The following is a 112128-nucleotide window of genomic DNA, read 5'->3' as shown; positions in this document are numbered from 1 at the left end:
TCGGAATCCCAGCCCAGCGCGCCCGTCGTCGCCCACGCGCCGGCCAGCGGCGCGGTCGTCGCGCTCGTGAAGCCCGCGGCGAACAGCCCGATGCTGAAGAAGATCTTCGCGTACGAGCCCGCCAGCGGTTCGAGTTGCTGGGCCATCTGCCCGACGTCGTCGAGTTCGGTCCCGAGCGGGAACGCGGCCGCCGCGGTGATCATGATCGTGATCGTGATGAACCCGCCGACCGCGATAGAGAGAATCGTGTCGGTGCGTGACGCCGGGAGGTCACCCGGCCCGGACCACCGCTCCTGGACGTTGCTCGCGTGCAGGAAGAGGTTGTAGCCGACGATCGTCGTCCCGATCAGGCCCGTGATGAGGTACAGCGATCCCTCGGGGATGCCCGGGACGAACCCGCCCGCGATCGCCCCGAGGTCGGGACCGATCAGGATCGCCGACGCGACGAAGGAAAACGCCATGATGGCGACGAGCGCGACCAGCGCCCGCTCGATCAGTTTGTACTTGCCGGTGAACAGCAGGGCCCCGGCGACGAGCCCCATCACGACGCCCCAGATCGTCGAACTCACGCCGGTGATCGTCGCCAGCCCGGCGGCGCCGCCGAGGATGTTCCCGGCCTCGTAGGCCGCGGTCCCGACGCCGATCGCACCGACGACGAGGAAGATGGCCAGGTACTCGATCGCCGGATTGTCGAACCGGTTCCGGAGCGCCTCGCCGAGCCCCTCGCCCGAGACCAGCCCGAGCCGGGCCGACATCTCCTGGAGGACGATGGTCGCGACGATCGAGAACGCGATCGTCCACAGCAGGGCGTACCCGAGCCGAGCACCGGTGACACTCGCTGTCGTTACCGTCCCCGGGCCGATGAACGCCGCCGCCACCATCGCCCCAGGTCCGATCGTTTTGAATCGCTGAACAATGTCCATGGTTTCGTATTGAGACCTGTTGCCACGATATCTATCACCAATCAAAAGGATTGTTGAGATCTGTGTGCATCATGGACATCGGCTGTATGATCGCGAACGATGACGACATCACTCTTCACACTCTTTCAGTAATACTTTCGAGACGCTCTCCTCGATCTCGACCTCGAAGGGCAGGTCGCCGATGCTCCCCTGGATGAACCGCGTCATGAACCAGCGGACCGATTCGGAGGGGAAGACGACCTGATAGCTGTCCCCGTGGGTCTCCCGGACCGTCAGGAACCCGCAGAAAGAGAGCCACTCGAGGATCTCCCCCAGCGAATCGAACCGCTGGGCGTACTCCTGTGTGTGGTAGTCCGCGACCCGGTCGACGGTCGCCAGAAACTCCGGGTCCGGCCCGTCCTCGCCCTCCACGTTGTCCAGAAAGGCGTGGAGCAGGTCGACGTCGAGCAACACGTGTTCGCCCGTGGTCAGCAGCTGATAGTACGTCTGGAGGTCGTCGCTGTTGCTCGCCCGCGCCGACTCGAAGTTCGCTGCGTAGAAGGAGATCGCGCCTCGGATGACCTCGCTGCGGTTCTCCTCTGTCCGTTCGGTGAGCTCTTCCAGCGCCGACTGTGCCTCCTCCGTGAGTGATACCGTAACACGATCGCCAGTCATGCTGGTACTCAGTCCCGAGAGCGGCATAAACGTTGCAGACCGCCAGCGAGCGTGGTGTCGACGAATCGGCTGGATTGGTGCCGAACACGAGCGATTCGAGCCTCGCTGCTCACGGCTCACATCGCTCTCACGGGCTCCGCCCGTTCGAGTCGAGGTCGAAGACCTCGCGTTCCCCGCTCGCTTGCAACGAGACTCTCACTTCGTCGCCGGCGCTTCGCGCCGGCTGCTCGAGGGATCTCCGATCCCTCGCTGCTCGAGTCTCGCTACTCACGGCTCACTCCGTTCGCCGTTCGTAATTGCCGAGGGCTCGCTTCGCTCGCCCTCGCTACCCCTCGAACCGGAAGACACCATCCTCCTGCACGACCTCGCCGTCGACCTCGATCCGCGAGTCCTCCGACATATCCACGATCATGTCGACGTGCTGGGCGCTCTGGTTCTGCTCGTTGTCCTCGCCGACCGTCTCCTCGTAGGCCCGGCCGACGGCCATGTGGACGGTGTCGCCCATCTTCTCGTCGAACAGCATGTTGTACGTGAACCGGTCGATGTCGCGGTTCATCCCGATACCGAGTTCCCCCAGTCGCTTCGCGCCGGGATCGGTCTCCAGGATGGATTCGAGGACTTCCTCGTTCTTCTCGGCGTCGTACTCGACGACCTCGCCGTCCTCGAAGACGAGGCGGGCACCGAGGACCTCCCGCCCGTTCTGGTACACGGGTTTGTCGAAGAGGACCTCGCCCTCCACGGAGTCGGGGACCGGCGCGGTGAACACCTCACCGCCCGGCAAATTGTGCGTGTTCGTGTCGTTGAGCGCGTGGTTGCCGGCGACGGACATGGTCACGTCCGTCGTGTCGCCGGAGACGATCCGGACTTCCTCGCCGTCTTCGAGAATCTCGACCATGTGGTCCTGGAACTCCTCCTGGGCGTCCCAGTCTTTGAGGATCGAGTCGTAGACGAAGTTCTCGTAGGCCTCCGTGCTCATTTCGGCGAGCTGGGCGTTGGCGGGCGTCGGGTGCTGGGTGAGCGTCCAGCGGTCGGTGAGCCGCTCGTTCAGGATCGGGCTGTGGGCCTGCTGGTACTCCGCGGAGGTGTCGCTGTCGACGTCGTCCATCTCGGTGACGTTCTCGTTGGCCCGGATGACGACGTGACAGTCGGCCTCCTCGACCAGCGCCTGCTCGTGCCCGGGCGTCTCGAACTCGACGCCGGCCTGATCGGCCGACCGAAGGTAGCCACGGATGGCCCGGCCGCTCCGGTTGGTCCGGAGCGTGACTGGGTTGGCGCCGCGGTCGCCGGCGAGTTCGTACAGCGCGACGATCAGGTCGTCGGCGGTCGGTTCCGCCTTGATGACCAGGTCGTCGCCCTCGCCGAGGTCGACGGCGTCTGCGAGCATCTGGGCGTGTTCGCGGATGCGTGGGTCCATGTCACGGCCCAGGGTCGGTCGTCGGTAATCGGTTTCGCTTTCTCCGGACCGTTCGGGCGGTTCGGGTCGGGCTACTGCTTTCCTTTCCCCTCGTTCAGCCCCTCCTTCATCGCCGTCGCGGTCCGGCGGAAGAACAGGTAGACGAGGAAGACGAACCCGAGCATGACGGCGACCATCCCCCAGAGTACGAAATCGGCCATGTCCCGGGATACCCGCTGCGGCGGCAAAACGGTTTCCCACTGCCGGGTATCGCGTGACCGAACGTGACAAAGTTCATGCCGGTCGGTGCCATAGCCGGCGAACGATGTCGTTGCTGCCCTCCGAACCCGACACCGCCGCGGCCGATGAGGCCGAGCCGCGCGTCATCGGCGTCGACTCCGAGGACGCCGACGACGTGCTCTCGGCGCTGACCTCCGAGACGGCCCGGACCGTGCTGTCGGAACTCCACGACGACCCCGCCCCGCCCGCCGCCCTCGCCGACCGCGTCGACACCTCCCTCCAGAACGTCCAGTACCACCTGGAGAAACTGGAAGACGCCGGTGCGATCGAGGTGATCGACCAGATCTACTCCGAGAAGGGCCGCGAGATGAACGTCTACGCCCCCGCCGACCGCCCGCTGGTCATCATGGCCGGCGGCGACGAGGAACAACAATCCAGCCTCCGGACCGCGCTCTCGCGCTTTCTGGGGAGTCTGGGAATCGTCGCGCTCGCCAGCCTCGCCGTCCAGGCGGCCTTCGGCACCGGCGGCCCCCTCGGTCCGCCCGGCGGCGAGGGAAGCGGGGACCCCGACACCGGCGCGGCCCCGGCCGCCGGCAACGAGAGCGGTACGGAATCGACGCCGACAGCCGAGTCACGGGACGCGACGCCGACCGACGACGGCGGAGGGATGGAGATCGCCGAGGCCGACCCGTCCCAGACCCCCACCGAGGCTGCCGACGAGACCACCGTGGAGGCCGTGACCGAGGCCGCCCGGACGACGGCCGACGCGGCGACGGACGCGGCGGCCGATGGCGCCGCCGACGCCGTCCTGTCGCTCCCGCCGGGCCTGCTCTTCTTCCTCGGTGGCATGACCGCGCTGCTGGTCGTCGGCGGCGTCTGGTACCTCACGGACTGAGCGTCGGCGGCGGGGTCAAGCGGTCGCAGTCTCCGGGTTCGGTCGTTCACTAAAATGCCCGTTTGACCTTACGCCGGCTACTTTTGGGTCGGGGGTGAAGCGAGAGGTGCGCCCGCACGCTTCGGCCCTCCACCGCACTCGACTCGTCTCCCGACCCGCCGACACCGTCCGGGCGCGCCCTTCTCAGACCGTGAACTCCTCGAAGACGGTCCCGTCCGGGTCGACCAGCCGACCCCGAACGGTCGCGTCCGGTCCCGACTCCGCCCGCTCCAGTTCGGCGTGTGCCGGGCGGAACCGTCTCGGATCGGCGTGACTCCCGGGATTCAGCAGCGTCACGCCGTCGGCATCGTGGACGCCCGGTCGGTGCGAGTGTCCGAAGACGACGAGGTCTGCGGCCTCCTGGCGACCGAGCAGCGACAGCGCCGTCTCGGTGTGCTCGTGGCCGTGGACGACGACGAGTCTGATGTCCTCGTGCTCGACGACACGTCTGGCGGGCAACCGATCGCACACGCCCGGTTCGTCGTTGTTGCCGAACACACCGTACAGCGTCGCGGCTTCGCTCTGGAAGGCGTCGAGCACGGAGTCGGTCATGAAGTCGCCCGCGTGGACGACCGCGTCGGCCCGCCTGACGGCTTCCAGGGTCCGCCCCTCCAGCCGATGCCCGTCCCGGCCGTGGGTGTCGGAGACGACGGTGAGCATGCTCGCCGGTAGGGACAGGGCGAGTAAACTTCCAGCGACTCGAACTGGCTCGGCGCGACGGCTAACTGGTCGGTTCCAGAACAACTTTGGGCGTCCCGGGGGACCGCCTCGGTAATGGCAGGCAACAGCAAAGGAGTCGTGATGGCGGCGCTGATCGCCAACGGCTCCATCGCGATCATGAAGTTCGTGGGGTATCTGCTGACGCTCAGCCCGGCGATGCTCTCGGAGACGTACCACTCCATCTCCGACACGGGCAACCAGGTGTTCCTGCTGATCGGCATCCGCTACGGTGCCCAGGAGGCCGATCGGCGCCACCCCTTCGGCTACGGGAAGGCGCAGTTCTTCTACAGTTTTCTGGTGTCGGTCCTCCTGTTCGGCATCGCGGGCTGGGAGTCGGCCAAACACGGGTACGAGGCGCTGCGACACGGGACCAAAGAGGCCGCCCGCCAGCCGACGATTCCACTCACCGACATCACGCTCTCCTTCCCGCCCGTCTACGTCAACTACGCCGTCCTGCTCGGTGCCATCGTCTTCGAGACGTGGGCGTTCTACAAGGCCCGCCAGGAACTCGACCGCCAGATCGAGGTCCACGGCTGGAGCGGGTACCGCGAGGCGTTCCGGAAGACCTCCGACGTGACGACGCTCACCGCCTTCACAGAGGACTTCATCGCCCTCTCCGGCGCGGGCATCGCGCTCTTCGGGATCTACCTCACTCGGACCACGGGTAACTACATCTTCGACGCCGGCGCGGCGCTGCTCATCGGGATCATGCTGATGGGCTTCGCGCTCGCGCTGGCCTGGGAGAACAAACGCCTGTTGCTCGGCGAGAGCATGCCCGCCGACGCCGAGGGCGAGCTCCGCGACCTCGTCGCCGGCTGGGACGGCGTTCGCGAGATCGTCGACTTTCGGACCGTGTACTTCGGTCCCGGTGAGGTGCTGGTCGCGACCGACCTCGACTTCGCCGAAGACCTCGACACCGACGCCCGTGAGGCGACCATCGACGACATCGAGGCCGCGATCCGGGAGGCCGAACCGCACGCCAGCCGGATCTACATCGAACCGGTGAGCTGAGGCCCGTCGAACCGGCCGCCCGACCGTCCGAGGTCCGCGACCGTGACGGTCCGTCGCACGCCGAGGGTTTTTGTCCGAGAGCGAACAAGGGATCGGTGTGTCAACGGACGAGGCCGGCTACCTGCGATTTTTCCCCTACCAGGAGCCCTACGAGCACCAGCACGACGCGATGGCCCGCATCGCCGAGGCGCTGGAAGACGGCGACGACGTGCTGTTCGAGGGGGCGACGGGGACCGGCAAGACGCTGGCTGCGCTCGCGCCGGCGCTTGAGTACGCCCGCGAGACGGACAAGACGGTCGTCATCACGACCAACGTCCACCAGCAGATGCGCCAGTTCGTCCGCGAGGCTCGCGCCATCACCGAACAGGAACCCATCCGCGCGGTCGTCTTCCAGGGGAAGGGGTCGATGTGCCACCTGGACGTGGGCTACCAGGAGTGTCAAACCCTGCGGGACACGACCCGGGACGTCGTGGACAAAGAGCAGGACCTGGCCGAACTCGACCAGCGCCAGGAAGCGCTGCTCGAGGACAGCCAGGCCGGCAGCGAGGACGCCGCCGAGGCCCGCGGGGCCGTCATGGAGGAACTCGACGCCGTCGAGGACGAACTCGCGGACCTGCGGGAGACGGGCACCACCTGCGAGTACTTCTACGAGAACCTCACGGAGAACACCGACGCCTTCTACGAGTGGCTGTTCGCGGACGTGCGCGAACCGGAGGACGTCTTCGAGTACGCCGAGATGGAGGGGTTCTGTGGCTACGAACTCCTCAAGGAGGGGATGGAGGGCGTCGATCTGGTGGTCTGTAACTATCACCACCTGCTGGATCCGGGGATCCGCGAGCACTTCTTCCGCTGGCTCGGCCGCGACCCCGAGGACGTCATCACCGTCTTCGACGAGGCCCACAACGTCGAGGACGCGGCGCGCGACCACGCGACCCGGACGGTGACGGAGAACACGCTCGACAGCGCGCTGGACGAACTCGCAGAGCGCGACGATCCGCGCGCCGAGGCCGCCGCCAACGTCCTGCGGGCGTTCCGGACCGCGCTGGTCGACACCTACGACGACGCCCTTGGCTTTGGCCAGCGGGAACAGATCGAGGAGCACTGGGAGGACCTCGCCATCGCCAACGAGTCGGGCCGTGACGACCTGACCATCAACTTCCTCCAGGCCTACACCGGGCCGGGCTACGACGTGGACCTGCAGGAGGCGATCACCTACGGCCGGGCGCTCGACGAGAAGTACGAGGAGGCCTACCGGAACGGGGAGACCAGTACCAGAAAGGAGTGTCAGACCCTCCAGGCCGCCCAGTTCGTCGAGACGTGGATGGCCGAGGGGGCCGACCAGGGGCAGTTCCCGGTCGTCTCCGTCCGCCGGGACGAGGGCAGCGGCGACGTCTACGGCCGGGCGGAACTCTACCGGTGCATCCCCCAGGAGGTGACCCGCTCGTTGTTCGACGAACTCCACGCGAGCGTCCTGATGAGCGCGACGCTGCGCCCCTTCGAGGTGACCGAGGACGTCCTCGGCCTCGAGGACCCGGAGACGATGGCCTACGGCGAACAGTTCCCCGAGGAGCGCCGGCGCACCTACGCCGTCGAGGCCCCGGCCCTGTTCGCCAGCGACCGTGACGATCCGTCCGTGCAGGACGAGGTCGCGGGGATCCTCGAGGACGCCATCGAGTTCACGCCGGGGAACACGCTGGCCTTTTTCCCGAGTTACAGCGAGGCCGAACGCTACCACGACCGCGTGCAGACCGACGCCGAGCGGTTCCTCGATCGGCCGGCGACGAGTGCGAAAGACCTCCGCGACGACTTCACCGCCGGCGAGAACGGCGTCCTGTTCACGTCGCTGTGGGGGACCCTCGCGGAGGGGGTCAGCTTCGACGACGACGACGCGCGGACGGTTGTCGTCGTCGGCGTGCCCTATCCCCATCTCGACGACCGGATGGAGGCGGTCCAGGCGGCCTACGACGAGGCCTTCGGCGACGGGGGCAACGAATGGCGCGGGACCGAGGACGCCGGCTGGGCCTACGCGGTCGAGATCCCGACCGTGCGGAAGACCCGGCAGGCGCTCGGGCGGGTCGTGCGCTCGCCAGAGGACTTCGGCGCGCGCGTGCTCGTCGACAAGCGCTACACGCTGCTTGGCGAACAGGAGATGGGCAACTACACGGTCCGGGAGACGTTCCCGCCGGAGGAACGCAAGGAGATGATCGACATCGCCCCCGCCAAGTTGAAGTTCGCGATGCTGAACTTCTACGGCGACGTGGACGCCTGGGGCGGCGATCCACCGACGCCGTGACTCAGACCGGCAGCGAGACGGTGCTGACGGGTTCGATCCGCTCCGAGTCCCAGAAGACGAGTTCGTCGACGGTCCACTCGAGGGGATCGATCTCGCGGGCGGCGACGCGCTCGGCCGTCTCCGCGTGGCCCCCGCGGGCGATGGTGACGTGTGGGGTGTACCCCTCGCCCTCGATGTCGTCGACGGGCTCGAACACCGCACAGAGGTCCAGGTGGAGGTCGCGGAGGCCGGGGCTCTCGACGGCCAGGTAGACGACGGGCGAGGTCCCGACGGGCGCCGCCTCGAAGATCTCGATACCCGTGACGCGGGCCTCGAACGTGGGGGTGCCGGTCAGCGCCTCACGGGTGCGCGCTTCGAGGCGGGCGTAATCGCTGGGGCCGTCGCCGCCGAGGCGCTTGACGCCCAGGGTGTGCCGACCGCGGTCGCGCGTGTGCGCGGTCGGCAGGTCCGTGGCGAGTTCGCCGGCCAGCGCGGCGACCGCCGACGGAACCGGAACGTTCAGGCTGTACACGCGTCGCTGGACGGGCCTGGCGCATAAGGGAATTGCCCATCGCGTCGCCTCAGAAGTTCGCGATGAACAGCAGGCCGCCCGCGACGAACCCGAGCAGGATGAACAACAGCGGGAAGATCGGGATCGTGACGTCGAAATACGCCGCCAGCCCCTCGAAGATCACGAGCAACTGGAGCAGCCCGAGCCCCAGGAAGATGAAGAGGTTTCGCACCTTCGTCGCCGTGACCTGCCCCGCCCCCGCATCGCTCACGTGCCCCTCTGCCATACCGATAGTTCCCACTCGTTTCGGCTTAAATCCAGTGGTCCGACAGCCGACCTGTTCAGATGCGATCGAGGAAGTAGAGCACGATCACGGCGACGAGCACGAGGGCGAGCACCGGCCCGAGCAGGTTGAAAAAGAGACCGACGATCTCTTCGAGCAACTCGACGGCCAGCAGGACGACGACGAGTACCAGGACGATCTTCAGGAGGTCGTCCGTGTCGAGTCCGGCGCGGAGATTCATGTCCGTGTCTGGGAGCGACGGTGTCAAAGGGGTTGTGGCCGAGTCGCCGCGAAACGGGGGGCAGCCGACCCGAGCGCCCGGGACGTGCCACCGCGGCCCACGGCCTCCGAATCTCGGAAGGTTTTAATACGAATCGACGAAAGTGCCGGGTACATGACGCGGATCCACGGAACCGGCTCGCTGGCGGGCGAGACCGGTGGGTCCGTCCACCTTCTCCCACGACGGAACCAGCCGACGGCTGGTTGCACGTCGGACCGCCGGCCGATCCGTCGGCGGTTCCGACGACGGGGCCGTTAGGCCCACCTTTTCCCCACCCCATTCCACGGTCGTTTCGTCCCGAACCGCCCACCGACGGCTGCCGGGCGGGTCGCAATACACCCCGACACCACACCACACACATGCCAGAACCCGACGACACCGAAGGAACGGTCGCGCTCGCCTTTTCGGGCGGGCTCGACACCACAGTCTGCGTACCGCTTTTGAAAGAGGAGTACGGCTACGACGACGTCATCGGCGTCACCGTCGACGTCGGCCAGCCCGAAGCCGAGTTCGACGAGGCCGAGGAGACGGCCGACGCGCTCGGCCTCGACCACTACGTGGTCGACGCCCAGGCCGAGTTCGCCGACCTCTGTCTCGACGCCGTCAAGGCCAACGCCACCTACCAGGGCTACCCCCTCGGCACCGCGCTGGCGCGTCCGGTCATCGCCACCGCCATCCTCGAGGTCGCAGAGGAGCAGGGCTGTACCGCCCTGGCTCACGGCTGCACCGGCAAGGGCAACGACCAGTTGCGCTTCGAGACGGTCTGGCGCGACTCGGACCTGAACGTCCACGCGCCCGTCCGCGAACTCGGCCTCACACGCGAGTGGGAACAGGAGTACGCCGAAGAGAAGAACCTGCCCGTCGAGGGCGGCGACGGCGGCCGCTGGAGCATCGACACGAACCTCTGGAGCCGCTCGGTCGAGGGCTCGGAACTCGAAGACCCCAGCCACGTCCCCGGCGACGAGATCTACGCCTGGACGGACAGTCCCAGCGGCAAGAACGCCGAACTGGTCGACGTCGAGTTCGAACAGGGCGAGGTCGTCGCCGTCGACGGCGACGAGATGGACCCCGTCTCGCTCATCGAGCACCTCAACGAGAAAGCCGGCGCCCACGGCGTCGGCCGGACCGACACGATGGAGGACCGCATGCTCGGCCTCAAGGTCAGGGAGAACTACGAGCATCCCGCGGCGACGGTCCTGCTGGCCGCCCACGAGGCCCTCGAGGGGCTCGTCCTCACGAAGCAGGAGCGCAGTTTCAAACAGCAGATCGACCAGGAGTGGGCCGAACTGGGCTACCAGGGCCTCGTGAAGGCGCCGCTCTTCCGCGCGCTCGAGGGGTTCATCGACGAGACCCAGACGCGCGTCACCGGGACCGTGACGATCAAACTCGAGGGCGGACAGGCCCGCCCGGTCGCGCGCGAGAGCGAGTACGCCTGCTACGCCGAGGGGCAGGCTTCGTTCAACACCGAGGCGGTCACCGACGACATCACGCAGGCCGACGCCACGGGCGTCGCGAAGTACCACGGCTTCCAGGAGCGCCTGGCGAACAAGGTCAGCGAGGCCGTGGACGCCGAGGCGGCCAACACGGCCGTCGGAGACGACGACTAGAGCAATGACCGGCGAGGAACCCACGGAAGACGGAGCGAACGGGGCGGACAGCAGCGATGTGGTCCGCCGGGACCGCTTCAGCGGTGGCCCCGCCCGCGGGTTCCTCTCATCGCTCGCCGCCGACGAGCGCATCTTCGCGGCGGACCTCGCCGTCGACCGCGCCCACGTCGTGATGCTGGCCGAACAGGGGATTCTCGACGACGAGGACGCCGGTGCGATTCTCGACGCACTCGACGAGATCGAGGCGGCCGGCCACGGCGCGCTCCCCGACGGCGAGGACGTCCACGCGGCCATCGAGACGGCGGTGATCGAGCGCGTCGGGCCGGACGGCGGTCGGATGCACACCGCCCGCTCGCGCAACGACGAGGTGGCGACCTGCATCCGCTACCGCTTACGCGGGGACCTGCTCGAAGCGGTCGAAGCCGTGGTCGGTGCCCGCGAGCAGTTGCTCGACGTCGCCGACGAGCACGCGGAGACGCTGATGCCCGGGTTCACCCACCTGCAGTACGCCCAGCCGACGACGGTCGGTCACTACTGCCTGAGCTACGAGCGGGCGCTGGCCCGCGATACGGAACGGTTGCTGGGGGCCTACGAGCGGACGAACCGCTCGCCGCTGGGCGGGGCCGCGTTCGCCGGCACGCCGTTCGATATCGACCGCGAGCGCACGGCCGAACTGCTGGGCTTCGATTCGGTACTGGAGAACTCCATGGACGGCGCGTCGGCGCGCGATTTCCTGCTGGAGGCGACGACCGCGCTGGCGAACCTGGCGACGACGCTGTCGGGGCTCAGCGAGGACCTCGTCGTCTTCGCGAACGACGGCTACGTCGACCTCTCGGACGATTACTCGTCGACGTCGTCGATCATGCCCCAGAAGAAGAACCCGGACACGCTGGAACTGGTGCGGGCCCGCGCGGGCGACGCCCACGGCGCGGTGTCGGGCCTGCTGACGACGCTGAAGGGGCTCCCGCGCGCGTACAACCGCGATCTCCAGCGGGCGACGGGCCACGGCTGGGAAGCGGTCGACGCCGTGACCGAGGCGACAGAAGTTGCCGCCGGCGCAGTCGCGACAGCCGCGTGGAACGAAGACCTGCTCGAAGCGGAGGCGGGCGCGGGCTTCTCGACCGCCACCGGCGTCGCGGACCTGCTGGCGATGGCTGGCGTCCCCTTCCGGACGGCCCACGAGGTAGTCGCCATGGCGGCCGAGGAGTCGACCGACCCCGATTACGAGGCCGTCGAGGCCGCCGCTGGGGAGGTGCTGGACGACCCGCTCTCCTCGTACGTGGACCGCGAGGCGGTCGAGGACGCACTCGACCCCGCGGCGAGCGTTGCGAGTCGCGACTCGGCGGGCGGGCCCGCGCCGGACGCGGTGGCCGACCAGCTGGCGACGGCGCGCGAGGACGTGGCCGCCGACCGCGAGACGCTCGCGGACGAACGGGACGAACTGGCCGACGCCGACGAGCAACTTCGCGCGGAGGTGGCCGGCTATGTCTGAGCGCCGACCCGTCCGCCGGGGCGTCGAACACCGGCGTGGCCGGGCCCGAGCGGCCGTCCCGGTCCGACCGCCGTCCCCGCGAGGGGATGAACTACCAGAAATATGATACAGTATTCGTGAAGCGCCGTATTGGTCGCGTTTGCTACGGTTAGACGGTAGTTTGCGTCGTTCATTCTGGCCGACAAGTCCGAAGGGTTTAAGTGATCACGAGCGCGACTTCGAGGTACCAATGACGGACTGCATCGAGTGTGGGGCCGAGGTTTCCCTGCACGACGACCTGGAAGTGGGAGAGATCGTCGACTGTTCGACCTGCGGCGCTGAGCTCGAGGTCGTGGACACCGAGCCCGCGGTCCTCGAGACGGCGCCCGAGCTCGAAGAGGACTGGGGCGAGTGAGCCAGCGTTCGGCCGCGCGGCACGGTCGCCGCCGGCCGGTGATACAATGAATTTCGGCATACTCTACTCGCGCATCCGCAAAGACGAGAAGCTCCTCCTCTCGGAGCTTCGCGACCGTGGCCACGAGGTCACCAAGATCGACGTCCGCAAACAGCGGTTCGGTCTCGACGAGGCGCCCGCCGACTTCGAGGGCGTCGACCTCGCGATCGACCGGTGTCTCGCGACCAGCCGCAGCGTCTACGCCACGCGGTTCGTCGACGCCTACGACATCCCGATCGTCAACCACCCCGACACGGCCGAGGTGTGCGCCGACAAGGCCAAGAACAGCCTCGCGCTGGTCGAGGGCGAGGTCCCGACCCCCGACACGCAGGTCGCGTTCACCAAGGAGGCGGCCCTGGAAGCCATCGAGGACTTCGGCTACCCCTGCGTCCTCAAGCCCGTCGTGGGCTCGTGGGGGCGGCTGATGGCCAAGATCGACAGCCGGACGGCCGCGGAGGCCGTCCTCGAGCACAAGGAGACGCTCGGCCACTACGAGCACAAGGTCTTCTACGTCCAGGAGTACGTCGAGAAGGGCGGGGAGGACATCCGCGTCCTCGCGACCGACGGCGACCCCGTCGCCGCGATGATCCGCTCGTCGGACCACTGGATCACGAACGCCGCCAAGGGCGCCGAGACCGACGCCTTCGGCCTCGACGACGAGGTCCTCGACATGGTCGAGCGCGCCTCGGCGGCGGTCGGCGGCGGCCTGCTGGGGATCGACCTCATGGGCACCGAAGACGGCTACACCGTCCACGAGGTCAACCACAACGTCGAGTTCAAGGCCCTGAACGAGGCGACCGACGTCGACGTCCCCGCACGGGTCGTCGACTGGCTGGAGACGAAGGCCGAACAGGAGAACGCGGAGGTGAGCGCCTGATGTCCGCGGACGGCGAACCCTCGCTGACGGCTTCCGTCGTCGGCGGCACCGGCTTCACGGGCGGTGAACTGCTCCGCCTCCTTGCCGGGCACCCCGAGTTCGAGATCGTCCAGGCCACCAGTCGCTCGAAGGCCAACAAGACCGTCGGCCACCAGCACCCCAACCTGCGGGATCTGGACCTGCGCTTTTCCGATCCCGACGACCTCGAATCGGTGGACGTGCTGTTCGCCGCGACGCCCCACGGCGTCTCGATGGAACAGATCGACGAGTTCCGCGACGCCGCCGGCACCGTCGTCGACCTGTCGGCGGACTTCCGGCTGGACACCGAGGCACAGTACGACGAGTGGTACGACGGCCACAGTCGGCCCGAACTCCTCGACGAGGCCGAGTACGCGCTGCCCGAACTCAATCGGGCGAACCTCGAGGGCGCGGAGCTGATCGCGTCGGGCGGCTGTAACGCCACCGCGACGATCATGGGCCTGTTGCCCCTGTTCGAGGCCGGAGTGTTGGAGGGCGACGAACAGATCGTCGTCGACGTGAAGGTCGGCTCTTCGGAGGGCGGCGCCGGCGGCGGGGAGGCCTCCAGCCACCCCGAGCGTTCGGGCGTCGTGCGCCCCTACGCGCCCACCGGCCACCGCCACGAGGCCGAGATCGAGCAGTTCCTCGGCGTCGACGTGTCCTTCACCGTCCACGCGGTGGACATGATCCGCGGCGCGAGTGCGACCTGCCACGTCTTTCCCAACGGGCCCGTCTCGAAGGGTGACCTCTGGTCGGCCTATCGGGGCCAGTACGAGGACGAACCGTTCGTCGAACTCGTCGCGGGCGGCGGTGGCGTCTACCGCTATCCCGAGCCCAAGGCCGTCGCCGGCACGAACAAGGCGGAGGTCGGCTTCGAACTCGACCCCGGAAACAAGCGCCTGGTCGTGTTCTCGGCCATCGACAACATGATGAAGGGCTCGGCCGGGCAGGCGGTCCACGCCGCCAACGTCGCCCTCGGGCTGGAGGAGACGGCGGGCCTGGAGTTCCAGGGACTCCACCCTGTGGGTTCCCCGTAGCAACTGGAGAGATTTTCATGACAACAGTTATCAAAGTCGGTGGCGCTCGCGCGGTCGACCCCGCGGGTGCCCTTTCGGATATCGCAACGCTCTACGACGACGGCGAGGACGTAGCAGTCGTCCACGGCGGTTCGACCGCCGTCGACGACACGCTCGAGCGACTCGGCATCGAGCCGGAGTACGTCGAGACGCCCGCCGGCGTCGTCGGCCGCTTCACCGACGCGGAGACGATGGAGGTGTTCGAGATGGTCTTCGGCCACCTCAACACCCAGCTGGTGGCGGGCCTGCAGAGCCTCGGGGTCGACGCGGTCGGCCTCAACGGCGTCGACGGCAAGCTCCTCCACGGCCCCCGGAAATCCGCCGTCCGGGTCGTCGAGGACGGGAAGAAGAAGATCAAGCGGGGCGACCACTCCGGGACGATCAAGGAGGTCAACGGCGACCTGCTGGACTCCCTCCTCGGGGGGAACTACGTCCCCGTCGCGAGCCCGCCGATGGCTGGCGCGGATGAGGGGCGCGAGGCGCGCAGCGCCTCGGACAGCGCGAGCGGCGACGAGCCGCGAGCGGAGATCGTGCCCGTCAACACCGACGCCGACCGCTCGGCGGCGGCCATCGCCGGTGCGGTGGACGCGACGCTCGTCCTGCTGACGGACGTCGAGGGCGTCTACGCCGACCCGGACGACCCCGATACGCTGATCGAGTCCGTCGAGACGGCAGCGGAGTGGGCCGAACTGGAGGACGCCGCCGAGGGGTTCATGGGCCGGAAGATCATGGCGGCCGAGGAGGCCCTCGACGGCGGCGCCGAGGAGGTCGTGATCGCCGACGCGAACGCCGACGAGCCGATCCTCTCGGCCCTGTCGGGCGCGGGAACGCACCTGTACGCGAGCGCACTGGAGGCCACAGAATGACAGGATTCGTCTTCAACGAGAAACCCATACAGATCGAACGCGGCGAGGGGGCGACCCTCTACGACGACAGCGGCACCGAGTACCTCGACATGGGCGCGAGCTACGCCTGCGTCCCGCTCGGCCACGGACACCCCGCGGTCGACGAGGCGGTCCGCGACCAGCTCGACGAGCTGACCTACGTGCAGGCGTCCTATCCCGTGGAGACGCGGACGCGGCTGTACGAGCTACTGGCCGACACGGCCCCCGGCGACATCGATTACACGTGGCTCTGCAACTCGGGCACCGAGGCCAACGAGGCGGCGCTGAAGTTCGCCCGCTCGGCGACGGGGAACTCGAAGATCGTCGCGACGATGCAGGGCTTCCACGGCCGGACGATGGGCGCGCTCGCGACCACGTGGAAGAACAAGTACAAGAAGCCCTACGAGCCGCTGATCGGCGACGTGGAGTTCGTCCCCTACGACGACGGAGAGGCGATGGAACAGACTGTGGACGACGAGACCGCCGCCGTCATCGTCGAACCCGTCCAGGGCGAGGGCGGGATCAACCCCGCGAGCGAGGCGTTCCTCCAGCGGACTCGGGAGGTCACCGAGGACGCAGGCGCGGCGCTGATCTTCGACGAGGTCCAGACCGGGCTGGGAAGAACTGGTAGCATGTGGGCCGCCGAGCAGTCTGGCGTGGTCCCCGACATGATCACGAGCGCGAAGGGTCTGGGCAACGGCCTGCCGATCGGTGCGACGCTCTGCCGGGAGTGGATCGCCGAGAACTACGGCTCGCACGCCTCGACCTTTTCGGGGGGGCCCGTCATCTCGGCGGCCGCGGAGGCGACCGTCGAGACCATCCGCGACGAGGGTATCGCCGCGCACGCCGCCGACGTGGGGGGGTACCTCACCGAACGGCTCGAAGCCGAACTCGGCGACGACGTCCGGGAGGTCCGCGGCGAGGGGCTGCTGATCGGCGTGGAGGTCGGCCGCGGCGCCAACCGCGTCCTGAGGGAACTGGCGCTGAACCACGGCGTGCTTGCGCTGCCGGCCGGCCGGACGGTCGTGCGCCTGCTCCCGCCGCTGACGATCACCGAGGCGGACGCCGACGCGGTCGTGGATGCCCTGGCGACCGCTGTCACGGAGGACGAGGGATGAGCGGCACGCGTTTCTCCAGCCAGAGCAGCATCGACGTCGACGGCGAGGCCCGCCAGTTGCTCGTCGACCTCGTGTCGACGCCCTCGGTCTCAGGCGAGGAACGGCGCTGCGCCGAAGTCCTGGTCTCGTACTTCGAGGAGCACGACCGCGAGGTCTGGATCGACGAGGTCGGCAACGTCCGCGCGCCCGCCGACGACGGCGTCCTGCTGACCTCGCACGTCGACACCGTCCCCGGGGACATCCCCGTCCAGATCGACGAGGCCCAGGACAGCGACGAGGAGGCCCTCTGGGGCCGGGGCAGCGTCGACGCGAAGGGACCGCTGGCGGCGATGGCCGTCGCGGCCGTCGAGACGGGCGCCTCCTTCGCCGGCGTCGTCGGCGAAGAGGTCGACTCCCGCGGCGGGCGCTTCCTCGTCGAGGACCGCGACTCGGCGCCCGACGCCGTCGTCAACGGCGAACCCTCCGGCTGGCAGGGGATCACGCTCGGCTACCGCGGCCTGGTGGCCGGCACCTACGTCGCGACGAGCGAGTCGGGCCACACCTCGCGCCCGGAGAACAACGCGATCCAGGACGCCATCGCCTGGTGGTCGAACGTCGAGGACGAGTTCGCCACCGACGAGTGGGAGGCCGTCTTCGAGCGGGTGACGCCCAAGCCCACCAAGATCGAGGGCGGGCTGACCGACGACGGGCTCTCCGTCGAGGCGACGATGGAGATCCAGTTGCGCGTGCCCCCCAGCATGAACACCGAGGAGGTCATCGAGATCACGGAGGGCCACCTGGACGTCGCGGATCGGGTCCACTGGAAGGACCGGGTCGAACCCGTCATGATGTCGCCCCGGACCGACGTGGCCCGGGCGTTCCGCGCTGCCATCCGGCAGACGGGCGGGGACCCCCGACTTCTCCGGAAGACGGGCACAAGTGATATGAACGTGTACGCACAGGAGTGGGACTGTCCCATGGTCACCTACGGTCCCGGCGACTCGGACCTCGATCACGCGCCCAACGAACACCTCGTCCTCTCGGAGTACGACCGCTCGGTCGACGTGCTCGAGACGGTCGCTCGCCGGCTCCTGGGTGAGTGAGATGGCGCGCTCACTGCTGGACGTCGACGACCTCACGAGTGGGGAACTGGACACCGTCCTCGACCGCGCCGCGGACCTGAAGGCGGCCGACGACGGCGAACGGCCCCTGGCCGACCGGACGCTGGGGATGATCTTCGAGAAGCCCTCGACCCGGACCAGGGTCTCCTTCGAGACGGGCATGACCCAGCTGGGCGGCCACGCCATCTTCCTCGGCCCGGACGACATCCACCTCGGCCACGGCGAGCCGATCAAGGACACCGCCCGCGCGGTCTCGCGGTACGTCGACGTCGTCATGGCGCGCGTGTTCGACCACGCCGACGTCGTGGAACTGGCCGAGTACGCCACCGTCCCGGTCATCAACGGGCTGACCGACGACGCCCACCCCTGCCAGACGCTTGCGGACCTGCTCACCATCCGCGAGCAGTTCGGAAGCTTCGACGTGGACGTGGCCTGGGTCGGCGACGGCAACAACGTCGCCCAGTCGTTCGTCCTCGGTGCCGCGATGGCGGGCATCGACCTGACCGTCGCCACGCCCGAGGGCTACGGCATCGACGCCGACGTGCTGAAGCGGGCCGCGGGACTCGGCGGCGAACCCGAGACCACCCACGACCCGGATGCGGCCGTCGCCGACGCCGATCTCGTCTATACCGACGTCTGGGTCAGCATGGGCCAGGAGGACGAGCGCGAGCGGAAACTGCGCGAGTTCGAGGGGTTCCAGGTGACGACGGACCTGCTCGGCGACCGACCGCTGATGCACTGTCTGCCGGCCCACCGCGGCGAGGAGGTCACCGACGAGGCGCTCGAATCGGAGAACGCCATCGTCTGGGACCAGGCGGAGAACCGTATGCACGCCCAGAACGGCCTGCTGGTGTGGCTGGCGGAGCAAGCATAGCACCGGCCACGAACGCAGTGAGTGGCCGTTTTTCGCCCACGTTTTTCGAGGCGTGGTGATGAGCGGAGCGAGTCACCCAACGAGAAAAAGGTGGCGTGGGATGGGCTCCTCGTTTGGTTGGCGGAGCAAGACTGAGTTCCGAGCGCGAACGATTATTCGGAATGATACTCGGGCCGGGTGCTTTTTCGAGGGTGACGGGCTCTCCCGCTACATGGTCGACTTCGAAGGGCGTTCCGAAGGCGGGAAACTCGCCGGAGATCGCTGGATGCGGAAGCTACGGGAGTTCATCAAGTACGTTCCCGAGGGTGAGACGATCCCCGACGACACGTGGCGGGGTCGCCACCGAAACATCCTCGTGCTCCTGCTGGCGCACGTCCCGTTTCTATTTCTGATCGGGACGCTCGAGGGCACCGAGTCGCTCGTGACGGGCGCGACCTTCCCCGCGATCCCGCTGTGGCTCGTGCTGGCCGAACTCGGGGTCCTCGTGGTCGCTGCGGGCCTGGCGTACTGGTCGCGGTTCGGGCGGCGGGCCCGAACCGGAATCGCGTCGGTCGGGATGGTGACGGCGTCGGCGCTTTTGGTGCAGTTCTCGGGCGGCTACATCGAGGCGCACTTTCACTTCTTCGTCGTGATGGCGGTCATCGCGGTCTACGAGGACTGGCTGCCCTTCGTCCTCGGGATCGGGTACGTCTCCGTCCAGCACGGCGTCTTCGGGATGATCGATCCGAGCCGGGTGTACAACCACGCCGCCGCGATCAACAACCCCTGGGTGTGGGCGTTCATCCACGCCGCGTTCGTGCTGGGCCTGGCCATGGCGCTGATGACGCAGTGGTACTCGACGGAGCGGTCACGCGAACACGCCCGGGAACAGCTCGCGGAAGCGCGGGCCAAGACCGACGAGGTCGAGAGCCTCGAACAGAAGAAGGCGGAGATCGAGGAGGCAAAGGCCGAGGCCGAGGCGGCCACGGCCGAAGCCGAGGCCCGCCAGCGAGAGGTCGAGCGGCTCAACGAACACCTCGAGGCCAAGGCCGACGCCTACAGCGCCGCGATGGCGGAGGCGGCCGACGGCGACCTCACCGTGCGCCTCGACGCCGAGGGCGAGAGCGAGGCGATGGGGCGCATCGCCGAGGCGTTCAACGAGATGATGACCGAGACGGAGGCGACCATGGCGGAGATTCAGCGCTTCGCCCGGGAGGTCTCGGCGGCCAGCGACGACGCCGACGCCAGCGCCGACGCAGTCACGCAGGCCAGCGAGGCGGTCGGCGAGTCGATCGGGGAGATCGCGAGCGGCGCGAACGAACAGCGGGAGATGCTCGAGACGGTCTCGGGGGAGATGACCGACCTCTCGGCGACGGTCGAGGAGGTGGCCGCCTCCGCCGAGGCGGTGGCGGAGGCCTCTCACGAGACGGCGGAGATCGCCGAGGACGGGCAAGAGACGGCCGAGCAGGCCATCGCGGACACCCGGACGGTCGAGTCGGCGATCGACTCCACCGTCGACAACGTCGAGGTGCTCGACGAACAGATGGCCGAGATCGGCGACATCATCGAACTCATCAGCGACGTGGCCGAGCAGACGAACATTCTGGCGCTGAACGCCAACATCGAGGCCGCCCGCGCCGGCGAGGGGACGGCCGGCGCCGACGGCGACGGGTTCGCCGTCGTCGCGAACGAGGTCAAGCAACTGGCCGAGGAGACCCGCGAGTCCGCGACGGAGATCGAACAGCGCATCGAGGAGACCCAGGCCCAGACGGCGACGACCGTCGAGGAGGCCCGGCGGGCCGAACGGCACGTCCAGGAGGCGACCGAGGCCGTCCAGGACGCGGTGGACGCGTTCACGAAGGTGGCCGAGAACGCGGAGGAGACCGACGGCGGCATCCAGGAGATCCGTACCACGACCGACGACCAGGCCGCGAGCACCGAGGAGGCGGTCTCGATGGTCGAGGAGGTGGCCGACATCAGCCAGTCGACCGCCGCCGAGACCGACCGCGCCGCCGAGGCCGCCGCCGAACAGAGCGAGTCCCTGTCCGAAGTCGACGCCAGCGTGGCCTCGCTCACCGAGCAGGCCGATCGGCTCCGGACGCGACTGGCGAAGTTCGACGTCGAGGCGGCTGCGGCCCGCGCCGACGGCTCGGGGGCGCCGTCCGACTCGAACTCGCTGTAGCAGCAGGACGTGGTCGGGGTCGGTTCCGGCCGTCCGTATTCTCAGCGCGGGCTCACACTCGCTCGATGATCGTCGCGATGCCCTGTCCGAACCCGATGCACATGGCCGAGAGCGCGTAGTCCTGGCCGGTGCGCTGGAGTTCGTGGGCGAGTTTGGTGATGAGTGCGCCGCCGGTCGCACCCAGCGGGTGACCGTGGGCGATGGCGCCGCCGTTGACGTTGGTGTCCTCCCAGGAGGCGCCGGTCTCTTCGAGCCAGGCCGCGACGACGGCGGCGAAGGCCTCGTTGACCTCGAAGAGGTCGATGTCGCCGATCTCCATGTCGGCCTTCTCGAGCACCCCCTCGGTCGCGGGAATCGGCCCCTTCAGCATCGTGATGGGGTCGACGCCGACGACTTCCGTGGCGACGATCCGGGCCATCGGGTCCCAGCCGCGTTCCTCGACGGCGTCCTCGCTGGCGACCAGCAGGCCCGCGGAGCCGTCGACGATGCCCGAGGAGTTACCGGCGTGGTGGACGCCGTTACCCTCCTGGCGGAAGGAGAGCGGCAGCCCGGAGAGGGTCTCCACGTCGGTCTCGGGGCGCGGGTGTTCGTCCTGCTCGACGGCCACACTCTCTCCTTCCAGTTCCGTCTCGACGGGGGTGATCTGGTCGTCGTAGCGGCCGTCCTCCCAGGCCTCGCCCCAGCGCTGCTGGGAGTCGGCGGCGATCTCGTCGAGTTCCTGTCGTGAGAAGTCGTACTCCTCGGCGATGCGCTCGGCCCCCTCGCCCTGGGTGGTCACCTCGTCGAAGTGCTCGAAGTAGGTCGCGGTGACGCTGTTGCCGTCCGAGCCCATCGGCACGCGCGTCATGTGTTCGACCCCGCCGGCGACGAGGACGTCGTGCTGGCCGGCCATGACGTTCGTGGCGGCGAAGTTGACCGCCTGCTGGCCGGAGCCGCACATCCGGTTCAACTGGACGCCGGGCACGTCGTCGCCCCAGCCCGCGACCATCGGCGCGAGGCGGGCGATGTTCAGCCCCTGCTCGTCGACCGGCGTGACGCAGCCGTAGATGACGTCTTCGACGGTCTCTGCCCCGTCGAACTCGTTGCGCTCGGCCAGCGCCGTCAGCGGCTCCGCCGCCAGGTCCTGTGGGTGTGTGTCCCTGAACGAGCCGTTCCGCTTCCCGAATGGCGTCCGGACCGCGTCGACGATGAGTGCGTCTCGCATGTGTCACGTGGTACCGGATCGAACCCGATAGGTGTTTCTCCCCGCTTACGAGGTCCCTCGACGGTACCCGCCTCGCTGGCAGGGGCGTGGGTTCCGGTTCTCGGTCCCATCGGCTGGTCGATCGACGCTTATTTCCGCGCGCGAGCCGAAGGAACGAACACGACGCTCGACGGTCGCGGGTCGCTGGTGGGCGGCCCGGCCGTCGGGGTGGGATCGACGGACATGGCAAGCGAAACTCGCGACCGGGGTGGGGTCCCCGACGACCGACAGGTGTCCCGCGGCCGATTCGAACGAACGCTCGCCGTCGCCGGCCGCCACGAGCACTGGCTGTGGGCACTGGTCGCCTGTTCCCTGCTCGCGGACGTGGGCCTGACGAACTACGGGCTCCGGCAGGGGCTGACCGAGGGGAACCCGGTGGTCCGCGCGGCCGTCGCCGACGCCGGCATCGGCTCGCTGGGCCTCCTGAAAGCCGGCGCCGTGGCGCTGGGCCTGTCGCTCTGGCTGCGGCTGCCCCGCCGCGAGCGCGCGGTCGTCCCGCTCGGGCTCTGTCTCCCGTGGGTCGGCGCGGCGCTCGTCAACGCCTCGCTGCTGTTCGGGTAGTCCCGACCCTGGCCGCGGGGCCGCCCGTCGCGTACGCTTTTGGGGCGGGCCGTCGAACACCCGGTCGATGTCAGACGACTGTATATTCTGTCAGATCGTCGCGGGGGAGATCCCGAGCCACACCGTCTACGAGGACGACGACGTGTTCGCCTTCCTCGACGTGAACCCCCTCGCGCCGGGTCACACCCTGGTCATCCCGAAGGGCCACCACGAGCGGCTGAACGACCTGCCCGACGACACCGCGGAGAATCTGTACGCCGCCATCCACGACCTGATCCCGGCGGTCGAGGCCGCCGTCGACGCGCCGGCCAGCAACGTCGGGTTCAACAACGGTGCGGAGAGTGGCCAGGAGGTGCCTCACGTCCACGGCCACGTGATCCCGCGGTTCGCCGACGACGGCGGCAGCCCGATCCACGCCGTCGGCGGCACCGCTCCCGATCTCGAGGACGAGGAACTGGCCGCGATCGCAGACGACGTCGCCGCCGCTCGCTCGTGAGTGACGCGTAACTTTAAATTACAGGAGGGGACCAGCCCCGCGTGTGACCAGCGGAACCACGCTCGCGCTCGCCGGCGTCACCGGCGGCGCTGGTACGACGCGGACGACCGTGGAGTTCGGCGCGACCCTCGCGCGGGCCGGCCGGGACGTGGCGCTCCTCGACGCCGCCTTCGCGACCCAGGGGCTGGCGGCGCACGTCCCCGGCCGGATCGACCCCGACGCGACGGCGCTGCTGACGGGGTCGGGTGGGATCGGTGACGGTCTCGTCGACCTCGACGTGGAGACGCCGGGCCGACTGGCGGCCTGTCCCGCCCGCGCCCCCTTCGAGCGACTGGCGCGGGCGAAGACCCCGGCGGCGGCCGAGCGATTCGAGGCCCTCGTCGACGAGGCCAGTGCACGCTTCGACCACGTCCTCGTGGACACGCCGCCGGTCGCGGCCAACCAGGCCGTCGCGGCGGTCACGGCGGCCGATCGGGTCGCGCTCGTCGTCCCCGCCCGCGAGCGGGGGCTGGACCGGCTTCCCACCATGCGCGATCGGATGCACGACATCGACGCGCCGGCGGACACGGTCGTCGCGACCCTCGCCGATCCCGGCGAGTCGGTCGGTGCCGCCGACGCCACGATCCCCAGGAGCGACGTGACGACGGTCGCGGATCTCCCCGTCTGCACCGACCCGGACACGGAGTTCGCCCCGGCGGTGGCCGACGCCGTCGAGACGGCCCTCGGGGTGCGCCTGGACCTCGAATTTCAGGAGGAAGGGTTGCTGTAGGGCCAGGGGAGTCCGCGTTCCCACGGCGTCGGAACGCCTTAGCCGCGGGCGCCCCCAGTCACGGGTATGGCACACGAGCCCTGTGACGGCTGCGGCCAGCGGGTCGAGGTCGCGGGCGGGATCGCCGACGTCTGGCGGTTCGGCGGCGACCGCGCCGACGGGCTGGCGCTGGAACTGTCCGACGGCTCGGAGTTTCTGCTCTGTTACGACTGCATCGAGAAGTTGCCCGACGACCGGGACGCGACCGCCGCGGACGTCGAGGCGCTCTAGGCGTCCGGGCCCTGGAACCGGGAGAGGGTCGCCGAACTGTCGCCGTCTTCGGACTCCCAGACCACCGAGATATCGACGGTGGCGGTGACGGCGATCGCGACCTGGTCGCCGGCCGACACGGCCGCGTCACTGTCGAGCTCGCTGGACGTGTTCGCGGCCGGCCACCGGGCCCCGGTCTCGGTCACGTCGACGTCGCCGGCCGTCGCGTCGGGCAGGGCGTCGGCGCTCAGGATGCCCGCGCCGCGGAGGCGGAGTTCGCTCGCCCTGACCGTATCGCCGCCCTCGTGACGGACGCTGAGGAGGCCGACGTCGTCGCCGCGGGCCTCGTAGTCGAAGGAAAACGCGATCTGGGGCGCACGGTCGGCGCTCCCGCCGCCACCGCCGCCCGAGCCGTCGTAGGTCGGTCCGAGCGCATCGAGGGAACTGGCGTCGGTCGTCCCCTCCACGACCGCGACCCGACCGTCGCTCGTGACCGTCGGCGACTCGAACGCCCGGAAGAACTCCTCGTCGGCGAGCAGGCGCTCTACGGCCGACACGTCCACCGCGCTCTCGCTCTCGAAGACGAACGGGCCGGCGTACGTCGCCGGGTTACCGTCGAACGACCAGTGGACCCCGTCGGCGGCGAGACCGTCGAGGAGGGACCCGGCCTCGCGAGTCCGGCCGCCGACGATCGAACCGCCCTCCATGGCGGCGACGAGCGTCCGGCAGTCCTCGCTTACGTCGGTGTAGCGGTCGATCGCGCCTCGCTTGGCCTCGACGATGGTCTCGACCCGTCCGGCTGGATTCCCCGCGAAGCCGCCGGCTCTGATCACCGCGTCGCCGGAGACGGCGGTCGCACCGCCGGCGCTCTCGTAGAGATCGAACTCGCCGAGCGTGTCGGTTGCCGTCACGCCCTCGTCTTCGAGGGTGGACCCGTACCCACCGACGTCGCCGACTGCGACCACCGCACTGTCGATCAGGTACAGTTTCGACAGGTCCGCCAGCTCGACGCCCTCGAACCCGTCGACAAGCGACGCGATGCCGGTGAATGCCGAACTCTCCATCGACACCTCTGCGTCGAGGACGGCCGCGGTATCGACCGCCACGAACCTGTAGTGGTCGGTGTTCAGCGCCGCGGGCGCGGGGAGCCAGTCGGCGTAGTCGCCGACAGCGGCGTCGCTGTCGTCGGTATCGTCACCGTCGTCGGTGGTAGTCGACTCTCCGTCGTCGCCGTCCTGCAAACAGCCGCCGAGACCGACCGTCAGGCCGCCGGCGAGCAGGGCACCGCCGCTCCGGAGGACGCGTCTGCGCGGGGATTCGTGCATGTCAACCGATGTGACGGATACTCGGACCTTAATCCCTCCGGATAGTTCGAGCCGAACGACTTTAGCCCCGGAGGCGTGGACTGGGTGACGTGAACCCCGCCCGGATCGAGACGGAGTTTCCCGCGCCCTCCTATCGCGGGAATCAGGAGCAGGCCCTCGCGGACATCCGCGCCGCGTTCGAGGCGGGCAACGACGTGGTGCTGGTGCGCGCGCCCACCGGCAGCGGGAAGTCCCTGCTCGCCCGGTCCATCGCCGGCGCCGCCCGCACCGCGAGCGAGGCCGAGGCCAACGAGCCGATCGGCGCCTACTACACCACGCCGCAGGTCTCGCAACTCGACGACGTGGCCTCGGACGACCTGCTCGAGGACCTCGAGATCATCCGCGGGAAGAACAACTACTCCTGCATCCTCCCCGGGGAGACCGATACGCCCGTCGACCAGGCCCCCTGCGTCCGCGAGCGGATGTTCGACTGCCAGGTCAAACACCGCTGTCCGTACTTCTCCGACCGCTCCATCGCCGCCAACCGACCCATCGCCGCGATGACGCTCGCCTACTTCATGCAGACCGCCGGCTCCGACGTGTTCGGCCAGCGCGACGTCGTGGTGGTGGACGAGGCCCACGGCCTCGCGGAGTGGGCGGAGATGTACGCGACCATCGACCTCTCGCCGCGCCGCGTGCCCGTGTGGGAGGACGTCCAGCCCCCGGACATCGACGGCCCGGACCAGGCCGAGGGGTACGTCGAACGAGTCATGCGGATCTGTTCGCGCCGCCAGGAGGAGCTCCGCGGGAACGCCGAACTCGACCCCGACGAGGTGGCCGAGCGTGACCGACTGACCGAACTCATCTCCGAACTCCAGTGGTTCCTCGAGGACTATCGCGACCCCGACAGCGGGACCACCTGGGTCGTCGACCAGCCCGACGGCGCGGGGTCGGCGGTCACGATCAAGCCGATGAACCCCGAGCGGTACCTGAAACACACCGTCTGGGACCGCGGCCAGAAGTTCGCCCTGCTGTCGGCGACCATCCTCAGCAAAGACGCCTTCTGTGCCGGCGCTGGCCTCGATCCCTCGCGGGTCGCGATGGTCGAGGTCGACCACACCTTCCCCGTCGAGAACCGGCCGCTGTACGACGTGACGCGGGGGAAGATGACCTACGAACACCGCGACGAGACGCTGCCGAAGATGGCGGAGGTGCTCGTGCGGATCATGCAGGCCCACCCCGACGAGAAGGGACTGGTGCACTGCCACTCTTACGACATCCAGGAGCGACTGGTCGAGATGCTCGCCGAGTACGGCGTCAGCGAGCGGGTGCGCACCCACGACCGGGAGAACCGCGACGCCGTGCTCTCGACGTGGAAGCGCAGCGACGACAACGAGGTGTTCCTCTCGGTCAAGATGGAGGAGGCCCTCGACCTCGAGGGCGACCTGGCGCGCTGGCAACTGCTCTGCAAGGCGCCCTATCCCAACACCAGAGACTCCAGAGTCGAACAGCGGCTCGAAGACGGCCAGTGGGGCTGGTACTATCGGGCCGCACTCCGGACGGTGATCCAGGCCTGCGGCCGCGTCGTCCGCGCGCCCGACGACTACGGGGCGACGTACCTCGGCGACTCGTCGCTGCTCGACCTGTTCGACCGCGCCCGGACGGACATGCCCGACTGGTTCGCCGAACAGGTCGACCGGATGACGGTGCCCGACCTGCCGCCGCTCGACAGCACCGCTGCGGTCGGTGAGTCGGGCGGTCGGGGGACGGCCCGGACTCGCTCGCGGTCACGGTCGCGCCGCTCGAACGGCCGGGACGCCGACGACTCCCACCCCCTCTCGGACGTCTGGGACAGCTAGAAGAAGCTGACCGTGGCGTACGCGATCGGTGACCCGATCATCAGGATGGTGAAGATGATCGCGATGAGCTGCTTGCGGTCCATACGCCACGTTCGTCCCCGCGGGAATTAGAGCTTTCGGGGAGACGACGGGTGCGCCGGCTCACGCGACCCGCGCGTCGACGACGACGTGGGCGACGCCCTCGCTGTAGCCCTTGACGCGGCGGCGGTCCAGAATCTCGACCGCCCGGCCGCGCTCGGCGGCGGCGTCGCGGAGGCGGTCGATCGGCCGGTCGAACACCAGTGCGTTCGGCGTCGCCTCGTGCATGTGAACGATTCCGCCGGGAACGAGCGCGTCGAGGGCGCTGTCCAGGTACTCCCAGGCCTCGTAGTAGCCCATCACGACACGGTCGGCGTCGACGCCGTCGGCCACGTCCCGGCAGTCGGCCCGGTAGAGGTCGACCCGGTCGTGGACCTCGTTGAGCTTCGCGTTCTCGAGCAGGTAGCGAAAGGAGGCGGGGTTGATCTCGGCCGCGGTCACCCGCGCCCCGGCGCGGGCCATCGGGAGCGTGAAGTAGCCCACGCCGGCGAACATGTCGAAGACGCGCTCGTCTTCGGAGACTTCCTCGCCCATCCGGGCGCGTTCGGCCTTGTTCCCCGGCGAGAACATCACTTCCGCCAGGTCCAGCGCGTACCGCGTCCCGTGTTCGGTGTGGATCGTCTCGGTGTCGCCCGCGCCCGCGATGACCTCCGCGTCCGGCTCGCGGCGCTCCCCGTCGATGCCGTGCCGCGCCAGCACCGTGTCCGCGTTGGCGTGCAGCGCCAGCAGCGCCTCGCCCACCTCGTCGGGTCGCGGCGAATCGCCGACGTCGACGAGGACGACGGTCCCGACGACCGCCCACGAACTCGGCGCTCGCTCGCGTTCGGCCTCGGTCCAGCCCCGTTCCCGGAGGTGATCGTCGAGCGTGCGCAGACGGGGCCGCGGTTCCTGCCGGACGACCTCCCGGATCGAGGTCTCGGTCGGCGGCTCGATCACCGGGAGTGCGACGGCGTCGTCGCCGAACGGGCGGACCCCCCGGTCCTCGTCGTAGACCCCCTCCTCGCGGAGGGCGTCGGCGGCGGTCTCGGCGCGCTCCCGGGCGACGACGGCCGCGAGCGGGGCTGCATCGTCGGTCGGATGGGGCTCCTCGGTCATGCGTCGTCGTCCTCGCGCTTCCTGCCAGCCTCGTCGGGCAGAACGTGCAGGCCCGCGCGGCTCTTCAGGACGGGGACGGCGTCGGCGTCCGGGTCGAGGTAGTCGGGGCGGGCGATGGTCTTCGACTCGTAGGTCTCGGGGTCGAGCACCTGGACGGCGTTCTCGTCCTCGACGGTGACGAGCGTGGTCTCGTCGGCGTCCTCGCGGGTCCCCAGCCGGCGGGCCTCGGGGGCGTTCTCGTCCTCGAAGCTCGCCTCGTAGGGCTCGCCCGTCGCGAGGCGGGTCCCCTTCAGGTTCCCGCGGACGCTCCGGACCAGCACGGGCCCGTCGTCGTCCTCGGGGTCGATGACCTCGCCGGGGCGGTACCGGGGGAGCCGGACGGCGTAGGTGACGCGGTAGACCTCGTTGCCGTCGCTGTCTTCGGTGACGAGCGTCTCGTAGCTCTCGTAACTCCCGCCCAGTTGGCGGACGATCCGGTCGGAGACTGCCTTCCCGAGTTTCGTCGTCGAGAGCCGCACGTTCAGGCCGTCCTCCGTCTCTTTGGCCTCGGTGATGAACGCCTCGCGGTCGCCGTCTGCCTCGCGGGCGTCGACGTACTCGCGGGCGATCCGCTCGGCCTCGGCCAGTTCGTCGTCGCTGGGATCGCGCTCGTCGGCCCGGATCTGGACGATCGCGGCGTAGGAACCGCCGGCGATGCGCCCGCAACGCTGGCAGGTCTCGCGGGAGATCTTCACGGGGACGAGGACGTCCTCGACCACGGAGGTACCCCGGACGAGCCCGGAGAACCGGCAGTGCATCTTGATCGTCGTGGCGTCGACCTGCTCGGGGGCGACCTCCCAGTCCACCGCGTCGGCGTCGACGTGGACCGACAGCGCCTCGCTGACCACGTCCACCGCGACGTCGACGTAGTCGTCGGCGCCGACGTCGACCCAGCGGTTCCCGCGGTGGACCGCGCCGCACTGGGCGCAGACCCGGATCTCGATCCGGTCGGGGGCGTCGACGAGGTCGAACTCCTCGAAGTAGCAGTCGTCACAGAGCACGCGGTCGGGGTCCCTGGGCTCTCCGGGCCGCGGTTCCGGCCGTTCGGAGAGTCCCGCCCCGCAGCGCGGGCAGAACTCGCGTGACTCGCTCATTGGACCCACGTAGTCGGCTGGGCGGGTTAAGCCCCGCGCTCCGGACGCGTCGGGACCGGGGCGGCCGTCGAGCGTGGTGGCCCGACCCGCGGGACGCGCTTAATTGCACGGAGGCCCTAGAGCGGGTATGGAGTGGCAGACCGACTGGGGACTCCGGGGCCGGATGGTGCTGACCATGCTGTTGCTCGGCGTCCTCTACCTCGTCTTCATCGGGATCCTCTCGCTGTACTTCACGAGCGCGCTCCCCATCCTGCTGGTGATGGGCGCGTTCATGGGCGCGCAGTTCCTCTTCAGCGACAAACTGGCGCTCAAGAGCATGGGCGCCCGCGAGGTCGAGGAGTCGGAGTACCCCGACCTCTATCGGTCGATCCGGCGGCTCTCCCAGCAGGCCGACCTGCCGATGCCGACGGTGGCCGTCGCCGACACGTCGGTGCCGAACGCCTTCGCGGCCGGTCGGTCGCGCAAGACCGCCACGGTCTGCGTGACGACGGGCCTGCTCTCGGCGCTCGACGAGGACGAACTCGACGGCGTGTTAGCCCACGAACTCGCCCACGTGAAGAACCGGGACGTGGCGGTGATGACGATCGCGTCCTTCCTCTCGACCATCGCCTTCCTCATCGTCCGCTGGGGGTGGCTGTTCGGCGGTCGGAACCGTCGCGGGGGCGGCGTCGTCGTGGCTATCGTCGTCTCACTGGTCGTGTGGGTCGTCTCCTTCCTGCTGATCCGCGCGCTCTCGCGCTACCGGGAGTTCGCCGCCGACCGCGGCGGGGCGCTCATCACGGGCGACCCGGCGGCGCTGGCGTCGGCGCTCGCGACCATCGACGGCCGGATGGACCGGGTGCCCGACGAGGACCTCCGGAGTCAGGCGGAGATGAACGCCTTCTTCGTGATCCCGATCACGCGGGGCTTCGTCGGGAAGTTCGCGCGGACCCACCCGTCGACCGAGCGGCGGATCGAACGGTTGCAGACCCTCCAGCGCGAACTGTCGGGGCGCTGACGCCGCGTCCGGCGGGCGGTGTTCCCGTCCCCTCTTGCCCCGGGTGGCAGGTGCCGGCACAAGAGGCAGTGGGTGGGCGGCCCACGTGGTCGGCATGGACGAGGACAGCGATCCGACCGAGGTCGGCGAACGGGTGAGCGGGGACGACGAGGTCACCGCGTCGCTCCTGGAGAACTACTACCGGGGCGAACTCGACCGGATGACGACCGAACAGACCCGGGTCGACCTGACGACCAACTGGGCGATCACGCTGCTCGCCGCCCTGCTTGCCTACGTCTTCTCGAGCGGCGACCGACCGCACTACGTGCTCTTGATCGGCGTGCTCGTGCTCGGACTCTTCCACGTCGTGGAGACGCGTCGCTACCGGGCCTTCGACACCTGGCGCTCGCGCGTTCGCCTGATCGAAGAGAACCTGCTGGCCCCCGCGCTTGATCCGCAACCAGGGGTCGCCCACGACGACTGGCGGCAGCAACTCGGCGAGGACCTGCGGCGACCGGCACTCAGGACCCCGTTCACGGAGGCGTACGCGCGCCGACTGCGCCGGGTCTACCTCCCGCTCTATCTCGTCCTCCTCGCCGCCTGGTCGGTTCAGGTGCTCGTGGTCGCCCCCGGCGGTCCCCTGGAGGCGGCCGCAGTGTTCGGCGTTCCCGGCTGGATCGTCGTCGGAACCCTGATCACGTTCACCGTCGTGCTCCTGGCGATCGCGTTCTGGCCGCGAGAGCGACGGGCCAAGGGGGAGTTCCACGACCGGGAACAGGTCGCGGACTGGAAAGACGAGTAACCCTCGTGCCCGCCTCAGGGTGACCGGTCCGACGACCCGTCAGCCTCACCCGCGGGTCGCGACTGGACGATCCGCGGGGACAGGTCGACGGCCTCTCCCGTCACCGCGGCCCCGTCTCCGCTCCGGTCGTCGGCAGCGTCGGCGGGCGTCGGGACCCGGACGCGGGCGATCGTCCCGCGGGGCTCGTTGTCCTCGAAGTCGAGCGACCCGCCCATCCGGGTGACGCCCCACTTGACGCCCCAGAGACCGAGCCCGCTCCCGTGTTCGAGCGGCGCCTCGTCGCCGGCGGTCAGCGGTGAGCGCTCGGCCTCGGGGATCCCGGGGCCGTCGTCCGCGACGACGATCTCGACGGGGAGGGTCGCGTTCTGGTCGACGGAGACCGTCACCGCGACCGACGGCACGTCGGCGTCGCTGTGGACGACCGCGTTCTCGACGAGGTCCTCGACGACCGGGCGGAGCACGCGGCGGTCGGCCCTGGCGACGACGTCCTCGGGGACCGAACAGTCGATGTCGCAGTCGGCGTCTGCGCCGACGCTCTCGACGACGTCCCTGACGACGCGGGTCACGTTGGTCCGGGGATCGGGCCGCACCGGGACGGCCATCATCCGCTCTATTCGCCGGGCCTTGTCCCCCACCTCGGCGATCGACATGGCGGTGTCGACGACCTGCTCGGCCATGTCGGCGACCGCCTCGCTCGCTTCCTCCTCGATCACCTCCGCGCGGGTGACGATGGTCGCGGTCTCGTTGCGGAGGTTGTGGCGCAGCACGCGGTTCAGGACCGAGAGGCGCTGTCTTCGGGTGTACCGTTCGGTCACGTCCCGGAGGACGAGCGTGTGGCCGACCGACTGGCCCTGCTCGTTCGTCAGCTCCGACATCGAGGGGTCGAACTGCCGGGGCCCCGTCACCGTGTCGAGGCGGACGCCGTCCCGGTCGCTCAGGCCCTCGACACCGGTGCCGAGCACGGCCTCCAGCGGATCGCCGATGCCGACGTCGGCGTCGGCGACGAAGGTCCCGCGGGCCATCTCGTTGAGCCGGACGACCCGGCCCCGGCTGTCGAGGACGATCACCAGGTCGTCCATCTCCTGGAGGACCGTCTCCGGACCGATGGTGCCGGCCGCGGGCAGCCCCTCGAACAGTCGGTAGCGGAGGACCGCGGTGACGGCGGCGACCGCGCCGATCGCGATCGCACCGGCCCGGGCGACCTCGTCGGCCGCGCTCGGGACGGTCGTGTTGGTCACTCTCAGTGCGCCGTGGATCAGGTTTCCGACCCACGGGGAGAGGACGAGCAGTGCCAGCGCCGCGCCGAGTCGCAGGCCCAGACTCTCCCGCCTGACGCTGGTCCGGACGAGCAGTCCGACGCCGACGACCAGCACCGTGGCCGAGTAAAAGTGCATGGCGACGTAGCCGCTGTACACCCCGACGACGAGCGCGTTCGAGACGCCCGTGAGGAATCCGGCTTCGACGAGGCCGACCCAGGTCCCGCCGATGGCGGCGAGGACCGCCGGCGTCATCAGCGCGAGCGTCCGTCGCGTGGAGGTGAACTCGAAGAGGCCGTAGTACTCGAAGGTGAACCGCGCCCACACGGTCGGCATCACGATGACGATCAGTGGGTAGAGGCCCGTCCACAACTCGACCGACCCGATGAAATAGTACGCCAGCCCGGTCCCGGCCGCACCGATGGCCAGCACCCACATCGTCGTCGCGAACCACCGCGCGCCCGCCCCCGGCTTCCGCCTGGCGCTCCAGACCGCGACCGCCGCGAACGCGACGGCGCTACAGAACAGGAGCGCGGCCACTGCCGCCATGACCGGAGACGTCATTCGTGTCCACATGCCGGGCCTGGCGCGGCATAAATCCGGGTCGCGAAACGACAGCCGAAACTCGTCGGTGGCCAAGAGTAAGAGCGTCCGCCCCCATCTCCCTGGTATGGGACTGCTCGACGGACTCCGGCAGGCGCTCGGACTGGGGGCCGAAACCGCCGCCACACGCCCGGCCGACCCGGAGGACCTGTTCGGGATGAGCACCGCCTACGTGACGATGGCCGCCGACCTCGGGTTCGAGTCCGTCGGCTGCGCCGCCCTCTGCTTTTCGAGCGTCGACAGCACGGACTTCGCCGACGCCGTCGACGAGGTCGCCGCCATCCTCGAGGCCGGCGAGGCCGAGACCGGCACCGTGGCGGAGTTCCAGGGGGACACGCATGGGTACGACTGGATCGTCCTCGAAGACGACGACGTCGAGGACCTGCTGACGAGCCTCCACTTCGCCGCCGACACGCTCGTCGAGCGCGGGTTCGGTTCCCGCCTGCTCGCCGCGCTCTTCCCCTTCAGGAAAGCCGCCGGCGACGCCCTCTCCGGGGACGCCCCCGATCGGCCGATCTACTGGGTGTACTCGTTCCGCCGGGGGGCGTACTACCCCTTCGCGCCCACGGGCGGGCACGAACGGGACGACGCGGTGGAGTTCAAACTGGCGAGCGTTCTGGACGGTGAACTCGACGTCGAGGACGACGAGGGGTACTGGTATCCCCTCTGGCCCGAGGGCCGCGGCCACCCCTGGGACTAGAGGTAGAACATCGCGGCCATGATGCAGAGTCCGGAGATCAGGAACCCGAAGGGGCCGTAGTCGATCTGCGTGCCGCCGATCACGTAGATGGCGGTCCCGACCGTCGGCAGGATCGTCGCGACGAGGAACGCGGTGCTCGTGTTGAGTAGTCCCTCGTCGAGGCGCTCGAGGACCGCCTCCCCGAACATGGCGATGGCAGCCAGCGCGATCGCCAGCGAGTAGTAGGCGTAGATCGGGAACCACGGCCCGAACTGGTAGGTCAGCGGGAGCACCGCGTCCGCGCCCGTGTTCGCCAGGTGTCCCTGTATCCAGATGTCGTGACTCGTGAGTATCAGCAGCGTCGTGACGACCGGCACGACGGCCAGCGCCGCGACGTTCCGGCGATTGATCAGGCCGTCGCGCCCGGTAAAGCGCAACGCCATGATCAGGATCGCCGTCGGAACGATGGCGCTCCCGATAAAGTGTATCTTGTACCAGAAGATCGCCGCCTGCCCGGGCGACGAACTCATCTCCATGGCGTATCCGCCGGCCCAGAGTACGGCCCCGACGAACAGGGCGAACAGCGAATACGCGCCCTTCTGGTCGTGATTGTACCCCGTCAGAGCCGCGAGCGCGGTCCCGACGACGGCGACGATCCACAGCGGTATCGTGTATATCGTGAATTCCACTCCGAATCCCCCGTTGCACAGTATCAACAGACACTCATATATAAAGATTGTAATTGCCATGAGAACCGTTAGCGCGACCGGTATCGCTCCTAAACCTACGGCCAGCTACCGCCACCGCCCCGCCGCCTTCGGCCAGTTTCACTTTCACTACGGTGTTAACGAGGGTTTATGTGCCAGGGGGCAGAAGACCGGCGTATGGCAACGAGCGCAGACCTCGAAGAACTGCCGGGCGTCGGTCCGGCGACCGCGGAGAAGCTCATCGAGAACGGGTTCGACGGCTACCAGGGGATCGCGGTGGCGAGCCCCGGCGAACTGTCCAACACGGCCGACATCGGCGAGTCCAGCGCCGCCGACATCATCCAGGCCGCCCGCGAGGCCGCCGACATCGGCGGCTTCGAGTCCGGGGCCGCGGTGCTCGAGCGGCGCGAACAGATCGGCAAACTCACCTGGGGCGTCGACGAGGTCGACGAACTGCTCGGCGGCGGCGTCGAGACCCAGTCGATCACCGAGGTGTACGGCGAGTTCGGGGCCGGCAAGTCCCAGGTCACCCACCAGCTCGCGGTCAACGTCCAGCTCCCCAAGGAACACGGGGGCCTCGAGGGCAGCGCCATCTTCGTGGACAGCGAGGACACCTTCCGCCCCGAGCGGATCGATCAGATGGTCCGCGGGCACGACGACGAGGTCCTCCAGGACACGATGGAACTGTTCGGGATGGAGGAGGCAAGCGTCGACGACGAGTCGGACATGGAGCGACTCGTCGAGATCTTCCTCGACCACATCCACGTCGCGAAGGCGTTCAACTCGAACCACCAGATCCTGCTGGCGGAGAAGGCCAAAGAGATCGCGAGCGAGAGCCAGGACGGGGAGTTCCCCGTTCGCCTGCTGGCGGTCGACTCGCTGACCGCCCACTTCCGCGCCGAGTACGTCGGCCGTGGCGAACTCGCAGAGCGCCAGCAGAAACTCAACAAACACCTCCACGACCTGATGCGCGTCGGCGACCTCAACAACACCGCCGTCGTCGTCACAAACCAGGTCGCCTCCAACCCCGACTCCTTCTTCGGGGACCCCACCCAGCCCATCGGTGGGAACATCCTGGGTCACACCTCCACGTTCCGCATCTATCTCCGCAAGTCCAAGGGGAACAAGCGGATCGTCAAGCTCGTCGACGCGCCGAACCTCCCCGACGGCGAGGGCGTCATGCGCGTCGAGGAAGGCGGCCTGATGAACGAGTAGGCGGGGCGCTCACTCCCCGGTCGCGTTCAGCAGGTCGGTCTCGACGGTCGCGGACTGGGCCAGCGAGTCGAGTTCGACCCGTTCGGTCCGGCCCAGCACGCTGACGGTCACTTCGACGTTCACGTCGAAACTGGAGCGCTCGCCGTCGCGGACGTGTCGCACCCACCAGCGGTCCATCCGACTGTTGTCGAGGACCAGGCGGGTCGTCACGGTGTCGCGTTCGCCGGGGCCGATCACCTGCCCGACGGTGTCGCTCCGGTCGGCCAGCGTGACGCCGTTGGTCGTCACCGTGTAGTGGACCGTCTGCACCTCGACCGGTGACGCGAGTTCGTTGCGGACCGCGGCTTCGGTCGCGATGGGTGCCCGTTCGGGGGTGGCCTGGCCCCACTCCGAACTGACGCCGGTGACGACCAGTGCGGTCCGGCCCTGGACCCTGACTCTCTCGTTCCGGTCGCCGTTCATCCCGGCGAGCAGGTCGGTCGTGAAGACGCTCTCGCGGGTCCCGAGGTCGGCGTCGAACTTCGTCACGCCCACGTCGGCGGTCGCGGTCGGCGTCGTCACGACCCGCGAGCGCTCGCCGTCGTTCAGGTGGCGGGCCCACCACGCCGGGACGCGGCTGTTGTCCTTCTCGCTGGTCAGCAAGAGGGTGTCGGTGCCCGCCCGGACGGTCTCGACGCTGGTCTCCCCGCTGGCGACCGGGACGCCGTTGATCGTCGCCTCCTGGCGCACGTCGAGCGTCAGGAGGTCGGCCAGGCCCGGGTCGTCGGGGGTGTCGAGCGTCGCGTCGGTGTGGATCTCGGTGGTCTCGTCGGTGACGGAGCCCCACTCCTGGGTGGTGTCGGCGACCCTCGGTGGCTCGAAATCGTCCGTTCGTCCGGGGGCGTCGACCGGGGTGACGCTGGTCCCGCCGTCGCCGAGCAGATCCGTCTCCAGGCGGAGCCGGCGGTCGAACACCCGCATCGGGACGCGCTGGCGCTCGCCGTCGCGGTCGACGGTGCCGTACATCGCGACGGTCATGTTGCTCTGCTCGTCGTCGGTGACGTGTTCGCGCCACCAGTCGGCCATCTTCGGCGTGTCCAGGGCGACCGTCACGTCGATGGCCCCCGACTCGCCGGGCGCGACGTCGAGTCCCGCTTCGCGCTGGCCGCGCCCGAGTTCGACGCCGTTCATCTCGACGACGTACTCGACGCCGTCCAGCGTGACCGCGTAGTCGTGGACGTTCTCGACGTCCGCCGAGAAGGAGAGTGGCGTCGTCTCGCCGGTCGCGTCACCCCAGCTGGCGCGCTGGTTCCGCAGGGTGAGCAGGGGGTCGCCCCGGAAGTCGACGGTCCGGGCCTCCTCGGTGGTGAAGCCGCCGAGGATGTCGGTCTCGATCGTCGAGGATTTGGCCGGGAGCTCCCGGGAGAACCCGGGCGCGTCGACCCTCGCGTCGACGGTCAGCTCCGAGCGCTCGTCGCCGTCGACGTGGGTCACCCACCAGTCGGCGATGCGGTCGTTCTCCATCGCCGCGGTGAGGGTGAACTCGCTTTTGCCCGGGCCGAACCCGACGCCGGATCGGTCGCCGCGGGCGAGCGTCACGTCGTTCAACTGCGCCGTGTACGCGACGTCGACCACGCCCGGGACTCCAACGGGGTTGGGGTTGTCCACCGCGACCGTCGTCTCGATCTCCGTCGTCTCGTCGGCGACGGCGCCCCACTCGTAGGTCGTCGACACGACCGTCGGTGCGGCGAACGCGCCCGTCGCGGCGAGGACGCCCACGAGCGCGACGCCCAAGACCACCACGACTGCGGCGACGCCGCCGACCTTCAGCATGACTTCGCGTGACGGCATTTCGAGCAGTTACGGACAACTTGTAGATAGTGTCGACGGCCGAATCGAGGGGCGAGTCCGGGCTGATCGGACCCGATCCGGCGTCCGGGCCCGGCTCACCCGAGCGAGACGTCGAGGTACAGCATGACGATGACGCCGAGCATCGTGCCCAGCGTCGCGATCCGCTCGTTGCCCCGGACGTGCGTCTCGGGGACGATCTCGTCGGAGATGACGAACAGCATCGCGCCGGCGGCGAAGCCCATGGCGTAGGGCAGGAGGGGTTCGACGAGGGTGACGGCCACCGCGCCCAGAAGTGCCAGCGGGATCTCGACGACGCCGGCGCGGACGCCGGCGACGACGGCGTAGAACCGCCGATCGAGTCCGGCGTTGATCGCCGCGACCGACACCGCCAGCCCCTCCGGGACGTTCTGGATGCCGATGGCCAGCATGAGCGAGATGGCCTGGCCCATCGCCGCCTCGACCGCGGCCGGGTCGCTCGCGTTCGCGACCGCGCCGAAGGCGACCCCGACGGCCAGCCCCTCTGGCATGTTGTGCAGCGTGATCGCGAGGATAAAGAGTACGACCGGGGCCAGTCGCTCGCTGTCGATACCGACCGAGTCGCCCGGGTTGGCGGCGTCGGCGCGCCGCTCGCCGGTCAACAGGTAGTGGGCGTGGGGAACCAGCCCGTCGGCCTGGTCGAGGAAGAGCACGCCCAGCGCGACGCCCGCGAGGACGGGGACCGGGTCCCCGCCCGCGTAATCGTCGATGCCGGGGATGATGAGGCTCGTGAACGCGGCCGCGAGCATCACCCCCGCCGCGAACCCAAGCGCCCCGTCGAGGGCTCGTTCGCTCGGGTTCCGCCAGACCAGCACCAGCGACGCCCCGAACAGGTTGAGCCCGGCGATGACGAGGCCGCCGGCCAACCCCATCGCGACCGGATTCGTCCCGACGACGGACTGGAACAGGTCCACCACTCCCGCCATATGGACTCCCCTCACGGGCCTGGTATATATGGCTGGCCCCGCCCCCGCGGGCCAGATGGGACCGATCATGGCGCGTCGAAGATATCCACGAAATCTTACCTTACGCTAATCATGTAGGAAATATGCTATAATCAGGGGCTCTTTCCAGATTCGACGTCGATACGCCCGATTTAAATGGAATCCGGGGTTGAAAACGGTGTTTCCGAAGATCATTGCGTGCAACCGAGTATTCGTCACGGCCTCCCGAGATGGACGTGAAAATACCGGCTAAAAGCGATGAAGGACGGTAATTCGGGTAATAACGGAACAGGCAACGAACTTCTCCCGAGACCTCATTTATCGAAATATAATATAGCATGTATATTTGTCAGATACCCGTCTCGTGGTGGGATGGGCGAGCGAGCGGTTCGCTCGTCTCCCTCGGACCGGCATCGCCGACCGGGGCGCTCCCCGGATCTGGCACACCACGACATATATTCCCGGCGGGGGCCTATCCGGACGCGATGACCGAGTACGGGTGCAAGGTGTGTCGGATCCTGGACGAACGCGACATGGAGCGCTACGAGCGGCGGCTGGTCGACCAGTGGCAGGCCGACGCGGCCCAGCGCAAGGGGTACCGGCAGCTTGCCGAGTGGCTGAACACGATGATGCTCCGGCGGGAGATGGACCGGGCGGGGCTCTCTACGCTCGGGAACGAACCGGAGTCGAAGTACGAGCGGCTCACCGGCGACGACGAGACGGTCGCGGCCGAAGTGCGGCGCGACCTCCGGGGCGAAGGGATCGACGTAGACGAACTCGACGCCGACTTCGTCTCCTACGGCGTCGTCCGGACCCACCTCACCGACTGTCTGGGCCTCGAACGCGACGTCGAGGCGACCGACTGGGAGGCAGACGCCATCGAGTACACGCGCGAGCACGCGACCGGGAAGCTCGAAGACGCCGTCCGCTCGCTGGTCTCGAAGGGGAACCTGGCCGCCTGCGGCGACGTCGAGGTCCACGTCTCCTTCGAGGTCGAGTGCGAGGAGTGTCACACCCAGGTACCGGTCGAGCGGGCGCTCAGGCGGGGCTACATCACGCGGGACGCCCTCGAGGAGTAGCCCGGCGCCGGTCGAAGGTAGAGGGGAGATGGGCACGGCTGATCCACAGAGACGGTACCCGGTTCGTGGTTAACGACGGTAGCGGGTGCGGCCGTGCCACGGAACACCACGATCCGCGGCGTAATAGCCCGCCACGCTGGCTGTCACCCTTGCCGCTTTCATCGATACCGTCCGGTTTCGCGTCCGCTCGTGTACAGGATCGAACGTCTCTGGCCCGTGACTGGTTCCTGTCTCTCCCACACGCAACTCTTGAAGCGACCGGTCGTCGTGCTCGGTTCTCCTATCGAATAACGTTCTCAGTCCGTTATCTACTGGGTCACGAGCGGCGCAGACAGATCTCGATTGGATCTCTGCTACCGATTCTCGGGTCACGTGGAAAATCGGAACCCGTCGCCGCCGTCGAACGCGGTCGGTCAGTACGACCGGGGGAGGTCGAGGACGTGCTGGCCGATGTAGTTTCGCACCATCTCGTTGGAGATGGGGGCGATGACGTTGATCATCGTCTCGCGCCAGTAGCGCTCGACGTCGTACTCCTGGGCGTAGCCCATGCCGCCGTGGACGCGCATCGCTCGCTCGCAGGCGTCGAGGGCGTCCTCGCTGGCCCGGAGTTTGGCGGCGTTGGCCGCCGCGCTGGCGTCCCGGTCGGTGTCGTAGAGCCAGGCGGCCTTCCGGACCGCCAGTTCGTCCAGTTCCAGTTTGCTCCAGGCCTCGGCCAGCGGGTGCTGGATCGCCTGATAGGAGCCGATCGGACTGCCGAACACCTCACGCTCGCGGGCGTAGTCGGCGGCCTTGTCGACGGCGGCCTGGCCGATGCCGACCGCGTTCGCCGCGATGCTGATCCGCTCGGTGTTGGCGAAGGAGAGGAGGTAGCCGAAGCCCTCGCCCTCCTCGCCGATGCGGTCCTCGGCGGGGACGCGGACGCCGTCGAACCAGACCTCGTTCGAGTCGGCCGCGCCGCGGCCGGCCTTGGGGATCTCGCTGACGTCGACGCCGTCCATGTCCTGGTCGAACTCGGTGAAAAACAGCGAGAGGCCGCCGAAGCGATCGCTCTCCTCGCGGGGACTCGTCCGGACGAGCAACATGATGACGTCTGCCTCCTGGGCCTTCGAGGTCCAGATCTTCTGGCCGTCGATCACGTACTCGTCGCCGTCGCGGGTGGCGGTGGTCTCGATGCTCGAGGTGTCCGTCCCCGCGTTCGGTTCGGTCACGCCGGTACAGACCATCACCGACCCCTCGGCGATGTCGGGCAGGTAGCGCTCCTTGTGGTCCTCGTCGCCGAACTCCACGAGGGGCGCGGTGCTGAAGACGTGGTGGGAGGTGATCGAGGTGCCGGCCATCGCCGCGCCCGAGCGGGCGATCTCCTGCTGGACCAGCGCCGCCTCCTGAACGCCGTAGCCCTGCCCGCCGTACTCCTGCGGGATGGTGATCCCGCACCAGCCGTCCTCGGCGAACGCCTCGAAGAATTCCCAGGCGAACTCGTGGTCCCGGTGTTTCTGCCGCCAGTACTCGTCGCCGAAGTCGCCGCAGACCGTCCGGATCTGATCGCGGATCAGCCGCTGTTCCTCGCTCAATCGGAAGTCCATTACCACAGTCCACTCGGCGAGACGGCATAAATCTGGGCGACGGCGCAAGGCCGACCCGGCCGAGCGCCAATCCTGGTGAGGGCCGACAGTGCCGAGCGCCCTCGGCCGCGACCCGGACGGGTTCGGGGTTCAGGCCCCCGGCGTGACCACTGCGTTCCCGAACAGATCCCGCGCGGACATGTCGCGGAAGGCCGCCGCCGTCTCCGCGAGCGGGTACGTGTCGTGGACGACCGCCTCGATCTCGCCCGCGGCGAGGAAGTCGAGCACCCGTTCGAGGTCGGGCTGGGTCCCCAGCGTACTCCCCAGCAGGTCCTTGTGGTTGAAGTAGGTGTCCCAGAGATCCAGTTCGACGGTGGGCCCGGCGGTGCGGCCGCAGACGACCTGGGTCCCGCCCCGACGGAGGACTTCCATGCCGGCGCGACCGAACGGCCCGCCGAGGTGGTTGATCGTCGCGTCGACGGGACCGAGCTCGCCGACGCGTTCGACCATCTCGTCCGGGTCGCCCGTCTCGATCGTGTGGTCACAGCCAAGGTCGGCGAGGCGCTCGAGCTTCCTCGCCGACGTGGAGGTGCCGACGGTCTCTGCGCCCCGCAGGCCAGCTAGCTGGATCGTCGCGACGCCGACCCCGCCGGTGGCGCCGGGGACGAACACGCGGTCCCCTGCGGTCACGTCGGCCCGTTCGAGCATCCGCCAGGCGGTCATCGAGGCGATCGGGAGCGTCGCCGCCGCGACGACGTCGACCCCATCGGGGAGTTCGATCAGGCGGTGGGCGTCGACGGCGCAGCGCTCGGCGAACCCGCCGTCGAAGCTGTCGTACTCGGCGCAGTAGTTCTCGGGGCCCTCCCGGCAGTACCGGCAGGTGCCGCAGGTCTGAAGCGGGCAGAGCAAGACCCGGTCGCCGACCGCGACCGGCGGCTCTCCCTCGCCCGGCTCGATTCGCTCGACGACGCCGGCCACGTCGGCCCCGCCGACGAACTGGTCGCCGGTCTCGCGAGTCCCGTCGAGCTTCCAGAGGTCGCGGTGATTGACCGAACAGGCCTCCACGCGGACGACGGCCTCCCCCGGTTCCGGCTCGGGGTCGGGGACGGTTTCGACGTCGATGTCCGCCGGATCGCCGCTGTCGGGGTAGACGGCTGCGCGCATACCTCGGGCTGGACGGCGCGAGGGATATAGCTGTGGGGAGCGGCTGAGTCGGGGGAGTGACTTGGGACGCGGATCATCCGCCGGCCGGCCGCTCGTCGGCGTACTCGACGGCCGGGGAGCGTTTCGCGACCAGGAGGCAGAGCGCCCCGCCGAGGCCGCAGAGGACGGCCGCGCCGGTGACGGTCCCGCGGACGGCGACGTCGAACCCGAACAGGGGCTCGCCGTATGAGACGGCCAGCCCCATTACGATGGGTGCGATCGTGGCGCCGACCCGACCCAGCGCCGACCCGGCGCTGACGACGCTCCCGCGGAGCGACTCGACCGTGAAGCCGGTGATGACGCTCCGGTACAGGGAAAGGGAGGTGCCGAACCCGAGGCCGATCCCGGCGCTGCCCAGCACGGCGACCGGGAGCGACCCCGCGAGCCCGACGGCCGCGAAGCCACCGCCCATCGCCAGGTTCGCCCCCAGAAGCGGGTAGAGCCGGCTGTCGAAGACGGCGGTGATGCGGCCGGCCTGCGTGGCCGAGATCGTGTGGACGACGCTCGCGGCCGTGATCAGCAGTCCCGCCTCGCCCGGGCTCCCGCCGATCAGCCGGACGACGACGAAGGAGTTGTAGGTGAGAAAGGCCGTGTAGAGGAAGTTCGGGATGGCCCGACCGACCAGCACCGCGGCGACCTTGGGCTGGCGGACGAACTGCACGACGTCCGACGCGCTCGTGTCCGCGTTCCCGCGACGCGATGCCTCGCTCGTCGGCTCCTCGAAGAACAGGAGGATGAGGACCGCGGTCGGGAAGGTCAACGCGTAGAGGAAGAAGGGGTACTGCCAGGCCAGCGCGACGAGTGCGCCGCCGAGCAGGGGGAAGGTCATGAGCGTGAACCCTGAGGTGGCAAAGCGGATGCCCTGGGCCGTGGCCTCGGCACCGCCCCGGTAGAGGTCGCCGATGCTCGTGACGATGATCGGCGTCAGCCCCGCGAAGCCGACGCCCTGGAGGAGGCGCAGGCCGAGCGCGACGCGAAAGTCCGTCGTGAACGCGATGGCGACGCCGCCGACGCCGAAGCAAACGAGGCCGCCGAGGATGACGGACTTGCGGCCGATCCGGTCGGCCAGCATGCCGACCAGCGGGATGAGGACGATGCTCGGCGCGGTGAAGGCGGTCATCAGCAGCCCGATCTGGGCTTCGCTGACGCCGAAGGGGCCCACCAGCGTGTCCAGAAGCGGCGAGATCAGCGCGCTCCCGAGGGGCGGGCTCAGGTTCGCCAGCAACAGGAGCTGGAAGCTCCGGTCCCCGAGGATCTCGGCGTCGTCACCGAACAGCGTGGCGAGCGAGGGCACGCCTCGCCCGTTCTCCCGGACCCCCCTTAGATCAATCGACCCCGGCCCGTCGCCACGAAGGGAAGATTCAAGCCGCAGGGTGGGGGATACGGGTACTGTGTTCCCAGGCCTGTCCCGGGTCGAGCAGCACGTCCGCAAGTCGCCGCTGGTCGACGACCGCCTCGGCGTCCTCGTGGCCGTCGGGTTCGGCTGGTTCCTCCTGCTCGGCGTCAGGCTGGTCGTCCCGACGCTGTTCCCGAGCATCCGCGCCGAGTTCGCCTTCTCGAACACCGTCGCCGGGTCGGTCTACACGATCCTCCTGAGCGTCGCGGCGCTGTTGCAGTTACCCGGCGGGATCGTCGCCGACCGCGTCGGCGGCCGTTCCGTCCTCACCTTCGGGGCCGCCGCCGGACTGGTCGGCGTGACGCTGCTCGCGATCGCCCCTGCGGTCCCCGTCTTCGTCCTCGGGATCGTCCTGTTCGGGATCGGAACGGGGATGTACGGGACGCCTCGCGTGACCGTCCTCTCGGCCGTCTACCCGGACCGGGACGGGACGGCCATCGGGATCTGCTCGGCGGCGGGCAACGTCGGGACGACGATCCTGCCGGTGATCGCCGGTGCGCTCGCCGCCACGGTCGCCTGGCAGTTCGGCTTCGCCTTCGCGATCCCCCTCTTCGCGATCGGCACGCTGCTCCTGTGGCTGTTCGTCCCCACCGAAGCCGGCCGGAGCGAGGCCGGCGCCTCCGTCCGGGAGGACGCGCGGGCCGTCCTCGCCGGCCTCGTGACCCGGGAGGTCGGGCTCGCGACCGTGATCATGCTGGTGATGTTCTTCACCTACCAGGGCGTGACGGCCTTCCTCCCGACCTACCTCGTGGCGATGAAGGGCCTGTCCGAACAGGCCGCCGCGACGCTGTTCGGGGCCTTCTTCGCCGGCGGGGTCGTCGCGCAGGTCGTCGGCGGCAACCTCGGCGACCGGTTCGGCCAGCGTCGGACCATGGCCCTCCTGCTCGCGGCCAGCGCGGCGACGTTGTTCGCCCTCCCGTTCGTTCCCAGCACGTTCCTCCTGGTCCCGGCCGTCGTCGCCGTGAGCGTCCAGCTCGGGTTCTGGCCCATCGTCTTCTCCTACACCATCGCCGCGCTGCCCGACGAGGGGCAGGCAAGCGGACTGGGCCTGCTCCGGACGGGCTACCTGCTGCTCGGCTCGCTCGGCTCTACCTTCGTCGGCGCCCTCGCCGACGCCGACCTGTTCGACGAGGCCTTCTTCCTCCTGGCCGGCCTCGCGCTGGTCGCGACGCTGTGCTGTCTCGTCCTGCCCGTGCCGGCCGGGAAAGATTAGTAGGACCGGCCACCGATACCCTCGTATGTCAGTCGCTGTCGTGACCGGTTCCTCCCGGGGGATCGGCCGTGCCATCGCCCGCCAGTACGCCGCGGACGGCTGTGACGTCGTCCTGAACTACAACACCAGCCGGGAGGCCGCCGCGGCCGCGGCCGACGAGATCCGCGAGACGACGGACGCTTCGGTCGTCACGCACCAGGCAAACGTCGGCGACCCGGTGGCGGCGGCCGACCTGGTCGATCGGGCCGTCGCGGAGTTCGGCCGTCTCGACCACGTCGTCAACAACGCCGCGATCAACGAGCACGTCTTCACGCCCCAGCTCTCCCCCGACGCCTTCTCCCGGGTCCTCGACGTCAACGTCACCGGCGCGTTCACCGTCAGCAAGACCGCCCTTCCCCACCTCCGGGAGGCCGCGGACGACACCGAAGCCGCCGAGGCCGGTCCCTCCATCGTCAACATCTCCTCGCGACTGGCCTTCGACGGGGCCGCCTACGAGTGTCACTACGCCGCCTCCAAGGCGGCCGTCGTCGGACTCACGCGGAGCCACGCCCAGGAGTTCGCGCCCGATATCCGCGTCAACGCCGTCGCGCCCGGCTACGTCGAGACGGACATGACCGACGCGACGAACGACGAGGCGGACAAGCGCGAGCGCCGTGAGCAGATCCCGGTCGGACGGCTCGGCCAGCCCGAAGACGTGGCCGAGGCGGCGGCGTACCTCCGTGACGCCGGCTACGTGACGGGCGAGACGGTCCAGGTCAACGGCGGCCAGCTGATGCGGTGAACTAGCGGTACTCCTCTGGCAGTTCGTCACGGTAGGCCGCGCGGTCGACCTTCCCCACGTCCGTCCGCGGGAACGACTCCCGCCGCACCACGTCGACCGGCCGCTTGTACTCCGCCAGGGTCTCCCCCGCGAAATCGAGCAGCGCGGCTTCGAGCGCGTCGTCGTCCGGCGCGTCCCCGCACGGGACGACGTGTGCTTCGAGGACCGTGCCACGGGACTCGTGGGGGCGGCCGACGACCACCACGTCGTCGACGGCCGCGTGGTCCGCGAGCGTCACCTCGACCTCCCGCGGGGAGACGGTGTGGCCGGATACCTTCAGGGTGTCCTTCCGGCGACCGAGGAAGTACAGCGCCCCGCTCTCGGTCAGTCGCCCCACGTCGCCGGTGTGGAGGAAGCCGTCGGGCTCCAGCACGTCCGCGGTCGCCTCGGGCCTATCGAGGTACCCCTCCATCGTCGAAGGGGAGCGGAGGACGATCTCGCCCTGCTCGCCGGCGGGGAGGGTCGCGCCGCTCTCGAAGTCCCTGATCTCGACCTCGACGCAGTAGCAGGGCTGGCCGACGAACCCCGGCTCGATCCGGTCGTCGCCGTAGGTGTGCGTGTCGGTCGTGTGGGTCTCGGTCAGGCCGTAGCCCGACTCCTGGAGCCGCGCGCCGGTGACCTCGCGCCAGGCGTCGCTGATCTCGCGGGTGAGGTTCGTCCCGAAGCTCGAACAGTTGGTAAAGGCCCGGCGGGCCGACAGCGACCGGAGGTCGTACCGGTCGAGGTCGGGGCGGTCGAGCATCGCTTCGACCGCCGGCACCGCAAGCCACGTCGAGGTCACGTCGTGCTCGTCGACGGCCGCGAGCACGGCTTCCGGTCCATAGCGCGCGAGCAGAACGGTGTGACAGCCGGTCGCCGCCAGCGCGTCGCAGTAGCGCTGCTTGCCCGCGACGTGGAACAGCGGCATCACTCCCAGTAACGTGTCCGCGGCGTCGTAGCGGCGGACCTGCGCGGTCGTCCGCGCCTTGAACAGGACGTTCCAGTGGGTGTGGACGCAGCCCTTCGGGAGCCCCGTGGTCCCGCCGGTGTACTGGAGCAGCGCGCGGTCGGTCACCGACGGCTCCTCGGGCGACGCGTCAGCGTCGTCGCCCGCCGCCAGGAGGTCCGCGAAGGCCGTCTCCTCGGGGCCGCCGCCACCCTCGCCCGGTCCGTCCGCGAACGCGTCTACCACCGACGGCTCCTCGGCCACGTCGGGGTGGACCGGCACGGGCGACGACTCGCCCGTGTACTCCCCGTAGGCCGTGAGCAGCACTCGCTCGACGTCCGTGTCCGCGAGTCCCGGACGGGCGGTGGCGAGCAGCCCGCTGTGGGCCACGAGCACGGCGGCCCCGCTGTCGTCGAGCTGGCGGCGGACGGCGGGCGTCTCGAACTGGGGATTGAGCGGCGTCACCGCGAGGCCCGCGCGGTGTGCGCCGTGGTAGGCGACGAGGAACTGCGGCGAGTTCTGGAGGAAGAGCGCGCAGACGTCGCCGGGGCCGTGCCCCCGCCGGGTCAGTCCGGCGGCGAACGCGTCGACCGCGTCGTCGAACTCGCGCCAGGAGAGCGTCCGACCGTAGAAGGTGACCGCCGGCGCGTCCGGCCGGTCCCGGGCGTGTTCGCGGACGTACTCGTGGAGCGGCCGTCGGCCGTGGGGGAAGGAGAGCGTGCGCGACAGGCCCTCGGGCCAGCTCTCGCGTTCGACCGCGAAGTCCCCCGACGGCACGTCGCTCATCGGGCGTCACCTAGCAGGCCGACGAGTTCCGCGACCGTCTCGTCGTCGTGTTCGGCGACGGTCTCCAGCAGGTCGCGGGCGCGGGCCTCGACCTCGGTCTCGGGGACCACGTCGTTTGCGAGGCCGACCTCGCGGGCGCGTTCGGGCTCGATCGCCTCGCCGGTGAGCAGGAGTTCGGCGGCGACGCGCTGGCCGACGATACCGGGGAGCAACTCGGCCGACCGCTCCGAGGCGATCCCGTAGGCGACCTCCGGGACGGCGAAGGTCGTCTCGCGGCCGAGCACGAGGAACTCACAGGACAGCGAGAGGACCGCGCCAGCGCCGACGAGCGCGCCGCGGCCGGCGACCGCGACGGGCGCGGGATAGGTCGCGATCTGCCGGTAGAGCTCCTGCAGTGTGGCGTCGAGGTCGGCGTGTTCCTCCGCGTAGTCGCCGGATACGATCTCGGTGTCCATCCCGGCGCAGGTCACGTCGCCCTCGCCCGTGAGCAAGACGCCGCGGCCGGGGTCCTCGGCGAGCGTCTCGAAGACCCGCGAGAGGCCCTCGATCGTCTCCGGGAGCAGGGCGTTCAGTTTCTCCGGGCGGCTCAATTCGACGGTGACCACGTCTGGTCCCGCCGCGACCGAAACGTACTCCGTGCCGGCAGTTACCATGGCTTGTTCTCACGCGGATCCGCCATACGTTTACTGGTGGCGGGGGCGGCAGTCGGTCGCGATTCCGCGGGGACGTGCCGCCCGCGATGGCGTTAAGGACACAGCACGGGAACCGAGAGTCATGGCAACGGACGACATCGACCGCGTCGCGGTGCTGGGCGCGGGCAACATGGGACACGGGCTGACGGAAGTGGCGGCCCTCGCCGGGTTCGACGTGACGATGCGGGACGTCGAACGCGATCTGGTCGAGGACGGCTACGAGTCGATCGAGTGGTCGCTCGAGAAACTCGCCGAGTCCGATCGGCTGGACGAGTCGGTCGACGCGGTGATGAACCGGATCGAGACCACCACCGATCTCGCGGACGCGGTGGGCGACGCCGACGCCGTCATCGAGGCCGTCCCCGAGGACATGGACATCAAACGCGAGGTGTTCGCCGACGTCGACGAACACGCGGCCGACGGGGCGCTGCTGGCGTCGAACACCTCCTCGCTGTCGGTCACCGAGATCGCGAGCGCGACCGAGCGGCCGGAGGACGTCGTCGGCATGCACTTCTTCAACCCGCCGGTGAAGATGGACCTGGTCGAGGTGATCCACGGCGACCACACGAGCGAGGAGACGGCCGAGGCCGCCTACGCCTTCGCCGAGGACCTCGGGAAGACGCCGATCCACGTCCGCAAGGACGTCCACCGGTTCGTCGTCAACAACGTCCTCGGGCCGTTCATCGACGAACCGCACTGGATGGTCTCGAAGGGCGAGGCCACGATCCGGGAGGCCGACGCCGCGCTCGTCCACCGCGCGGGCTACCCGATGGGGCCCTTCGAGTTGCTCGACATGACCGGGATCGAGGTCTCCTACCACGTCCGCCAGTCCGGCGACGTCCCGGTGTCGCCGCTGATGGAGGAGAAGGTCGAGGCCGACGAACTCGGCCGGAAGACCGGGACCGGGTACTACGAGTACGACCACGGCGACGGCCCGGACTACGAGGAAGGGGACGGCACGGACTTCGACGTCTTCCGCGTCGAGGCGACCATCATCAACGAGGCCGCCCGCCTGATCGGCCAGGACGTCGCCACCGCGGAGGCCGTCGACACCGGGATGACTCTCGGCACCGGCTGGCCGCAGGGGCCCTGCGAACGCGGGGACGAGATCGGCCTCGACGCCGTCCTGGAGATGCTCCGGACCCTCCACGACGAGTACGGCGCGGACCGGTACGAGCCCGCCCCGTATCTGGTCGAACTCGTCGAGGCCGGGAAGACCGGACGGGACGCCGGCGCGGGCTTTCACGAGTACTGAGCGACCTGTCGAGTCGGCCGCCGGGCGTAGTTTGAAGCCCCTCGGTTCCGAGGAGACGGTATGCTCGACGGACAGACGGCTCTCGTCACCGGTGCGAGTCAGGGAATCGGCCGCTCGATCGCGCTCGTCCTCGCCGATCACGGCGCGGACGTGGCACTCGGCGCGCGCAGCAGCGACGGCATCCAGGAAACGGCCGACATGATCGGCGACGACGCCGCGACGCTCCCGATCGAACTCGACGTGACCGAAGAGGACTCTGTCGAGAACGCCGTCGAGGCCACCGTCGACGAGTTCGGCGGCCTCGACGTGCTCGTCAACAACGCCGGCATCGGCGGGCCAACGGCGCCGATCGAGGAGGTCACGCTCGAGGAGTGGGACCGAACGCAGGACGTGAATATCCGGGGCGCTTTCCTCATGTGCAAGTACGCCGCGCCGCACCTCCGCGAGAGCGATCGGGGCAGCGTCGTCAACATCTCCTCGATCGCGGGCAAGGACCCCTATCCGACGCGGACGCCCTACTCGGCGTCGAAGGCGGCCATGATCGGCTTCGGGCGGAGCCTGGCCTACGAACTCGGCGAGGACGACGTGACGGTGAACACGATCTGCCCCGGCGCGGTCGAAGGCGACCGTATCGAGCGGATGATCGAGCGCCAGGCCGAGGAACGGGGCATCTCCTTCGCGGAGGCGATGGAAGAGCGCGTCACCGACCGCCTGCCGCTCGACAGCATCGTCGCCCCCGAGGACGTGGGCGAACTGGTCGCGTACCTCGCGAGCGAACACGCTCGCAACCTCACCGCCCAGGACATCAACCTCGACTCCGGGGCGCGCCAGGACTGAGCGTCCTGCCACCGGGCGTAACTTTCCTGCCACCGGGAATACCCTTATGCGACGGCGGGTGCAGTGTGGGGTATGCCGCTCTCAGACGTGCGCGTGATCGACTGTGGACAGGCCATCGCGGGGCCGCTGTGTGCGACGTACCTGGCGGACCTCGGGGCGGACGTGATCAAGATCGAGCGCCCGGGCGGGGACGTCTACCGCACCGACCGCCGCGAGAAGGACGGCGAACAGTTCAACCCGGGCTTCGAGCAGTTCAACCGCAGCAAGCGGTCGCTCTGTCTCGACATGAAAGCGCCCGGCGGGATGGCGACGCTGTACGACCTGGTCGCCGAGTCCGACGTGTTCGTCCAGAACTGGCCGCCCGGCGTCGCCGAGCGCCTCGAGGTCGACTACGAGACCCTCCGGGAGATCAACGAGGACCTGATCTACGTCCACGTCACCGGCTACGGCGAGACCGGTCCGATGGCCACCAAACCCGCGATGGACACCATCGTCCAGCACGTCTCCGGACTCTCGAGCCTGATGGGCTACGACGACGGGAAGCCGCCCATCCGCTCGCAGTCCTCCGTCGCCGACTACTACGCAGGCTGTCACGCCGCGATCAGCGCGCTCGCGGCGCTGCGCCACCGGGACGCCAACGACGCCGCCGGGCAGAAGGTCGAGATCTCGCTCCTGGAGTCGCTGATGCACAACATGGACGCGGCCTTCGAGTACTACCACAACTGCGGCGAGATCCCGAAACGCGGCGGGCGGAACGCCTTCTTCGACTCCGACATGCTCTACGGCGCCGCCGAAGCCGCCGACGGCTGGGTCTGCGTCGCCCTCCTCCTCTACTCCGATCCGATGTGGGAGTCCGTCTGCGAACTCATCGGCCGCGAGGACCTCCTGGAAGAGGAGAAATACCAGACGGACGCGGGCCGGATGGACGACGCCGCCGAACTCACGGCGATCTTCGAGGAGTGGCTCGCCGAGCAGCCGGCAGACGAGGCCGTCGAGGCGCTCACCGACGCTGGCATCCCGGCGGCCCACCACCGGACGATCGACGAGGCCGCGAACCTCGACCAGGTGAAGGAACGCGAGGTCTTCCGCGAGGTCTCGCACCCGCGACTCGAACAGCTGACGCTGACCGACACGCCGCTGTCGCTGTCGGAGACGCCGCCGCAGGACCCCCGCCACGCCCCCGTCCTGGGCGAGCACAACCGCGAGGTCCTCGCCGAGCTGGGCTACGACGAGGGCGAGATCGACGCGCTCGCGGCCGACGGCGCCATCGCCGCCCGCGAAGGCTGGTAGCGAGGGCGAGCGCGATCGGCGACACCTCCATGTGCGGCGGGGGGTAGAATTTTAGTCTCCCGGCCGGTGGTGGAGGGTATGCGACCGTTCGAGGACGTCGACGTCCTAGACCTCACGCAGTCGATCGCGGGACCAGTCGCCACCCAGTTCCTCGGCACGATGGGTGCGAACGTCGTCAAAGTAGAACCGCCGGAAGGCGATGCCTTTCGCGGGCTGCTCGACGGCGCCATGTTCGCCTCGGTCAACCTCTCCCAGAAGCGCAGCGTCTGTCTGGACCTGAAGACGGAGGAGGGCCAGCAGGCGGCGCAGGATCTGGCGGCCGAGGCCGACGTGGTCATCGAGAGTTTCCGGCCGGGCGTGCTGGAGCAGTTCGACCTGGACTACGACGCAGTCGCCGAAGACAACGAGGACGTGGTCTACCTCTCGCTGACCGGCTTCGGCCAGGAGGGGCCCTACAGCGACTGGCCCGCCTACGACCCCGTGATCCAGGCGATGAGCGGCCTGATGTCGACCATCGGCTACCAGGACCGCCCGCCGGTCCGGATCGGCGCGAGCGTCATCGACTGGGGCACCGGCACGACGGCGGCCTTCCTCGTCGCGTCGGCGCTCGCGGAGCGGGAACTCACCGGCGAGGGCGACCTGATCGACGTGAACCTCTTCGAGGTGGCCGTCGCCTGGATGGGGTACTGGATCGCCCACTACACCGGCACCGGCGAGGTGGCCGAGCGCCAGGGGCAGGGCTTCGCCGGCCTCGCGCCCAACGAGGTGTTCCACGCGGCCGAGGACGAACCGTTCTACATCTGCGTCGTCAACGACGACCTCTACGAGCGGCTCTGTACGGCACTCGACCGACCGGACCTCTTGGAGGACGACCGCTACGAGTCCAACGCGAAGCGCTGGGACAACAAGGACGAACTGATCGCGGATCTGCAGGCCGAGTTCGCCGAGTACGAACGGGACGACCTCTGTGAACTCCTCGCGGAGGCGGGCGTCCCCGCGGGCCCCGTCCGGACCGTCGACGAACTCGTCGAGGACGACCCCCACGTCGCCGCCCGGGAGATCCTGACCGACTCCCACAACGTCCGCCGGGACACGCCGGTCAAGACGGCCGCGGCGCCGTTCCGCACCTCCGAGGGCCGTCCCGACCTGGACGACCGGCCGCCGGAGAAGGGCGAGCACACCCGCGCCGTCCTCGAGGAACTTGGCTACGACGAGGCGGCGATCTCGCGGATGCTCGCCGCCGCCGACCTCGACGGCGACGTCTGAGCCGGTCGCTCGCGGACCGACCATCGGGGGCCGCTTGGGCAAACCTTATTGAACGATTCGTCGAACCTCGTGGCATGCCCGAACTGATAGATCTGACTGCGCGGATCCACGAGGACATGGCGAACCACCCGGCCCACGGGAAGAGTCCGGTCTTCCTCACGGGGACGCGAATGAACCACGAGGAGACCGAGGACACCTGGCGGGGCAAGGGCGTCGAGGACATGTCCGTCATGAACGGGTTCGTCCTGTTCGCCGAACACAACGGCACCCACGTCGACGCGCCGATCCACATCCACCCCGATGGAGAAGGGATCGACGAGGTCCCCCTGGAGGAGTGTTACGGTCCCGCGGTGTGGCTCGACCTCTCCGACGCCGGCCCGCGCGAGGGCATCGGCCCCGCGTCGCTCGAGGCCGCCGCCGAGGACGCGGACGTCGAGGTCCGCCCGGGTGACATCGTCTTGCTCCACACCGACTGGGACCGCCACCTCCCCGACGACCGGGACGCGTACCTCGAGGACCACCCCGGTCTGTCGGAGGCGGGCGCCCAGTGGCTCCACGACCGCGACGTGAGCCTCGTCGGGATCGACTGCGGGAACGTCGACGTGTCCGGTGCGACCGCGCTGCCGGCTCACCAGGTGTTCCTCCGGCGGGACGTCCCGGAGAAACACACGCTCGTCGCGGAGAACCTCCGCGGGATCGACCGGATTCCCGACCACCGCTTCACGTTCAGCGCGACGCCGTTGCCCATCGAGGGCGCGACGGCCAGTCCGGTGCGGGCGGTGGCGATCTGCGACGAGAACTGAGAGAAAAACTCGTTTTGTCGGCGTTCAGCGCGTGACGAACTCGGGCAGCGGCGAGTCACCGGTCCGCAGGGCGAGCAGGATAAGCCAGGCGCCCCCGACGCCGGCGAGCGCGAGTTTGGCGCTGTACATCGGGACGAAGAAGATCGCCCCGGCGGCCGCGAAGTAGATCACGCGCTGCCAGATCGGGACGTCGTTCCGCAGGTCGTAGCCGACCAGTGCGATCCCGAGGAGCAACATTCCGATGCTGATCGCGGCGAAGGTCGTGAACGTCTTCGCGCCCTCCCAGTAGATGAGCTCCTGGTTGAGCGCGAAGGTGAAGGGGATGACGAAGGCGAAGAGTCCGAGCCGCATCGTCTCTTTGGCCACGTCCCAGAACTTCGCCTCGGCGATACCGGCCCCGACGGCACAGGAGAGCGCGACCGGCGGCGTGATCGTCGACAGCAGGGCGAAGTAGAACACGAACATGTGGGCCGTGATGGGCTGGATGCCCAGCCGGACCAGGCCGGGGGCGGTCAGGATGGCGACGACGACGTAGGCGGCCGGCGTCGGCATCCCCATCCCGAAGAGGATGCTGGCCAGCATCGCCAGCAACAGGACGAGGATGAACACGCCGCCGGCGAGCGAGATCATCTGCAGCGAGAAGCGCTGCGTGAAGCCCGTCTGGGTGATGACGCTGATGACGATGCCCAGCGAGGCGAGGACGGCCGTCAGCGGGGCCATGTTCTCGGCCCCGATCTTGCAGCCCTCGACGGTCCGGCGGCCCCACGCCTTCACGGTCGTCATGTTGCCGCCGTCGAGCACGACGTCACGGATGACGCCGCCCAGGATCACCGAGAGGATCGCGTACATCCCGGCGGACATCGGGTCGTAGCGGAGGACGACCAGCGTGTAGATGAGCACCGTGAGCGGCCCGGTGTAGGGCAGCGTGTCGACCAGCGTCCGCAGGATCGAGGACTTCTCGTCGTACTCGTCCTCTTTCAGGGCAGACGAACCGCTCGTCCAGCCGTTCTTGATCGCGGCGATGTGGACGACGAAGGCGACGGTGATGTAGAACAACAGGGCGGGGAGGATCGCCGACTGGAGGATGCTGAAGAAGGAGACGCCGAGGATGTCGGCCATGAGGAAGGCCGCGGAGCCCATCACCGGCGGGAGGATCTGGCCGCCCGTGCTGGCGATGGACTCGATCGAGGCCGCGTACTTCCCCTCGACGCCCTCCTCGCGCATAAGCGGGATCGTAAATGAGCCCGTGGTGGCGACGTTGGCGGCGGAACTACCGGTGATCGAACCCATCAGCATGCTGGAGACGACCGCCACCTGGACGACGCCCGAGCGGAGTCGACTCCCGACCGACTGCCCGACGCGCGTCACGTAATCCAGTCCGCCGTACCCTTCGATGATCCCGGCGAAGAGGATGAACACGGCCACCCAGGTCGAACCGACCCCGAGGATGAACCCGTAGACGCCGCCGATGGCGACCGAGTTCATGTACACCAGGCGTTCGAGGCTGAACCCGCCGTGGAAGAGGATCCCGGGGAACAGCGGCCCCGCCCAGCCGTAGAACAGGGCGCCGATGACGACCATCCCCAGGAGCCGCCCGTAGGCCCGCCAGGTCGCGTGGATGGTGATCAGCATGATGAGTCCGCCGATCACGATGTCCGTGTTCGTGTAGACGAGCTGCTGGCGCGCCTCGTTCAGCCAGCGCCAGAAGTTGAGGTGGACGTACATCGTCGCGCCCGCGACTGCGGCCACGAGGGCGACCGAGATGCCGTTGTGCAGGTGATCGCGCCATCCGTCGGGATCGAAGTCCAGCGTCGAGAGGTAAAAGACGACGAGCAGGAGGCCGAGGTGGATGTTGGCGTGCTGTTGGCGCGGTATCGCTCCCTGGAAGGCGTAGTAGAGATGCCAGCCGACCGTGATCAGTCCCAGTGCGTACAACAGGAGTCTGACCACCCGTTCGGGCGTCACGTCCTCGCGCCTCCGGGGAACGATCTCCGGAAGTGCGTCAGTAGCTGCTTCGCGCCGGGTTGACATATGGTCTACAACGGAAACCAACGATCAAAAAGTTTCCCCTGGTGGCACGTGAAACTGACGTTGGCCACGGGGGAGAGACGGGCTATCGGCGCCGATTTGGAATTTGACACGTTCGATGGCTAACTGGTATCGGCGGTAGATATTAGTACGGATGGCGATATGTGTGGTTATGGCACCACGTATGAACCGACGCAAAGCGCTCGGTACGATCGGCTCTATCGGTACGGTGGCCCTGGCGGGCTGTACAGGGCCTCTCGGCGGCGGGGGCGGCGGCAGGACCTCGCTGACGATGATGACTTCGACGGAGGACACGGCGGCCTACCAGATGTCCCAGGGGCTGGCGGCAGTCGTCAACGAGAACAGCGACAACGTCCAGATCTCGGCCCGGCCGGGCGACGGCGCGAAACAGAGCATGCGCCTGCTCGACCAGGAGGAGGCCGACATCGCGTACACGGACACGCTCAACGCGACCCGGATCGCCAACGACGAGGGCGATTACTCCGAGAACTCCTTCTCGAGCAACATCAACCAGGTGTTCCACTACTACGACATCCTGGGCGGGCTCGCGACCCAGGGCGACTCTGACATCGAGACGGTCAACGACCTGGCCGGCGCGGCCATCTCGCCCAACCCCGTCGGGACGGCGATGCGCGACGTGATGCTGGCCCACCTCTCCCATTCCGAGGTCAGCGAGGACGACATGGACCTGCTGGCGCTGGGCTACGGCGAGGAGGCGTCGGCGCTCTCGGAAGGCCGCGCCGACGTGGTCTCCGACATCCGAATCAACGCGAGTCTCACGCCCAGCTACGTCCAGGAGCAGTACAGCATCAACGAGGACGCCCGGCTCGTCCACTGGCCGGACTCGGTCACGTCCGCCATCGAGGAGGATCCCAACATCACCGGGGCCCACTACCCGGCCGAGGACATCGAGGGGCCCGACTACGGCGACCGGACCGAGGAGTGGTGGACCGAGACTGTCTACGTGACCTTCGTCCGGGAGTCGATGGACGAGGAGGTCCTCAGCGAGGTCCTCAACATCATGTGGGACAACGTCGACAGCCTCACCGAGTACCACTCGATGGCGGGCGCGTGGTCGGACGCCTCGTTCCTGGCGAGCAAACTGCACCCGAACATCCCGCTCCACCCGAGCGCAGAGAGCTTCTTCGAGGAAATCGGCGCGAACACGGGACAGTAACTGGATGGGACCGCCTCGAATCGAATCGATCCTCGCGAACGCCCCCGACAACTGGGGCCGGTGGGGCGACGACGACGAACTCGGCGCCGTCAACATGCTCGACGCCGGCCGCGTCCTCCGCGGCGTTCGAACCGTCGAGTCCGGCGAGACCTTCACGCTCGGCACCCCGATCAACGCCCCCGACGGTGATCCGGTCTGGCCGACGCGAACCGGCGTCGACCACCGGATGATCCGGGACAAGAGCCACATCGACGCGGGCGAGGCCGACCGCGAGCCCTTCGCCGGCATGGAGTCGTCGGACGACGCCGTCGACATGTTCACCCACGGCACCACCCACCACGACGCCCTGGGTCACAGCTGGTACGACGACGAGCTCTACAACGGCTTCGACGCCGACACGACGGTGGGCGGCCTCGATCGCTGCGGGGCCGAACACCTCGGCGAGCACGGCATCGTCGGCCGGGGCGTCCTGCTGGACGTCGCGCGCCACCGCGGCGTCGACCGGCTCGACCGCGGCGACGTGATCACGCCCGCGGAACTCGACGCCTGTGCCGACGAACAGGGCGTCGAACTGGAAGCCGGGGACATCCTGCTCGTCCGGACCGGCGCCCTGTCGCTGTTCTACGAGGAGGGGCCCGAGGCCTTCTACGAGGCGTACTCGCCACCGGACGATCCGGACACGCTCGACGAACCCGGGCCGACCTACACCGACGAGACGGCCGAGTGGTTCGCCGACCACGACGTGGCCGTCTACGGGACGGACACGCTCACGGCCGAACAGACCCACTCGCGGGAGACGGGGACGCTCATCCCCCTGCACCCGGCGCTGCTGCGCGACCTGGGCGTCGTGATCACGGAACTGCTGCGCCTCGAGGACCTCGCGGCGGCCTGTGCCGAGGACGGACGCTACGAGTTCTTCTTCGTCAGCGGCCCGGTCGGCATCGTCGGGGCGACCGGCGCGCCCGCGAACCCGGTCGCGATCCGCTGAGTCGGGTTGCCGCCCGCGAAAGGATCTTTTCCCGTTGCTCGGAAGTTCCAGACGGTACGCATGGCCTCACACTGTCATAGCCCGGCCGCCGGAAGCGACAGCGACCCGCCCGAGCGGTTGCGCGACCTGACTCCCAGCGCGAAACTCACCTACCTGGTGGTCGAACGAGCGGCCCCGGACGCGCTCACCGTCGCGCAACTCCGCGACCGGACCCGCCTGGCCGAGCGAACGCTGCGGCGAGCGATCGCCGCGCTCGAGGCGGCCGACCTGATCACTCGCCAGTGGGCGCTCCCGGACGAAGACGGCCTCTATCGCGAGATCGCGCTGGCCGAACCCGTCGCCGGCCAGCCGTAAACAGCAGCAAAAGCGCCATCCGTCGCGCGTCGCCTCGGTTCGCAGGAATCGTCTCCTCAGTTCGCGGGAAGCGTCTCCTCACTCGGCCGGGACGGTCGCTTCGGCCTGCCCGGTGAGGAGGACCGTCCCGTCCCGGGTGGTCGCCTCCACGGTGGCGTGGACGGTCGCACCCTCGTCAGTGGGCGAAACCTCGTCGATCTCGCCCGTGACGACGACGCTCTCGCCGGGGAACAGCTGGGACCGGAACCGCGTCGAAAACTGCGTGACGTTTTCGAGCCCGAACCAGTCCGCGACCGCGCGCGCCGCGTAGCCCGCCGTGAGCATCCCCTGTGCGAAGACCGAATCGTGGCCCGCCTCCCGGACGAAGGGTTCGTCGTAGTGGATGGGCGTGAAGTCGCCGCTGGCGCCCGCGTACTTCACGAAGTCCTTCCGTTCGAGGTCCTCGACGACCACCGGCGGGGCGGGGTCGCCGACGGCCACGTCCGCCGCCGTCGGGCGGGGCTCGCCCCGATCGCCCGCCTGGATTCCGTCGCCGTTCGGGATGGGGGCCTCCCCGTCCGCGTCGGCTTCCGCGTCGGCGCACGTGGTCTCCTCGCCGTCTCCGTCCTCGCCGTCGTCGATGGCGCCGCCGGTCTCGATCACCGTCGACTGCGCGGTGACGACCGGCTCGTCGTCCGCGTCGCGGAAGACGGTCTCGAGGATCGCGAAGGTCATCGTCCCGCCGCGCTGCCCGTCGCGCTCGAAGGCGTCGAGGACCGTCGTGTCGCCGGTCAGGACGTCACCGACCACCAGCGGGCGCTCGTACTCGTAGGCCTGCTCGCCGTGTACGGTGTACTGTTCGTCGAAGCCGAGGTCGAACCCCTGGATCCCGGAGATCCCCTCGGGTCGGTAGCGCGGGAAGTACGAGGTCCGGGTGAAGGTCAGCGGCGCGGGGACGGCGTCGAACCCCTGCTCGGTCGCGGCCGCCGGGTCGTGGTGGATCGGGTTGTCGTCCCGGAGGGCGGTGGCGAACTCCGCGACTTTGCCGGCCTCGACTTCGAGGCCCTCCACTGTGCGCCGGGTCTCGCCGACGAGGCCGTCGAGATGAGAGAAGTCGGCCATCGTCAGCGTGGCCCCGCGGTCGGTCCTGCGTCTCCGCGACGGTGTGGCGCGTGCGTGTTCCGGGCCACTGTCAGTCGAGTCGCTCGCCGGACTGGGGCGCGTCCGTCGTCAACAGGTACTTGCAGGTCTGTGGGTCCGAGAGGAGATACTGGGACTCGATGACGCCGATCTCGTCGAGACGTGTGAGAGCGTATCGGACGGTCCGCTCGGCGAACTGCGTCTCCTCGGCGAGCTGGCTCGTCGTCATTCCATCCGTGTGCTGGAGCGACTGCAGAACGAGTTTCGCGCTCGGGGGGAGGTCCGCGAGGTCGTCCGCCGACAGGTCGCACTGGCGTTGCTCCTCAGCAGTATGCGTACTCATGCCAAGCAGATGTTAGCGGCCGCCCGTCAAATAGGTTGCCCCATCGGCAGCCGCGATACCGCCGGGGAAAGCTCTATTGCCCGGCCGGCAGCCACTCTCTGTATGGCAGAACAAGCAATCGGCGTCATCGGAGCCGGGACCATGGGCAGCGGGATCGCCCAGCTGGCGGCCCAGAACGGCTACGACGTGATCATCCGTGACATCGAACAGGACCTCGTCGACGAGGGCCTGAACCGCATTCGCGAGGACCTGGCCGAGGCCGAGGACCGGGACATCATCGACGACGCGGAGGCCACCTTCGCGCACGTCTCGGGGACGACCGACATCGAGACGGTGACCGACGAGCCGACGTTCGTCATCGAGGCCGTCCCGGAGAAGGCCGACCTGAAAAAGAGCGTGTTCGAGGAACTCGACGAGCACGCGGGCCCCGACACGGTGCTGGGGTCGAACACCTCGTCGCTGCCCGTCACCGAGATCGCGAGCGCGACGGAGTCGCCCGAACGCGTCATCGGGACCCACTTCTTCAACCCGCCGGTGAAGATGGAGCTGCTCGAACTCATCACCGGCCACCACACCGACGACGAGACCGTCGCACGCGCCGAGGAACTGGCGGAGGGCCTGGGCCGGACGAGCATCCTCGTCGACGACTTCCCGGGCTTCGCCACCTCCCGGCTGGGCGTCATCCTCGGGATGGAGGCCGCCCGGATGGTCGAGCAGGGCGTCGCCTCCGCCGAGGACATCGACACGGGGATGAAACTCGGGTACAACTTCCCGATGGGCCCGCTGGAACTCGGCGACTACAACGGCTGGGACGTCCGGATGGAGATCGGCGAGGCGCTCGCCGACGAACTCGGCCGCGACGCGTTCAAGCCCCCGACGATCGTCCGGCAGATGGTGCGTGCCGGCGACCTGGGTGTTAAGACCGGGCAGGGCTTCTACAACTGGGAGGACGACGAATGACTACGTACCCACCCGCAGACCCTGAGACGCTCGAGACGATCGACGTGTCCGTCGCGGACCGCGTCGCGACCGTCACCATCGACCGCCGCGAGAAGCGCAACTCCCTGACCCAGCAGGTCAAGGAGGACCTCCGTGCCGCGCTCGGCCACGTCCGGGAGGACACCGACGCCCGCGCCGTGATCCTGACCGGCGCCGGCGAGAAGTCCTTCGTCTCCGGCGCCAACATCGACGACTTCGAGGGCCGCTCGGTCCACGAGCAGCGCGAGGTCCTCTCGATCCCCGCCATCTACGAGGACGTCGAGCGGTTCCCGCTCCCCGTCATCGCCGCCATCAACGGGTTCGCCCTCGGTGGCGGCTGCGAGATGGCGATGGCCTGCGACGTCCGGGTCGCCGCCGAGAGCGCGAAGTTCGGCCAGCCCGAGATCAACCTCGGCATCATCCCCGGTGGCGGCGGCACCCAGCGCCTCCGCCGCCTCGTCGGCGAGGGCATGACGATGGACCTGGTGCTCACCGGCCGCGTCATCGACGCCGCCGAGGCCGACGAGATCGGCCTGGCCGACCACGTCGTCCCCGACGACGACCTCTACGAGAAGGCCGAAGAACTGGCCGGCCAGATGGCCGAGAAGAGCCCCATCGCGCTCCAGTACGCCAAGGAGGCCGTGCTGGCATCGAGTCGCGAGGGCCTCGACGAGGGCCGCCGGACCGAGGTCGACCTGATCGCCGCGCTGTTCGACACCGAAGACCAGAGCGAGGGCGTCAGCGCCTTCCTCGAGAACCGCGACCCCGAGTTCACCGGACAGTAACCGCCGGATTCCGTTTTTCACCTTCTTCCACCCGGAGCCGACCCCAGAGCGACCCGCATCTCACACGGTCTTTTGTGATGCTCCTGGCAAACCTTGCCAGACCAAAACAGCCCTGCCATCAAATAACGGACTAAGTGTGTTATTTCAGTCGCGCGCTCGCGGCGGCCCTTTGGTTTGCGAAAATCGCCGGCGAGTTTCTACGGATATGTCACGCCAGATCGGGTTCGCCCGGTGACAGATCGGTGGGGTGACGACTGGGGGACGGTCGAGCGGGGTCGGGAATCGGCGATCGGCTGGCGAGAACGGGGAGCGGGGCGGTGGCTTAGTCGTACAGCGAGTTGCTGATGACGATGCGGTTGACCTCGTTGGTCCCCTCGTAGATCTGCATGCCCTTCGCGACGCGCATGTAGCGCTCGACGGGGTAGTCCTTCGAGTACCCGCGGGAGCCGTGGACCTGGACGGCCTCGACGGCGGCGTCCATCGCGACGTCCGTCGCCTTCGTCTTGGCCATGGCGGCCTCCTTGGTGACGCGCTGGCCGCGGTCGCGCTCGTTGGCGGCGTGCAGCGTCAGCATGCGGGCGGATTCGACTTCCATCGCCATGTCGGCGACCTTGAACGAGACGCCCTGGTTCGCCCGGATGGGCTCGCCGAACTGCTCGCGCTCGTCGGCGAAGTCGCGGCTCGCCTCGAAGGCGGCCTGGGCGACGCCGACGCCCTGTGCGCCCGTGCCGATCCGGCCGATGTCCAGCCCCTCCATGATGTACCGGAAGCCCTTGCCCTCCTCGCCGATCAGGTTCTCCGCCGGCACTCTGAGTCCGTCGTACTCGATTTCGCTCTCGACGGCGGCCTCGCCCTCCATGCAGGGGATGTCCCGGACCACGTCGAACCCGTCGCGGTCGTTGGGGTTCGGGATGCCGATGAGGCTGATGTCGTCGTGGGTCCCGGTGTCGCCGGTCCGGGCGGCCACGACCACGAGGTCGGCGACGGCGCCGTTGGTGGTCCAGACCTTGTGGCCGTCGATGACGTACTCGTCGCCGTCTTTCTCCGCCGTCGTGGTCATGCTCGCGGCGTCGCTGCCGGCCTCGGGCTCGGTCATCGAGAGCGCGCCGACCTGCTGGCCGGTCGCCAGCCCGCGGAGCCAGTCGTCTTTCTGCCACTCGTCGCCGAACTCGGCGATGGGGTAGCCGACCAGGCAGCTCGCACCCGAGACGGTGCCGGCCAGCAGCTTCCAGCTGCGAGCCAGTTCCTCGATGGTGATGGCAAAGGAGCGGTAGTCCTTCCCGGCGCCACCGTACTCCTCGGGGTAGGGGACGCCGTGGAAGCCGGCGTCGCCGACGGCCTCGACGATCTCGCGGGGGAATTCGCCGTTGCGCTCGTACTCCTCGACGTGCGGTTCGACCTCGGCCTCGCAGAACGCCCGGACCGCCTCGCGTTGCTCGCGATGGCGGTCCTCGAGCGTGAAGTGTGTCATCATGGTTTCCGTGCGTCCTCACCACTACCACGGATGCGGCCCCCTTAAGGGTCCCCCACGCCGCAAACCGGATCGTTCCGTAGCGACAAGGACTATAGGGAGAGCCGCCGAACTCCGCTCACATGTCGCATCCGACAGTGAGGGATCTCCTCACACAGGCCGCAGCGAGCCGGCCCGACGCCGTCGGGCTGGTCGATCCCGCGGCCGACGAGGAGGTGACGTTCGCCGCGTGGGACGAGCGCGTCACGCGGACGGCGAACGGCCTGCTAGGCGCCGGCTTCGAGCCGGGCGATCACGTCGCCGTGATGGTGAAGGACTCGGTCGAACTGCTGGTGTTGCTGTTCGCCGGCCTGGAGATCGGACTGGTCGTGACGCCGGTCAGCTACCGCGCCCCACCCGACAGACTGGACTACGTCCTCGACCACTCCGAGGCGGACGGGATCGCCGTCGACGAGTCCTGCGAGGACACCGTTGCGGAGCTGTCAGCCGACGCCCTCCCGCCGATCCAGATCGAAGTCGGGGACGTCTCGCTCCCCGAGGGACGGGCCTACGAGTCGCTGACGAACGGGTCGGCCACCACCCCCTGCATCGCCGTCGACGAGGACGACCCGGCGCTGCTGCTGTACACCTCCGGGACCACGGGCGACCCGAAGGGCGTCCGCCACACCCACCGCAACGTCGTCGACGCGGACCTGATGAGCGTCCCCTACAACCGGCTCCGCCCGAGCGACACCAGCGTCGCGCTGGGCCCGCTCTACCACATCGGCCCGCTGCTGGCGAACTTCATGCCGGCACTGCACGTCGGCGCGACGAACGTGATCCAGCGGGACTTCGACCCGAGCGTCACCCTCGACTACGTCGAAGACGAGGGCGTGACCGCGATCTGGGGCGTCCCGACCCACTTCAACGAGATCCTCTCCGAGGGGAGCATCGACGACCGGGACACGGACGGCGTGCGGATGATCCAGTACTCCGGCTCTGCGATGCCCGACGAGGTCGTCACCCGCTGTCGCGAGCAGTTCCCCGACGTCGACTTCGTCAACGCCTACGGCTCGACCGAGATCATCTTCGCGGCCTTCCTCCACCCCGAGTACCACGACGACCACCTGGGGAGCATCGGCCGCGCGGTGCCAAACGCCGAGGTCCGCCTCGTCGATCCCGAGGACCCACAGCCGACGAACGTCGTCCCGCAGGGCGAGGAAGGGGAGATACTGGCCAAGACGCCCACCTGCATGATCGACTACTACAAGGACCCCGAAAAGACCGAGGCGGCCATCGTCGACGGCTGGTACCGGACCGGCGACCTCGGCCGTCGCGGCGAGGAGGGGTTCCTCTACTTCGTCGACCGGAAGGACAACATGATCATCAGCGGCGGGGAGAACATCTACCCCGCCGAGGTCGAGGACGTCCTCCACGAACACCCCGACGTGCAGACCGGCGCGGTCGTCGGGGCCCCCGACGCCGAGTGGGGCCAGGTCGTCACCGCGTTCGTCGTCCCGAGCGACGGCGACCTCGACGCGGACGTTCTGGACGAGTACTTCCAGTCGTCGTCGGCCATCGAGGACTTCAAGCGCCCGCGCCGGTACGAGTTCCGCGACGAACTGCCACAGACAAACAGCGGGAAGATCTCGCGACAGGACCTCCGCGAGGCGGTCCAGGACTGACCAATGACAACGGACACAACCTTCGACTATCCACGCACGGGTATCGTGCTGCCTGAATACGCCGACAAGGCGGGCGACTGGCTCGTCGACTACGCCGCCGAGGCCGAAGACAGCGGCTTCGACTCCGTCTGGGTCGGCGAGGGCTGGGGGTACGGCCCCTTCCCGCTGCTCGCCCGCATCGCCGAGCGGACCGACTGCGCCCTCGGGACCTGCATCGCCAACGCCTTCTCGCGCAGTCCGATGGCGCTGGCGGGCAACGCCCTCTCGCTCCACGAGGCCACCGACGGCCAGTTCCTGCTCGGCATCGGGTCGAGCACACCCCTGGTCGTCGAGAACTACCACGGCCAGGAGTTCGAGCGGCCGCTGCGCCGCATCCGCGAGACCATCGAGATCCTCGACCTGGCGCTCTCGGGCGAGCGCATCGACTACGACGGCGAGATCTTCGACCTGAGCGGGTTCGCCCTCAACCACGCCGACGGCCAGGAGGTGCCCGTCCTCAACGCGGCGCTCGGCACCACCAACATCGCCATGACGATCGACTACGCCGACGGCCTCCTCCCCCACCTCATGCCGCTGCCGGCGATCGAGGACGCCATCGACGAGGCGCGCGACCGGGCGAACACCGACCGCGACCTCCACGTCTCGGCGTCGGTCCCGACGGCGGTCAGCGACGACCCCGACGAGGCCCGCGAGATCCTCGCCCGACACGTCGCCTACTACGTCGGGTCGACCGACTACTACAACGGCGTCGTCGCCGACCACGGCTTCCCCGAGACGGCCGAAGCCATCCAGGACGCCTGGCGCGGCGGCGACAAGGCCGGCGCGGCCGAGGCCGTCACCCCGGAACTGCAGGACGCGCTCGGCATCGCCGGCACCCCCGAGCACGCCCGCGAGCGGGTCGGCGACCTGATCGACGGCGTCGTCGACACCGCCCTGATCTCCTTCCCGCAGGGGGCGACCGACGAGATGTTCGAGTCCACCCTCGAGGCGCTGCCACCCGAGGCGGAGTAACCGTTATGCAGGCGGCACACGCGATTTAGAGCGAACCATGAAACAGGGATACGACACCAGCACCATCAGCTGGACCGACGGCATCGTCCACCACGACCCCGACGCCTTCGGCCTCGAACGCGAGGCCGACGGGGCCCTCGCCTACCCCGACCGGCCGGCGAACGTCCCGGCGCTGTTCGACGCGGCGCTCGACCGCGCCCCCGACCGCGAGGCGTTCGTCTACCCGGAGTACGACCGCACCGACACCTACCGCGAGTTCGACGACCGCGTCGACCGACTCGCCGCCGGCCTCGCCGCCGACGGCGTCGGCGAGGGGGACATCGTGAGCGCGCTGCTGAGCAATCGCCCCGCGTTCGTCGAGACGTTCTTCGCCTGCGCCCGCCTCGGCGCGACGGTCGCGCCGATCAACACCCGCGTCTCCTCGCGGGAGCTCTCGCCGCTGCTCGCGGACGCGGACCCGGCGGTCCTGATCACCGAGCGCGAGCTGGCCGAGAACGTCGACGACGCCGACTACGACCCCGATCCGTCGTCGTACTACGTCGTCGACGCGCCGGCCGACGGCCCCGGCCAGTCCTACGAGTCGCTGTTCGAGACGGGCGCCGACCCGCCGCGGGCCGACCCCGACGAGGGCGAGACCTGCACGATCATGTACACGTCCGGGACGACCGGCCAGCCCAAGGGGTGTCTCGTCTCCCACCGGAACCTCGTCAACGGGGCGATCAACTACCACGTCTCCTTCGACACCAGCGAGGGCCTGCGGACGCTCGTGCTGGTCCCCCTGTTCCACGGGGCCGGACTCGTCTCGAACGTGTTGCACACCCTCGCGGCCACCGGGACCACCGTCGTCCTCGACGGCGCGGGCCCGGAGACCTTCCTGTCGACCGTCGAGACCCAGGACATCGAGTTCACGCTCACAGTGCCGACGACCTATGTTCTCGCGATGAAGCGGACCGAACCCGGCGAGTACGACCTCTCCTCGCTGCAGACCGCCGCCTACGGCGGCGCGCCGATGCCCGAGGAGAACGTCCGCCGGCTCCGCGACTTTTTCCCCGAGGCCGCCCTCTGTGACGCCTACGGGACGACCGAGACCACCGCCGGCCTCGTCACCATGTGCCCCGACGAGTACTCCGACGACTACGCCTCGACGATCGGCCTCCCGGCGCCGCCGATAGAACTCGCCGTCGTCGACGACGAGCGCGAACCGCTGGGCCCCGACGAGGTGGGCGAACTGGCCATCCGCGGCCCCATCGTCGTCGACGGCTACCGCAACCGCCCCGAGGCGACCGCCGAGGCCTTCGCCGACGGCTGGCACTACACGGGCGACCTCGCGACGATCGACCCCGACGGGTTCGTCTCCCTCAAGGGCAGAAGTAGAGACAAGATCGTCCGCGGCGGCGAGAACATCTACGTCCTCGACGTCGAGGAGGTGCTGACGGGCCACGAGAAAGTCCTCGAGTGCTCCGTGACGGGCTTCCCCGACGAAGTGCTGGGCGAGCGGGTGCTGGCCGCGGTCGTCCCGAAGCCGGGCGAACGCCTCACCGAGGAGGAACTGGTCGAGCACGCCCGGACGCGCCTCGCCGACTACAAGATCCCGGAGGTGTTCCGGATCGTCGACGACCTGCCGAAGAATCCCGGCGGCAAAGTGCTCAAAAAGGAACTGGTTCCCGAGCCGCTGCGGCACGGGATCCAGGCCGGCGAGTAGCTAGTCGTCGACGCCGACGGCCGCGACCGAGAGGTACTTGCTGATGACGTCCTCGCTCTCCTGCAGCGTCTCGACGTCGCCTTCCCACGTGACCTCGCCCTTGCTGAGGATGTAGGCTCGCTCGGCCAGGTCGAAGGCGAACTCCGTGTTCTGTTCGGTCAACAGCACCGTGATCCCGGTGTCGAGCACGTCCTCGAGCAGCGACTTCAGGTCGGCGACGATGTTCGGCGCCAGCCCCTCGCTGGGTTCGTCCAGCAGGAGGAGATCGGGGTCGGTCACCAGTGCGCGGGCGATGGTGAGCATCTGCTGCTGGCCACCGCTGAGCTGGCCGGCGAGTTGCGTTCGGTGCTCCCGTAGCGCCGGGAACACGTCGTAGACGCGCTCGCGGTCCCACTCGCCCCCTTTGGCCATCACGACCTCGATGTTGTCGTCGACGGAGAGTTCGGGAAACACGCGGCGCTCCTCGGGCACCAGCCCGATGCCGCGGCGGGCGATCTGGTACGGCTCCATGCCGTCGACCCGTTCGCCCTTGAACTCGATGCGCCCCTCGCGGGGCGGGGTCATCCCGATGATGCTCCGCAGCGTGGTGGTCTTGCCGGCGCCGTTCCGGCCGAGCAGGGCGACGCTCTCGCCCTCCGCGACGTCGAGCGAGACGCCGTGGAGCACGTGGCTCTGCCCGTAGTACGTGTGGATGTCGTCGACAGTGAGGATGCTCATGCTTCACCTCCGAGGTAGGCGCTCTGCACGCGCTCGTTCTGCCGGATGTCCTCCGGGGTGCCGTCAGCGATGATCGCGCCGCGGTCGAGGACGAGGATCCGCGTCGCGATCGAGAAGATGATGTCGATGTCGTGTTCGGTCATGAAGAAGGATCGGTTCGTCTCCTCGTTGAGCTCCTCGATCAGCTCGACCATCTTCTCGGTCTCGGTGGGGTTCATCCCCGCCGTCGGCTCGTCGAGCAGGATGAGGTTGGGATCGGTCGCCAGCGCGACGCCGATCTCGACGCGGCGCTTGTCCCCATAGGACAGCGCCGCGCACTCTGCGTTCTCGATGTCGCCCAGGCCGACCAGGTCGAGCACCCGGTCGGTCTCGGACTCGATCTCCTCGGTGGTGGACCCGAGCAGGTTCCAGCGCTGGTTCGACCGCGCGATGATCGGCGCGCGGATGTTGCGACGGACGCTCAGCCCCTCGAAGACGTTCGTCACCTGGTAGGAGCGGCCCAGGCCGCGCTGGACGCGCTCGTGCGGTTCGAGGCCGGTCACGTCCTCGCCCATGAACCGGACCGTGCCGCTCGTCGGCGAGAGGGTCCCGGTCATGAGGTTGTACATGGTGGTCTTGCCGGCGCCGTTCGGCCCGATCAGGGCCGTCAGGTCGTCGGCGTCGACCGACCGGGTCACGTCGTCGACCGCGGTCAGTTCACCGAAGCGTTTCGTCAGACCGTCGAGTTCGAGCAGTGGCTCACTCATGGGCATCCTCCTCCGTGGTCGGGGACTCCCGCCCCAGCAGTCCGGCGATGGACTCACGGACGCTGACGGTCCCACCGCTGTCGCCCCGCAGGATCCCGACGAGGCCGTTGGGGAAGAAGAGGACGATGGGGACGATCAGCAGTCCGAGCCCGAACTGCCAGTGTTCGGTGATGTTCGAGAGCGCCTGTTCGAGGCCGACGAACATCACCGCGCCGATGATCGGGCCGACGAACGCGCTGGGGCCGCCCAGCAGCGTCATCATCACCGGTTCGGCGCTCATCGACCAGTGCAGGGTGTGTGGCGTCACGATGAACGTCCGCACGGCGAACAGGGTTCCCGCGAGGCCGGCGAAGAGCCCCGCGATGACGAAGGACGACAGCTGGTAGCGCTTGACCGGAATACCGATCATCGTCGCGCGTTCGGGGTTCTCGCGGATCGAGAGGAGCAACTCGCCGTACGGCGAGTTGACCAGCCGCCAGAGCAGGACGATGGAGCCGGCCAGCAGGGCCAGCGTCAGGAAGTAGAACGTCCCGGTGTCGACCAGGTTGACGGAGAACCCGGCGAGTTCGATCGGTGCGACCAGGACCGTGAGTCCGTCGGAGCCGCCGGTGACGTCGTTCCAGGTGAACACCGTCTCGTAGAGCATCATACTCAGCGCCAGCGTCAGGATGGCGAAGTAGATGTCGCCCCGCTGGACGCAGAGGAACCCGATCACGAGTGCCACGACGCCCGACGCGAGGACGGCGAGCACCAGCGCCGGCACGAACGACTCGAAGACGCCCGGTATGAAGCCCAGTTCGCCGTCGAGCGCCAGCGCGAGCACGTATGCACCAGTCCCGAAGTACGCGGCGTGACCGAAGGACAGCATCCCGGTGTAGCCAAAGAGCAGGTTGAAGCTCATCGCGAACAGCGCCAGGACCATCGCCGAGATGACGAGGCCGAGGTAGAACTCGGAGAGGAGCCCGGTGAAGGGAAGCACGAGCATGACCAGCCCGGCGACCAGGCCGATCGAGGCGGTGCGCGAGTCGGTGAGGCGGTCGAGTGCGTTCATGCGGCCACCTCCTTCCCGAACAGGCCCGCGGGCCTCGTCAGCAGGACGATCGCGACGAGGACGAACGGGATGATCGGCTGCAGCGAGGGGAGATAGAGGAAGGCCAGCGAGTTGACGACGCCGATCAGTAGCGCCCCGACGAACGCCCCGCTAAAGGAGCCCAGGCCGCCGATCACGACGATGATGAACGACTCGATGATGATGCTCTCACCGAGGGTCGGCTGGATCGACTGGTACGGCGCCGCGAGCGCGCCGCCGAGGCCTGCGAGCAGGCTCCCGACGAGGAAGGTGCCGGTGAACACGAGGGGCACGTTCACGCCCAGCGCGTTCGCGATCCCGCGGTCCTGCGAGGACGCGCGGACGATCTTCCCGACGCGGGTGCGCTCGAACACCAGCCACATCACGAGCGCCGCGATCGCGCCCACGATGATGAGGAAGATGTTGTAGAACGGGTAGCCGCTGCCGAACAGTTCGATCTGGAAGCGCAGCAGTTCCGGGGGGTTCACGGAGCGGAAGTTCGTGCCCCAGAGGATGCGCGCCCCGTTGTCGATGATCAGAACGAGCCCGAAGGTGAGCAGCAACTGGAACTCGTGGTCCTGGTCGTACACCGGCCGGATGACGAACCGCTCCATCACGACGCCGACCAGCGCGACCAGCATCGGTGCGATGAGCAGGGCGAGCCAGAAGGCGCCGGGAATCCCGGCGAGGACGCCGTTCGCACTCACCAGGAAGTACGTGAAGTACGCCCCGAGCATGTACAGCGACCCGTGCGCGAAGTTCAACACGTCGAGGACGCCGAAGATGAGCGTCAGGCCGACGGCCGCCAGAAACAGCAACATCCCGTTGGCGATGCCGCTGATGATTGCCAATGCGATACTATCGAGGGCTACCATGGTGTCGGTTTCATACTGAAATAGGGTGGTTGGTGCCGTCGGCGGCGGTCGCCGGGATCAGAGGTCGCAGTTCGGTTCGGGCGTAACGCTCTGGCCGTCGACGGGAACCATCTCGGTGAAGCCGTAGAAGTCCAGATCGTCGACCGGACCGACGCGGCCCGTCCAGATGCTGTCGTCGATGACCTGGTGATCGGCGGCGCGCATCTTCTTGGTCCCCTCGGGGGCGTCCCACTCGAGTCCCTCCAGCCCGCTGACGAGGTCGTCGGTGCTCGTCCCGCCGCTTTCGTTCGCGGCCTCGAGGACGCCGTAGACGCCGGCGTAGGTCTCCTGGCCGACGTTGACCGGGAGCTCGTCGTACTCGTCGCGCCAGGCCTGCACGAAGTCTTTGTTCAGTTGGGTGTCGGGATACTGGAAGAAGTACCGGTCGACGGAGATCATCTCCTTCATGTCCGCGCCCATGCTGATCGAGACGTCAGTGATGGCCCCGCTGCCCGCGACGAAGTCGGGGATCTGTTCGAAGAAGTCGAACCCGTCGGCCTGCTGGATGAACGTGATCAGGTCGCCGGCCCACATCGACGTGTAGACGATGTCCGGCTCTGCGTTGAGCGTCTCCTGGATCTCGTTCTGGTAGTCGCCCTTCCCGAAGGCCGGGAACGTCTCGTTGACGATCTCGGCGCCCGAATCCTCCATCGCCGACCGGTAGACCTCCCAGGTCTGCTTGCCGAACGTGTAGTCCGGCAGGATGCCGGCCACGGTCGTCCCGTCGGACAACTCGTTCGTCGTCTGGGCCAGCGCGGTCGTCAGCTGGTCCAGGTTCGACGCCGTCCGGAAGGTGACCCGGTTGCAGTCGCCCGTGGTGATGTCCGGCGTCTGCGCGATGGTCGCCACCATGAGGGTGTCCTGCGTGTTGGCGAACTCGGAGACGGCCTTGGCCACCGAACTGCTCCCGAAGCCCATCAGGACGTCGATGTCCTCCTGCTGGACGAGTTCCCGGGCCCGCGTGACGCCCGTCTCCGGTGAACTCTGCGTGTCGGCGTGGGTCATCTCGATCTCGATGTCGCTGTCGGACTCGTTGATCTGCTTCGCCGCGAGGTCGGCCCCGTCCCGTGACGGCTCACCGATCGTCGCGAACGGTCCGGACAGCGCGGCGAGGTGCCCGACGCTGATCGTGTCGCCACCGCCGCCGCCGTTGCCCTGATTCCCGCTACACCCTGCCAGACTGGTCATCGCTCCAACACCGACAACGCCGGCGCCCTTCAGCACGTCTCTGCGTCTATGGGATGACATGCGCCATCATAGGCTCATAACCGATTTAAAGGTATGCACCACTGCAACTACACGGTGGAGAGCCCTTCTCGCCCGGAAATTCGACGGGAAACGCAAAAATTGCCGGGCGTACCACGGGGCCGAACAGGTTCGGGAGTCGACGCCCGGCGAATCGGACGTTCGCCCGCTCAGAAGGCGTCGACGACGCCGTCGGCGAACCGCTCGACCTGTTCGACCTGTTCGTCGATGTCGGTCGTGTAGAAGTCGATCACGATCCGGGTGGTTCCGGCGTCGACGTACTCCTCGACGTCGGCGGCGATCTCCGCTGGCTCGCCCACCAGCGGTTTCTCCGAGTCGCGCTCTGTGTCCTGGCCGACTTCGGTGGCTCGGATGACCGCCACTTCGGGCTCGCCCTCGCGCTCGAAGTCGGTCCAGGCGTTCATGAGCCGTTCTCTCCCTTTGGCGATGTCGTCGGGTCGGTCCCAGAAGATGGTCCAGCCGTCGCCGAACTGGGCCGTCCGCCGGAAGGACGCGCCCGATTTCCCGCCCAGCCAGATGGTCGGCCCGTCGTCCTCGGGCGTCGGGTAGAAGCCGGTCTCCTGGAAGGAGTGGTGGGGGCCGTCGAAGGAGAGTTGCCCCTCCTCACAGGCGCGGGTGAAGATCTCGAGGAACTCGTCGGTCCGGCTGCCTCGCTCCTCGAAGGGGACGTCGAGCACCTCGAACTCCGTCTCCATCCAGCCCGGTGCGACGCCGAAGTCGAAGCGGCCGTCGGACAGCGCCTCGACGGTCAGGGCGTTGCGAGCCAGGACGACCGGGTGGCGGTAGGGGACGATGCAGGTGTTGGTCCCCAGGTCGACGGAGTCGGTGACCCCCGCCAGGTGCGAGAGGACGCCGAAGACGTCGTAGGTGTCCTGCGTGACGTGGAAGGGCGACTCGCCGCTGGGCGAGAAGGGGTACTCGTCGGGGATCTCCGCCGGGAACGAGATGTGGTCGCCCGCCCACACGGAGTCGAAGCCGGCGTCCTCGGCGGTCGTGGCGACCCGGCGGAACGCCTCCGGGGTGGCGTGATCCCCGAACGTCGACAGCATGACGCCGAAGTCGATCTCAGAGCTCATCGAAGAGCACCTTCCCGATCGTGTTGCGCTGGATCTCGCTCGTACCCTCGTAGATGGTGCCGGCCTTCACGTCGCGGTAGAAGTGTTCGACCACCTCGTCGGTGCCGTAGCCGGCCCCGCCGAAGATCTGGACGGCCTCCTCGGCGACGTCGCAGGCGATCTCCGTGGCGTAGAGCTTGGCGATGCTGGCCTGCTCGATCAGGCTCTCCTCGACCTCGCCGCCGGCCTCGGACTCGTCGATGGCCCGCGCCGCGCGGTAGACCTGCGAGTTGGCCACCTCGATCTGCTTTCGCATGTCCGCCAGTTTCCAGCGCATCCCCTGGTAGTCGCCGATGCGCTGCCCGCCCTGTTCGCGGTCCTTGGCCCTGGCCAGCGCGCGGTCGAAGGCCCCCTCGGCCATCCCGAGGTGGGCGGCGGCGATGTCGACCCGGCCGTGTTCGAGCCAGTCGAGCGCGTGGTAGAACCCCTTGCCCTCCTCCTCGCCGAGCAGGTTCTCCTGGGGGACGCGCACGTCGTCGTAGGTCATGCGGGCGTGTTCGGCGGCGTCCAGTCCGAGCTTCTCCCGCTCTTCGGCCTCGTAGCCGTCGGCGTCCGTCGGGACGACGATCAGGCTCAGCCCGCGGTGGGGTTTCTCCGGGTTCGGGTCGGTGCGACAGAGCGTCGCGACCCAGTCACCGCTGACGCCGTTTGCGATCCAGTCTTTCTGGCCGTTGATGACGTACTCGTCGCCGTCTTTCTCGGCCGTCGTCGTCGTCTCGGCCAGCGCCGACCCGGAGTCGGGTTCGGTCAGACCGATGGCCGTCGTCATCTCGCCGCGGGTGACCGGTTCGAGCCAGCGTTCTTTCTGCTCGTGGGTGCCCAGCGCGGACATGGCGTGACAGCCCGTCATCGAGCCGTGGAGGGCGATGCCGACCGAGGAGTCCGCGCGGCAGAACTCCTGTGCCACGAGACACTGCTCGACGAGCGAGGCGTCCTGGCCGCCGTACTCCTCCTCGAAGGGCAGGCCGATGAGTCCCTCGTCGGCGGCCTTCCGGTAGACCTCCCAGGGCCACTCGCCGGACTCGACGTGGTCCATCGCGACCGGCTTCACGTGCTCCTCCCCGAACGCCCGCGTGCGGTCGCGGAGTGTGCGCTCCTCGTCGGACAGATTGACCGTCATACCCCGAGGGTCCGTCGGTGCGGAGATAAAAGTTCGTACCACGGCACCCGTCCGGCCGTCTCGGAGATCACGGAGGACACCGAAAACGAGCGGTAGAGGCCAGTCAGCTGCCGACCGGAGATCGGTCGTTCGGACCACGCGATCACCCGGTGATCGCCCGCCGGCTTTCCGGCCGGGGAAGGTTTACGGTCCAGTTCCCCCAATCTGGGGTATGCTCTCGCTCTCTGCGGAACAGGAGATGCTGGTGTCGTCGCTCGCCGATCTGGCCGAGGCCGAGTTCGCCGCGGACGCGTTCTCGTGGCACGAAGCGCCCTGGCCCAACGTCGAACTGCTCGCCGATCGCGGCTTCCTCGGGATCAACATCGCCGAGGAGTACGGCGGCGGCGGGATGGGCGAACTCGACGCCATGCTCAGCATCGAGGCGGTCGGTCGGGTCTGCCCCGACACCGCCGAGTTCCTCTACAACCAGCAGATGGTCGCGCCCCGCGCCATCGAGATGTTCGGAACCGACGAGGCCAAAGAGCAGTACCTTCCCCCTGTGACTGCCGGCGAGGACGCCATCTGTATCGCCATCTCCGAGCCCGAATCCGGGTCGGACGTCGGGTCGATGCGCACCGAGGTCACCGAAGACGACGGCGATCTGATCCTCAACGGCGAGAAGATCTGGGTCAGCCACGTCAAGGCCGCGAGCGCCGCGCTCGTCTGGACGCAGTTCCCCGAGGGCCTGGGCTCGGTCCTCGTCGAGTTCGACTGGGACGGCGTCGAGATCGAACAGCACTACACGAACATGGCCGGTCACGAGCAGACCCACTTCCGGATGGAGGACGTGACCGTCCCCGAGGCGAACGTCGTCACCCGTGGGAAGGAAGGGTTCAAACAGCAGTTGAAGGCGCTCAACTGGGAACGACTCGGGAGCGCGACGGTCGCGAACGCCTGGAGCCGGTGTGCGCTGGACAAGGCCCTCGATTACGCCCAGCAGCGCGAGCAGTTCGACCAGCCCATCGGGGACTTCCAGGGGATCGAGTGGAAACTCGCCGACATGGCAAAGCAACTGGAGTCCGCGCGGGCGCTGACCTACCGGGCGGCCGTCAACGCCGAACAGCAGGGTCGCATCCCCGACCGGCTGGACGCCTCGCTCGCCAAACTCCTCGCCTCCGAGACCGTCGAGGAGGTCACCAGCGAGTCGCTCCAGATCTTCGGCGCGAACGGCTACCAGCAGGGCCACCCGCTGGAGAACCTCTACCGCCGCGCCCGTGGCCGCCGACTGGCCGCTGGCACCGACGAGATCCAGAAGAACCAGATCGCCGCGGAACTCAAGAAGAACGGGATTCCGGACCTGGTCTGAGCGGCCGACCGTTTCGTCCTCTTCTTCCTAGCTGTAGTCCCGATCGTATGACGGCTCGCGTTTCTCGTTGAAGGCGGCGACGGCCTCGTGGTGTTCGGGGTCGTTGACGCAGTCCCACTGGTACTCGATGGCTCGCTCGCAGTAGTCCTCGAAGCCCTGCTCGGAGTCGACCAGGTCGTTCGTCCGCTGGACGGCGGTCGCGGGCAGGCCCAGGAGTTCGTCGGCCAGGTCGTGGGCGGCCTCGAGGGGGTCCTCGGCCTCCTCGACGGCGAGGCCGAGGTCGACGGCGTCCTCGGGTTCGATGTCGCGGCCGGTCAGGAGGTACTGCTTGGCGGCGCTCTCGCCGATCAGGCGGGGGAGCAGCCACGCGCCGCCGTCGCCGGGGATCAGGCCGACGCGGACGAACCCCTCGCGGAAGAAGGCGTCCGGGCCGACGACGCGCATGTCGCAGGCCAGCCCGAAGTCACAGCCGGCGCCGACCGCGGGGCCGTCGACGGCGGCGATGGAGGGTTTCGACGACGCGCGGAGCTGTCGGACGACGTTCTGGACGCCCCAGAGGTAGCCGGCGTAGTCCTCTTTGGCCTGTTCGTCCCAGGCGGGCATGTCCGTCGTATCGGCGCCGGCGCAGAAGCTCCCCTCGGCCCCGGTCAGGACGATGGCGTAGACGCCGTCGTCCTCGCGAGCGTCCCGGATCGCGGCGTTGAGCTCCAGGATCGTCTGCTCCCGGAAGGCGTTGAGCACGTCCGGGCGGTCGATGGTGATGGTCGCGGTGCCCTCGTCGGTCTCGTAGCGTACGTCCTCGTACATCTCTGTCGAGAGGACGGACGCGCGGCACTTCAGTCTGCGCACCGCCGCAACACCGGGGTGTCCCGGCACTCGGAAAAAAGGGGGAGACGGCGTCAGTGCTGCTCGGTCGAGACGACGGTGACGTTGCTCACGGCCAGCGAGCCGGCGAGGTTGTGCTGGAGGCCGACGTCCGGGTCGTCGACCTGGCGCTCGCCGCACTCGCCGCGCAGTTGCCAGACGAGTTCGCAGATCTGGGCGACGCCGGTCGCGCCGATCGGGTGGCCCTTGGCCTTCAGGCCGCCGGAGGGGTTGACGGGCAGTTCGCCGTCGAGACGGGTCGCGCCGCTCGCGACGAACGGGCCGCCCTCGCCCTTCTCGCAGAAGCCGAGATCCTCCATGTTGAGCAACTCGGTGAAGGTGAAACAGTCGTGCTGCTCGACGACGTCCACGTCGTCGGGGCCGAGGTCGGCCATCTCGTAGGCCTGGCTGGCGGCCGCGACGGTCGGGTCGGCCTCCAGGTAGTCGTCGCGCTTGGTCATGTCGTATGGGACTGTGCTGTTGCCGGTCCCGCGGATCCAGACGGGTTCGTCGGCGTAGGAGTCGGCGACGTCCTCGCTCGCGAGGACGAGACACGCCGCGCCGTCGGTCTGGGGCGAGCAGTCGTAGAGGCCGAAGGGGTAGGAAACGTAGGGCGCCTCCAGGACGGACTCGGCGTCGACCTCGAAGTCGAAGTGCGAGTACTCACAGAGGGTCCCGTTGTGGTGGTTCTTGACGGCCACCTCGGCCATCTGCTCGCGGGTGGTGCCGTACTCCTGCATGTGCCGCTGGGCGTACATGGCGAAGAAGGCCGGCGCGGTCATCCCGCGGGTCGTCGGCCGGTTCGTCACCGTCTTCATGAACTCGTCGGTGGGCTTGTCCCGCATCTTCTCGCCCCCGACGACGACGGCGACGTCGGCCTGGCCGGCCTGGACCGCTGCGGCGGCGTTGCGCACCGCGTCGCTGCCGGTGGCGCAGGCGTTCTCGACGCGCGTGATCGGCACGCCCTGGAGGCCGGTCGCCTCGCTCAGGCGCGCGCCGGAGACGATCTCGGCGTCGTTCGAGAGCGTCCCGTAGGCGGTGCCGAGCCACGCGGCGTCGACGTCGTCGTTGTCGATCCCGTGGGCGACGTCGTCCTTGGCGTTGGCGTAGGCCCGCCCCATCATGTCGTAGTAGCCCATCTCGAAGCGCTCGCCGAAGGGGATCATCCCCGCGCCGACGACGGCGACGTCGCGGCTCACGCGGTCTCACCTCCCTCGCGGCGGAACTTGGGCTCGTAGAGCACCTGCCCGTCCTGGCGGTCGAACCGCTTCAACTCGATCGTCACCTGCTCGCCCATCTCGATCGCGTGGGGGTCGTCGACCTCGGTGAACATCCCGAGCACCTTCCCGCCCTCCGGCGTCTCGACGATGGCGATGGGCAGCGGCGTGTCGAAGGTCTCCGGGAGGATGTGCTGGACGACGTAGGTCTTGACCTCGCCGCGTCGCGAGAGGGTCACGTCCTCGAAGGCGTCGCCGCCGCAGTGGTAACACAGCTCGGCGCTGGGGTCGTTCATCCGGCCGCAGTCTGTACACTCGGCCCGCTCCAGGCCGTACTTGGTCGCCCTGTCGCGGAACTGCCGCATTGTCGTGTGCATCTGTTGTCACTCCAGTTGATCTGCGTGTTCGAGGTAATCGACGTAGTCGAGTTCGACCGTCTCGCCGTCGACCGAGGCGGCCGCCGGCGGTTCCGAGACCTCGTAGGCCAGCGCGTCGGCGGTCCCGGCGCCGTAGCCGGCGACGACGAGGCGGTCCCCCGCTGCGAGGTCGGCCAGTGCCAGCGAGCCCGCGGTGCTCGCCGCACCGAGGTCTCCGTACTCCCGGCCGAAGGCCGGCGTCGCCAGGACGCCCTCGCCGACGCCGACGGCACCGGCGAGTCGGCCGGCGAACTTGCCGTTCGGGTGGGGCAGGACGAGCGCGCCGAGGTCGTCGGCGGCCCATCCGGCGGCGTCGAGCGCGCGGTCGACGGCCTGCTCGGTCGTCTCGACGTAGCCCTTGTCGCGGGCGAAGCGGTCGTCCGCCGTCTGTCGCGTCTCGCCGCCCGGCGCCTCCCACTCGTCGAGGAGCGGGCGGGCACAGGAACCGGTCGCGACGCGTTCGAGGCCGTCACCGTCGGCTTCCACGAGGACCGCCGACGCGCCGGCGCCTGCGACCGTCTCGCGGTCGCTTCGCGGGCGCGGCGAGGGTGCCTCTGCGGCCAGGACCAGGACCGCTTCCCGTCCGCCGGCCACGGCGTCGTGGGCGGCCCGGAGTGCGGCGGTGCCCGCCCGCGAGGACTCGCCGAACGCCTGGACGTAGGTGTCGTCGTCGAGGCCGAGCGACTCCGCGAGGAAGGGCGTCACCGACCCGTACTCGTAGGCCGCGGTGGTCGTGGCGAAGAAGACGGCGTCGACGTCGGTCCGCCCGTCCAGCGCGGCCAGCCCAGCCCGCGTCGCGAGCGTCGTCGGATCGTCGTCTTTCGCCTGCACTGTTTTTTCCTGTACTCCGCTGGCACCGCCGCCCCACTGGTCGCGGATGGCGCCCGTCGGTATCCGGTATCGCGGGAGAGAGAGCTCCCTGCGCGTTACATGTGCCATTGGCTCACACGAACGGTTGGGCCGGGAGGATTAAAGCACTCCCGGCTCCGGAACGGACGGCACGCCGGGGACGGGACGGTCAGGGGCGGATCGCCGCGTAGTTGCGGTCCGCGGCCTCCGCGAGGACCTCGCGGACGACGGCCAGCTGGTCCGCATCCGGCTCCGGGGCGGTGTCGTAGTCGCCGCCCTCGATCTCCCAGCCGGTCATCTCGCGGACGTCGTCGACGCTCGCACCCGGGGCGAGTCTGGCGAGGCGGGCGCGTCCCGTCTCGTCGAACCGGAAGGTCCCCAGCGGCGTGACGAGTTTCGACGGCCCAGTTCCGGGCTCGAAGCCGGCGGCCTCCCGCGAGCCGTCGCCGTCGATGTGGCCGGGGCTGGAGACGTAGGACACCCGGTCCTGGTATCGCTCGGGGTCGGCCGAGCCACAGATCAGCGTCAGGTCCTCGGTGTGGGTCGCGATGTCGTTCGCGCCGCCCGGGCCCGGCAGCCGAACCGCCGGGTCGTCGTACTCCCCAACCACTGTCGTGTTGACGTTGCCGAAGCGGTCGACGTTCGAGACGTCGATGGCCGCCCGGTCGAGCTGGCCGGACTTGAGGAAGGTGTGCAGCGTGTCCAGCGAGTTGCCGTACATGTCCGTGTTGCCGTCGAAGGCGTTGATCTCGGTCGTGCTGGTCGGCAGCGTCTCGGAGGTGCCGCGGTAGACGATGCCGGCCTCGAAGACGGAGGTCAGGTCGGGTGCGTGGAGTTTGCGCGCCACTCGCGCGGCGACGACCGGCCAGTGAAAGCCGGTGAAGACCGTCCGCTCGTCCTCGAACTCCTGGGCCGCCGTGAACAGCAACTGCTCCCGGCGGGTCGGTGCGGCGTCGCTCACGGGGCCACCTCCGCGAACCCGCTGTCGCGAACGGCGGCGAGGTACTCCTCGCGGTCGCCGACGCCGTACACCCAGTCGTCGAGGTAGGCCTCGAAGCCCTCCCGTGAGTCGGTCACCTCGCCGTAGTGTTCGAGGTAGTCGATGTCGCGCGGATAGCGCCCGTGGACGCCCGACGGGTGGGCGCCGCCGGGCGATTCGACCACGTGGTCGACCATGAACCCCGGGAGGATCGTCTGGTCGGGCGTGTCCTGGATCTCCTCGGAGGGTACGATCTCTTCCGCCGTGACGACGAGCGTCTCCGACGCCATCGCGCCGTGTTTGATCTCGGCGCGGGCGCCCGTCAGCTGGGCGTTGCCCCGCTCGTCCGCTCGCGGGACGTGGAGCACGCCGACGTCCGGGGTCAGCGGCTCCATCACGTAGTGGGTGTCGCCGTCGAAGGAAACTTCGGTGAATTTGCCCTCGAAGGTCTGGTGCTCGAACTGGCCGGTCCCCTCGACCGGGCCGGCGGGGACGAAGGGGAGGCGGCGAGCGCCGGCGAACAGGCGCAGGACGAGGTTGCCGAGCCCGTGTTCTTCGATCTCGATGGGTCTGGGGACGCCGTCCTCGGCCGCTCGGCGGAACGCGCTCGTCGGGGCCGGGCCGACCGCGTTCCAGCAGTGGGCGATGGTAGCCGCCGAGACGCAGCCGGCGCCGATCAGTTGATCGAGCAACACGCCGCCGGAGGAGCGGATCACGTGCAGATCCGCCGGCTCCCGTCGAATCAGTTCGTGGACGGCGGCGAACGGCTGGGCGAACCCGAAGCCGCCGACGTACACCACGTCCCCGTCGCCGACCGTCCGCATCGCTTCCGACATCGTCGAGACAGCCATTGCCTCGATTTTGCCGCATCCGGTAATGACTGTTGTGGGGACGGAAACCCCCCGCCGCCTCCGCGACGGCGACGTTGCGCCCGTGACCGAAAGGTCGATGGGGCACGGTCCCGCTTGTCAGGGTATGTCACTCCAACCGGACGCCGACGAGGTCGATCGGATCATCCTGAAAGCCCTCGCGAACGGCCCCCGGACGCCGTACTCGGACATCGCCGAGCAACTGGCGGCGGAGGGCCACGAGATGTCCAGCGAGGGGGTGCGACACCGCGTCTCCAAACTGCTCGATCGGACGTCGATCTTCTTCCTGCTCGAGCCCGACGAACACGAGTGGGAGATCGTCCGGCTGGCGATCAGGGTGACCGACGATCCCGACGCGAAGGCCACCGCGCTCGAGGAGATCTCCGAGATGCCGTTCTGGCTCGTCACCCGGGGCGTCGGCACCTACGACGTTTACGCGGTCGCGTCCGCAGCCACGAACTCCCGCGTCGACGAACTCGTGACCGCGGTCACCGAACTCGAAATCGTCGAGTCGGTCGACCACTCCACGGAGACGAGCCGCCACACGAACGTCGACGATTACCTCTCGGCCGGCCAGCGCGACTAGCCCGACGCCTCGCCCCCGCCGTTTCTCTCTCCGCCGTTCCCGCCCTCGATTTCCTCGTCCTCGCTGTGTCCGAATGCCGATCCCCCAGACGGTGGCAACAGTCGAGTGAACCAACGCATATATCTCCGTCTCCGTCGAACGGACTGTCAATGAGTGGACCGATAGTATCGCGAGAGCGAGGGATCCGGCCGCGATCGGCCGGGAGCGACCCCGGCGCGTGGCACTCCTCGACCGATGAGTGACGTCCGGCTGGCGGTCGAGAACGTCGGCGGGATCGAGTCCGAGGAGTACGACTTCGACGACGGGACGACGCTGATCGTCGGCCGCAACGCCTCGAACAAGACCTCGCTGCTCCGGAGCGTCCAGTTCGCACTCGGGATCGACGAGTTACCGATGCGAAGCGGCGCGGATCGGGCCGGCGTCCGCCTCGAAGTCGGCGACCGGACGGTCAGCCGCGAGGCGCGGCGCAACGGCGCGGGCTACGAGATCGAGGGCGACGGCTGGGTGACCGATCCCGAGGACGCCCTGCTGGTGCGTCGGTTCGCGTGTCTGCTCGGCTCGAACCCACTTCGTGGCGCCGTCGAACGCGGCGAGGACGTCGAGTCGCTGCTGAAGGAACCGATCGACGTCGAGGCGCTGGAAGCCGAGCGCGCACGGAAACTCGAGCGCAAGCGCGAACTGCGAAGCGAGATCGAAGCGCTCGCGAACGTCGACGAGCGCCTCGAGGAACAAACCGCCGAGCGCGCGGACGTCCGCGAGCGGATCGAGACTCTCGAGGCCGAACTCGACGACCTGTACGCCCAGCAGGAGGAGACCGAGACCGGCGACGAGCGGCTCGACGAGCTCCGGGAGGAGCGGACCGACCTGCGGGCCGAGCGGGGGACCTACGGCGACGGGATCGAGGAACTGGAGTCGACCATCGAGCGACTGGCCGAGCGGCGGGCGACCGTCGCCGAGGAGCTGGCCGACGCGGAGTCGGCGGTCGAGGCGGTCGACGTCGAGCGCCTCAAAAGCGAGCGCGAGTCGGTCCGGGCGGAACTCGCGGAGATCACGGACCGGATCGACGTCTTGCAGTCGGTGCTGTCGGCCAACCGCGAACTGCTCGACTCGGAGTTCGCCGGCAGCCTGGGCTACGACCCGGGGCTGATGGACGACGAACTCTCCTGCTGGGCCTGCGGCAACGCGGCGCCCCGGGGTGACTTCGAAGACACCGTCGAGGAACTCCAGGAGCTGATCGCCGCGGACAAGGAGCGCAAACGCGAGCGCGAACCGCAGCTCTCGGAACTGGAACGCGACATCGAGGCGGCCGAAGACGCGAAGCGTCGCGTCCGGGACCTCGAAGCCGAGCTGAACGACGTCGAGGGGCGGCTCCAGCAGCGTCGGGACTCCCTCGAACAGAAACGCGAGGAGTACGAGCGCGTCGAAGCGGAACTCGAACGCGTCGAGCGGGAGATCGCCGACCAGGAGAGCGAGCGCGCCGAGTCGCGCTCGGACGTGGCGACCGACATCGAGGAGGTCCGGCTGGAGCTCCAGACGCTCCGCCGGGAGGTTGAGCGGCTCGGCGACGCGATCGACGACCTCGAAGCCGACCGCGAGGAGCGCGAGCGGAAGGCAAACGAGATCGAGCAACTGACCGAGGATATTCAGGCGCTCACGGAACGGATCGAGAACCGGGAGGCGGAGCTGCGGACGGTGTTCAACGAGACGATGGACGAGTTGATCGACGCGCTCGGGTTCGACCGGATCGAGCGCGTCCGCCTCGACGGCGACTTCGAGGTCGTCATCGCCCGCGAGGTCGACGGCGTCGTCCGCGAGGACGCGATCGACCACCTCGCAGAGAGCGAACGCGAGGTGATCGGCATCGTCCTCGGCCTCGCCGGCTACCTGGTCTACGACGTGGACGAGGTCGCCCCTATCCTGCTCTTGGACTCCCTCGGCGTCTTCGACGCGACGCGGACCGAGCGCCTCGTCGAGTACTTCGCCGACCGGACCGACGTCCTGCTGGCGGCCATCCACCCGGAGGTCGCCCAGCACCTGGACTACGAAGCCGTCTCGATGTCCTGAGCGGGCCGACCCACCCCACTCACCGGACCCACCCGACCCACCCGACCACCCACCTCATCGTTTCATATCGAGCACCGAATCGGAAAACTACCGACTTCCTGTCGTTCGAACCCCGTTTGCCGCCGTCCACTCGGTTTCTGGATCCCGTGATCGGTGCAACAGCCGATAACTCGCCCCAAATTGCGGTTGAGAGTACTCTCTCCGATCGGTTCACGCCGGAACTGTGATCGAGGGTCGAACGAGCCCGACGGACGCGATGTGTGCCGGAGAAATGCGCTCTGACGTCCCTATTCGACGTAACTCGGGTCGTGACAGACGCTACCCTACTCGAACGGCGGCCGGGAAGTCGGTACGCGACGTACCTGATACGTTACAATCCTGTGAGATTGATAAATGGGGGGAACGAGTACCGACTCGGCGCTCACTCGCCGGACATCCGGACGGTCAGGACCGGGACGGTGGACGTTCGGACGACCTTCTCGGCGACGCTGCCGAGCAGGTAGCGGTCGATACCGCTCCGACCGTGGGTCCCCATGACGACGAGGTCGATCTCGTTCTCGTCGGCGTAGGTCCGGATGGCATCGTAGGGGCGTCCCTCCATGACGGCGGTCTCCGTGCCCTCGACGCCGGACTCGGCGGCCGCGGTCGCGACGCGCTCGACCGCGTCGCTGGCGCGGACATGGAGCTCGTCGGCGATCCGATCGAACTGGATCTCGGGCGCCATCACGGTCGTGTCGACGACCGACAGCCCGTGCAGCGTCGCCCCGTAGTGCGTCGCGAGGTCCGTGGCGGCCGCGATCGCCGCTTCGGACCCCTCGCTCCCGTCGGTGGGCACGAGGATCCGCTCGTAGGGGATCGACCCGACGTCGTCGTCGGTCGGGTGGACAGTGAGGACCGGCACGTCCGACAGCCGGACGACCTTCTCGGCGACGCTGCCGAGCAGGTACCGGCGCAGTCCCGTCCGCCCGTGGGTCCCCATCACGATCACGTCGCTCCCGGACTCGTCGGCGAACGCCAGGATCTCCTCGCTGGGGACGCCGGCCCGGATCGCCGTCTTCGGGACCTCTTCGAACTCGATGCCTTCGAGGGAATCGTCGGTCTCCGCGCGGGACGCCCGTTTGCGGTCGTCGACCTCCTGGTCGTCGTCGAGTTCCCGCGCGTCGACGACGTGGAGTACGTAGACGGTCGCCTCGTACCGGTTGGCGAGGTCGGCCGCGTGTTCGAGCGCCCGCCGGGCCGGGTCGCTGCGGTCGGTGGGGACGAGGATCCGATCGAACATCGTGGGCCACACGACGACGGGAAACGGTTTAGCTCTAGCCCGCTTCGCCGGGTCGCCAGCGCGACGAGCGGGTCAGTCGTCGAGCACGTCCGCAGCGTCGTCCCGCGGCCGGTACCCCAGCAGCCGCATCGTCTCGGTGATGGAGTGGAACCGGTCGGTGTTGCGCGAGACCGCGTTCACGGTGATCGGGTTCTCGGGGAGGTCGGCCGTCGCCGCCTGCCGGTGGACGTCGCGGCAGTCCCGGGGGCTGAGCCAGAGCGCCCGCACGAACCGTCGCTTCCCCTGATCGTCGGCCGCCCGGGCCTCCGTCTCCAGATCGTCCTCGCTCATGTACCAGCCGATGCGGAGGTTGACGACTTCGAGGTCCTGCACGTCGGCGTAGAACGTCGTCAGCCCCTCGCAGGCGGCTTTGCTCACGCCGTAGTAGGAGTCCGGCCGCGTCGGCGCCTCGGCGTCGACCGTCTGGGCGTAGCCGGTCGTCATCCGTTCGGGGTCCTCGTCCACCGCGTTGTACGTGCCGACGGCGTGGTTCGAGGAGGCGAAGACCACCCGGTCGATCCCGTTCTCGACGGCCGCGTCGCAGACGTGTTTGGTCCCGTGGAGGTTCGTCTCCGTGACCGTCTCCCAGTCGGCGCCTGGCGAGGACGCGCCGGCGAGGTGGATCACCACGTCCACGGCGTCGAGTTTCGCGGCCACGTCGTCGGGGTCGGTGACGTCCAGGCGTTCGCTGTCGATGTCGTCGTGCGCTGAGTGGGTGAACGCGCGCACCTCGTCGTCGCCGTCGAACGCGTCGAGCAACTCCCGACCGACGTTCCCCCCGGCACCGGTGAGTGCGATCCGGGTCATCCCCTGAACGCTGGGCCGCGAGGCAGGTAACGGTTGGTTCCCTCGGCTTCCCGACACGGGACCCACGGCGAGGCTCAGAACCCAGTGGGAGCGACGTCCCGGACGTCGCGGAACGCCCCCTGGACGACCTCGGAGATCGCGGGGTGGACGTGGATCGTCTCGGCGATCGTCGACGCGTCCGCGCCCGCGGCGACCGCCGTACTCACCTCGTGGATCATCGTCGACGCCTCCGGGCCGACGACGTGACAGCCCAGCACCGCCCCGTCTGGGGCGACGAGTGCCTTCGCGAACCCGCCGTGGTCGTCCAGTGCCGACCCGAGCGCGGTCTCGTCGTACCGACACCTCCCGATCTCGTAGTCGCCGTCGAGGTCGTCCTCGGTCGCCCCGAGGCCGGCCACCTCCGGCGAGCCGAACACGGCGTGGGCCATTCCGGGGTACTCGACCGGTTCCCCGCGCCCTCTGACGGCGTTCTCGACGGCGTACTCCGCCTCCTTGTCCCCCGAGTGTTTGAACATGTAGTTGCCCGCGATGTCGCCGATGGCGTAGACGCCCTCGGCGGAGGTCCGGAGGTACTCGTCGGTCTCGACGAACCCCTCCTCGTCAGTCTCGATGCCGGCGGCGGAGACGTTCCAGCTCTCGGTGTTGGGCCGGCGTCCCGTCGCCAACAGGATGCGGTCGCCAGTGACCTCGATCTCCGCGCCGTCCGCGTCCTCGGCGGTGACCCGCTTGTCCGTCCCGTCCCCGGCGATCTCGGTCACGGTGTAGCCCAGACGGAGGTCGTGTCGCTCCCGGTAGGCCTCGGTGAGCCGCTCGGCCACGTCGGCGTCCTCGCGATCGAGGAGGACCGCGCCGTGACCGACGATGGTCACGTCGGCGCCCATCTCCCCGAAGAAGTGCGCCAGTTCGACCGCGACGTACCCGCCGCCGACGATCACGAGCCGATCCGGTCGCTCGGAGAGCCAGAGGGCCTCGTCGCTGGTCAGGAACGCGGTCTCCTCGGTCCCGGCGATGGCGTCCGGGACCACCGGCCTTGACCCTCCGGCCAGGACGACCGTCTCGGCGGTGAGTCGCTCCGTCTCGCCGTCCTCGTCTCCGACCACGACTGTCCGCTCGTCGACGAACCGGCCCTCGCCCTGGTAGAATGTGACGCGGTCGTGCTCGCGGGCGGCCGCGGCCTTCGCCTCGGCGTCGGCGTCGATCTCCTCGCGCACGTCGTCGACGATCCGCTCGAAGTCGATGGATTCGAGTGTGGCCTCGACGCCGACCGACCCGGCCGTCCGGACCGTCTCCGCGACGTTCGCGCGGTGGATGAGCTGTTTCGAGGGGTTGCACCCGCGGTTGAGGCAGGTTCCGCCGAGTCGGTCGCGTTCGACGAGCGCGACGTCGAGGCCGTCTTCGGCGGCCGCCGACGCTACCAGGTTGCCCGTCCCGCCGCCGAGGACGATGAGGTCGAACTCGGGCATAGGAGGGTCACCGTACCACGTCCAGCGTCTTTGGCCTGTGGGTGGCTCCGGGCCGGCGATTTTTCCGCCGTCGTCCCGACGGTCTAGTCGTGCACCCAACGTCGCCCCCACCCCGGCCGACCGCCGCCGTGACCCCCTCGGACCAAACCCCAGGTACGGGAGGTGAGCCCGGTGGCTGACGCCGGCTACACCCCGATCGAGGACTACGGCGTGATCGGCAACCTCGAGACGTGCGCGCTGGTCGCCCCCGACGGCTCGATCGACTGGTTTCCCTTCCCCCATCTCGAGTCGCCGAGCATCCTCGGCGCGATTCTGGACGCCGAGCGCGGGGGCCGCTTCCGGATCGCCCCCGCTGCCTCCGCCGACGGACGCCAGTCCTACGTCGGGCGGACCAACGTCCTCGAGACGGCCTTCGAGACGGACGCGGGGACCGCGACGGTGACGGACTTCCTCCCGCCGGCCGGCCGCGTCGATCACCCCAAGAAGGTCCTCTACAGGAAGGTCGCCTGCTCGGACGGGACCGTCGACCTCGCCGTCGAGTACGACCCGCAGTTCGACTACGGGCGCGGGGCGACGACGATGACCGCGACCGACGAGGGCGTCCACGCCGCCGGCGGGGACGAGCAGACGCTCCTCGAGAGCCCCGTCGACCTCCGAATACAGGACGGCCGGGCGACCGGCACCCTCTCGCTCGACGCGGGCGATACCGTCTGGTTCATGCTGCGCTGTACGGGGGCGGAGGACGCGGCGACCGACCCCGAGGCGGCGCTCGCCGACACGATCGCCTTCTGGAAGGACTGGGTCCACGACTGCGACGGCGTGGGAGGCGACTGCGCCTTCGACGGCCCCTGGCACGACCTCGTCGTCCGGTCTGGCCTGGTCCTGAAACTCCTCACCCACGCCGAGTCGGGGGCCATCGCCGCCGCGCCGACCACCTCCCTTCCCGAAGACGTCGGTGGGGTACGGAACTGGGACTACCGCTACAACTGGCTGCGCGACGCCGGGTTCACGATTCAGGCGCTGATGAACCTCGGCCACGTCGCCGAGGCGGTCGACTACTTCGACTGGTTCCTGGACCTCTGTCACGCGGATCGACCGGGCGAGATCCGGCCGCTCTACGGCCTCCACGGCGACGACGATCTCGAGGAGCGGGAACTCGATCACCTGGCTGGCTACCGCCAGTCCAGCCCCGTCCGGATCGGCAACGGCGCCGCCGAACAGACCCAGCTCGACATCTACGGGGAGCTCTTGCTCGCGGCCGACGACATGCACTCCTTCGGCCGGGAGATCACCCCCGACGACTGGGCGGTGCTCCGGGGCATCGTCGACCACGTCGTCTCGGTGTGGGACGAACCGGACGCCGGGATCTGGGAGGTCCGCAGCGGGCCGGAGCACTTCGTCTACTCGAAGGTGCTGTGCTGGGTCGCCCTGGACCGGGCCCTCGCCATCGCCGACGCGGGGGACCTCGACGCGCCAGTCGAGACCTGGCGCGAGGCCCGCGAGCGAATCAGGGCGGCCGTCCTCGAGAAGGGCTACGACACGGACCTGGACGCGTTCGTCCAGTCCTACGGGTCCGAGACGCTGGACGCGACAGCCCTCCTGCTCCCGATGGTCGGCTTCCTCCCGTTCGGCGACGACCGGATCCGGGGCACCGTCGAGACGATCGAGTCCCGGCTGGTCGAGGACGACGTGCTCGTCCGGCGCTACGACGGAGAGGACGGATTACCCGGCACCGAGGGGGCGTTCGTCCTCTGTTCGTGCTGGCTGATCGACGTCCTGGCGCTCTCGGGTCGGGTCGCCGAGGCCCGCGAGCGGTTCGAGGCGCTGCTCGAGTACGTCGCCCCCCTCGATCTCGTCGCCGAGGAACTCGACGTCGCGGGCGGTCACTACCTCGGGAACCACCCGCAGGCGTTCAGCCACGTCGGGATCGTCAACAGCGCCCTGTACGTGGCCTACGCCGAGGGCCGGGAGATCCCCGGCCCGGAACCGATGGGCGTTCGCCTGGGCGACCCGATCGTGACGCCCGGGGAGTGAGTCCCCCGCCCGTCACTGCAGTCCGAGGTCGTGCTCCATCGAGTTCCCGGGTCGGGGGACGCCCTTGACCGTCACCGTCTCGCCGGTCATGAACGCCGCGGCCGGGGAGACGAGGAACTGGACCACGTCCGCGATGTCCTCGCCGTGGCCGATCCGACGGTCGACCTGCTCGCGCGGGGGCATGTCCTCGCTGTCGATGCCCAGCGTCTCGGCCACGCCCGGCGTCTGGATCAGGCCCGGCGCGACGCAGTTGACCCGTATGCCGTCCTCGGCCCACTCGGTCGCGACGGTCTCGGTCAGCCGGATGATCCCCGCCTTCGCGGTCCCGTAGTGGCTCTCGCCCGGCGCTGGGTGCTGGCCGTTGACGCTCGCCATGTTGACGATCCGGCCACCGCCCTGCTCGCGCATGACGTCGCCGGCCACCTGCATCCCGTGGACCGTTCCCATCACGTTCAGATCGAGGATGGCGTCGAAGCCGTTCGCCGAGATGTCCTCGAAGGCCGCCACGAACTCCCCGCCGGCGTTGTTGACCATGATATCGAGGCCGCCGAACTCGTCGACGACCTCCTCGACGAACGCCTCCATCTGCTCGCGCTCGCGGACGTTGCACTCGACGGCAAGGGCCTCGCCCTCGGCCTCGCTCTCGTTGATCGCCTCGGCGACCGGGCCGACCCGGTCCATCTCCCGCGAGCAGATGCCCACGTTCGCGCCGCTGGCCGCGAGCGTCTCCGCGATGGAGCGCCCGATTCCCTGACTCGCACCGGTGACGATGGCGGTCTCGCCCGCCACGCCGAAGTCTGGTTCGTGCATCGACGGATGGGCGGCCGCGAGCGGGAAGATTCTATCGGTGGGGTCGGTGGCCTCCGCCCGTCAGGTACAGGAGAAGCCGCCGTCGATCACCAGCGCCTGGCCGGTGATCCAGTCGGCCTCGTCCGAGGCCAGAAACAGCATCGCGTTGACGACGTCCTCCGGTTCGCCCAGTCGCTTGAGCGGATAGTGCCGGGACATCTCTTCTTTGCGCTTGGCCCACTCCTCGTCGGTCTGGCCCTCCCTGGGCATCGGCGTGTCGGTGACGCCGGGACAGACGGCGTTGACGCGGACGCCGTCGGGGCCGGCCTCTGCGGCCAGCGTTCGGGTGAAGTTGACCACGGCGCCCTTCGAGAGCGAGTAGGCCGATAGCTGCGGCGCGCCGATGACGCCCGCGAGCGACGCCGTGTTTACGATGGCGCCCGATCCCTGTTCCTCGAAGTGGGGGAGGACGGCCTGACAGCCGTTCCAGACGCCCTTTACGTTCACGTCGATGACGCGGTCCCGCTCGTCGTCGCTCACCGATTCGAAGTCCATCCGGTGGTGGCTGACGCCCGCGTTGTTCAGCAGGATATCGAGGCCGAACTCCTCGGCCGCGGCGTCGACTCCCGCCCGGAAGGCCTCGCCGTCCCGCACGTCTAGTTCGTGCGTCGCGATCTCGCCGCTCTGTGCCTCGACGCGTTCGACCGTCCCCGCGAGGCCCTCGGCGTCCACGTCGGCCGCGACGATGGTCGCGCCCTCTTTCGCGAACCGCTCGGCGGCGGCCCGGCCGAGGCCCGATCCCGCGCCAGTGATAAACGCCGTCTTGCCCTCGAGTCGCATACTCACGCTGCAGGCGGCGGGGGCTTAAGCGGCGGGGGCGGTGGCGAACGGACGCGGTGGGCTTGGCGGTCGCCCCGACTCGCCGCCGACGAATAGACGGCCCTTTGTATCGGCGACTCCAGCATCCGTCGAATGAGCGCACGGTCGGTCTCGATGCGACGCTACGGCCTGGTCGTCGCCGGCTCGCTGTGTTACACCTGCCTCACGTTCGCGTGGTTCAGCCTGCCGGCGTACCTCTCGACGATCATCGCCGACGCCGGTCTCACCGGGACCCAGGCCGGCCTCCTCGCCGGGGCGGTTCCGTTCACCTACATCCCGATCGCCCTGTTCTCGGGGCTGGCGGTCGACCGGATCGGACCGACCCGCAGCCTCGCGATCGGACTCGGCGTGGTCGGCCTATCGCAGATCGCCCGCTCGGTCGCCGCTGGCTTCCCGGGCCTGCTCGCAGCGACGCTCGCGCTCGGCGTCGGCGCGACCGCGATCACGTTCGGCCTCCCCAAACTCGTCTCCGTGCTCTTCCCGCCCGCGGAGACGGGGCTGCCCTCCTCGCTGTACATGGTCGGCGCGGCCGTCGGGACGGCCGGCGCCTTCGGCGTCGGCCGACCGGTGATCGGCCCGGCTCTCGGTGGGTGGCGCCCCCTCTTTCTCTACAGCGGGCTCGCGGCGGTCGGCTACGCCGTCGTCTGGCTGGCGATCGTTCGGCTGGTTCCCCTCGCCGGGAGCCGGCGCGAACCCACCGCAGACGCGGACGCAGAACGGGGGTCTACGTCGGTCGCCGGGGATCTGCGCCGGGTGTTCGCTCACCGGGACCTCCGGCTGATGGTGGTGCTGGGCGTGGTCTACCTCGCGCTGGTCCACGGGATGCAGGGGTGGCTCCCGACGGTCCTCGAATCGCGCGGGCTGTCGGCGGATCGGGCGGGCCAGACCACGACGCTGTTGGTCGGCGCGAAGGTCCTCGGCGTCCTCTCGATCCCGGTGCTCGCCGACCGCGTCGACGCGCGGCGGGCGGCGCTGGTCGGCTGTGGTGCCCTCGGCGCCGTCGGGGTCGGCGGTGTCATCGCGGGCGGGGCGACCGCGATCGCCGCGCTGGGCATCGTGATGGCCGGCCTCGGCGTCGGCGGGCTGTCGCCACTGATCCGCGCGATCCCGCCGGATCTGGAGGGGATCGGTCCCGAACTGACCGGCGTCGCCATCGGGCTGGTGTTCGCGGTCGGCGAGATCGGTGGCTTCCTCGGGCCGGTATTGGTTGGGACGCTCTACGACCTGACCGGGTCGTACGTCCCCGGCCTGGGCGCGCTCGCGGGCGCCGGCGTCGTCGGCGTCGTCGCCGGCGCGGCGCTGCGGGACGTCTGAACGCGATCGGCCCCGCGCCTCGAGCCCTCCCTCGCGCTGCTCGGTCGGGCTCGCTGCCGGCATACTCAAGTGGTTGAGACGATCAGTCGAGAGCAATGAGCGAGGACGGGTCGATCCGGGAACTCGACGGGAAGACCGTCGAGCGTATCGCGGCCGGCGAGGTCGTCGAGCGCCCGGCCTCCGTGGTGAAGGAACTCGTCGAGAACAGTCTCGACGCCGACGCGAACCGGATCGCCGTGTCCGTCGAGTCGGGGGGCAAGGACGGCATCCGCGTCAGCGACGACGGGATCGGCATGACCGAGGGCGAGGTGCGGAAAGCCGTCGAGGAACACACGACCTCGAAGATCCGCGACATCGCGGACCTCGAAGCGGGCGTCGCGACCCTCGGCTTCCGCGGCGAAGCCCTGCACGCCATCGGCGCGGTCTCGCGACTCACGATCGAGACGCGCCCGCGTGGCGCTGCGCAGGGGACCAAACTCCGAGTCGAGGGCGGCGAAGTGACGACCGTCGAACCGACGGGCTGTCCCGAGGGGACGACCATCGAGATCGAGGACCTGTTCTACAACGTCCCGGCGCGCCGGAAGTACCTCAAGCAGGACGGGACGGAGTTCGCCCACGTCAACACGGTCGTCACGAGTTACGCGCTGGCCGAACCGGACGTGGCCGTCTCGCTCGAACACGACGGTCGGGAGACGTTCGCGACGACCGGCGACGGGAACCTCCGGAGCGCCGTCATGGCCGTCTACGGCCGCGAAGTGGCCCAGGGCATGGTCGACGTGGCGGCCGACGCGGACGCCGCTGGGGACGCCGTGGGAGACGGCGAAACCGACTCGCTCCCCGACGGCCCCCTCGACGCGGTCGAGGGGCTGGTGAGCCACCCCGAAACCAACCGGGCCAGCCGGGAGTACGTCGCGACCTACGTCAACGGCCGGTACGTCCGCTCGTCGACCGTCCGGGACGCCGTGGTCTCGGCCTACGGCAACCAGCTGGCGCCCGACCGCTACCCCTTCGCCGTCCTCGACCTCTCGCTGCCGGCCGACACGGTGGACGTGAACGTCCACCCCCGGAAGATGGAGGTGCGCTTCGCGGACGCCGAGGGCGTCGCCGAGCAGGTCGAGGCCGCCGTCGAGGAAGCACTCCTCAGAGAGGGCCTGCTCCGCTCGTCGGCCCCCCGTGGACGGTCGGCGCCCGACCAGACCGAGATCAGTCCCGAACGGGCCGGCGATCCGGCAGGGGAGCCCGAGGGCGACGGCGACGGAACCGCCGCCGGTGCCGACAGCGGCGGCGAACCGCCGGCCCAGCCACCGACCCGGGAACGATCGCCGATCGGCCCGGACGACGTGCGGGACGCCGATCCGGCGGACGAGTCGGACGGAGCCGGCACGGCAGGGACCGCTGGCTCTGCGTCCGATGTCGATGGAATCCCGACCGGGAGCGACGGTGGCGTCGAGTCGGCCGACCGCCCTGCTGGCTCCGGTACCGGCATCGGTACGGATCGCCCCGCCTCGGACACGTCGGACCCCCACGACCGCGGGGGTCGGTTCCGGCCGGGGACCGAGCAGGCCCGGCTGGGCGACGACGCGCCGGCCACCGGCGAGCGCGAGACGTTCGACCGCCTGCCGGCCATGCGGGTGCTCGGACAGTACCGCGAGACCTACCTCGTCGCCGAGACCGACGACGGGCTCGTCCTGATCGACCAGCACGCGGCCGACGAGCGGGTCAACTACGAGCGCCTGCGCGAGCGCTTCGCCGACGGGGCGACGAGCCAGGCGCTGGCCGACCCCGTCGAACTGTCGCTGACGGCCCGCGAGGCCGAACTCTTCGAGGAGTACACTGACGCGCTGGCGCGGCTAGGGTTCCGGGCAGAGCGAGTAACAGACAGGAGCGTGGAGGTGCGGACCGTTCCGGAGCTGGTGGCGCAGACGGCCGGCCCGGAACTGATCCGGGAGGTCCTCTCGGCGTTCGTCACGGGGGAGGCCGCGGCGGCCGAGACCGTCGACGCGGCGGCCGACGGCCTGCTGGCCGACCTGGCCTGCTACCCCTCGATCACCGGCAACACGTCGCTGACGGAGGGGTCGGTCGTGTCGCTGCTCGACGCCCTCGACGACTGCGAGAACCCCTGGGCCTGTCCGCACGGTCGCCCGGTCGTCATCGCCTTCGACCACGGGGAGATCGAGGACCGTTTCGAGCGGGACTATCCCGGCCACGGCGGCCGGGAGTAACCGGCGAGGGCGCTCGGCCGGCTCGGCGGCCCGTCGCCGGATATCGGCATGAGAACGTACCACACGAATTATACCCCTCGGCGTTCACGTTCGATACATGACACAGCTGGTGACGTTCGGGGAGGCGGTACTCAGGCTGTCGCCGCCGCAAACGGCGCGCCTGGAGACGACGGAGCGGTTCGACGTCTGGACGACCGGTGCGGCGAGCAACGTCGCGGTGACGGCGAGCCGGCTCGGCACCGACGCGACCTGGGTTTCGAAACTCGCTGACACGCCGCTGGGGCGGCGCGCCGTCTCGGAACTGCGCGGCCACGGTCTCTCGACCGAGGTGACGTGGGCCGACGCCGACGAGAGCCGGCAGGGACTGACCTTCTACGAGCACGGGGTCGAGCCACGAGAGAGTGTCACCGTCGACGATCGCGACGGGACGGCCATCGGGACGGCCGAGCCGGGCGGGCTGCCGATGGACACCGTCCAGAACGCCGAAGCGGTCTTCGCCAGCGGCGAGACGCTCGCGCTCTCGGACACCGTGGTCGAGACGACCGAGGCGGTCCTTCGCGCGACGAGCGGCACGTCCGTCCTGGGCCTGGACTACCGCCCCGGACAGTGGTCGGCCGAGGAGGCGAGGGAGACCGTCTCGGGACTGTTCCCGGCGGTCGACGTGTTCGTGACGAACGTCGACGAGGCCCAGCGCGTGCTGAAACAGACCGGCAAGCCGGCCGAGATCGCCCACCAGCTGGCCAACGAGGGCGACTTCGAGACGGTCGTGATGACCCGCGGCGAACACGGCGCACTGGTCTGGCACGACGCGACCATCCACGAACAGGACGCGGTCGCGACCGACGCCGTGGACGTGACGGGCCAGCACGACGCTTTCGTCGGCGCGTTCCTGGGTCGGCGACTGGCCGGCGACGCGATCGGCGCCGCGCTCTCGCACGGGGTCGCCGCCGCCGCGCTGTCGCGGACGGTCTACGGACCCGTCCCGACGATCGACCCGTCCGAGGTCGAACAGGTCGTCGGCGACCTGACCGGGGACTCCCCCGGAAGCAGCGGCGGTCCGCTCCGATAAACCGCCGGCGTGGGGCGCCCTCGACGGGGAGGCTCGGGCGCTGGCGCGGCCCGGAACGGCGGGCCGTGCCACGGATTTGACACCAGCCGACAGACGTAAATGGAAGCCTTCCGAGAGGTCTGCATATGAGACGTACACTGGTACTGCTGATGACAGCTCTCGTCGCGTGCTCGGTCGTCGTCCCGGCGGCCGGCGCGACACAGAGCGATCTGGTCACGCTCACCGTCACCGTCGAGGACCGGGACGGCGACCCGGTCGGCTCGGCGACGCTGACGGCGAGCTGGGACGGCGGGAACCAGACGGAGACGACGCGGTCGAACGGACAGGCCCTGATCGACGTGCCCCGCGGCGCCGACGTCGAGATCGACGTCGCGCACGACGACTACGTCCGCAACCGGCCCTACGCGGTCGACGACGCGAGCGCCGGGTCCGAGACGATCACCGTCGCGGAGAAGGGGACGGCGACCGTCGAGGTGCGCGACCTGGACGGGAACCGGGTCAGCAACGCCATCGTTCGGATGCTCCACGACGGCAACCGCGACCCGGTCGTGGACGGCCGGACCAACGGCGACGGGATCTTCCAGTCCGATACCATCGAACAGGGCGACTACACCCTGCGAGTGCACAAACAGGGCTACAAGCGAAACCAGACGGACGTCGAGGTGACGGGCGACAACACGTTCAAGACGCGCATCGAGGAGGACGCGGTCACCGTGACGTTCGAGGTGCGCGACGATTACACGTCCCCGTCACAGCCGGTCCCGGGCGCGACGGTCTCGATCCCCGGACTGGGCAACACGCTCCAGACCCTGAGCAGCGGACAGGTGACGACGAGCGTCCCCGTCAACTCGAACTACGACGTGACGATCACCAAGGACGGCTACGAGGAAGTGACCAAGACGCTCCGCGTCCGTGAGACCTCGACCACGCTCGAGACCTCCATCCAGCGGGTGAGGACCCTCAACGTCGATCCCGCGAACCGCCAGGTCGTGGTGAACGAGAACGCCAGCATCGCCGTCACCAACGAGTACGGCGAGGTCGTCGAGGGAGCGACCGTCACCGTCGACGGAGAGTCCGTCGGCGAGACCGACGGCGACGGCGAACTCACGTTCCTCGTCGAGAGCCCCGGCGACCACGTCGTCGAGGTCGAATCGGACGACCGGCAGGGCAGCGTCACCATCGAGGGCGTTTCCCCCGGCTCGGACGGGAACGACACGACCGAGGCCCCGACGACCGAGGCCGAGGAAACCACCACCTCGAGCGGGATCGGTCCGGGCTTCACGCCCGTCGCCGCCCTCGTGGCCGCGCTGCTGGTCGCCCTCGTACTCGGGCGGCGCAACTGAGGCGAGCGCCGACTCCCCGCGACCGACGCCGCAGGTCGATTTTCCACGTCACTGTTTCGCCCGGGAGCGCTCGGGATCCCGATTTATGCCGGACCCGGACGAAGCGCGCGCATGGCCGACTCCACCGCCGACTCGCGCGTCGCGGAGGACGGGACGGGGCCGATCGCGACGCTCCGGGCCTTCTTCGCGCTCGAACGGGACGTGCTGGTCCTCTCGGTGGCGATGTTCGCCTTCAGCCTCGGCTTTCAGATGACCGGCCGGTACGTCCCGCGGTACATGAGCCTGCTCGGCGCCGGCGGGCTGGCTATCGGCCTCTACGGGACGGTGGGGAACCTCATCAGCGCCGTCTACCCCTACCCGGGCGGGGCGTTCTCCGACCGAGTGGGGTCGCGGGTCGCGCTCACCGCCTTCGGACTCGCGTCCACCGTGGGATTCCTGGTGTGGCTGGCCGCCCCGCTGTTCGGCGTCGTCACTCTGGATCTCTCTTTCGTTCCCGTCGCCGACTCGGCGGCGGTCGTCCTGCCCGTCGGCATCTTCCTCGGCCTCTTTCTCGCCCAGGCCTGGAAGTCCTTCGGGCTGGGCGCCACCTTCGCCGTCGTCAAGCAGGCCGTCCCCCCGGACCGGCTGGCCACGGGGTTCGCCAGCACCGAGACGGTCCGCCGACTGGCCTTCCTCGTCGGCCCGCTGCTAGCCGCGAGTCTGATCGCCGTCTTCGGGTTCGACCTCGGATTCAGGGCCGTCCTGGCCGTCGCGGCCGCGTTCGGACTCGTCGCCACCGTCGCCCAGCACCGCCTCTACGACTCGAGCGAGGACACGCTCGGCAAGTCCTTCGAAGGCATTTCGGCGATCCGCGAGGACCTGCGGTCGATGCCGCCGGAACTCCCGCCGCTTCTGGCCGGCGACACGCTCGTGCGCTTCGCCAACGGGATGGTCTACGTCTTCTTCGTCATCGTCGTCACGGAGTTCCTGGCCGTCGACGCCACGCTCCCCGTGATCGGCTACCTCTCGCCGGACGCCCTGTTCGGCGTCCTCCTGGCCGTCGAGATGGTCGTCGCCCTGCTCTCGATGGTCCCCATGTCCCGGCTGGCCGACCGAGTCGGCCTGAAGCCGGTCGTCGCGCTGGGCTTCGCGGTGTACGCCCTCTTCCCGATCCTGTTGATCTCCGCGCCCGCCGACCCCTGGATCGTCGGCCTCCTCTTTGCCTTCTCCGGACTCCGGTTCGCCGGCTTGCCTGCCCACAAGGCGCTGATCGTCGGCCCCGCAGAACGGGGCGCGGGCGGCCGGGTGACGGGCGCGTACTACCTCCTGCGGAACGTCCTCGTCGTCCCGAGCGCGCTCGTCGGCGGCACCCTCTACGACGCCGCCTCGCCAGAGGTGGCCTTCGGCGTCGCGACGGTGATCGGACTGGTCGGCACCGGCGTCTTCCTCGTCTTCGGCGAGGAGTTCGACCCGGACGGCCAACGGGCGTGAGCCGGACCACTCACTCCGTCAGTCCTGGCCGATGACGTCCGCCCAGAGTCGCGAGAGCGTCGTCGGCCCGACGAAGCGGGGGACAGAGGCGCGGTACCGTTCGTAAGCCTCGCCGTACCGGTCGGCCAGCCACGGCTCCTCGGCCAGCGGCAGGACGAGCCAGTGGACGAGGATCACCGCCCCGAGCCCCAGCGCGAGCCGGGAGTTCGCGAGCAGCGGAATGCCGACGGTCGCCGCGATCAGCCCGACGTACTGCGGGTTGCGCGAGTAGCGGTAGAGTCCGTCGGTCGTCAGCGTCCCTTCCAGCCCCATCGACTCCGCTTGCCCGAGGTCGCGCTCGACCGCGACGGCGACGGCGACCCCGACGAGCGTGAGGAGGCCGCCGAGGACGAGCGACGTCGGCCGCGGGAGCACGCTGGTCCCCCGGTCGAGCCACGCGAGGGCCGGCAGGCTCAGCTTCGAGACCGCGTCGATCGTCCAGTGGCTCCAGTACTTCCAGTTCCGTTCGGCTGGCGGCCAGTAGCGGCGCTCCGGCCAGACGATACTCACGACGACGCACGCGAGCAGCGCGAGCGTCGCGATCACCCCCGATGCGAAGACGGCGTCTGCTATCGTTACGGACATCGTGTTCACCCCCGATCGTTTCGAAGCCGATGCGTCGGTCCGCGGGACGGCGTTATCCGCCGCCGGAGGCCCGGTAGCCGCCGTCGACGATCAGGCCCTCGCCGGTGATCCAGGAGGCCTCGTCGGAGGCCAGGAAGAGGATGGCGTCGGCGATCTCCTCGGGCTCGCCGAGGCGACCGAGCGGGTAGCCGTCCTCCATCCGCTCGCGGGCGGCCTCGGGATCGTCCGAGGTGGCGAGCATCTGCTCGACCAGCGGCGTGTCGGTGAAGCCGGGACAGACCGTGTTGGCCCGGACGCCGTCGCGACCGGCCTCGGCGGCGACGGCGCGGGTGAAGTTCAGCACCGCGCCCTTCGTCATCGAGTAGGCGGCGTTGCGCGGCAGGCCGAAGACGGAGGCCAGCGAGCCGACGTTGACGATGGCGCCCGAGCCCTGCTCCTTCATGAGCGGGAGCGCGGCGTGACAGCCGTTCCAGACCCCCTTGAGGTTCACGTCGATGACGAAATCGCGCATCGACTCGTTGATGTCCTCCATCACCGCGGGCGGGTGGCCCGTCCCGGCGTTGTTGACCATGACGTCCAGGCCGTGCTCCTCGTGGACGGCCTCGACGGCCGCGTGGAACTCGTCGGCCTGGGTCACGTCGACGCGGTGGGCCTCGGCCCCGCCGGTGTCGAGTGTTTCGACTTTTTCGGCCGTCTCCTCGGCGCTCTCCTCGTCGATGTCCGTGGCGATCACGTACGCCCCCTCCTCCGCACAGCGCAGCGAGGCGGCCTGGCCGATGCCCGACCCGGCACCGGTGATGAACACCGTCTTGTCTTCCAGTCGCATGGCCCGACCGATTCCCGCCACCATCATAAATCTACCAGAATTTGCGGTGCGTCGCTTCGCGTTTCCAGCGTTAGCTCGAATTCAGTTTTCATCACTAGCTGGAAACGAAACGGACGACTACTCCCCAAGCGACGGGCCGGCGGCGCAGTTGTTCGGGCCAAGTTCGACCTCGAAAGCGGCCTCGTCGTCCAGGTCCTCCAGCCCGAGGTTGGCGGCGACGATGCGCTCGTAGTTGTCCGGTTGCGGCGGCATGTCCCGGAGGATGCGGGCGGTAAATTCCGCCCTGTCCATCTCGAAGACTGGCAGCCGGTCGCGTAACTCGCCGAGTCGCGCGACGTAGCTGCCGTCGTCGTCGGGCGTGGCGGCCTCGCTGTAGTGGCCGGGCGCCACGAGCGTATCCTCGTCGAAGTCGGCCAGCCGCGCGGTCAGCGACTCGTGAAGCTGGGTCGCGAGCGCCTCCGCGCCGCCCTCGCCGCGCTGGAGGTCCGGGCGCGCAACCGATTCGACGAACAGGCTGTCGCCGGTCAGGAGCACGTCCCCCACCGCAAAGGCGGTCATCCCGGTCGTGTGGCCGGGGAGGTGGACTGCCCGGAGCGAAGCGTCGCCGACTGCGATCTCCTCGCCGTCGATGATCGTCGCCACGTCGTAGTCGACGCCGCGCTGGACGCTCAGTCGGGGCATGAACGCACGGGCGTCGGTCTCGGCGGCGAGGTCTCGGAGGCCGCTGACGTGGTCGGCGTGGACGTGCGTGTCGACGACGGTCGTGATCTCGGCGCCGCGCTCCGTGGCAGCGTCGACGTAGCGTTCGGTGAACGCTCTGAGGGGATCGATCACGGCGGCCTCGTCGCCGGAGACGACGAGGTAGGAGAGACAGCCGCTGGCGGGACGCTGGAACTGGACGACGGTGGCGGCGTCGCAGGGAATGTCGACCGTCCGGGCGACCCGCGCCCAGCCGGTCATCCCCTCCGCGAGGTTGTGGGCCTCGATGCCGGCCTCGGTGAGCAGCCCCGCGACGTAGGCGCTGGCCTCGCCCTCCCCGCAGACGACGGTGATGGGGCCCTCGCCGTCGACTTCTGCGGCGCGGTCCGCGACCGAACCCTGCACCTCCGCCTGGAGCCACTGCATGTACGGGACGAGGGTGGCCGCGACCGAGGGGCCGGAGATCCGCCACGCCTCGAACTCGTCGCGGTTGCGCACGTCGAGTAGCCTGACGGGCTCACCGGCGGCGAGCCGGTCGGCCAGCCACGCCGGCGACCGGGCGTCGACGGCCACATCCGGATCGGGATAGTCGCTCATGGGCCCCGATAGGCCGCGGCGGCGAATAAACGACCCGACGCGAGCCAGGGCGATCGACCCGCTCCCGACGCCCCGGAAACTAAGCCACCTGCCCGCCAAGGATGGGATCATGGACGGACAGGCGTTTCTCGAACGCGTCCGCGAGGACGAGCGCACGGCGCTCGAACGACTCGGCTCTGACAAGGCGCTGCTGGCCGCGACGGGGGCCGACCTCGACGCCGACACCGTGCTGGGCGTGCTGGCCGCGACCGAACGATACCACCGGGAGACGTTCGAGCGGTGGGCCGAGGCGGCAGCGGACGAGGCGGCGGCGGACGCGTTCCGGGCGGCCGCAGAGACCGCCGGCACGCACGTCGAGCGCCTGCAGGCGGGCCGAAGCGAGGACGCCGCCGAGACTGCCGACGACCTCGAAACCGGAGTCGGCGGGCAGGACGACGACGTGGCGCGGGCGGCGGCCGGCCTCGTCGGGGCCTCGCTGGTGCTCGACCGGACGCTGCTCCAGGCGGTCAACTTCTTCGTCAACGAGGCCGACGAGCGCCGGGCGAATCTGATCCGTGAGGTCCGGACCGCGACGGAGGACCGACTGGAGACTGGACTCGACCTGCTGGACGAACTTTGCGAGGGCGACGCGGACTGGGAGCGAGCGATGGATACGGCGACGGACGCCGTGGCCGCCGCCTACGACGACTACGCCGAGCGGCTGGAAGAGATGGGGATCGACCCGAAACCGGTCTGCTGACCGCTCGGCGGCCGTTCAGTCGCCGGGCTGTTCGGGCGGTCGGTCCTGGAACTGGGCGATGGCCTCGCGGAAGTCGTCGGGGATGCGGCGGGGCTCGCCGGTCTCGCCGTCGACGGCGACGTGGGTGACCGAGCCCTCGGCGAGCAGTTCGTCGTCCTCGGCCCGGCGGGCGACGTACTCGCCGGTCATGCTCGACTCGCCGATGCGCTCGATCCGGTAGCCGTGGACCAGTTCGTCGGCGAAGCCGGCCTGGCCGCGGTAGTCCATGTCGACGTTGACGACGTGGACGTCCCAGCCGGCCGATTCGACGTCCTTGTAGCTGTAGCCGACCGCACGGAGGAAGGCGGAGAAGGTCTCGTCCTGGAACGTGACGTAGTTGCCGTAGAAGACGACGCCCTGCAGGTCCGTCTCCTCGAAGCGCACGCGGTTCTCCCAGACGACGGGTAGGTCCATGCGAGTGAGCGGCGCGTGCCCGGCAGTTAACCGTGCCGGTGGCCTGCCGGTCCTGCCGCAATCTACGGAGGCGTCTCGACCGTCTCGAGCACCCGCTGGGAGAACTCCGTCTCGGTGATGTCGTCGCGGCCGAGTTCACGGAACCACGCCGCCTCGGCCCGCCAGGTTCCCAGCCGCTCCCCCTCCAGCGTGGTGGCGACGGCCCGGAGGTCGACCGGGTCCCAGCCCTCCTCGCGGAACTCCCGGAGGACGTTACAGAGGCGGCCGATGTCCCGGTCGGGGACGCCGGGCGCCTCCGCATCCGCGTCGACGTGGACCGTCTCGTAGGTGACCTCGAGGGCCTCTTCGCCCCGTTCGAGGTCGGTCACGTAGAGCCCGTGGCTCACGAGGCGGTTCTCGATGCGCTCGTAGACGTCCTCGGGAGCGGACATGCCCACGGGTAGGGGCGAGCGCGGCTTGGGTCTTTGGGGCTCAGGGCGGCGCCGGGTCGTACTCGTCGTGGAGCGTCTCGGCGAGCAGGCCGCCGGCGTCCAGCGCGATGTAGATCACGAAGAACGGCTCGGTCGCCGGCCGGAGACAGAACACCTCGTAGGGCGGGTCGGCGCCGCCCTCCTGGAGCTTCCCGAGCATCGGCTCGATGGTCTTGCGGCCGTCGCAGAACTCGGCGAACAGGTCTCGCTCGCCGGCCTGCTTCGCGACGGTGTAGAGGACGCCGTTGGGCTCGCCGTCCGTGTCGTGGGTCGTCGTCGGGTAGATCGGCATCTCCTCTATCCGGGCCTGCTCGAAGGTGTCCTGGGCCCGCTCGAAGATGTCCGGTGTCCCGTCGGCCGCGAACAGCAGCGTCTCCGTCCGGACGGTCAGGTCCGTGAGCGTCGGCGGTTCCGTCCCCCAGTCGAGCGTCGCGTCGACGAGGTGGCCGGGGCGGAGGTCCGCGATCGCGCCGGCGAGCGGTTCGTCGTACCCGTCGGCGCGAACGACGGTCGGCTCCTCGGTGCCCCGCTCGACGAGGCGCAGTCGCCCCTCGCCGTCGTCGATCCCGTAGACGCGATAGGTCCCGGACTCGGTCGCCGTCATCGGTTTTCCTCCCCGCTCCTGGCTCTTGTATCCACGGTTCTGATAGAACCCGGAAACATAATAAAGAGAACGAATAACGTGTAGAGCGGTAGAGTGAACCCAGATGAGCAAGGTTTCGATCGCGGGCCGAGAGTTCGACGTCGAGGTTGTATCTGAAAACGAACAGGTCGACTTTCGCCTCGTCGTCGAGTACGAAACTGTGGCCGGGGACCGGTACGTCGAGCGGACGACGCTCGAGGCGACGGGCAGAGCCGAGATCTCGGTCGAGGCGCTGTCGACGACGCTCGCGGACTGGGAGGCCGCGCGCGAGGTCGACGAGGTACTGGGGTTCGCGGTCGTCGAGGAGCGACTGGCGCGACGGGCCGGCGAATTCGAGGGTGCGGGTGGGGATGCGCTGCTGGTCGACCCCGAGGAGCGGTCCGTGGCGACGGCCCGCGAACCCGGGCAGGGATCCCCGGCTCCCTCCCGATACGTCGAGGGCGACCACCTGATCTACTACGAGGGTGGCCCGGACAGCTCGGTGTACGGCCACACCACCGAGGGCCTCGTGGCGGAAGCGCCGCCGATCGAGCACCAGCACCGCGAGAACGAGCCGGACAAGGTCCGGCTGGATGTGGGCGGACGGACGAAACTCGTCCCCCTCGAGTGGGTCGTCGGCCTCGCCGGGGAGACGGACGTGGATCTGGACAAGCCGCGGGACCTCTGATTTTTGGGGTCGGCGGTCCATGACCGAGCATGCGCATCGTCTCCCTGCTTCCCTCCGCGACCGAGATCGTCTACGCGCTGGGGCTCGAGCCAGTCGGCGTCTCCCACGAGTGCGACTACCCGCCCGAAGCCGCCCAGGTCCCCGCCGTCAATCGTTCGCGCGTCGACCCCGAGGCCAGCAGCCGGGAGATAAACGAACAGGTCGCGACCGCCGACGAGGACGGCGGCGTCTACGAGATCGACGACGAGACGCTCGAACGACTGGACCCGGACCTGATCGTCTCGCAGGGGATCTGCGACGTCTGCGCGGTCGACGAGGTCCTCGTCCGCGACGCCGTCGAGCGCCTCGATCTGGACGCCGTAGTGTTGACGACCGATCCCCACAGTCTCGACGACGTGTTCGCCGATATCCGCCGGATCGGGGACGCGGTGGGCGAGGCCGAGCGAGCGGCCGAACTGGTCGCCGACCTGCGCGAGCGCGTCACGGCCGTCGAGCGGAGGGTCGCGGCGGCAGAGGAACGCCCGCGGGTGGCGGTGCTCGACTGGCTCGATCCCGTGATGGTCGCCGGCCACTGGATCCCCGAGATGGTCGCGGCCGCCGGCGGGGAGTACGGGATGGCCGACCCCGGCGCGCGCTCGGAACCGCGGGAGTTCGCGGAGGTCAGCGAGTACGATCCCGAGGTGCTGGTGGCCGCGCCCTGTGGGTTCGGACTGGACCAGACCGAGCGGAACCGCGCGGACTTGACCGACCGGGAGGGCTGGGCGGACCTGACCGCGGTCCAGGCGGGCCGGGTCTTCGCGATGGACGGCCACCACTACGTCAACCGGCCGGGGCCGCGGCTGGTCGACACACTCGAGCACCTGGCCGCGCTCTGTCACCCGGACCTGTTCGACGTCCCGCCGAGCGACGTGGTCCGCCCGTTCCCGGGCGCGCTCGCCTGAGATGTTCGCGCTGACTCGCGAGGTGTACGACGACCTGATCGCCTACGCCCGCGAAGGCGCCCCCGAGGAAGTCTGTGGCGTGCTCGGTGGGCGGAGCGAGTCCGACCACCGGGAGGACTCGGCGACCGCGAACGGTGAGGCACGAGCCGTGAGCGCACTGGCAGACCGGTATCGCCGGGCCGAGAACGTTGCGGCCGACCCGACACGGGCCTACGAACTCGACCCGGAGGAGCAACTCGCCCACATGCAGGCCATCGAGGACGCGGGACGGGACGTCGTCGGCTTCGCCCACTCGCATCCGAATGGACCGCCAAAGCCGAGCGCGACCGACGAGCGGCAGGCGACCTGGCCGGGCTATCACTACCTGATCGTCTCCCTCGACGGAACCGAGCCGTACGTCGGATGCTGGCGCTGGACGGGGGAAGAATTCGCAGCCGAACCCCTCGGGATCAGATCGCGGTGAGGCCGACGTAGACGTTGGAGACGACGATGAAGGTCCCGACGCAGGTGACCGAGAGCAACCAGGGCCGCCAGAGGGGCACGCGTTCGACGGTGTCGCGGTAAGTCAGGAGGGTGACGCCGACGACGAGTGCGACGGCCCCCTTCATGACGAGCAGGAGCATGGGCTCGTGGGCCAGCAGCCGCCGCACGAGCGGGTTGGCCTCCATCCCCACGTCGCCGGTGAAGGTGAGCGCGATCAGCGTCGAGACGGCGTCGCCGAAGCCCCAGACGAACACCAGCGCGAACACCGACTCGACGTAGTCGGGCTTGCGGAGGCCGAGCGCGGGCAGTCTGGTTTCGGGTGATGATATCGACATCGGGACGATCGACCTGTGTCCCTACTGCTTGTCGAAAATCCACCATAAATATACGCGCCAAATTATCGAAAATGAAAACCACTCGGTCGCGACGGGGGCTGTGCCGGCCGGCCGCGCGGTCAGTCAGCGCCGATTGCGCAGGTCTCGACGTATTCGACGTCCGCGACCGAGGAGATGGCGGGCTCCTCTCCGCAGACCGGGCACTCCGGGTTCGGTTCGACCGGGATCTCCTCGAAGGTCATGTCCATCGCGTCGTAGAAGATCATCCGGCCGTCGAGCAGTTCGGCCTCCGGGGCGACGCCGGCGTCCTGCAGGATCCACTTCACGGTTTCAGTCGCCTGGATGCAGCCCACGGTGCCGGGGAGGACGCCCAGCACGCCGGCCTCCGAGCAGTCCGGGATCTCGCCGGCCGGCGGGGCCTCGGGGAACAGACAGCGATAGCAGGGCCGGCCCTGGGTGAAGGAGGTCACCTGGCCCTCGAAGCGGTAGATGGCGCCGTGGGAGAAGGGGACGCCCGCGAGCGTGCAGGCGTCGTTGACGAGAAAGCGCGTCTCGAAGTTGTCGCTGCCGTCGACCACGAAGTCGTAGTCCGCGATGAGGTCGTCGACGTTCTCGGCCGTGACCCGGAGCTCGTGGACGTCGACCGTCACGTCGGGGTTGAGATCCGCGACGAACTCGGCGGCGCTCTCGGCCTTCGGGCGGCCCACGTCCGCGTCGGCGTGGACGATCTGGCGCTGGAGGTTGCTCCGTTCCACCACGTCGTCGTCGGCGATGCCCAGTCGGCCCACGCCCGCGGCCGCGAGGTACTGGATGATCGGCGAGCCGAGGCCGCCGGCCCCGAGCACCAGCACGTCGGCGTCGAGCAGGGCCTTCTGCCCGGCCGGCCCGATGCCGTCCATGATGATGTGCCGGGAGTACCGGTCCAGTTGCGTGGGGTCCAGATTGAGGTCGCTCATGGCCCCGCGTAGGCGGCCGCGAGGGTTAAGCGTACGGCCCGGCGCTAGAGGTCGTACAGGTCGCCGAACTTCCCGCGGGCGTAGTCGAGGAAGTAGTCGGCGGTGAACGCCTCGCCGGTGGCCGCCTCGATCAGGTCGTCGGTGGTGTACCGGCAGCCGTGGCGGTGGACGTTCTCGGTCAGCCAGTCGTGCAGGCGGTCGAACTCGCCGTCTCGGATCTCCTCGTCGAGACTTCCGAGGTCGTCCTCGGCCGCCGCGAACAGTTGCGCCGCGAGCACGCTCCCCAGCGAGTAGGTAGGGAAGTAGCCGAAGTTGCCGTGGGTCCAGTGGATGTCCTGCAGACAGCCCTCCGCGTCGGTGTCGGGCCGGACGCCGAGGTACTCCTCCATCTTGTCGTTCCAGACCTGCGGGATCTCGTCGACCGCCAGGTCGCCGCGGACGAGGTCGCGTTCGATCTCGAACCGGAGGATGATGTGGAGGTGGTAGGTGAGTTCGTCCGCCTCGACCCGGATGAGGTTGTCCGGGTAGATCCGGTTCGCGGCCTCGTAGAGGTCCCGGGGGGCCACGTCCGTCCCGAGGTGGTCGTTGACCGTCGGCGCGAAGAGGTCCCAGAAGGGCCGCGACCGGCCGACGTGGTTCTCCCAGAGCCGGGACTGGGACTCGTGTACCGAGAGGTCACGGGACTGCCCCAGCGGCGACCCGTAGTGCTCCTGCGGGAGGCCGAGGGTGTAGGTGGCGTGGCCGAACTCGTGGATGGTCGACCCGAGCGCGTCGAGGGGATCGTCGGGCTTGAACCGCGTCGTGACGCGGGCGTCGAACTGGTTGCCCATTGAGAATGGGTGGGCGGCGGTGTCGAGGCGACCGCGGTCCCAGTCGTACCCCAGCGTATCCAGTGCGTCGCGGACGAGTTCCTCCTGGCGCGTTTCGTCGTAGGTCCCTTCGAAGGGATCGGCGAGGTCGACGTCGCTGTCGTCGATCGCGTCGATCAGCGGGACCAGCTCCTCCCGGAGTCGCTCGAGGATCCGCTCGGCGGTGTCGATCCCCAGGTAGGGCTCGTACTCCTCGAACAGCACCTCGTAGGGGTCCCGGTCGGGGTCGATCTGGGCGGCGTGTTCGCGCTTGAGTTCGACGATCCGTTCGAGCGTCGGCGCGAACTCGTCCCAGTCGTCCTCGCCTTTCGCCTGCTCCCACGTCGGGAGGGCGTTCGAGGTCGTCTCCGAAATCTCCTCGATCAGGTCGCCGTCGACCCGGGTCGCCCGCTCGTGTTCCCGGCGGACTTCGCGGACGACTGCGGCCTGCTCGGCGTCGAGGTCGGTGCCGTCGAGTGAATCGAGGGACTCCGCGAGCGCGTCGTCGGTGAGCAGTTCGTGGTGCAGCGCCGAGAGCGCGGCCGTCTGCTGGGAGCGGGCGGGCGTCCCCCCTTCGGGCATCATCACCTGCTGGTCCCAGCCGAGGACTCCAGCCGCGTTCCCGACGTTCGTCATCCGGCGAACGTGGTCCTGGAACGACTCGTAGACTGGGGATTCCCCGGCGTCGTCGGTTGCCATGGCCGACCCTTCGGCTGCCCGGACAAAAGGGGTTGGTTCACCGGCAGTGTCCCGCCAGTCCCAGCGTTGATAATAGCGGGGAAACAGCTATTCCACACCTGTCGTGAGATATGGTGACATCCCTTCCACGCTCGCGTCGACGCGACGGCGCGGGACCGCGGCGGGTGACCCAACAGATGTACGTCGACATGGACTCGCTCGAGGCGTTGAACCTGCTCGCGCGGGACGGCACGGAGCGGGCGAACCGTGCGCTGGCGGACCTGACCGGCGCCAGCACCGCGATCGGGTCGACGCGGATCCTGCTCGTCGACCGCGAGGACGTGGTCGAGCGGATCGAGACCGGCGGCTACGAGGTCGTCCGGTTCGACATCGCCGGGACGCTGTCCGGGACCGCACTCCTGCTGTTCGACCGGCCGGCGACCGAGGCCGTCGTCGACGCGCTGGTCGGCGGCGCCGAGGACGGCATGGGCTCCGCCGCGCTCAAAGAGACGGCCAACATCCTGATGGGCGCGTTCACGACCGACTGGGGCGACCACCTCGGGACCGGGCTGGAGATGACCGCCCCGACCTACCTCGACGACCCCGACGCCGACGCGCTGCAGCTCGACCCGACGGGGCCGGAGACCGACAGCGCGCTCGTCTTCCACAGTTCGATCACCTGGCGGGACGCTGCGGGCCGAATCGACGTCTACCTCGCACCCGACCGCGCGGCACTGGACCCCGTCTTCGCCGAGACCGACGCGGACGAGGCCGAGGAACCGGCCGACGCTTTCGACCCGGACGAGGACGGCCTCTTCGGCATCGAGGAGGGGACCGACTCGATCCCCCTCGAGAAGCTCTCGGTGTTCAGCGACCTGACCAAGGAGGGCTCCGCGGCCGCGGCCGAGCGCGTGACGGAGATGACCGGCGTCGAGACCGAAACTGAGCTGGCCGGCATCGCCTTCACGCCCGTCGACGACGTCGCCGCCCAGCTGGGCGACGGCGACTACGTCGGCACGACCGTCGCGTTCGAGGGGACGCCGAGCGGCTCGCTGATCGTCCTCTTCGACAGGGCGTCGGCCACGAACATCGCCGAGGCGATGTTGCCCATCGAGCCCGACGGCGACGGCTTCACCGACATGCACGAGAGCGCCATCGAGGAACTCGGCAACGTGATGACCAGCGGGTTCATCGACGGCTGGGCGAACGTCCTCGAGACCGGCGTCGAGCACACTCCGCCCGAGTACGTCGGCGACGTGAACGCCGCCGTGCTCGAACTCGTCACCGAGCAACTGGGCCCGTTCCAGACCCATGCATTTACCATCGAATCGACGCTCCGGACCGAGGACGTCGCCTTCTCCTGCGAGATCCACGCCCTGCCCGACGAGGCCGACCTCGGCGCGGCCCTGGAGGCCCTCGCCGTCGAGCGCAAGGACCAGACCGACGCCGATCCGGACGACCTGTTCTGATCACTGCTCCTGCTCGGTCGTCTCTGCGACCCACACCGGGACCGACCGCGAGTACTCCTGATCGGCCAGACGGACAGTCACGTCGACGGAGCGAGGTGTGGCCTCGACGACCGGATCGAAGTCCGGTTCGGGCGTCGACAGGACGCGGCCGTCCCGGGCGAGCGTGGTCGTCAGATCGACGTTCGCCGCGAAGCCGTACTCGTCGTGGTCCAGCGTGTACCCGACCGAGACCGACCCGAATCCCCGATCTTCCAGCACGGTCCCGACCCGGTCGGCTGCGACGCTGGCCGTGTTCGTCCTTCCCCACTCCTCGAACGGACTGGTCGCGTACTGCTCGGGATACTCCGGCGTCCCGGTCGGGATCGGCGTCTCGGCGCTCCCGGTCGCGGCGTACCGGACCGCGTGCCTGTCGTCGAGAAAGGCGTACCGGCTCCGGTCGTAGGTCCGACTGGCCGAAACCGGGTCGGCCGCGCCACGTTCCCGCCTGTTCGTCCCGGCCGTCGGCGTGTCCTCGCCTCGGCCAGTCGAGTCGCCGGCACAGCCGGCGAGTGTGCCGACGCTGGCGAGCGCCAGCGCCCCGAGGAGGGCCCTCCGTCGTGTCATCGAGACCGACTTCAGCGGCGGCCGGTAAGTGCTTTCTATCCGGAGAAGGATTCGGCCAGATCGCGATAGGTCCGGGCACACCGCTCGATGACGTCCAGCGACGCGCTCTCCGTTGCGGTGTGGGCCTCGCCCGGTTCGGCGATGCCACAGATCACGCAGTCGGTCCCCGCCTCGGTGAGCCAGCCGGCGTCCGTCGCGTGGGGTTTGACGACGTGTTCGGGGGCACCCTCCTGCGCTGCGTCGGCGGCGTCGAGGACGGCATCGGCGAAGTCGGCGTCCCCGCAGGCCATCGGCGGGAGGTCCTGATCGACCGTCCACGCGACCCCCTCGATCTCCTCGACGCGGTCGAGGGGCGCGCGCTCGCCGGGAACGGTGCGTTCGTCCACCGTGAGGGTACAGCGCTCGGGGAGCACGTTCATGGCCGAGCCGCCCTCGATCTCGGTGACGGCGACCGACCCCTCCATTTCGTGTCCGAGGACCGACGTGGCGGGGAAATCGAGGTCCCGGATCACTTCGACCGCGTCGGTCGCGCGGTAGATGGCGTTCTCGCCCTGCTCGACCTCGCTGGCGTGGGCCGCCTCGCCGCGGGCGGTGATCGTGCTGCCGCGCCGGCCCTTGTGCGCGACCGCGACGTCGGTGACCCCCGGCGCCGAGTAGCCCGTCGAGCCCTCGGTCACGACTGCGTAGTCCGGCGCGAACCCGTCGTCGATCGCTGCCTGCGCGCCGACGCCGCCGACCTCCTCGCCGACGAAGGAGGCGAAGACGAGTTCGCCGGCCGGATCGCACTCGGCGAAAGCGACCATCGCGGCCGCGAGCGCGCCCTTCATGTCGGCGGTGCCGCGGCCGTAGATGCGCCCGTCGCGTTCCTCGATCACGTACGCGCCGTCCTCGTCGACCTGTGACTCGTCCGGCGGCACCACGTCGTGATGCCCCACGAGAGCGAGCGTCGTCTCTCCCTCGCCCTTTCGGGCGAATACGTTCCCGCCCCTTCCCTCGTCCTCGCCGGCGTCGTCCCGGGTCACGGCGGCGTCGGTGTGCTCGCGGAGCCACCGCTCGATCCGGTCGCCGGCGGCGGCCTCCGAGTCGTGGCTGGGGATGGCCACCAGTTCGCGCGTCAGCTCGTTCGCGTCCATACCCCGCGGTGGGGCCGGGCGGGGCAAAAGTCCACGGCGAGGCCCCCGGGTCCGTCGCGTTTCCCAAGAGACTTCACCGAGTTCGTGATACTCCGAGTGAATGCCGTCACCGCCGGACCACGCGACCGAGGAGCGACCGACGCTCGGGGGCTCAGTCCCGCCGCTACGCGAGTGGGCCTCGACCTTCCTGATCGGCCTCTTCATGGGCAGCGCCGACGCCGTCCCGGGGGTCTCCGGGGGCACCATCGCCCTGATCGCCGGGATCTACGAGCGGCTCATCTCCGCGGTCACGGCCGTCACGCCGGGCCAGGTGCTCGCCTTCCTGAAAGCGCTCACGCCGCTCGACGGCGGCGTTTCGGTCCGCTCGGCCGAGGCCGTCTTCGACGAGGTGGACGGCTGGTTCCTGCTCATCTTGCTCACCGGGATCCTCACCGCCGTCGTCGTCGTGACGCGGGCGGTCCACGTCCTGAATCAGGAGGCGCCGGTCCTGCTCTTCGGTTTCTTCTTCGGCCTCATCGCCGCCTCGGCGGTCGTCCTGCTGCGCGCCATCTCGATCCAGAGCGCTGAGGCGGTCGCCGCCGCCGTCGTCGGGTTTACCGCCGCCTTCCTGCTCTCCGGGGAGATCGAGACGCTCGTCGGCGGTGGGCTGGCGATCG

106 protein-coding genes and 1 pseudogene (2 of these 107 only partly in view) are annotated in these 112128 nt (G+C 69.1%); 53 read left to right on the top strand and 54 right to left on the bottom strand.

Annotated elements, in window-relative coordinates; all coding sequences use genetic code 11:
• From U5918_RS08250 to U5918_RS08235, 4 genes are all read right to left on the bottom strand, one after another.
• Window positions 1–923, bottom strand: the 5' portion of a protein-coding gene (locus tag U5918_RS08250; protein ID WP_336000828.1) for an Nramp family divalent metal transporter. Its footprint begins 286 nt before the window's first position; the window shows 923 of its 1209 coding nt (coding positions 1–923); its start codon is at window positions 921–923; its stop codon lies beyond the left edge, outside the window.
• Between the two features lie 108 nt (window positions 924–1031).
• Window positions 1032–1577 carry a ribbon-helix-helix protein, CopG family gene (locus tag U5918_RS08245; protein WP_336000827.1) on the bottom strand — a complete coding sequence of 182 codons (546 nt, stop codon included), beginning with the start codon at window positions 1575–1577 and terminating at the stop codon, window positions 1032–1034.
• Window positions 1578–1902: 325 nt separating this feature from the next.
• The gene (locus U5918_RS08240) at window positions 1903–2991 is read right to left on the bottom strand and encodes an aminopeptidase (protein WP_336000826.1); all 1089 of its coding nucleotides are present in this window, start codon (window positions 2989–2991) and stop codon (window positions 1903–1905) included.
• 71 nt (window positions 2992–3062) lie between these two features.
• Window positions 3063–3191, bottom strand: a complete 129-nt coding sequence (locus U5918_RS08235; protein ID WP_336000824.1) for a DUF7859 family protein — start codon at window positions 3189–3191, stop codon at window positions 3063–3065.
• A 104-nt stretch (window positions 3192–3295) separates the two neighbouring features.
• On the opposite strand from U5918_RS08235, the gene U5918_RS08230 reads away from it, so the two are divergent.
• Window positions 3296–4105: an ArsR/SmtB family transcription factor gene (locus U5918_RS08230; RefSeq protein ID WP_336000820.1), complete on the top strand. Its 810-nt coding sequence runs from the start codon at window positions 3296–3298 to the stop codon at window positions 4103–4105.
• Between the two features lie 183 nt (window positions 4106–4288).
• On the opposite strand, the gene U5918_RS08225 is transcribed toward U5918_RS08230, so the two are convergent.
• Window positions 4289–4804 (bottom strand): metallophosphoesterase, encoded by a 516-nt coding sequence (locus U5918_RS08225; RefSeq protein WP_336000818.1) that lies wholly within the window; start codon window positions 4802–4804, stop codon window positions 4289–4291.
• Between the two features lie 114 nt (window positions 4805–4918).
• Between U5918_RS08225 and U5918_RS08220 the strand changes: the two genes are divergently transcribed.
• On the top strand, window positions 4919–5875 hold the full coding sequence (locus U5918_RS08220; RefSeq protein WP_336000815.1) for a cation diffusion facilitator family transporter: 957 nt from the start codon (window positions 4919–4921) through the stop codon (window positions 5873–5875).
• A 97-nt stretch (window positions 5876–5972) separates the two neighbouring features.
• Window positions 5973–8168, top strand: a complete 2196-nt coding sequence (locus U5918_RS08215; RefSeq protein ID WP_336000813.1) for an ATP-dependent DNA helicase — start codon at window positions 5973–5975, stop codon at window positions 8166–8168.
• Between the two features lies 1 nt (window position 8169).
• Here the strand turns inward: U5918_RS08215 and U5918_RS08210 are convergent, their stop codons facing one another.
• From U5918_RS08210 to U5918_RS08200, 3 genes are read right to left on the bottom strand one after another with little or no spacing between them, the layout of a single operon-like run.
• Entirely contained in the window at window positions 8170–8679 is a 510-nt protein-coding gene (locus U5918_RS08210) for a 2'-5' RNA ligase family protein (RefSeq protein ID WP_336000812.1), read from the bottom strand.
• A 49-nt stretch (window positions 8680–8728) separates the two neighbouring features.
• Window positions 8729–8944, bottom strand: coding sequence for a hypothetical protein (locus U5918_RS08205; protein ID WP_336000811.1), 216 nt, complete (start codon window positions 8942–8944; stop codon window positions 8729–8731).
• A 55-nt stretch (window positions 8945–8999) separates the two neighbouring features.
• The gene (locus U5918_RS08200) at window positions 9000–9182 is read right to left on the bottom strand and encodes a DUF7554 family protein (protein WP_336000810.1); all 183 of its coding nucleotides are present in this window, start codon (window positions 9180–9182) and stop codon (window positions 9000–9002) included.
• Window positions 9183–9580: 398 nt separating this feature from the next.
• On the opposite strand from U5918_RS08200, the gene U5918_RS08195 reads away from it, so the two are divergent.
• The 10 genes from U5918_RS08195 to U5918_RS08150 all read left to right on the top strand — a co-directional run bounded on the left by U5918_RS08195 (window position 9581) and on the right by U5918_RS08150 (window position 20861).
• Window positions 9581–10828 (top strand): argininosuccinate synthase, encoded by a 1248-nt coding sequence (locus tag U5918_RS08195; RefSeq protein WP_336000809.1) that lies wholly within the window; start codon window positions 9581–9583, stop codon window positions 10826–10828.
• 4 nt (window positions 10829–10832) lie between these two features.
• Window positions 10833–12320 carry an argininosuccinate lyase gene (gene argH / locus U5918_RS08190; RefSeq protein ID WP_336000806.1) on the top strand — a complete coding sequence of 496 codons (1488 nt, stop codon included), beginning with the start codon at window positions 10833–10835 and terminating at the stop codon, window positions 12318–12320.
• A 229-nt stretch (window positions 12321–12549) separates the two neighbouring features.
• On the top strand, window positions 12550–12714 hold the full coding sequence (gene lysW, locus U5918_RS08185) for a lysine biosynthesis protein LysW (protein ID WP_336000805.1): 165 nt from the start codon (window positions 12550–12552) through the stop codon (window positions 12712–12714).
• A 46-nt stretch (window positions 12715–12760) separates the two neighbouring features.
• A complete protein-coding gene (lysX, locus tag U5918_RS08180; protein WP_336000804.1) occupies window positions 12761–13630 on the top strand; it encodes a lysine biosynthesis protein LysX in 870 nt (289 codons plus the stop codon).
• Entirely contained in the window at window positions 13630–14685 is a 1056-nt protein-coding gene (gene argC, locus U5918_RS08175) for an N-acetyl-gamma-glutamyl-phosphate reductase (RefSeq protein ID WP_336000801.1), read from the top strand. The genes lysX and argC overlap by 1 nt, the downstream gene beginning before the upstream one ends.
• A gap of 17 nt (window positions 14686–14702) precedes the next feature.
• On the top strand, window positions 14703–15590 hold the full coding sequence (locus U5918_RS08170; protein ID WP_336000798.1) for an acetylglutamate/acetylaminoadipate kinase: 888 nt from the start codon (window positions 14703–14705) through the stop codon (window positions 15588–15590).
• Window positions 15587–16726 carry an aspartate aminotransferase family protein gene (locus U5918_RS08165; protein ID WP_336000795.1) on the top strand — a complete coding sequence of 380 codons (1140 nt, stop codon included), beginning with the start codon at window positions 15587–15589 and terminating at the stop codon, window positions 16724–16726. Before U5918_RS08170 ends, U5918_RS08165 begins: the two co-directional genes overlap by 4 nt.
• Window positions 16723–17808 carry a [LysW]-lysine hydrolase gene (locus U5918_RS08160; RefSeq protein ID WP_336000793.1) on the top strand — a complete coding sequence of 362 codons (1086 nt, stop codon included), beginning with the start codon at window positions 16723–16725 and terminating at the stop codon, window positions 17806–17808. The genes U5918_RS08165 and U5918_RS08160 overlap by 4 nt, the downstream gene beginning before the upstream one ends.
• A 1-nt stretch (window position 17809) precedes the next feature.
• On the top strand, window positions 17810–18700 hold the full coding sequence (argF, locus tag U5918_RS08155) for an ornithine carbamoyltransferase (RefSeq protein WP_336000790.1): 891 nt from the start codon (window positions 17810–17812) through the stop codon (window positions 18698–18700).
• 211 nt (window positions 18701–18911) lie between these two features.
• On the top strand, window positions 18912–20861 hold the full coding sequence (locus tag U5918_RS08150) for a methyl-accepting chemotaxis protein (protein ID WP_336000788.1): 1950 nt from the start codon (window positions 18912–18914) through the stop codon (window positions 20859–20861).
• Window positions 20862–20913: 52 nt separating this feature from the next.
• Here the strand turns inward: U5918_RS08150 and U5918_RS08145 are convergent, their stop codons facing one another.
• On the bottom strand, window positions 20914–22065 hold the full coding sequence (locus U5918_RS08145; RefSeq protein WP_336000786.1) for a thiolase family protein: 1152 nt from the start codon (window positions 22063–22065) through the stop codon (window positions 20914–20916).
• Window positions 22066–22287: 222 nt separating this feature from the next.
• Here U5918_RS08145 and U5918_RS08140 point away from each other — a divergent pair, with 222 nt between their 5' ends.
• The 4 genes from U5918_RS08140 to U5918_RS08125 all read left to right on the top strand — a co-directional run bounded on the left by U5918_RS08140 (window position 22288) and on the right by U5918_RS08125 (window position 24200).
• Complete coding sequence (locus tag U5918_RS08140; RefSeq protein WP_336000784.1) at window positions 22288–22665, top strand: DUF5658 family protein; 378 nt, start codon at window positions 22288–22290, stop codon at window positions 22663–22665.
• Window positions 22666–22732: 67 nt separating this feature from the next.
• Window positions 22733–23161 (top strand): HIT family protein, encoded by a 429-nt coding sequence (locus tag U5918_RS08135; protein ID WP_336000781.1) that lies wholly within the window; start codon window positions 22733–22735, stop codon window positions 23159–23161.
• Window positions 23162–23204: 43 nt separating this feature from the next.
• Window positions 23205–23930 carry an AAA family ATPase gene (locus U5918_RS08130; protein ID WP_336000780.1) on the top strand — a complete coding sequence of 242 codons (726 nt, stop codon included), beginning with the start codon at window positions 23205–23207 and terminating at the stop codon, window positions 23928–23930.
• Between the two features lie 66 nt (window positions 23931–23996).
• Window positions 23997–24200 carry a DUF7561 family protein gene (locus U5918_RS08125; RefSeq protein WP_336000779.1) on the top strand — a complete coding sequence of 68 codons (204 nt, stop codon included), beginning with the start codon at window positions 23997–23999 and terminating at the stop codon, window positions 24198–24200.
• On the opposite strand, the gene U5918_RS08120 is transcribed toward U5918_RS08125, so the two are convergent.
• Window positions 24197–25504: a hypothetical protein gene (locus tag U5918_RS08120; RefSeq protein ID WP_336000778.1), complete on the bottom strand. Its 1308-nt coding sequence runs from the start codon at window positions 25502–25504 to the stop codon at window positions 24197–24199. The genes U5918_RS08125 and U5918_RS08120 overlap by 4 nt on opposite strands.
• An 89-nt stretch (window positions 25505–25593) precedes the next feature.
• Between U5918_RS08120 and U5918_RS08115 the strand changes: the two genes are divergently transcribed.
• On the top strand, window positions 25594–27342 hold the full coding sequence (locus tag U5918_RS08115; protein ID WP_336000775.1) for an ATP-dependent DNA helicase: 1749 nt from the start codon (window positions 25594–25596) through the stop codon (window positions 27340–27342).
• Window positions 27343–27483: 141 nt separating this feature from the next.
• Here U5918_RS08115 and U5918_RS08110 read toward each other — a convergent pair whose 3' ends face one another.
• Both U5918_RS08110 and U5918_RS08105 read right to left on the bottom strand, forming a co-directional pair.
• On the bottom strand, window positions 27484–28515 hold the full coding sequence (locus tag U5918_RS08110) for a class I SAM-dependent methyltransferase (protein WP_336000773.1): 1032 nt from the start codon (window positions 28513–28515) through the stop codon (window positions 27484–27486).
• Complete coding sequence (locus U5918_RS08105; RefSeq protein WP_336000771.1) at window positions 28512–29648, bottom strand: 60S ribosomal export protein NMD3; 1137 nt, start codon at window positions 29646–29648, stop codon at window positions 28512–28514. Before U5918_RS08105 ends, U5918_RS08110 begins: the two co-directional genes overlap by 4 nt.
• Window positions 29649–29775: 127 nt before the next feature.
• Here U5918_RS08105 and htpX point away from each other — a divergent pair, with 127 nt between their 5' ends.
• Together htpX and U5918_RS08095 are read left to right on the top strand one after the other, a co-directional pair.
• On the top strand, window positions 29776–30645 hold the full coding sequence (gene htpX / locus U5918_RS08100) for a zinc metalloprotease HtpX (protein WP_336000768.1): 870 nt from the start codon (window positions 29776–29778) through the stop codon (window positions 30643–30645).
• A gap of 94 nt (window positions 30646–30739) precedes the next feature.
• Window positions 30740–31426 carry a DUF2270 domain-containing protein gene (locus tag U5918_RS08095; protein WP_336000766.1) on the top strand — a complete coding sequence of 229 codons (687 nt, stop codon included), beginning with the start codon at window positions 30740–30742 and terminating at the stop codon, window positions 31424–31426.
• 14 nt (window positions 31427–31440) lie between these two features.
• On the opposite strand, the gene U5918_RS08090 is transcribed toward U5918_RS08095, so the two are convergent.
• Window positions 31441–33246 (bottom strand): ATP-binding protein, encoded by a 1806-nt coding sequence (locus U5918_RS08090; RefSeq protein WP_336000765.1) that lies wholly within the window; start codon window positions 33244–33246, stop codon window positions 31441–31443.
• Window positions 33247–33352: 106 nt separating this feature from the next.
• On the opposite strand from U5918_RS08090, the gene pspAB reads away from it, so the two are divergent.
• Window positions 33353–33985 carry a PspA-associated protein PspAB gene (pspAB, locus tag U5918_RS08085; protein ID WP_336000764.1) on the top strand — a complete coding sequence of 211 codons (633 nt, stop codon included), beginning with the start codon at window positions 33353–33355 and terminating at the stop codon, window positions 33983–33985.
• Here pspAB and U5918_RS08080 read toward each other — a convergent pair.
• Window positions 33982–34653, bottom strand: coding sequence for a histidine kinase N-terminal 7TM domain-containing protein (locus U5918_RS08080; protein WP_336000761.1), 672 nt, complete (start codon window positions 34651–34653; stop codon window positions 33982–33984). The genes pspAB and U5918_RS08080 overlap by 4 nt on opposite strands.
• Before the next feature lie 195 nt (window positions 34654–34848).
• Between U5918_RS08080 and radA the strand changes: the two genes are divergently transcribed.
• On the top strand, window positions 34849–35886 hold the full coding sequence (gene radA, locus U5918_RS08075; RefSeq protein WP_336000758.1) for a DNA repair and recombination protein RadA: 1038 nt from the start codon (window positions 34849–34851) through the stop codon (window positions 35884–35886).
• A gap of 9 nt (window positions 35887–35895) precedes the next feature.
• On the opposite strand, the gene U5918_RS08070 is transcribed toward radA, so the two are convergent.
• Together U5918_RS08070 and U5918_RS08065 are read right to left on the bottom strand one after the other, a co-directional pair.
• Entirely contained in the window at window positions 35896–37716 is a 1821-nt protein-coding gene (locus U5918_RS08070) for an LEA/WHy family protein (protein ID WP_336000756.1), read from the bottom strand.
• Window positions 37717–37811: 95 nt separating this feature from the next.
• Window positions 37812–38678: a ZIP family metal transporter gene (locus tag U5918_RS08065; RefSeq protein ID WP_336000755.1), complete on the bottom strand. Its 867-nt coding sequence runs from the start codon at window positions 38676–38678 to the stop codon at window positions 37812–37814.
• Between the two features lie 503 nt (window positions 38679–39181).
• On the opposite strand from U5918_RS08065, the gene rdfA reads away from it, so the two are divergent.
• Entirely contained in the window at window positions 39182–39775 is a 594-nt protein-coding gene (rdfA, locus tag U5918_RS08060) for a rod-determining factor RdfA (protein ID WP_336000754.1), read from the top strand.
• 413 nt (window positions 39776–40188) lie between these two features.
• Here the strand turns inward: rdfA and U5918_RS08055 are convergent, their stop codons facing one another.
• The 3 genes from U5918_RS08055 to U5918_RS08045 all read right to left on the bottom strand — a co-directional run bounded on the left by U5918_RS08055 (window position 40189) and on the right by U5918_RS08045 (window position 43834).
• Window positions 40189–41358 carry an acyl-CoA dehydrogenase family protein gene (locus tag U5918_RS08055; RefSeq protein ID WP_336000753.1) on the bottom strand — a complete coding sequence of 390 codons (1170 nt, stop codon included), beginning with the start codon at window positions 41356–41358 and terminating at the stop codon, window positions 40189–40191.
• Between the two features lie 129 nt (window positions 41359–41487).
• Window positions 41488–42501 carry an alcohol dehydrogenase catalytic domain-containing protein gene (locus U5918_RS08050; RefSeq protein WP_336000751.1) on the bottom strand — a complete coding sequence of 338 codons (1014 nt, stop codon included), beginning with the start codon at window positions 42499–42501 and terminating at the stop codon, window positions 41488–41490.
• A gap of 73 nt (window positions 42502–42574) precedes the next feature.
• On the bottom strand, window positions 42575–43834 hold the full coding sequence (locus tag U5918_RS08045) for an MFS transporter (protein ID WP_336000750.1): 1260 nt from the start codon (window positions 43832–43834) through the stop codon (window positions 42575–42577).
• A 97-nt stretch (window positions 43835–43931) separates the two neighbouring features.
• Between U5918_RS08045 and U5918_RS08040 the strand changes: the two genes are divergently transcribed.
• Both U5918_RS08040 and U5918_RS08035 read left to right on the top strand, forming a co-directional pair.
• Complete coding sequence (locus U5918_RS08040; RefSeq protein WP_336000748.1) at window positions 43932–45149, top strand: MFS transporter; 1218 nt, start codon at window positions 43932–43934, stop codon at window positions 45147–45149.
• Between the two features lie 25 nt (window positions 45150–45174).
• Window positions 45175–45930 carry an SDR family NAD(P)-dependent oxidoreductase gene (locus U5918_RS08035; RefSeq protein WP_336000746.1) on the top strand — a complete coding sequence of 252 codons (756 nt, stop codon included), beginning with the start codon at window positions 45175–45177 and terminating at the stop codon, window positions 45928–45930.
• 1 nt (window position 45931) lies between these two features.
• On the opposite strand, the gene U5918_RS08030 is transcribed toward U5918_RS08035, so the two are convergent.
• A complete protein-coding gene (locus U5918_RS08030; RefSeq protein WP_336000745.1) occupies window positions 45932–47680 on the bottom strand; it encodes an AMP-binding protein in 1749 nt (582 codons plus the stop codon).
• Entirely contained in the window at window positions 47677–48333 is a 657-nt protein-coding gene (locus U5918_RS08025; RefSeq protein WP_336000743.1) for an enoyl-CoA hydratase/isomerase family protein, read from the bottom strand. The genes U5918_RS08030 and U5918_RS08025 overlap by 4 nt, the downstream gene beginning before the upstream one ends.
• Before the next feature lie 121 nt (window positions 48334–48454).
• On the opposite strand from U5918_RS08025, the pseudogene U5918_RS08020 reads away from it, so the two are divergent.
• The 5 genes and pseudogenes from U5918_RS08020 to U5918_RS08000 all read left to right on the top strand — a co-directional run.
• Window positions 48455–49624 (top strand): annotated as a pseudogene (locus tag U5918_RS08020) (3-hydroxyacyl-CoA dehydrogenase); the annotation flags it as partial.
• Between the two features lie 63 nt (window positions 49625–49687).
• The gene (locus U5918_RS08015) at window positions 49688–50464 is read left to right on the top strand and encodes an SDR family NAD(P)-dependent oxidoreductase (RefSeq protein WP_336000741.1); all 777 of its coding nucleotides are present in this window, start codon (window positions 49688–49690) and stop codon (window positions 50462–50464) included.
• A gap of 72 nt (window positions 50465–50536) precedes the next feature.
• Window positions 50537–51754: a CaiB/BaiF CoA transferase family protein gene (locus tag U5918_RS08010; RefSeq protein ID WP_336000740.1), complete on the top strand. Its 1218-nt coding sequence runs from the start codon at window positions 50537–50539 to the stop codon at window positions 51752–51754.
• A 78-nt stretch (window positions 51755–51832) separates the two neighbouring features.
• Window positions 51833–53020 (top strand): CaiB/BaiF CoA transferase family protein, encoded by a 1188-nt coding sequence (locus U5918_RS08005; RefSeq protein ID WP_336000738.1) that lies wholly within the window; start codon window positions 51833–51835, stop codon window positions 53018–53020.
• Between the two features lie 74 nt (window positions 53021–53094).
• Complete coding sequence (locus U5918_RS08000; RefSeq protein WP_336000737.1) at window positions 53095–53823, top strand: cyclase family protein; 729 nt, start codon at window positions 53095–53097, stop codon at window positions 53821–53823.
• 24 nt (window positions 53824–53847) lie between these two features.
• Here U5918_RS08000 and U5918_RS07995 read toward each other — a convergent pair whose 3' ends face one another.
• Window positions 53848–55854: a TRAP transporter permease gene (locus U5918_RS07995; protein ID WP_336000736.1), complete on the bottom strand. Its 2007-nt coding sequence runs from the start codon at window positions 55852–55854 to the stop codon at window positions 53848–53850.
• A 151-nt stretch (window positions 55855–56005) separates the two neighbouring features.
• Here U5918_RS07995 and U5918_RS07990 point away from each other — a divergent pair, with 151 nt between their 5' ends.
• From U5918_RS07990 to U5918_RS07980, 3 genes are read left to right on the top strand one after another with little or no spacing between them, the layout of a single operon-like run.
• The gene (locus U5918_RS07990; RefSeq protein ID WP_336000735.1) at window positions 56006–57049 is read left to right on the top strand and encodes a TAXI family TRAP transporter solute-binding subunit; all 1044 of its coding nucleotides are present in this window, start codon (window positions 56006–56008) and stop codon (window positions 57047–57049) included.
• Between the two features lie 4 nt (window positions 57050–57053).
• Entirely contained in the window at window positions 57054–58037 is a 984-nt protein-coding gene (locus U5918_RS07985; protein ID WP_336000733.1) for a cyclase family protein, read from the top strand.
• Window positions 58038–58097: 60 nt separating this feature from the next.
• On the top strand, window positions 58098–58391 hold the full coding sequence (locus U5918_RS07980) for a hypothetical protein (RefSeq protein WP_336000731.1): 294 nt from the start codon (window positions 58098–58100) through the stop codon (window positions 58389–58391).
• Window positions 58392–58469: 78 nt separating this feature from the next.
• Here U5918_RS07980 and U5918_RS07975 read toward each other — a convergent pair whose 3' ends face one another.
• A complete protein-coding gene (locus tag U5918_RS07975) occupies window positions 58470–59492 on the bottom strand; it encodes an FAS1-like dehydratase domain-containing protein (protein WP_336000730.1) in 1023 nt (340 codons plus the stop codon).
• A gap of 70 nt (window positions 59493–59562) precedes the next feature.
• Entirely contained in the window at window positions 59563–59853 is a 291-nt protein-coding gene (locus tag U5918_RS07970; RefSeq protein ID WP_336000729.1) for a winged helix-turn-helix domain-containing protein, read from the bottom strand.
• Between the two features lie 102 nt (window positions 59854–59955).
• Here U5918_RS07970 and U5918_RS07965 point away from each other — a divergent pair, with 102 nt between their 5' ends.
• Both U5918_RS07965 and U5918_RS07960 read left to right on the top strand, forming a co-directional pair.
• Entirely contained in the window at window positions 59956–60813 is an 858-nt protein-coding gene (locus U5918_RS07965) for a 3-hydroxyacyl-CoA dehydrogenase family protein (protein ID WP_336000727.1), read from the top strand.
• Window positions 60810–61616: an enoyl-CoA hydratase/isomerase family protein gene (locus U5918_RS07960; RefSeq protein ID WP_336000726.1), complete on the top strand. Its 807-nt coding sequence runs from the start codon at window positions 60810–60812 to the stop codon at window positions 61614–61616. The genes U5918_RS07965 and U5918_RS07960 overlap by 4 nt, the downstream gene beginning before the upstream one ends.
• Window positions 61617–61938: 322 nt before the next feature.
• On the opposite strand, the gene U5918_RS07955 is transcribed toward U5918_RS07960, so the two are convergent.
• Window positions 61939–63090 carry an acyl-CoA dehydrogenase family protein gene (locus tag U5918_RS07955; protein ID WP_336000725.1) on the bottom strand — a complete coding sequence of 384 codons (1152 nt, stop codon included), beginning with the start codon at window positions 63088–63090 and terminating at the stop codon, window positions 61939–61941.
• 119 nt (window positions 63091–63209) lie between these two features.
• Between U5918_RS07955 and U5918_RS07950 the strand changes: the two genes are divergently transcribed.
• From U5918_RS07950 to U5918_RS07940, 3 genes are read left to right on the top strand one after another with little or no spacing between them, the layout of a single operon-like run.
• Window positions 63210–64751: a class I adenylate-forming enzyme family protein gene (locus tag U5918_RS07950; RefSeq protein WP_336000724.1), complete on the top strand. Its 1542-nt coding sequence runs from the start codon at window positions 63210–63212 to the stop codon at window positions 64749–64751.
• A gap of 3 nt (window positions 64752–64754) precedes the next feature.
• Window positions 64755–65762 (top strand): LLM class flavin-dependent oxidoreductase, encoded by a 1008-nt coding sequence (locus U5918_RS07945; protein ID WP_336000723.1) that lies wholly within the window; start codon window positions 64755–64757, stop codon window positions 65760–65762.
• A 37-nt stretch (window positions 65763–65799) separates the two neighbouring features.
• Window positions 65800–67464, top strand: coding sequence for a class I adenylate-forming enzyme family protein (locus tag U5918_RS07940; RefSeq protein WP_336000722.1), 1665 nt, complete (start codon window positions 65800–65802; stop codon window positions 67462–67464).
• Here the strand turns inward: U5918_RS07940 and U5918_RS07935 are convergent, their stop codons facing one another.
• The 7 genes from U5918_RS07935 to U5918_RS07905 all read right to left on the bottom strand — a co-directional run bounded on the left by U5918_RS07935 (window position 67465) and on the right by U5918_RS07905 (window position 74411).
• A complete protein-coding gene (locus U5918_RS07935) occupies window positions 67465–68181 on the bottom strand; it encodes an ABC transporter ATP-binding protein (protein ID WP_336000721.1) in 717 nt (238 codons plus the stop codon).
• Window positions 68178–68927, bottom strand: coding sequence for an ABC transporter ATP-binding protein (locus tag U5918_RS07930; protein WP_336000720.1), 750 nt, complete (start codon window positions 68925–68927; stop codon window positions 68178–68180). Before U5918_RS07930 ends, U5918_RS07935 begins: the two co-directional genes overlap by 4 nt.
• Window positions 68920–69978, bottom strand: coding sequence for a branched-chain amino acid ABC transporter permease (locus U5918_RS07925; RefSeq protein WP_336000719.1), 1059 nt, complete (start codon window positions 69976–69978; stop codon window positions 68920–68922). Before U5918_RS07925 ends, U5918_RS07930 begins: the two co-directional genes overlap by 8 nt.
• Window positions 69975–70847 carry a branched-chain amino acid ABC transporter permease gene (locus U5918_RS07920; RefSeq protein WP_336000718.1) on the bottom strand — a complete coding sequence of 291 codons (873 nt, stop codon included), beginning with the start codon at window positions 70845–70847 and terminating at the stop codon, window positions 69975–69977. Before U5918_RS07920 ends, U5918_RS07925 begins: the two co-directional genes overlap by 4 nt.
• A gap of 81 nt (window positions 70848–70928) precedes the next feature.
• Window positions 70929–72158: an ABC transporter substrate-binding protein gene (locus tag U5918_RS07915; RefSeq protein ID WP_336000717.1), complete on the bottom strand. Its 1230-nt coding sequence runs from the start codon at window positions 72156–72158 to the stop codon at window positions 70929–70931.
• Window positions 72159–72325: 167 nt separating this feature from the next.
• Window positions 72326–73252, bottom strand: a complete 927-nt coding sequence (locus tag U5918_RS07910) for a TIGR03619 family F420-dependent LLM class oxidoreductase (RefSeq protein WP_336000716.1) — start codon at window positions 73250–73252, stop codon at window positions 72326–72328.
• Window positions 73242–74411, bottom strand: a complete 1170-nt coding sequence (locus tag U5918_RS07905) for an acyl-CoA dehydrogenase family protein (RefSeq protein WP_336000715.1) — start codon at window positions 74409–74411, stop codon at window positions 73242–73244. Before U5918_RS07905 ends, U5918_RS07910 begins: the two co-directional genes overlap by 11 nt.
• Window positions 74412–74622: 211 nt before the next feature.
• Between U5918_RS07905 and U5918_RS07900 the strand changes: the two genes are divergently transcribed.
• Window positions 74623–75756, top strand: a complete 1134-nt coding sequence (locus U5918_RS07900) for an acyl-CoA dehydrogenase family protein (protein ID WP_336000713.1) — start codon at window positions 74623–74625, stop codon at window positions 75754–75756.
• Between the two features lie 27 nt (window positions 75757–75783).
• Here the strand turns inward: U5918_RS07900 and U5918_RS07895 are convergent, their stop codons facing one another.
• The 6 genes from U5918_RS07895 to U5918_RS07870 form a co-directional block, all read right to left on the bottom strand.
• Window positions 75784–76563, bottom strand: coding sequence for an enoyl-CoA hydratase/isomerase family protein (locus tag U5918_RS07895; protein ID WP_336000711.1), 780 nt, complete (start codon window positions 76561–76563; stop codon window positions 75784–75786).
• Between the two features lie 92 nt (window positions 76564–76655).
• Entirely contained in the window at window positions 76656–77819 is a 1164-nt protein-coding gene (locus U5918_RS07890; RefSeq protein ID WP_336000710.1) for a thiolase family protein, read from the bottom strand.
• Window positions 77816–78214 (bottom strand): Zn-ribbon domain-containing OB-fold protein, encoded by a 399-nt coding sequence (locus U5918_RS07885; protein WP_336000709.1) that lies wholly within the window; start codon window positions 78212–78214, stop codon window positions 77816–77818. The genes U5918_RS07890 and U5918_RS07885 overlap by 4 nt, the downstream gene beginning before the upstream one ends.
• 6 nt (window positions 78215–78220) lie before the next feature.
• Window positions 78221–79192 (bottom strand): hypothetical protein, encoded by a 972-nt coding sequence (locus U5918_RS07880; RefSeq protein ID WP_336000708.1) that lies wholly within the window; start codon window positions 79190–79192, stop codon window positions 78221–78223.
• A 79-nt stretch (window positions 79193–79271) separates the two neighbouring features.
• Window positions 79272–80063, bottom strand: coding sequence for a CoA-transferase (locus U5918_RS07875; protein ID WP_336000706.1), 792 nt, complete (start codon window positions 80061–80063; stop codon window positions 79272–79274).
• Window positions 80060–80932: a CoA transferase subunit A gene (locus U5918_RS07870; RefSeq protein WP_336000704.1), complete on the bottom strand. Its 873-nt coding sequence runs from the start codon at window positions 80930–80932 to the stop codon at window positions 80060–80062. The genes U5918_RS07875 and U5918_RS07870 overlap by 4 nt, the downstream gene beginning before the upstream one ends.
• Window positions 80933–81056: 124 nt before the next feature.
• Between U5918_RS07870 and U5918_RS07865 the strand changes: the two genes are divergently transcribed.
• Together U5918_RS07865 and U5918_RS07860 are read left to right on the top strand one after the other, a co-directional pair.
• Window positions 81057–81536: an Lrp/AsnC family transcriptional regulator gene (locus U5918_RS07865; protein WP_336000703.1), complete on the top strand. Its 480-nt coding sequence runs from the start codon at window positions 81057–81059 to the stop codon at window positions 81534–81536.
• A gap of 234 nt (window positions 81537–81770) precedes the next feature.
• A complete protein-coding gene (locus tag U5918_RS07860; RefSeq protein ID WP_336000702.1) occupies window positions 81771–83600 on the top strand; it encodes an archaea-specific SMC-related protein in 1830 nt (609 codons plus the stop codon).
• 421 nt (window positions 83601–84021) lie between these two features.
• Here U5918_RS07860 and U5918_RS07855 read toward each other — a convergent pair whose 3' ends face one another.
• From U5918_RS07855 to U5918_RS07845, 3 genes are all read right to left on the bottom strand, one after another.
• Window positions 84022–84879, bottom strand: coding sequence for a universal stress protein (locus U5918_RS07855; protein WP_336000700.1), 858 nt, complete (start codon window positions 84877–84879; stop codon window positions 84022–84024).
• 72 nt (window positions 84880–84951) lie between these two features.
• Window positions 84952–85725: an NAD-dependent epimerase/dehydratase family protein gene (locus U5918_RS07850; protein ID WP_336000698.1), complete on the bottom strand. Its 774-nt coding sequence runs from the start codon at window positions 85723–85725 to the stop codon at window positions 84952–84954.
• A gap of 74 nt (window positions 85726–85799) precedes the next feature.
• Complete coding sequence (locus tag U5918_RS07845) at window positions 85800–87188, bottom strand: dihydrolipoyl dehydrogenase family protein (RefSeq protein ID WP_336000696.1); 1389 nt, start codon at window positions 87186–87188, stop codon at window positions 85800–85802.
• Window positions 87189–87350: 162 nt separating this feature from the next.
• Here U5918_RS07845 and U5918_RS07840 point away from each other — a divergent pair, with 162 nt between their 5' ends.
• Entirely contained in the window at window positions 87351–89222 is a 1872-nt protein-coding gene (locus U5918_RS07840) for a glycoside hydrolase family 15 protein (RefSeq protein ID WP_418771196.1), read from the top strand.
• 12 nt (window positions 89223–89234) lie between these two features.
• On the opposite strand, the gene U5918_RS07835 is transcribed toward U5918_RS07840, so the two are convergent.
• Both U5918_RS07835 and U5918_RS07830 read right to left on the bottom strand, forming a co-directional pair.
• Window positions 89235–90032, bottom strand: a complete 798-nt coding sequence (locus U5918_RS07835) for an SDR family NAD(P)-dependent oxidoreductase (RefSeq protein ID WP_336000693.1) — start codon at window positions 90030–90032, stop codon at window positions 89235–89237.
• A 60-nt stretch (window positions 90033–90092) separates the two neighbouring features.
• Window positions 90093–90851 (bottom strand): SDR family NAD(P)-dependent oxidoreductase, encoded by a 759-nt coding sequence (locus U5918_RS07830; RefSeq protein ID WP_336000692.1) that lies wholly within the window; start codon window positions 90849–90851, stop codon window positions 90093–90095.
• Window positions 90852–90983: 132 nt separating this feature from the next.
• Here U5918_RS07830 and U5918_RS07825 point away from each other — a divergent pair, with 132 nt between their 5' ends.
• The 5 genes from U5918_RS07825 (at window position 90984) to U5918_RS07805 (ending at window position 98308) form a co-directional block, all read left to right on the top strand.
• Complete coding sequence (locus U5918_RS07825) at window positions 90984–92204, top strand: MFS transporter (protein ID WP_336000691.1); 1221 nt, start codon at window positions 90984–90986, stop codon at window positions 92202–92204.
• 95 nt (window positions 92205–92299) lie between these two features.
• Window positions 92300–94426 (top strand): DNA mismatch repair endonuclease MutL, encoded by a 2127-nt coding sequence (gene mutL / locus U5918_RS07820; protein WP_336000690.1) that lies wholly within the window; start codon window positions 92300–92302, stop codon window positions 94424–94426.
• 97 nt (window positions 94427–94523) lie between these two features.
• Window positions 94524–95495 carry a sugar kinase gene (locus U5918_RS07815; RefSeq protein WP_336000689.1) on the top strand — a complete coding sequence of 324 codons (972 nt, stop codon included), beginning with the start codon at window positions 94524–94526 and terminating at the stop codon, window positions 95493–95495.
• Window positions 95496–95644: 149 nt separating this feature from the next.
• On the top strand, window positions 95645–96838 hold the full coding sequence (locus U5918_RS07810) for a carboxypeptidase-like regulatory domain-containing protein (RefSeq protein ID WP_336000688.1): 1194 nt from the start codon (window positions 95645–95647) through the stop codon (window positions 96836–96838).
• Between the two features lie 111 nt (window positions 96839–96949).
• Window positions 96950–98308 carry an MFS transporter gene (locus U5918_RS07805; protein ID WP_336000687.1) on the top strand — a complete coding sequence of 453 codons (1359 nt, stop codon included), beginning with the start codon at window positions 96950–96952 and terminating at the stop codon, window positions 98306–98308.
• A gap of 18 nt (window positions 98309–98326) precedes the next feature.
• On the opposite strand, the gene U5918_RS07800 is transcribed toward U5918_RS07805, so the two are convergent.
• The 3 genes from U5918_RS07800 to U5918_RS07790 all read right to left on the bottom strand — a co-directional run bounded on the left by U5918_RS07800 (window position 98327) and on the right by U5918_RS07790 (window position 101054).
• Window positions 98327–98932 (bottom strand): methyltransferase family protein, encoded by a 606-nt coding sequence (locus tag U5918_RS07800; protein WP_336000686.1) that lies wholly within the window; start codon window positions 98930–98932, stop codon window positions 98327–98329.
• A gap of 52 nt (window positions 98933–98984) precedes the next feature.
• On the bottom strand, window positions 98985–99758 hold the full coding sequence (locus tag U5918_RS07795; protein WP_336000685.1) for an SDR family NAD(P)-dependent oxidoreductase: 774 nt from the start codon (window positions 99756–99758) through the stop codon (window positions 98985–98987).
• Window positions 99759–99875: 117 nt separating this feature from the next.
• A complete protein-coding gene (locus tag U5918_RS07790) occupies window positions 99876–101054 on the bottom strand; it encodes an MBL fold metallo-hydrolase (RefSeq protein ID WP_336000684.1) in 1179 nt (392 codons plus the stop codon).
• 109 nt (window positions 101055–101163) lie between these two features.
• Between U5918_RS07790 and U5918_RS07785 the strand changes: the two genes are divergently transcribed.
• Window positions 101164–101793 carry a rubrerythrin family protein gene (locus tag U5918_RS07785; RefSeq protein ID WP_336000683.1) on the top strand — a complete coding sequence of 210 codons (630 nt, stop codon included), beginning with the start codon at window positions 101164–101166 and terminating at the stop codon, window positions 101791–101793.
• A gap of 15 nt (window positions 101794–101808) precedes the next feature.
• On the opposite strand, the gene U5918_RS07780 is transcribed toward U5918_RS07785, so the two are convergent.
• The 3 genes from U5918_RS07780 to U5918_RS07770 all read right to left on the bottom strand — a co-directional run bounded on the left by U5918_RS07780 (window position 101809) and on the right by U5918_RS07770 (window position 103320).
• Complete coding sequence (locus tag U5918_RS07780; RefSeq protein ID WP_336000682.1) at window positions 101809–102246, bottom strand: acyl-CoA thioesterase; 438 nt, start codon at window positions 102244–102246, stop codon at window positions 101809–101811.
• A gap of 62 nt (window positions 102247–102308) precedes the next feature.
• Window positions 102309–102677: a DUF8159 domain-containing protein gene (locus tag U5918_RS07775; RefSeq protein WP_336000680.1), complete on the bottom strand. Its 369-nt coding sequence runs from the start codon at window positions 102675–102677 to the stop codon at window positions 102309–102311.
• A 40-nt stretch (window positions 102678–102717) separates the two neighbouring features.
• Window positions 102718–103320, bottom strand: a complete 603-nt coding sequence (locus U5918_RS07770; protein ID WP_336000679.1) for a DUF6663 family protein — start codon at window positions 103318–103320, stop codon at window positions 102718–102720.
• A 103-nt stretch (window positions 103321–103423) separates the two neighbouring features.
• Between U5918_RS07770 and U5918_RS07765 the strand changes: the two genes are divergently transcribed.
• The 3 genes from U5918_RS07765 to U5918_RS07755 are packed head-to-tail and all read left to right on the top strand — an operon-like array spanning window position 103424 to window position 105430.
• Complete coding sequence (locus U5918_RS07765; RefSeq protein WP_336000677.1) at window positions 103424–104026, top strand: hypothetical protein; 603 nt, start codon at window positions 103424–103426, stop codon at window positions 104024–104026.
• 29 nt (window positions 104027–104055) lie between these two features.
• Window positions 104056–104967 carry a cobalamin-binding protein gene (locus U5918_RS07760; protein WP_336000676.1) on the top strand — a complete coding sequence of 304 codons (912 nt, stop codon included), beginning with the start codon at window positions 104056–104058 and terminating at the stop codon, window positions 104965–104967.
• A 1-nt stretch (window position 104968) separates the two neighbouring features.
• Window positions 104969–105430 (top strand): desampylase, encoded by a 462-nt coding sequence (locus U5918_RS07755; RefSeq protein WP_336000674.1) that lies wholly within the window; start codon window positions 104969–104971, stop codon window positions 105428–105430.
• Here the strand turns inward: U5918_RS07755 and U5918_RS07750 are convergent.
• The 3 genes from U5918_RS07750 to U5918_RS07740 form a co-directional block, all read right to left on the bottom strand.
• Window positions 105417–105785, bottom strand: coding sequence for a DUF5658 family protein (locus U5918_RS07750; protein ID WP_336000673.1), 369 nt, complete (start codon window positions 105783–105785; stop codon window positions 105417–105419). The two genes, U5918_RS07755 and U5918_RS07750, sit on opposite strands and share 14 nt — an antisense overlap.
• Window positions 105786–105904: 119 nt before the next feature.
• Window positions 105905–106741: an SAMP-activating enzyme E1 gene (gene ubaA / locus U5918_RS07745; RefSeq protein ID WP_336000671.1), complete on the bottom strand. Its 837-nt coding sequence runs from the start codon at window positions 106739–106741 to the stop codon at window positions 105905–105907.
• A 44-nt stretch (window positions 106742–106785) separates the two neighbouring features.
• Window positions 106786–108288 carry a carboxypeptidase M32 gene (locus tag U5918_RS07740; protein WP_336000670.1) on the bottom strand — a complete coding sequence of 501 codons (1503 nt, stop codon included), beginning with the start codon at window positions 108286–108288 and terminating at the stop codon, window positions 106786–106788.
• 176 nt (window positions 108289–108464) lie between these two features.
• Between U5918_RS07740 and U5918_RS07735 the strand changes: the two genes are divergently transcribed.
• On the top strand, window positions 108465–109736 hold the full coding sequence (locus U5918_RS07735) for a chemotaxis protein CheC (RefSeq protein WP_336000669.1): 1272 nt from the start codon (window positions 108465–108467) through the stop codon (window positions 109734–109736).
• Here U5918_RS07735 and U5918_RS07730 read toward each other — a convergent pair whose 3' ends face one another.
• Window positions 109737–110339 (bottom strand): hypothetical protein, encoded by a 603-nt coding sequence (locus tag U5918_RS07730; protein ID WP_336000667.1) that lies wholly within the window; start codon window positions 110337–110339, stop codon window positions 109737–109739.
• A gap of 35 nt (window positions 110340–110374) precedes the next feature.
• Window positions 110375–111472: a M20 family metallopeptidase gene (locus U5918_RS07725; RefSeq protein ID WP_336000665.1), complete on the bottom strand. Its 1098-nt coding sequence runs from the start codon at window positions 111470–111472 to the stop codon at window positions 110375–110377.
• 100 nt (window positions 111473–111572) lie between these two features.
• On the opposite strand from U5918_RS07725, the gene U5918_RS07720 reads away from it, so the two are divergent.
• Window positions 111573–112128: the 5' portion of a DUF368 domain-containing protein gene (locus U5918_RS07720; RefSeq protein ID WP_336000663.1), read on the top strand. It continues 452 nt past the right edge of the window; only the first 556 of its 1008 coding nucleotides appear in the window; its start codon is at window positions 111573–111575; its stop codon lies off the right edge, out of view.

It is taken from the genome of Halorientalis sp. LT38, assembly GCF_037031225.1.
Classification (GTDB): Archaea; Halobacteriota; Halobacteria; order Halobacteriales; family Haloarculaceae; genus Halorientalis; species Halorientalis halophila.
The sequence above is the reverse complement of the archived record's forward strand: the minus strand, read 5'-3'. Positions and strand labels throughout refer to the sequence as shown.

What these genes read in the sequence shown, in the direction of transcription:
- U5918_RS08245 (WP_336000827.1), bottom strand. Translation starts at nt 1,577, where the DNA reads ATGACTGGCGATCGTGTTACGGTATCACTCACGGAGGAGGCACAGTCG.
- U5918_RS08240 (WP_336000826.1), bottom strand. Translation starts at nt 2,991, where the DNA reads ATGGACCCACGCATCCGCGAACACGCCCAGATGCTCGCAGACGCCGTC.
- U5918_RS08235 (WP_336000824.1), bottom strand. Translation starts at nt 3,191, where the DNA reads ATGGCCGATTTCGTACTCTGGGGGATGGTCGCCGTCATGCTCGGGTTC.
- U5918_RS08230 (WP_336000820.1), top strand. Translation starts at nt 3,296, where the DNA reads ATGTCGTTGCTGCCCTCCGAACCCGACACCGCCGCGGCCGATGAGGCC.
- U5918_RS08225 (WP_336000818.1), bottom strand. Translation starts at nt 4,804, where the DNA reads ATGCTCACCGTCGTCTCCGACACCCACGGCCGGGACGGGCATCGGCTG.
- U5918_RS08220 (WP_336000815.1), top strand. Translation starts at nt 4,919, where the DNA reads ATGGCAGGCAACAGCAAAGGAGTCGTGATGGCGGCGCTGATCGCCAAC.
- U5918_RS08205 (WP_336000811.1), bottom strand. Translation starts at nt 8,944, where the DNA reads ATGGCAGAGGGGCACGTGAGCGATGCGGGGGCGGGGCAGGTCACGGCG.
- U5918_RS08200 (WP_336000810.1), bottom strand. Translation starts at nt 9,182, where the DNA reads ATGAATCTCCGCGCCGGACTCGACACGGACGACCTCCTGAAGATCGTC.
- U5918_RS08195 (WP_336000809.1), top strand. Translation starts at nt 9,581, where the DNA reads ATGCCAGAACCCGACGACACCGAAGGAACGGTCGCGCTCGCCTTTTCG.
- argH (WP_336000806.1), top strand. Translation starts at nt 10,833, where the DNA reads ATGACCGGCGAGGAACCCACGGAAGACGGAGCGAACGGGGCGGACAGC.
- lysW (WP_336000805.1), top strand. Translation starts at nt 12,550, where the DNA reads ATGACGGACTGCATCGAGTGTGGGGCCGAGGTTTCCCTGCACGACGAC.
- lysX (WP_336000804.1), top strand. Translation starts at nt 12,761, where the DNA reads ATGAATTTCGGCATACTCTACTCGCGCATCCGCAAAGACGAGAAGCTC.
- argC (WP_336000801.1), top strand. Translation starts at nt 13,630, where the DNA reads ATGTCCGCGGACGGCGAACCCTCGCTGACGGCTTCCGTCGTCGGCGGC.
- U5918_RS08170 (WP_336000798.1), top strand. Translation starts at nt 14,703, where the DNA reads ATGACAACAGTTATCAAAGTCGGTGGCGCTCGCGCGGTCGACCCCGCG.
- U5918_RS08165 (WP_336000795.1), top strand. Translation starts at nt 15,587, where the DNA reads ATGACAGGATTCGTCTTCAACGAGAAACCCATACAGATCGAACGCGGC.
- U5918_RS08160 (WP_336000793.1), top strand. Translation starts at nt 16,723, where the DNA reads ATGAGCGGCACGCGTTTCTCCAGCCAGAGCAGCATCGACGTCGACGGC.
- argF (WP_336000790.1), top strand. Translation starts at nt 17,810, where the DNA reads ATGGCGCGCTCACTGCTGGACGTCGACGACCTCACGAGTGGGGAACTG.
- U5918_RS08150 (WP_336000788.1), top strand. Translation starts at nt 18,912, where the DNA reads ATGGTCGACTTCGAAGGGCGTTCCGAAGGCGGGAAACTCGCCGGAGAT.
- U5918_RS08145 (WP_336000786.1), bottom strand. Translation starts at nt 22,065, where the DNA reads ATGCGAGACGCACTCATCGTCGACGCGGTCCGGACGCCATTCGGGAAG.
- U5918_RS08140 (WP_336000784.1), top strand. Translation starts at nt 22,288, where the DNA reads ATGGCAAGCGAAACTCGCGACCGGGGTGGGGTCCCCGACGACCGACAG.
- U5918_RS08135 (WP_336000781.1), top strand. Translation starts at nt 22,733, where the DNA reads ATGTCAGACGACTGTATATTCTGTCAGATCGTCGCGGGGGAGATCCCG.
- U5918_RS08125 (WP_336000779.1), top strand. Translation starts at nt 23,997, where the DNA reads ATGGCACACGAGCCCTGTGACGGCTGCGGCCAGCGGGTCGAGGTCGCG.
- U5918_RS08120 (WP_336000778.1), bottom strand. Translation starts at nt 25,504, where the DNA reads ATGCACGAATCCCCGCGCAGACGCGTCCTCCGGAGCGGCGGTGCCCTG.
- U5918_RS08110 (WP_336000773.1), bottom strand. Translation starts at nt 28,515, where the DNA reads ATGACCGAGGAGCCCCATCCGACCGACGATGCAGCCCCGCTCGCGGCC.
- U5918_RS08105 (WP_336000771.1), bottom strand. Translation starts at nt 29,648, where the DNA reads ATGAGCGAGTCACGCGAGTTCTGCCCGCGCTGCGGGGCGGGACTCTCC.
- htpX (WP_336000768.1), top strand. Translation starts at nt 29,776, where the DNA reads ATGGAGTGGCAGACCGACTGGGGACTCCGGGGCCGGATGGTGCTGACC.
- U5918_RS08095 (WP_336000766.1), top strand. Translation starts at nt 30,740, where the DNA reads ATGGACGAGGACAGCGATCCGACCGAGGTCGGCGAACGGGTGAGCGGG.
- U5918_RS08090 (WP_336000765.1), bottom strand. Translation starts at nt 33,246, where the DNA reads ATGACGTCTCCGGTCATGGCGGCAGTGGCCGCGCTCCTGTTCTGTAGC.
- pspAB (WP_336000764.1), top strand. Translation starts at nt 33,353, where the DNA reads ATGGGACTGCTCGACGGACTCCGGCAGGCGCTCGGACTGGGGGCCGAA.
- radA (WP_336000758.1), top strand. Translation starts at nt 34,849, where the DNA reads ATGGCAACGAGCGCAGACCTCGAAGAACTGCCGGGCGTCGGTCCGGCG.
- U5918_RS08070 (WP_336000756.1), bottom strand. Translation starts at nt 37,716, where the DNA reads ATGCCGTCACGCGAAGTCATGCTGAAGGTCGGCGGCGTCGCCGCAGTC.
- U5918_RS08065 (WP_336000755.1), bottom strand. Translation starts at nt 38,678, where the DNA reads ATGGCGGGAGTGGTGGACCTGTTCCAGTCCGTCGTCGGGACGAATCCG.
- rdfA (WP_336000754.1), top strand. Translation starts at nt 39,182, where the DNA reads ATGACCGAGTACGGGTGCAAGGTGTGTCGGATCCTGGACGAACGCGAC.
- U5918_RS08055 (WP_336000753.1), bottom strand. Translation starts at nt 41,358, where the DNA reads ATGGACTTCCGATTGAGCGAGGAACAGCGGCTGATCCGCGATCAGATC.
- U5918_RS08050 (WP_336000751.1), bottom strand. Translation starts at nt 42,501, where the DNA reads ATGCGCGCAGCCGTCTACCCCGACAGCGGCGATCCGGCGGACATCGAC.
- U5918_RS08035 (WP_336000746.1), top strand. Translation starts at nt 45,175, where the DNA reads ATGTCAGTCGCTGTCGTGACCGGTTCCTCCCGGGGGATCGGCCGTGCC.
- U5918_RS08030 (WP_336000745.1), bottom strand. Translation starts at nt 47,680, where the DNA reads ATGAGCGACGTGCCGTCGGGGGACTTCGCGGTCGAACGCGAGAGCTGG.
- U5918_RS08025 (WP_336000743.1), bottom strand. Translation starts at nt 48,333, where the DNA reads ATGGTAACTGCCGGCACGGAGTACGTTTCGGTCGCGGCGGGACCAGAC.
- U5918_RS08015 (WP_336000741.1), top strand. Translation starts at nt 49,688, where the DNA reads ATGCTCGACGGACAGACGGCTCTCGTCACCGGTGCGAGTCAGGGAATC.
- U5918_RS08010 (WP_336000740.1), top strand. Translation starts at nt 50,537, where the DNA reads ATGCCGCTCTCAGACGTGCGCGTGATCGACTGTGGACAGGCCATCGCG.
- U5918_RS08005 (WP_336000738.1), top strand. Translation starts at nt 51,833, where the DNA reads ATGCGACCGTTCGAGGACGTCGACGTCCTAGACCTCACGCAGTCGATC.
- U5918_RS08000 (WP_336000737.1), top strand. Translation starts at nt 53,095, where the DNA reads ATGCCCGAACTGATAGATCTGACTGCGCGGATCCACGAGGACATGGCG.
- U5918_RS07995 (WP_336000736.1), bottom strand. Translation starts at nt 55,854, where the DNA reads ATGTCAACCCGGCGCGAAGCAGCTACTGACGCACTTCCGGAGATCGTT.
- U5918_RS07990 (WP_336000735.1), top strand. Translation starts at nt 56,006, where the DNA reads ATGGCGATATGTGTGGTTATGGCACCACGTATGAACCGACGCAAAGCG.
- U5918_RS07985 (WP_336000733.1), top strand. Translation starts at nt 57,054, where the DNA reads ATGGGACCGCCTCGAATCGAATCGATCCTCGCGAACGCCCCCGACAAC.
- U5918_RS07980 (WP_336000731.1), top strand. Translation starts at nt 58,098, where the DNA reads ATGGCCTCACACTGTCATAGCCCGGCCGCCGGAAGCGACAGCGACCCG.
- U5918_RS07975 (WP_336000730.1), bottom strand. Translation starts at nt 59,492, where the DNA reads ATGGCCGACTTCTCTCATCTCGACGGCCTCGTCGGCGAGACCCGGCGC.
- U5918_RS07970 (WP_336000729.1), bottom strand. Translation starts at nt 59,853, where the DNA reads ATGAGTACGCATACTGCTGAGGAGCAACGCCAGTGCGACCTGTCGGCG.
- U5918_RS07965 (WP_336000727.1), top strand. Translation starts at nt 59,956, where the DNA reads ATGGCAGAACAAGCAATCGGCGTCATCGGAGCCGGGACCATGGGCAGC.
- U5918_RS07960 (WP_336000726.1), top strand. Translation starts at nt 60,810, where the DNA reads ATGACTACGTACCCACCCGCAGACCCTGAGACGCTCGAGACGATCGAC.
- U5918_RS07955 (WP_336000725.1), bottom strand. Translation starts at nt 63,090, where the DNA reads ATGATGACACACTTCACGCTCGAGGACCGCCATCGCGAGCAACGCGAG.
- U5918_RS07950 (WP_336000724.1), top strand. Translation starts at nt 63,210, where the DNA reads ATGTCGCATCCGACAGTGAGGGATCTCCTCACACAGGCCGCAGCGAGC.
- U5918_RS07945 (WP_336000723.1), top strand. Translation starts at nt 64,755, where the DNA reads ATGACAACGGACACAACCTTCGACTATCCACGCACGGGTATCGTGCTG.
- U5918_RS07940 (WP_336000722.1), top strand. Translation starts at nt 65,800, where the DNA reads ATGAAACAGGGATACGACACCAGCACCATCAGCTGGACCGACGGCATC.
- U5918_RS07935 (WP_336000721.1), bottom strand. Translation starts at nt 68,181, where the DNA reads ATGAGCATCCTCACTGTCGACGACATCCACACGTACTACGGGCAGAGC.
- U5918_RS07930 (WP_336000720.1), bottom strand. Translation starts at nt 68,927, where the DNA reads ATGAGTGAGCCACTGCTCGAACTCGACGGTCTGACGAAACGCTTCGGT.
- U5918_RS07925 (WP_336000719.1), bottom strand. Translation starts at nt 69,978, where the DNA reads ATGAACGCACTCGACCGCCTCACCGACTCGCGCACCGCCTCGATCGGC.
- U5918_RS07915 (WP_336000717.1), bottom strand. Translation starts at nt 72,158, where the DNA reads ATGTCATCCCATAGACGCAGAGACGTGCTGAAGGGCGCCGGCGTTGTC.
- U5918_RS07910 (WP_336000716.1), bottom strand. Translation starts at nt 73,252, where the DNA reads ATGAGCTCTGAGATCGACTTCGGCGTCATGCTGTCGACGTTCGGGGAT.
- U5918_RS07905 (WP_336000715.1), bottom strand. Translation starts at nt 74,411, where the DNA reads ATGACGGTCAATCTGTCCGACGAGGAGCGCACACTCCGCGACCGCACG.
- U5918_RS07900 (WP_336000713.1), top strand. Translation starts at nt 74,623, where the DNA reads ATGCTCTCGCTCTCTGCGGAACAGGAGATGCTGGTGTCGTCGCTCGCC.
- U5918_RS07895 (WP_336000711.1), bottom strand. Translation starts at nt 76,563, where the DNA reads ATGTACGAGGACGTACGCTACGAGACCGACGAGGGCACCGCGACCATC.
- U5918_RS07885 (WP_336000709.1), bottom strand. Translation starts at nt 78,214, where the DNA reads ATGCACACGACAATGCGGCAGTTCCGCGACAGGGCGACCAAGTACGGC.
- U5918_RS07880 (WP_336000708.1), bottom strand. Translation starts at nt 79,192, where the DNA reads ATGGCACATGTAACGCGCAGGGAGCTCTCTCTCCCGCGATACCGGATA.
- U5918_RS07870 (WP_336000704.1), bottom strand. Translation starts at nt 80,932, where the DNA reads ATGGCTGTCTCGACGATGTCGGAAGCGATGCGGACGGTCGGCGACGGG.
- U5918_RS07865 (WP_336000703.1), top strand. Translation starts at nt 81,057, where the DNA reads ATGTCACTCCAACCGGACGCCGACGAGGTCGATCGGATCATCCTGAAA.
- U5918_RS07860 (WP_336000702.1), top strand. Translation starts at nt 81,771, where the DNA reads ATGAGTGACGTCCGGCTGGCGGTCGAGAACGTCGGCGGGATCGAGTCC.
- U5918_RS07855 (WP_336000700.1), bottom strand. Translation starts at nt 84,879, where the DNA reads ATGTTCGATCGGATCCTCGTCCCCACCGACCGCAGCGACCCGGCCCGG.
- U5918_RS07850 (WP_336000698.1), bottom strand. Translation starts at nt 85,725, where the DNA reads ATGACCCGGATCGCACTCACCGGTGCCGGGGGGAACGTCGGTCGGGAG.
- U5918_RS07845 (WP_336000696.1), bottom strand. Translation starts at nt 87,188, where the DNA reads ATGCCCGAGTTCGACCTCATCGTCCTCGGCGGCGGGACGGGCAACCTG.
- U5918_RS07835 (WP_336000693.1), bottom strand. Translation starts at nt 90,032, where the DNA reads ATGCACGAACCAGACTTCGGCGTGGCGGGCGAGACCGCCATCGTCACC.
- U5918_RS07830 (WP_336000692.1), bottom strand. Translation starts at nt 90,851, where the DNA reads ATGCGACTCGAGGGCAAGACGGCGTTTATCACTGGCGCGGGATCGGGC.
- U5918_RS07825 (WP_336000691.1), top strand. Translation starts at nt 90,984, where the DNA reads ATGAGCGCACGGTCGGTCTCGATGCGACGCTACGGCCTGGTCGTCGCC.
- mutL (WP_336000690.1), top strand. Translation starts at nt 92,300, where the DNA reads ATGAGCGAGGACGGGTCGATCCGGGAACTCGACGGGAAGACCGTCGAG.
- U5918_RS07815 (WP_336000689.1), top strand. Translation starts at nt 94,524, where the DNA reads ATGACACAGCTGGTGACGTTCGGGGAGGCGGTACTCAGGCTGTCGCCG.
- U5918_RS07810 (WP_336000688.1), top strand. Translation starts at nt 95,645, where the DNA reads ATGACAGCTCTCGTCGCGTGCTCGGTCGTCGTCCCGGCGGCCGGCGCG.
- U5918_RS07805 (WP_336000687.1), top strand. Translation starts at nt 96,950, where the DNA reads ATGGCCGACTCCACCGCCGACTCGCGCGTCGCGGAGGACGGGACGGGG.
- U5918_RS07800 (WP_336000686.1), bottom strand. Translation starts at nt 98,932, where the DNA reads ATGTCCGTAACGATAGCAGACGCCGTCTTCGCATCGGGGGTGATCGCG.
- U5918_RS07795 (WP_336000685.1), bottom strand. Translation starts at nt 99,758, where the DNA reads ATGCGACTGGAAGACAAGACGGTGTTCATCACCGGTGCCGGGTCGGGC.
- U5918_RS07790 (WP_336000684.1), bottom strand. Translation starts at nt 101,054, where the DNA reads ATGAGCGACTATCCCGATCCGGATGTGGCCGTCGACGCCCGGTCGCCG.
- U5918_RS07785 (WP_336000683.1), top strand. Translation starts at nt 101,164, where the DNA reads ATGGACGGACAGGCGTTTCTCGAACGCGTCCGCGAGGACGAGCGCACG.
- U5918_RS07780 (WP_336000682.1), bottom strand. Translation starts at nt 102,246, where the DNA reads ATGGACCTACCCGTCGTCTGGGAGAACCGCGTGCGCTTCGAGGAGACG.
- U5918_RS07775 (WP_336000680.1), bottom strand. Translation starts at nt 102,677, where the DNA reads ATGTCCGCTCCCGAGGACGTCTACGAGCGCATCGAGAACCGCCTCGTG.
- U5918_RS07770 (WP_336000679.1), bottom strand. Translation starts at nt 103,320, where the DNA reads ATGACGGCGACCGAGTCCGGGACCTATCGCGTCTACGGGATCGACGAC.
- U5918_RS07765 (WP_336000677.1), top strand. Translation starts at nt 103,424, where the DNA reads ATGAGCAAGGTTTCGATCGCGGGCCGAGAGTTCGACGTCGAGGTTGTA.
- U5918_RS07760 (WP_336000676.1), top strand. Translation starts at nt 104,056, where the DNA reads ATGCGCATCGTCTCCCTGCTTCCCTCCGCGACCGAGATCGTCTACGCG.
- U5918_RS07755 (WP_336000674.1), top strand. Translation starts at nt 104,969, where the DNA reads ATGTTCGCGCTGACTCGCGAGGTGTACGACGACCTGATCGCCTACGCC.
- U5918_RS07750 (WP_336000673.1), bottom strand. Translation starts at nt 105,785, where the DNA reads ATGTCGATATCATCACCCGAAACCAGACTGCCCGCGCTCGGCCTCCGC.
- ubaA (WP_336000671.1), bottom strand. Translation starts at nt 106,741, where the DNA reads ATGAGCGACCTCAATCTGGACCCCACGCAACTGGACCGGTACTCCCGG.
- U5918_RS07740 (WP_336000670.1), bottom strand. Translation starts at nt 108,288, where the DNA reads ATGGCAACCGACGACGCCGGGGAATCCCCAGTCTACGAGTCGTTCCAG.
- U5918_RS07735 (WP_336000669.1), top strand. Translation starts at nt 108,465, where the DNA reads ATGTACGTCGACATGGACTCGCTCGAGGCGTTGAACCTGCTCGCGCGG.
- U5918_RS07730 (WP_336000667.1), bottom strand. Translation starts at nt 110,339, where the DNA reads ATGACACGACGGAGGGCCCTCCTCGGGGCGCTGGCGCTCGCCAGCGTC.
- U5918_RS07725 (WP_336000665.1), bottom strand. Translation starts at nt 111,472, where the DNA reads ATGGACGCGAACGAGCTGACGCGCGAACTGGTGGCCATCCCCAGCCAC.